This window comes from Streptomyces sp. NPDC013317 (genome assembly GCF_055563155.1).
In genome coordinates this window covers 210701-321533 of record NZ_JBVHDX010000009.1, presented here as the reverse complement: position 1 = coordinate 321533, position 110833 = coordinate 210701, and the positions used below count along the sequence as shown (strand labels likewise).

Here is a 110833-nt window from a genome sequence, read left to right as displayed (position 1 = left end):
GCCGTGAACACGTACGAGACCGAGTACGTCTGCCCGTACGACCGCGGCGACTGCTCGCTGTTCCCCTCCCTCAGCCCGGCGGTGCTCACCGCGCCGCCGCTCGACCCCCCGCAGCACGCGGAGGGCCGGCTCCCGGGCCCCGTACCGGCGTACCACTCCGGCCGGGCGCCCCGTCCCGGCGCGCAGTCCCGCGCGCCGGACCTGCACGTCCTTCAAGTACTGCGGACGTAGCCGGCGGGCCGCATCCATCCCCGCCCCCGGCTCACGCCCGACGCCTGATGCCGACCCCCCATCCGAGAAGGACGACATTCACATGGCCGCCAACCGCTCCGCCAACGCCGACCGCCGCGCCCGAATAGAGGAGATGCGCCGCGCCGAGCAGGCCCGCGAGCGCCGCAACCGCTTCATCACCATCGGTGTCTCCGCCGTCGTCGTCCTGGGCCTGGTCGGCTTCGGCGGCTACGTGCTCAACCAGCAGTCCGAGAAGAAGGAGCAGCAGGAGGCCGCCGCCAAGGCCCCCATCCAGGACGAGAAGTCCTGGGACGCGAAGAAGCTCGGCCGCAACCACGTGACGACCCCGGTCTCCTACGAGATGAAGCCCCCGGTCGGCGGTGACCACGACCAGGTCTGGCAGAACTGTGACGGCGACGTCTACAAGACGAAGATCGCCGAGATGAACGCGGTGCACTCGCTGGAACACGGCGCCGTCTGGGTCACGTACAACAAGAAGGCCGCCGAGGCCGATGTGAAGAAGCTGGCCGAGAAGGTCGGCAAGACCCCGTACTCGCTGATGAGCCCGGTCGACGACCAGACCGGCGCGATCATGCTGAGCGCCTGGGGCAAGCAGGTGACCGTGGACAGCGCGAGCGACCCGCGGGTCGACGCCTTCTTCACCAAGTACGTGCAGGGCCCGCAGACCCCCGAGCCCGGCGCGGCCTGCACCGGCGGTGTCGGGGCGACGCAGTGAAGCTGACCCGTACGCACGGGGCGTCGATCGCCGCCGTCGTCCTCGCGCTGCTCTTCGCCGGGGGCGCCGTCACGGTCGCCTCCGCCGAGCGGGAGGAGGCGCCGGAGTCCCCCGTGTCGGCCTCGGCGGACGCGGGCTTCGCCCGTGACATGGCCGTCCACCACCAGCAGGCCGTCGAGATGTCCTTCGTCGTCCGGGACCGCACCGAGGACGAGGAGGTGCGCCGGCTGGCGTACGACATCGCCAACACCCAGGCCAACCAGCGCGGCATGATGCTGGGCTGGCTGGACATGTGGGGCCTGCCGAAGGTCGAGTCCGGCACCGAGCCGATGACCTGGATGGGCATGGACGGGCACGGCGGCGGCGGTCCGCTCGACGGTGCGCTGATGCCGGGCATGGCGACCAAGACCGAGATGGAGCGGCTGCGCAAGGCCAGTGGCAGGGAGGCGGAGATCCTCTACCTCCAGCTGATGACCGACCACCACAAGGGCGGTGTGCACATGGCCCAGGGCTGTGTGGACAAGTGCTCCGTGGAGATCGAGAAGAACCTCGCGCAGGGCATGGTCGACGCCCAGGAGTCGGAGATCGCGCTGATGGCGGACCTGCTGAAGGCCCGGGGCGCGAAGCCGCGCGCCTGAGAGCCCGGGATCGGACGTACGCCACGGCCCCCGTGACCCCAGCGGTCGCGGGGGCCGTCGCGTACGCGGAGAATGGTGGGGGCTCGGGGACGTACGTACGACGACGTTTCTACGGAGGTACGCACCCCATGACCACGGCGAAGGACATCATGCACCCGGGGGCCCAGTGGATCCCCCGGCACGAGACGCTCGACCGCGCGGCGCAGCTGATGCGCGACCTCAATGTGGGCGCGCTGCCCATCGCCGACGAGCATGAACGGCTGTGCGGCATCATCACGGACCGCGACATCGTGGTCGGCTGTGTCGCCATGGGCCATGACCCGGCGAAGATGACCTGCGGAGAGATGGCGCACGGCACCCCGCGCTGGATCGAGGCGGGTTCGGACGTGAGCCAGGTCCTCGACGAGATGACGGGGCACCAGATCAAGCGGCTGCCGGTCATCGAGAACAAGCGTCTGGTGGGGATGATCAGCGAGGCCGACCTGGCGCAGCACCTGAACGACGAGCAGATCAAGGAGTTCTGCGCGACCGTCTACGCCTCCTCCTGATCCCGTACCGCGCGCGCCACGGCGTCCGGGCGGTCCCACATCATCAGATGGCCCGACGGTTCGACCGCCTCGTACCGGGCGCCGAGCCGTCGGGCCAGTGCGCGCTGGCGGCCGGCCCAGCGGGCGGAGCCGTCGGGGGCGGCGAGGACGGTGACGGGGCGTCCCGGCGGCAGCGGGAACCGCTCGCGCAGGGCGAGGAGTTCGGCGGCGACCGCGCGGTAGTGGGCGTTCTCCAGGAGCGTGCCGTGGAGCACGCGGGAGGTGGCGTACACGCGCCGGACGAGGTCGGCGGGTGCCGGGTCGCCGCCGCGGGCGCGGGAGAGCCGTACGGTGACGCGGCGGGCGGCGGGACCGAGGGCCGCCGGGGCTCCGGCGGTTGAGAGCAGGGTTCCGAGTCCGCGGGCGGCGGCGGTGCGCAGCGCGGGGGCGGCGGGGGTACGGGCGTGTTCCTCGACGGACGAGTCGACGAGCACGATCCCGGCGGTACGGCCCGGGTGGAGGCGCGCGAAGGCCTCCGCGTGGAACCCGGCGATGGAGTGTCCGACGACGGTGGCGGGCCCGGGCAGGGACAGCGCGTCCAGGAGGGCCGCGATGCGGTGGGCCTCGCCCGCGGCGCCGGGCGGGACGGCGGCCGGGGCGGAGAGGCCGTGGCCGGGGCGGTCGAAGCGGACGACCGTGCGGATGGGGGTGAGGAGCGGGACGACGGCGTCCCAGTCGAACCAGCTCATCCCGAGGCCGGCGCTGAGGACGCAGACGGGTCCGGCGCCCTCGACCACGGCGTGGTGGGCCACGCCCCCGACCCGTACGAACACGCTCAAGGTCTCTCCCTGGCCACGGAGACGGCGAGTACTCCGAGCCAGAGTGCCACGAGGAGGAGCTGGATCCGCTGGCCGACCCCCAGCCACCACAGACCCGCGCCCGCCTCGAAGGCGGCGACGGCCGCCAGGGTCCAGGCGGTGGCGGCGAGTTCGACGACGACGAGGACGGCGCCGGTACCGGCGAGGGGCCGCCAGATCCGGTAGCGGCGGGCGGCCAGGGTGAGGACGACCATGGCGGCCAGGGCACCGGCCATGGCGAGGCCGGAGCTGACGGAGTGCGCGGCGTGGGTGGCCGGGACGAGGCCGGAGGCCTCGCGGGCCGCGCACGCGGCGTCGACGGTGGGCGCGCAACTGAGCGGCAGCCGGGAGTCGGCGGCGGTGGCGGCGCCGAACAGCCCGAGGGCGAGCCACCCGAGGAGGACGAGGGAGCGCCGGGTCGTGGTGGGGTTGCGCCGGGTCGACCGGAGCGCCGTGACGGCCGCCGCGAGGAGGATCAGCCCGGCCGCGAGGTCGGTCGCGCGGAAGAGGGCGCCGAGCGGCTGGTCGGTGGCGGCGAGTTCGGAGACGTACGTCCGGACCGGGTCGAGACCGGTCCGGACGGCGACTTCGACGACCCAGGCGGTGTACGCGAGCGCGCCGAGGACGAGGAGGACCGCGGTGACTCGCGCGGCACTGCCGGGACGAGAAGGGGACATAGTGGTACGGATGTTAGGCGGACGGCCCCGGGCCGCGCCGGGCGGGGGTGGCGTCGCAGGGCCCGCGGCACGGCGCTCGGCGCGAGAGCCCCACCGGTTGTTCACAAAATCCCTGGCTCCTCCATAATCAGCTGGCTTAACGTCAACACCCTGACCATCTCGGAGGATGCCGCATGACCACGCCCACGAACGCCCCCGGCCAGAACCCCTGGGGGCCGCCGCCGACCGGTATGCCCGGGATGCCGCCGCAGCCGCCGTTCCAGCAGCCGCGCAACGGACTCGGGGTGACCGCTCTCGTCCTCGGCATCGTGGGCCTGCTCTTCGCGATCGTCCCGTTCCTGTTCTGGCTCGGCGGGATCCTCGGCCTGATGGCCCTGATATTCGGCATCATCGGCCACTCCCGGGGTCGCAAGGGCGAGGCGACGAACAAGGGCATGGCCCTGACGGGCCTCATCCTCGGCGGACTCGCCATCGTCGTCTCGGTCGTCTGGCTGATCGTCGTCGCCACGGCGGTGAAGGACATCAAGGACGACTTCGACAAGGAGATGGAGAAGCAGGGGAACGCCACCTCCGCTCCGGCCGAGCCCGGCGCGGAGCCCACGGACTCCGAGCCGACCGAGGCCGCACCGGCGGCGCTGAAGTTCGGTCAGACCTTCGCGTACGAGGACGGCATCAAGGTGACCGTCTCCAAGCCGCGCGCCTACAAGCCCGACCAGTTCGCCGCCGGGCACACCAAGGGCAACAGCGCGTTCCAGGTGACGGTCACGATCGTCAACGGCAGCAAGGAGACCCTCGACGTCTCCGGCGCCCTGGTCGACGCGAGCGACGCGGAGGGCTCGCGGGCCGAGCCGGTCTTCGACGGCAGCAACGCCACGGAGATGTTCCGGGGCAACGTGCTCCCCGGCAAGCAGGCCAAGGCCGACTTCGCCTTCTCGGTCGCTCCGGACGCGGACGGGGAGCTGCAGGTCCAGCTGAGCCCGACCATCCTGGAGCACGAGGAAGCGATCTGGGTCGGTCCGACGAAGTAGTCGGGCCCGGGACGTGACCGGCCCCAGGCCGGCGAAACAGCCGAACGCCCGGCCGAGCCGGGCGTTCGCCAGGACATAGCGTCGGTCTGACGATTACACTGGGCGGGTGCCTCAACTACGCCTCGCTCTGAATCAGATCGACTCGACCGTCGGCGATCTCGCCGGGAACGCCGAGGCGGTCGTCCACTGGACCCGGCACTCCGCCGAGCAGGGCGCGCATCTGGTCGCGTTCCCGGAGATGGTGCTGACCGGCTACCCCGTCGAGGACCTCGCGCTGCGCTCCTCCTTCGTCGAGGCGTCCCGGGACGCCCTGCGGGCGCTCGCCCGGCGCCTCGACACCGAGGGGCTCGGGGAGCTCCCCGTGATCGTCGGCTATCTCGACCGCTCGGACCGCGCCGTGCCGCGTCTCGGCCGGCCCGCCGGGTCCCCCGAGAACGCCGCCGCCGTGCTGCACCGGGGCGAGGTGGTGCTGCGCTTCGCCAAGCACCACCTCCCCAACTACGGCGTCTTCGACGAGTACCGCTACTTCGTCCAGGGCGACACCATGCCCGTCGTCCGCGTCCACGGCGTCGACGTGGCGCTCGCGATCTGCGAGGACCTGTGGCAGGAGGGCGGCCGGGTCCCGGCGGCCCGCAGCGCCCGCGCCGGGCTGCTCGTGTCGATCAACGCCTCGCCGTACGAACGGGAGAAGGACGACACCCGGCTCGAACTGGTCCGCAAGCGCGCCCAGGAGGCGGGCTGCACCACCGCCTACCTCGCGATGATCGGCGGCCAGGACGAGCTGGTCTTCGACGGCGACTCGATCGTCGTCGACGCGGGCGGCGAAGTCGTCGCGCGCGCCCCGCAGTTCTCCGAGGGCACGGTGATCCTCGACCTCGACCTGCCGGCCGCCTCCCCCGACGCCCCGGAGGGCGTCGTCGACGACGGGCTGCGGATCGACCGGGTGATCCTCTCCGATGAGCCGCTGCCCGCGTACGAGCCGGAACTGACCGGGGGCTACGCGGACCGGCTCGACGACGACGAGGAGGTCTACTCGGCGCTGGTCGTGGGCCTGCGCGCGTACGCGGCGAAGAACGGTTTCCGCTCGGTCCTCGTCGGCCTCTCCGGCGGCATCGACTCGGCGCTCGTCGCCGCGATCGCCTGTGACGCGGTGGGCGCGCAGAACGTGTACGGCGTCTCGATGCCGTCGAAGTACTCCTCGGACCACTCGCGCGGCGACGCCGCCGAGCTGGCCCGCCGCACCGGACTCAACTTCCGTACGGTGTCGATCGAGCCGATGTTCGACGCGTACATGGGCGCGCTCGGACTCACCGGTCTCGCGGAGGAGAACCTGCAGTCCCGGCTGCGCGGCACGATGCTGATGGCGATCTCCAACCAGGAGGGCCACATCGTCCTCGCGCCGGGCAACAAGTCCGAGCTGGCGGTGGGGTACTCGACCCTGTACGGCGACTCGGTGGGCGCGTACGGCCCCATCAAGGACGTCTACAAGTCGACCGTGTTCCGGCTGGCGCGCTGGCGCAACCGGGCGGCCGAGGAGCGGGGCATGACCCCGCCGATCCCGGAGAGCTCGATCACCAAGCCGCCGAGCGCCGAGCTGCGGCCGGGTCAGGTCGACACCGACTCGCTGCCGGACTACGACGTGCTGGACCGGATCCTCGCGCTGTACGTCGACCGGGACCAGGGCAAGGACGCCATCGTCGCGGCCGGCTTCGACGAGGAGCTCGTGGCGCGGACGCTGCGGATGGTGGACACGGCGGAGTACAAGCGGCGCCAGTACCCGCCGGGCACCAAGATCTCGGCGAAGGGCTTCGGCAAGGACCGGCGCCTGCCGATCACGAACCGCTGGCGGGAGACGACGAGCCGCTGACCGCTCGTTCGGCGGCCGGGGCGCCTCCCGTGACGACGCGGGAGGCGCCCCCGTCCGTCCGGGCACGGTCCAGCAGGCCCGCCACGGCGGCGATCGCCAGGCCGAGGACGGCGAGGACGGCGCCGACGAGGGTCGGGGACGTCCAGCCCCAGCCGGTCGCGACGGCCGCGCCGCCCGCCCAGGCGCCGCCCGCGTTGGCCAGGTTGAACGCGGAGTGGTTGGAGGCGGAGGCCAGGGTCGGCGCGTCCTTGGCCTTGTTCATGACGAGCATCTGGAGCGGGGTGGTGGTCATGAAGCCGACGGCGCCGAGGACGACGACGGTCACGAGCGCCAGCCACGGCACGTGGATCGTGAAGCGGAAGGCGACCAGGACGAGCGCGAGCGCGGTGAGCGAGCCGTACAGCGTGGGCCGGAGCGCCCGGTCGGTGAGCGGACCCGCGGCGAGCGCGCCGGCCGTCATGCCGATGCCGAAGAGGGCGAGGACGAGGGTGACGGAGGACTCGGCCAGACCCATCACCTCGGTGGTCATCGAGGCGAGGTAGGAGTAGACGGCGAAGACGCCCGCGAAGCCGAAGACCGCGGTGAGCAGGCCGAGCAGGACCTGCGGCCGGCCGAGGGCGCGCACCTCGCGGCCCAGGCTCTGGCGTTCGTCGACGGGGACGTACGGCACGAGCCGGGCGAGCGCCGCCATGGCCAGCAGGCCGATGACGGTGACGACGAGGAAGGTGGCCCGCCAGCCGAGGTGCTGGCCGAGGAGGGTCGCGGCCGGTACGCCGAGGATGTTGGCGACCGTGAGCCCCAGGAACATCGTGGCGACCGCGCGCGCCTGGCGGCCCTCGGCCACGAGCCGGGCGGCGACGACGGCGCCGACGCCGAAGAACGCGCCGTGCGGGAGCCCGGCCAGGACCCGGCCCGCGACCAGCCAGCCGAAGCCGGGGGCGAGCGCGGACGCCAGGTTGCCGACGACGAACAGCGCCATCAGCGCGAGCAGCGTCTTCTTGCGCGGCACGCGGGAGCCGAGGGCGGTGAGCAGCGGCGCGCCGATGACGACGCCGATCGCGTACGCCGAGACCAGGTGGCCGGCGGTGGGGACAGAGGTGCCGAGGTCGCCGGCGACGTTGGGCAGCAGGCCCATCATCACGAACTCGGTGGTGCCGATGCCGAAGGCGGAGACGGCGAGCGCGAACAGCGCCAGGGGCATGGGGGAAGCCTTTCCAGGGAATAGTTCTTCGACTGAACAAATACTCTCAGGCGAAGTGTTCCCGGCGGCCTCCCCCAGGTTTCGGGAAGGTTGCGACCCGGCCGCGGATCAGAGCCGGACGCGCGCCGCGATCGGCAGGTGGTCGCTGTTCGTCTCCGGCAGGGTCCACGAGGACATCGGCTCGACGCCCTTCACCAGGATCTGGTCGATCCGCGCCATCGGGAACGAGGCGGGCCAGCTGAAGCCGAAGCCGTCGCCCGAGGCGCCCTGCGTCGAGCGCATCTGGGCGGTGACGGCGTTGAGCGAGCGGTCGTTCATGGTGCCGTTGAGGTCGCCGAGCAGCACGACCCGCTCGTGGGACTCCGCGGCGATGGCCTCGCCCAGCAGGTTCGCGCTGTTGTCGCGCTGGTTGGCGGTGAAGCCCGCGTCCATCCTGACCCGTACGGACGGCAGGTGGGCGACGTACACGGCGACCTCGCCGCCGGGCGCGGAGACCGTGGAGCGCATCGCCCGGGTCCAGCCCATCCCGATGTCGACGGCGTCGGTGCCGTGCAGCGGGTACCTGCTCCACAGGCCGACCGTGCCCTGCACCGCGTGGTACTTGTACGCCCCGGCCAGGCCCTTCTCGTAGACCGGGACCATCTCGCCCTTGAGCTCCTCCAGGGCCACCACGTCCGCGCCGGACTCGGCGATCTGGCGGGCCGTGCCCTCGGGGTCGGGGTTGTCCGCGTTGACGTTGTGGGTGGCGACGGTGAGGTCACCGCCCGCCTCGGACTTGTCGGTGATCAGCCCGCCGAAGAGGTTCACCCAGACCACGGCCGGCAGGAGCAGGGCGATCAGCGCGGTCGCCGAGCGCCGCAGCAGGGCCAGGACCAGCAGAACCGGCAGGAAGACGCCCAGCCAGGGCAGGAACGTCTCGTTGAGGCTGCCCAGATTGCCGATCCGGTTGGGGATCTCGGCGTGGAAGGCCATCGCCAGCGTGAGCAGCACCGCGCAGACGGCCAGCAGGATGCCCCGGCGCCAGATGCCCCGGTCCCCGCGGAGGCGGTCGAGCGCCGATCGGAACCGGGACCCGGAGCGCTCGTCCCGGCCGCCGCCGTTCTCCGTCTCCGCCATGTCCACCCGCGCCATCACTCAGTCCTCACTGCCTTGCCGTCGTGCTGCCGTGCCCCGCGACCCGACGTCGACACTAGGTGATGCCGGGGCCGCGGTACTGCCACGAGGGACGACAGGGCCGCGCGGCGGGTTCCCGTCGCGGGTGCGGGGCGGGGTGGCTGTGACAGAACGCGCACATTCGTACGTACGCCCCGAAATTCCACCGTTGCGGCGGTGTGAACAGCGCCACTTCGCCGCACTTCCCCCCTCGCCGGGGGAAGTGCCACCATGGACGTGGTCCGGGGACGCCGTCAGGGCGCCTCGAGATGACGAAGGAGCCGTTCACCATGACGCTTCAGCCTGCCCCGAAGCAGTCCCCCGACAGCAGCAAGGCGCTGTACGGAGGCAAGGGCACGCGCCGTATCACGGTCCACGACATCAGCGCGGCGAAGGCCCGCGGCGAGAAGTGGCCGATGCTCACCGCCTACGACGCCATGACCGCGTCCGTCTTCGACGAGGCCGGCATCCCGGTCGTCCTCGTCGGCGACTCCATGGGCAACTGCCATCTCGGCTACGACACCACCGTGCCCGTCACGATGGACGAGATGACCCTCCTGTCGGCCGCCGTCGTACGGGGCACCAAGCGCGCCCTCGTCGTCGGCGACCTCCCCTTCGGCTCGTACCAGGAAGGGCCCGTCCAGGCCCTGCGCAACGCGACCCGGCTCGTCAAGGACGCGGGCGTCGGCGCGATCAAGCTGGAGGGCGGCGAGCGTTCGCTGCCGCAGACCGAGCTGCTCGTCCAGGCCGGGATCCCGGTCATGTCCCACCTGGGCCTGACCCCGCAGTCCGTCAACACCATGGGCTACCGGGTGCAGGGCCGCAGCGACGAGGCCGCGCACCGGCTGCTCAGCGACGCCAAGGCCGCCCAGGACGCGGGCGCCTTCGCCGTCGTCCTCGAACTCGTACCGGCCGAGCTGGCCGCCGAGGTCACCCGCTCCCTGCACATCCCGACGATCGGCATCGGCGCCGGTCCGCACACCGACGCCCAGGTCCTCGTCTGGACCGACATGGCCGGTCTGACGGGCGGCAAGGTGCCGCGCTTCACCAAGCAGTACGCGAACCTCCGCGCGACCCTCGGCGACGCCGCCCGGGCCTTCGCGGAGGACGTCGCCGGCGGCGAGTTCCCCGCCGAGGAGCACACCTTCCACTAGGAGGACCGCTCGACCGGGGCACCCCGGGACACCCGGCCGCGGGCCGCGCGAGACGTCTTCGCGTGGCCCGCGGCCGACCGCTTTCCCGGGCCCGGCAGGCTCTCCGGGGCCGCTGGCGGGTGCTTCCCTGGAGGGCGCGGGCGCCGTTCCGACAGCTGTCGGGACGGCTGTCGGACAGCTGTCGGTCGTCTGTCGGTGCGTTGTCAGTGGCGGCTGGTCTGATGGTGGCCATGACGCGATCCGCACACAACGCCGTCGAGGTACGAGGCCTCGTGAAGCACTACGGCGAGACGAAGGCCCTCGACGGGGTCGACCTGGACGTCCGGGAGGGCACGGTCCTCGGCGTGCTCGGCCCGAACGGCGCCGGCAAGACCACCCTCGTCCGCTGCCTGTCCACCCTCATCGTCCCGGACTCCGGGACCGCCACCGTCGCCGGCTACGACGTGGTGAAGCAGCCCCGGCAGCTCCGCCGGACGATCGGGCTCACCGGCCAGTACGCCTCGGTCGACGAGAAGCTCTCCGGCTGGGAGAACCTCTACATGATCGGGCGGCTGCTCGACCTCTCCCGCACGGACGCCCGGCGCCGCGCCGACGACCTCCTGGAGCGGTTCTCGCTGACCGAGGCGGCCAAGCGGCCCGCGATGCAGTACTCCGGCGGCATGCGCCGGCGGCTCGACCTCGCCGCCTCCATGATCGGGCAGCCCGCCGTGCTCTACCTGGACGAGCCGACCACCGGCCTCGACCCGCGCACGCGCAACGAGGTCTGGGACGAGGTGAAGCGGATGGTCGCCGAGGGCGTGACCGTGCTGCTCACCACGCAGTACATGGAGGAGGCGGAGCAGCTCGCGAGCGAGCTGACCGTCATCGACCGCGGCAAGGTCATCGCCAACGGCAAGGTCGGCGAGCTCAAGGCCCGCGTCGGCGGCCGCACGCTCACGATCCGCCCGGTGGACCCGGCCGACCTGCCCGCGATGGCCTCGGCGCTGCGCGAGTCGGGCCTGGACGGCATCGCCGGCTCGACCGTCGTCCCGGACGAGGGCGCGCTGTACGTGCCGATCCTGAGCGACGAGCAGCTGACCGCCGTCGTGGGCCTGCTGGGCACGCGTGGCTTCGGCATCGCCCACATCGGCACGCACCTGCCCAGCCTGGACGAGGTCTTCCTCGCCATCACGGGCGAGAAGACCACCGTTTCCGACACGACCCCCGAGGAGGTCGCCGCGTGAGCACCACGACGACCACAGAGCTCACCAAGGCCCCGGTCGAGGCGCCGGGCCCCGCCCCGAAGCGCCCGGCCCCCGGCGACGAGGGCCGGATCGGTCTGCGCGCCAACCTCCGCCACATCGGTGCCCTGGCCCGGCGGAACGCACTGCAGATCAAGCAGGATCCGGAGTCGATGTTCGACGCGGTCCTGATGCCGATCATCTTCGTCCTGCTCTTCGTGTACGTCTTCGGCGGCGCGATCTCCGGCAAGGGCAACAACGACGCGTACGTCAACTACGTGGTCCCGGGCCTGATGGCGATGATGGGCATGAACATCGCCATGGCCGTCGGCGTGGGCATCAACGACGACTTCAAGAAGGGGGTCATGGACCGGTTCCGGACGATGCCGATCGCCCGGTCCTCCGTCCTCATCGCGAAGATCGTCGTCGAGATCGGCCGGATGCTGATCGCCACCGCGATCCTCCTCGGCATGGGCTTCCTGCTGGGCCTGGAGATCAAGGGCTCGATCCTGGAACTCTTCGGAGCCATCGGTCTGTCGATGGTCTTCGGCGCCTCGCTGATGTGGATCTTCATCCTGCTCGGTCTCGCGTTGAAGACGGCCCAGGCCGTCCAGGGGATGGCCATGCTGGTCCTGATGCCGCTGCAGTTCGGTTCCTCGATCTTCGCCCCGCCGACCTCGATGCCCGGCTGGCTGGAGGCCTTCACCGACTACAACCCGCTGTCGAACCTCGCCGACGCCGCCCGCGCCATGATCAACGGCACGCCGGTCGGCGACTCGGTGTGGATGACGCTCGGCTGGGCCGTGGCGATCACGGCCGTCACGGCGCCGCTCGCGGTCGCCAAGTTCCGCAAGAAGACCTGAGCCTAGACGGGCCCGTCGATCGCGTCGGCGCGGGCGAGCAGGGCGGTGGCCTCCTCCAGGGAGAGGCCACCGCCTTCGGCATACGCGGCCTCGAAGGCCTCGTCGCCGAGGACGGACCGGGCGAGCGCCGTGGCCCGCTCCAGGTTCTCCCGCTCGGGCGGCGAGAGCAGATGGCTCTCGGGAAGCAGGCCCGGCACGGCACCGAGCAGCCGGGCGCCGACGGTCGCGCCGGGCCCGCCGAGACCGGCGACGGCCCAGGCGCCGGTGACCACGTGGAGGGCCGGCATCTGCGGGGCGACCATCAGCGAGAGCGTGCCCAGGGACCGGTCCAGGGCCTCCCGGGCCAGGGTCAGCGCCGAGGCGTACCGACCGTCGAGGTTGTCCAGCCAGGCCAGGCTGCCGAGGGTGAACCCGGCGAAGATCGACAGCGTCTCCGAGCTGAAGTCCTCCAGCAGTACGGTCAGTTGCTGCCGGGCCTCGGCCGTGCGGCCGGTGCGGCCGAGCAGCATCGCCAGGAACAGCCGGGCCGCGAGCGCCGGTTCGTGTCCGCGGTTCTCGCCGTCCGCCAGGACCTCGCGGAGGATCGCCTCCGCCTCCTTCGCCCGGCCGGTCACCCCGAGCATGTCCGCGTAGCGGGCGCGCAGCACGGCCTTCTGGGTCTGGGCGCCGATCCGCTCCGCGTAGCCGATGGCCGCGGCGAAGTCCTCGGCCGCTCCCTCGTACCGGCGCTGTCGCTCGCGTGCCTCGCCGCGCGAGGAGAGCGCTTCGGCCGCGCCCCAGGCGTCGTCGAGGCGGACGAAGATCTTCAGGCTCTCCTCGGCGTCGGCGGCCGCGTCGGCCGCCAGGTCGGACCGGTTGGCCAGCAGGTTGGCGCGGGTCTGGAGGGCGTTGGCGAGCTCCCAGTCGTAGCCGTAGGTGCGGCACGCCTCGACCGTGGCGTCGAGGACCTCCCGCATCCTGCCGCCCTCCCCGACGAGCAGGACGGCGAAGACGGCGAAGGAGCCGGGCAGCCGGCAGGTCTGGGGAAGCCCGGGCCGGTAGACGGCGTTGATGCGGCGCAGCCGCTCCGTGCCCTCCAGGCTGGTCCACCCGCCCCGCTCGTAGTCCATGTTGAGCAGCTCGATCAGCCGCACCCCTCTGCGGGCCTCCAGGAGCTGCTCCTCGCTCAGCGGTGGCGGCGCGGCGGTGCAGGGCTCGTGGAGCGGTACGGCGGGGGTGGCGGGCGGCGCGAAGGGGTCGGGTCCGAGGGCGGCCACCTCCTCCGCCCAGTGCAGGGCGTCGGCGCGCAGATCGCGCAGCTGCCAGTACCAGACGAGACAGTGGACGAGCACGAGCGCCTCGTGCTCGTCCCGTACGGCGACGGCGCGGCGCAGCGCGGTGCGCAGGTTGTCGTACTCGGTACGGAACCAGGTCATGGCGCGGCGCTGGCCGCCGCCTCGGAGCTCGGGGTCGGTGACGCGGGCGAGTTCGCGGTAGTGGACGAGGTGGCGCCGCTCGGTCTCGGCGCGCTCCCCCGCCTCGTCGAGACGCTCGCCGGCGTATTCGGCGACGGTCTCCAGGAGGCGGTAGCGCATCGTTCCGTCATCGGCGGGTGCGGCGACGACCAGCGACTTGTCGACGAGCGAGCCGAGTACGTCGAGCATCTCGGCGCGCGGCGCGCCGGCTGTGCGGACGGGTTCGGTGGGGACGGGTTCCGTGGGGGCGGGTTCCGTACAGACCGCCTCCGCCGCCTCCAGGTCGCAGCCGCCCGTGAACGCGGACAGGCGGCGCAGAACGGCCCGTTCGGGCGCGTCGAGCAGGTCCCAGGACCAGTCGACCACCGCGCGGAGGGTCTGCTGGCGGGGCAGGACGGTGCGGGCCCCCGAGGTGAGCAGAAGAAAGCGGTCGTCGAGGCGGTCGGCGATCTGGCGCGGTGTCAGCAGGCGTAGCCGCGCCGCCGCGAGCTCGATCGCGAGCGGGAGGCCGTCGAGGCGCCGGCAGATCTCGGCGCACGCCTCGGGGTCGTCGTCCGGGTCGAAGCCAGGGCGGGCGGCGGCGCCCCGCTCGCCGAGCAGGCGCAGCGCGCTCGCCGGGGGCAGCGGCTCCACCGGGCGCAGGAACTCGCCGGGGACGCCGAGCGGTTCGCGGCTCGTGGCGAGGACGGTCACGCCGGGGCAGCGGGCGAGGAGGGACTCCGTGAGGGCGGCCGCCGCGTCCACGACGTGTTCGCAGTTGTCCAGGACGAGCAGCAGGCGGCGGGCGGCGCAGTGCTCGACGAGGCGGCCGAGGGGGGTGTCGGTGCCGCGCAGCTCCTCCGCGCCCGCGCCGCGCAGCACGGTCTCGCGCGCTCCGACGGCGCCGAGCACGGCCTCGACGACGGCCTCGGGGTCGGTGACGGGGGCGAGTTCGGCGAGCCAGACGCCGTCGGGCCAGGCACCGGCGTCGGCGGCGCGCTCGGCGCCCTCCTGCGAGAGCCGGGTCTTCCCGGCCCCGCCGGGGCCGAGGAGGGTGACGAGCCGGCTCCCGCGCAGGTCGTCCCGGAGCTGGGCGATGTCCTGCTCGCGCCCGACGAAACTCGTGAGCCGCGCCCGCAGGTTGCCGGGGCGGGCGGCCGGCACGGCGGACGGCCCCCCATCGGCGAGGGCCTGCCCGGAGAGCACTTCCCGAGGCCGCCAGGCCCCGCCCCCGGAGGCCGCGACCCCGGCTCCGGTGGCCCCGGTAGCGGGGCTGGACGCACCCGGTCCGGAGCCGGGAGCCGGCGGAAACGCATCCGGGGTCCCGCCGGGACCACCGGCGGGGCCCTGCCCCGTGACCGTCGGGGCGCCGGAGCCCCCGCGCCTCGCGGTCCCCGCGGGACCCCCGGTCCCACCCGCCCCCGCCGGCTCGGCGGCCCCTCCGGGCTCGCCCGGCGCCGAGCCGGTGGCCGACGGGACTGTGGTCGCGTGGGGCCCGCGGGCGCCGGATCCGCCCCGTCCCGCGGTGTCGTGGTCCCGCTCCTGTCCGGGGGACAGGAGGTCCGCGTGGAGGGCGGTCAGGAGCGGCGAGGGGGTCGTGCCCAGACGGTTCGCCAGTTCGCGGCGGACGGCCTCGTAGGCGGCGAGCGCCTCCGCCGCGCGACCCGTGTCGCGCAACGCCCGGATGCGCAGGGCCTGGAGGGGTTCGTCGAGCGGGTGCGCCTCGCACAGGGCGGCGAGTTCGGGCAGGACGGACGACCCCTCCCCGAGCGCGAGCGCCGCCTCGAAACGGGCCCGGCGCACGTCGAGGCGGCGGGTCTCCCAGCGGGCCGCCTCCGCCGTGCGGTCGGGCAGGTCGGCGAAGGCGGGCCCCCGCCACAGTCCCAGGGCCTCGTCGAGCAGCCCTGCCGCGCGCCCCGGGTCGCCGGTGCCCAGGGCCCGTACCCCCTCGCCCGCCAGCCGTTCGAAGCGCTGCGCGTCCACGTCGTCGGGGGCGGCCACCAGCCGGTAGCCGCCGGGGGACGACTCCACCGCGTCCCGGCCGAGCGCCCGCCGCAACCGCCCGACCAGGGCCTGGAGCGCGGCGGCGGCGTCGGCCGGCGGGTCCCCGGCCCACACCTCGTCGACGAGGACGGAGACGGGCACCGTGCGTCCCGCCCGCAGGACCAGCACGGTCAGGAGCGCCCGCAGGCGGGCCCCGCCGAGCGCGACGGGGGTGCCGTGGGCGGTGTGGACCTGGGCCGGACCGAGGACGGAATAGCGCACAGGCCCTATTCTCCGTGAGCCGGGGATCGTCCCAGGAACTCACCCCCGCCCCGGCACGTTTCCCGCACAGACCTCGCCATCGCCCCAGGGAGTCCCGCCCATGACCACGGCCACCACCCGCAGGCACGAGCGCAGGATCAGCCCGGTCTTCCTGGCGATCCTCGCCGTCATGGCGGTCACCGGCTGGGCCGTGTGGACCGGCTTCGCCGCCTCCCCCGGGGTGGCGATCTTCCTCTTCGTGACCTCGGCGTGGATCGTCTCGCTCTGTCTGCACGAGTACGCGCACGCGCGGACCGCGCTGCACGGCGGGGACATCACGGTCGGCGCGAAGGGGTACCTCACCCTCAACCCGCTCGCCTACACCCATGCGGTGCTGAGCATCATCCTGCCGGTGCTCTTCGTGATCATGGGTGGCATCGGTCTGCCGGGCGGCGCGGTCTTCATCGAGCAGGGCCGGATCAAGGGGCGCTGGAAGCACAGCCTCATCTCGGCGGCGGGCCCGCTGGCGAACGTCCTGTTCGCGATCGTCTGTACGGCCCCGTTCTGGCTGGACGCCCTGGACGGCGTCCCGCTCGCGTTCCGGTACGCGCTCGCGTTCCTGGCGTTCCTCCAGGTGACGGCGGCGCTGCTGAACTTCCTGCCGGTGCCGGGCCTCGACGGCTACGGGGTGGTCGAGCCCTGGCTGTCGTACCGGATCAAGCGGCAGATCGAGCCGTACGCGCCCTACGGCTTTTTCGTGGTGATCGCGCTGCTCTTCGTCCCGGCGGTCAACGGCGCGTTCTTCGACACGATCGACGCGCTGATGCGGGCGCTCGGCGTGCCGGAGCTCTCCCGCTACTGCGGCTCGAACCTCTACCGCTTCTGGCAGGAGACGCCGGAGCTCTGCGAGGTCTGAGGGCCCCGTTCGTTCCGCCGCCCGGGCGATACCCGGCGGCGGACACACCCCGGACATGACGGGTGCATATGCACCTATATGCATACTGCAGACATGGCGGCTCTGGAGCAGACACGTCTGGCCCTCGTCCTCAACGGCGGCGTGAGCCTGGCCGTCTGGATGGGCGGGGTCACGCACGAGATCGACCTGCTCAGACGGGCCTCGCGCGCCGTCCGTTCGGGTCTGCCTCCCGAGTACGTCGACCCCCGCGACCGGCCTGTCTTCGAGCTGTGGAAGCGCGTCGTCCACGGGGCGAACACGCACGTCCTCGTGGACGTCATCGCGGGCACGTCGGCCGGGGGCCTCAACGGCTCCCTGCTGGCGGCCGCCATCGGGCGGGGAACGGCGCTGCCGAACCTTCGTGAGACCTGGCGGAACGCGGCGGCGCTCGACGACGACAAGCTGTTGAGGAAGCCGCCGCACAACAGTGTTCTGGACGGCCGGTTCTTCCAGGACACCATCGGCGACATCCTGAACGGCATGGGCTCCAGCGAGCGCGACGCCGAGCCGGTGACGCTCTTCGTCACCGCGACCGCGCTCGACGGGGTGCCCGAGGACTTCCAGGACGGCTTCGGCGGCCGCTTCGACGTGGCGGACCACCGGAGGATCTACAAGTTCCAGCACGATCCGGACGCGGTCGTCTTCCGCAAGTCCGCCGCCCCGTGCGAGGTCTGGAAGACCGAGCCGCAGGCCCGCAGGGACTTCCTGGACGACGACATCCTGGACCGGCTCAGTCTGGCGGCCCGCGCCTCGGCCGGTTTCCCACTGGCCTTCGCCCCCGTCGACGAGTCGCCCCTCCTCGAGCAGCGGGTGCGCCCCCACCCCCAGATCCCGAGCCGCGGCCGGGACCGGGCCAGCTGGATCGTCGACGGGGGCCTGCTCAACAACGCCCCCTTCGGGCCGGTGCTCGAAGCCATCTCGGACCGCCGGGTGGAGGGCCCGGTGCGGCGGGTCCTGGTCTTCGTGGTGCCCTCGTCCGGCGTCGCCCAGCGCCATGTGGAGAACCGGCCTCCGCGCAAGGCCACCGAATGGCCGTCGGTCCTCGGCACGGCCATCAACTACCCGCGCGAGGCGGACTTCCGCACCGGCACGACCGAACTGCGCGAGCACATGGGGCGGCACTCCCACACCCGCCACCAGGAGCTCTTCGAGCGACAGTTCGCCCCCGAGACGGGAGAAGCCCAGCGGGAGGCCCTGCTCACCGTCGCCGAAGAGCTCTTCACCGAGTACCGGCACAGCCGCATCACCGCCGCCGCGTGGAAGATCCGGCAGCTGCGGGAGGAGGGACGAGGTGTCCGCTCCCTGGTCGGCATCCCGCAGGAGAACGCCGAGGCCATCCTCGAGAACGGCGCTCCGCCCACGGGGTGGGTGCCCAGGTCCGCCGGCGCACTGGGCAACCCCGTGACGGACCGCTGGGAGTGGGGTGTCCACGGTGTCGAACGTCTGGTGTGGACGCTCGCGGCCGACATCGAGAGGCGGCTCAAGGAGACGCGGCGCAACGGGACCCTGCCGCCCTGCGCTCCGACCGTCGAGGAGACCGAGGAACGCGAGCGCGAGGAGCGCTGCCTCGGCCGGGCCCTGGAGGAGCTGAGCACCTGCGTACGGGCCGTGCACGCCGTGACCGACCGCGTGTTCGGACTGCTGCGCAACGCGGACACGGCCGGCGGCGATCCCGCCCGCAGGAAGGTGGTCGCCGACCGGGGGCCGATCGCCACGATGAACACGATCTACAAGGACCTCGGTCTGGGGCGGGTCCTCGGCGAGCAGGTGCAGACGGCCGTCGGCGCCTACGTCAGGGCGACGGCGGGCTCCGGGGCGGGAGCCCCCGAGCGGCCCGACGGGGAGCGCGAGCGGACGGTCCTGAAGGCCTGCCTCGTGGCGGAGGTGGTCGCGCAGTCCTTCTCCTCCCCGGAGGAGCTGATCGAGCACACGCCCCAGTTCGAGTTCTTGCGGCTGGGTCCGGACGAGCACAGCCCGGCATTCCCCCTGGACAAGTACGCGCCCCTCGGCGAACGCAAGCTGTACGGCGTCCGCCTCGACCACTTCGGGGCCTTCGTCGACCCGAAATGGCGCGAGTCCGACTTCACGTGGGGGCGGCTCGACGGGGCGCACCACCTGCTGCGCCTGTTCGTCGCGAACCACCGGGAGCGCCGCTCCCTGGAGCTGGAGCTGCACGAGTCCATCCTCGGGGCCGAGATCGGCCTCGAGCGGATGAGCCGCAACCTCGACGAGCTCGCCGAACCGGACGACAGGAAGTTGTTCACGGACTATCTCAGGACCGCACAGGGGCGGAACACCGCGGGACGGATGCTCGAAGCCGTGCTCAGCGTCCTGGTGGGCAAGGGCTCGCCGATCCAGGGGGCCTGGGCCGACGCGGGCCGGACCATGTTCTGGCGGGGCTTCGGCCGCAAGGTGCCCCCGTGGCACTGGCCGTGGCCCTCCCGGATCGCCGGCCTGCCAGGACGCTGGCTGTGGTGGGGACGGGTCACCAGGAACCCCGCCGCGGCGCTGCAATGGACGATGTGGGCGGCCGTCGTGACGTACGGCGTCGCCGTCACGGGCGCCCTGGGGATCGCCGCGCTGATCGAGTGGCTCTGGCCCGACGACTGGGACTGGCTCATGCTGGTCGTCGCCGGCGTCGGAGTGCCCCTGGTGTTCCTGCTGGAGTTCCTGGTCACCGTGGTGCTGAGCCGGTGGACCGCACGGAGGCGGCGGCGCCGGGAGCGGCGGCTCGCGAAGAAGGCCGCACGGGAGCGGGTGGACCAGGAGACCGGCTAGGGCGGGGGCGTGCCGGGGCGGCTAGGGCCTGTCTTTGGGATCGGGCCGGATCAGGGGGCGGCGTCTGGAGCGCGCGTGCCAGGCGTCGCGAGCCCGGCATGATCCGAAAGACAGGGCCTACGCCGGCTCGGAGGCGCGGGCGGCGTCGGCCTTCGCGCGGCGGATGTAGTACCAGGCCATGTTCGACGAGAGGCCGGCGAGCAGGACCCAGACGATCCCCAGCCACATGCCCGCGACGAAGGAGACGACGGCCGCGGCCACGGCGAGGGCGCAGACGGCGAGGGCGTACAGAGCGAGGCGGGGCATGGGGGTCGGCTCCTGTCCGGGTACGGCTGACGGTGCCCGTCCAGTGTCCCCCATGCCCCGGTCCGTCCGGGCACGTGGTCAGACGTCGGTGACCCGGAGCCCCGCGTGTGCCTTGTAGCGGCGGTTGACCGAGATCAGGTTGGCGACGAGCGACTCGACCTGGTGCGCGTTGCGCAGCCGGCCCGCGAAGACGCCGCGCATCCCGGGGATGCGGCCGGCGAGCGCCTGGACGATCTCGACGTCGGCGCGCTCCTCGCCGAGGACCATCACGTCCGTGTCGATCTCGTCGATCGAGGGGTCCTGGAGCAGGACGGCGGACAGGTGGTGGAAGGCCGCGGTGACCCGGGACCCGGGGAGCAGGGCGGCGGCCTGCTCGGCGGCGGAGCCCTCCTCGGGCTTGAGCGCGTAGGCGCCCTTCTTGTCGAAGCCGAGCGGGTTGACGCAGTCGACGACGAGCTTGCCCGCGAGGTCGTCGCGGAGCGACTCCAGTGTCCTTGCGTGCCCGTCCCAGGGCACGGCGACGATCACGATGTCGCTGCGGCGGGCGCATTCGGCGTTGTCGGCGCCCTCGACGCCGAGGCCCAGCTCGTCGGCGGCGGTCTGCGCGCGCTCGGCGGCGCGGGAGCCGATGATCACCTTCTGGCCGGCCTTGGCGAGACGGTAGGCGAGGCCGCGGCCCTGGTCGCCGGTGCCGCCGAGGACGCCGACGACGAGGCCGGACACGTCGGGGAGGTCCCAGGGGTCCTTGGGGGCGGGCTTGCTGTCAGTCGTAGTCATGGCCTCGACATTACTGGCCGGTCAGCCCATCCGTTTCGCGTCGGGTGCAACTTCCCGTTCGGGTGGAACCGTCGGCGAGCGCCCTCCCCGCACGGCCCGGCTGGTGCAGGATGCGGCCCCATGGATGCCGTACGCGTCGCGTTGCTGCGGGAAGTGCTCGCCGGGACGGAGTGGCCGTCCGCGGCCCGCCGGTTCGCGGGGTCGCTCCGCTCCGCGGTCGTCCCGCACGGGGGCGGGCTGCTGCTGGTGGGGACGGAGGGGTACGAGCCCTGGCACCTGGCGGCGCATCTGGTGGACGAGGCGGCCTGGTCGGGCCGGCCCGAGCTGACGCCGACGCTCGTACGGCACCAGGTGCGGCCGGGGGATCCGGCGCATCTGGCGGTGGGCCTCGGCCGCCTCGAGTCGGCCAGGCGCGGGGCGACGCTGCTGATGGTGGCGCCGGAGCGGCCCGCCGCGGGTGTCCTGGAGCGGGTCCACGACGCGCGCAGGGCGGGGGCGACGGTGCTCTCGCTCGACGGCGGCGATCCGGAGGTCCGGGGCCTGGCGCACGAGACGCTGACGGTGCGGGAGGGCGCGGAGGTCGATCTCGACACGGTCCAGCACCTGGTGAGCGCGGCGGCCGGCGAGAACGGCCTGCCCTCCCCGCGCGGGCGGCGCCGCTTCCGGGACCGCCTCTCGCTCCTGGCGGACCATCTGACGTCTCCGCCCCCGGCACGCTGGTAGCCCAACGGTCGACGTGGAGGTCCCCGTCGTCCGGGGCCCCGTAGTACGGGGACCCCGGTGGCCCCGGTGGCCCCGGTGGCCGTAATTCGGTTGCCGGGCGCGTCGTGGCGGTCGGAGCATGGCACCTCGTGACCTCGAAGCTCTCCGCCGTACTGCCCGATCTCGCGCCCTGGCGCTCCTCCCGCGACTTCCGGCTCCTCTGGGTCCAGGGGCTCGTCGCCTTCTTCTCCAGCGCCGTGGCGATGATCGCGCTGCCGTTGCAGATCAAGGATCTGACCGGCTCTCCGCTCGCCGTCGGCGCGATGGGCGCGGTCGAGCTGGTCCCCCTGGTCGTCTTCGGGCTCTACGGCGGCGCGCTCGCCGACGCCGTCGACCGGCGCAAGGTCCTCGTCGCCACCGAGTCCGGGCTCGCGCTGCTCGCCCTGCTGCTGCTCCTGAACTCGGCTCTGCCCGAGCCGATGCTCTGGCCGCTGTACGTCGTCGCCGCCGGTGTCTCCGCGCTCGCCGGACTTCAGCGCCCGGCCCTGGACTCGCTGCTGGCCCGGATCGTGCCGCACGACATGCAGACCGCCGCGGCGGCTCTCAACTCGCTGCGCTGGCAGATGGGCACCATCGCCGGCCCCGCCCTCGCGGGTCTGCTCGTGGCGTACGCGGGGCACGCTCCGGCCTATGCCGTGACGATCGCCGGTTTCCTCGTCTCCGTACTGCTGTGTCTGCGGCTCTCCCCCGCGCCACCCGCGCACGACGCCGACAAGCCCTCGCTGCGCGGCATCGCGCAGGGCGCGCGCTACGCCTGGTCGCGGCCGGTGCTCCTCGGGACGTACGCGATCGATCTGGCAGCGATGTTCTTCGCGTTCCCGAACACGATCTTCCCGTTCCTCGCGGACGAGCTGGACGCCGACTGGTCGCTGGGCCTGATGTACGCGGCGGGCTCGGTCGGTTCGCTCGTCCTCGGCCTGACCAGCGGCTGGACCTCGCGGATCCGCCGGCACGGGTGGCTGGTCGTGTGCGGGGCCACCGCCTGGGGGCTGGCGATCGCCGCCGCGGGTTGGTTCTCGAACATCTGGCTGGTGCTGCTCTGCCTGGCCTTCGCGGGCGCGGGCGACATGGCGAGCGGTCTGGGTCGCGCCACGATCTGGAACCAGACGATCCCGGAGGAGCTGCGCGGCCGGCTCGCCGGCATCGAGGTGCTCTCCTACAGCGTGGGTCCGCAGCTGGGCCAGGTCCGGGCGGGTGCCATGGCGGGCTGGACGGGGACGCGTGCGGCGATCTGGTCCGGCGGCGTGGCGTGCGTGGCCTCGGTGGGGCTGCTCTGCCTGGCCCTGCCCAAGCTCCTCCGGTACGACTCCGAGACGGACGAGGACGCGCTGCGCCACAGGACCGCGCAGGCGGAAAGGGAGGCGCGCGAGGCGCGAAAGGCGCACGGGGCACAGGGGCCTGAGGAAGCGGAGGGGGCACGTGGTGCGCGGGGGGCCGGGACCGGGGCCCCGGCCGCCTGAGGGCGGATGGGCCGGGGGCGGTGCTGTTCCGGGGCCCGGTCCGATGGCGCCGGGGCCCGGCCCCAGGGCGCCGGGGCCCGTCGTTCAGGTCAGGCCCTAGTCCGGGGTCTCGCCCTGCTTCGGGGCGTCGTGCCACTTCGGGTCCGTCTCCCACTCCTCGTTGCGGTCCCGCGCGGTCTGCATCGCGTGGGACGCCTCCTCACGGGTGGCGTACGGTCCGAAACGGTTCTTCGACGGGCACTCGGGGCCCTCCTCGACCTTCTTGTGCTCCAGGCAGTAGTACCACTCGCCCGGTTTGCCCACCGTGCGCTTCTTGAACAGGGCCATCGTCGGCTCCTTCCTCTGAGGCCATGCTGCCCCAGACGCGGTCGTTAGACTCACTGACATGTCTGGCCAGTCACTGCTCGTACCGGGGGAGCTCTCCCCCCACCGCTCCGTTCCGGGAGCCATCCGCCGTCCCGAGTACGTCGGGAAGCCCGCCCCCACCCCGTACACGGGGCCCGAGGTGCAGGATTCCGACACCGTCGAGCGGATGCGCATCGCCGGCCGCATCGCCGCGCAGGCGATGGAAGAGGCCGCCAAGCACATCGCGCCGGGTGTCACCACGGACGAGCTGGACCGGGTCGCCCACGAGTTCATGTGTGATCATGGAGCGTACCCCTCCACCCTCGGCTACCGCGGCTTCCCGAAGTCGCTCTGCTCCTCGGTCAACGAGGTCATCTGCCACGGAATCCCCGACTCGACCGTCCTGAACGACGGCGACATCGTGAACCTGGACGTCACGGCGTACATCAACGGGGTCCACGGCGACAACAACGCCACCTATCTGTGCGGGGACGTGGACGAAGAGTCCCGGCTGCTCGTCGAGCGCACCCGCGAGTCCCTGAACCGGGCCATCAAGGCGGTCAAGCCGGGCCGGCAGATCAACATCATCGGCCGGGTCATCGAGTCGTACGCCAAGCGGTTCGGCTACGGCGTGGTGCGCGACTTCACCGGGCACGGCATCAACTCGTCCTTCCATTCCGGGCTGATCATCCCGCACTACGACTCCCCGCACGCCACCACGGTCATCCAGCCCGGTATGACGTTCACCATCGAGCCGATGCTGACGCTGGGCACGCACGAGTACGACATGTGGGACGACGGCTGGACGGTCGTGACCAAGGACCGGAAGCGGACGGCGCAGTTCGAGCACACGCTCGTCGTGACGGAGACCGGGGCCGAGATTCTCACGTTGCCCTGACCCGCTCCGGGGGTAGTCATTTACCGACACGACGTCGGGAACCAGTTGACTTAGGTAAGCCTAAGTAGCAATATCGCAGCAGGTTCCCGTCCCCATCGGCCCGGAGGCACGCCTTGGACACGCCCTTCTCGACGCTCATCCGCACGGCCTCTCACGAGCAGCACACCGAGGCCGAGACGTCGACCTTCATGAGCGACCTCCTCGGCGGGCGCCTCGCGGTGGACGCCTACACGCGGTACACGGAGCAGCTGTGGTTCGTGTACCGCGCGCTGGAGGAGGGTGCCGAGGCGCTGAAGGACGACCCGGTCGCCGGGCCCTTCATACAGCCGGAGCTCTTCCGCACGGCCGCGCTGGAGCAGGACCTCGCCCATCTGCGGGGGCCGGACTGGCGCGAGGGGCTCACCCCGCTGCCCGCCACGGCCGCGTACGCGGCACGGGTGGCGGAGTGTGCGCGGGAGTGGCCCGCCGGCTATGTGGCGCACCACTACACGCGCTACCTCGGGGACCTCTCGGGAGGCCAGATCATCCGCGACAAGGCGGAGCGGACGTGGGGCTTCGCGCGCAAGGGCGACGGCGTCCGCTTCTACGTGTTCGAGGAGATCGCGAACCCGGCGGCGTTCAAGCGCGGGTACCGGGAGCTGCTCGACGGGGTGAACGCCGACGACCTGGAGAAGCAGCGGATCATCGACGAGTGCAAGCGCGCGTTCGACTTCAACGGGGCGGTCTTCCGCGAGCTGGGAGTCGAGTTCCCGCTCAGCGCGTGAGCGCGTGAGCGCGTGAGCGCGTGAGCGCGTGAGCGCGTGAGCGCGTGAGCGCGTGAGCGCGTGAGGCTCAGAGGGTGCGGGTCCGTTCGAGGCGGACCCGCCCTCCCAGCTCGATCACTCCGTCGGGGCCGGGGGCCGTGAGGATCTGCGACCCCCGGCCCTGCGTGATGTTCAGCGCGCGGCCCAGCTCGGCCGTGAGCAGCAGGGCCGCGGCGCCCGTCGCCTCGTCCTCGTCGATGCCGTCGCCGCGGCCGGGGAAGCCGCGCGCCCTGACCCGCCCGGCGGCCTCGTCCTCCCAGGCCCAGGCATAGATCCAGGACCCCGGCTCGGGCACGTCGAGGGCGTCGACCTCGGCGGCGGAGCCGTAACGGCGCAGGGTCCGCGGAGGAGCCCACTCGGCCCGCGCCTCGACCCAGGTGAACTCCCCGTCCCCGCGCACCCACACCTCGCCGACGGGCGGGCGGACGACCTCCAGGTCGAGCAGCCAGGCGGCTCCGACCAACGGGTAGCCCGCGAACGGCAGCCGCGTCCCGGGCGTGTAGATGTCGACGACGCCCCGCTCGGGATCGTCGACGAAGACGGTCTCGCTGAACCCGAGCTCCTTGGCGAGTGCCTGCCGGGACGCCTCGTCGGGACACGTGCGCCCATCCCGAACGACACCCAGGGCGTTGCCGTACCGGCCGTCGCCGGCGCAGAAGACGCGCAGGACGTCGAGGTCGGTGGCGCTAGTCGTCGCGGTCGTGTTCATGGCGGAATTCAAGCATCCACGCGTCCCGTTCCGCCGGTCCCCCGGGAATCGGCCGGGCTGCGGCCGTCCGTCATCTCCCGCGCAGCCCGGCCTTCGACGCGGCGCACAGGCCCGCAGCGGGCCTCGCGGAACAGTCGCGTGCCCCGTACGCCGGCCGGGCACGCGGCAGGGCCGCGCCCGTGATGTCGGGGTGCGGCCTGGCCGGAGGTGGCGCTGTCGGAGGGTCAGGACTCCGTCGTGCGGCGGCGGACCGCGAAGACCACGGCCGCGCCCGCGAGGGCGGTGGCGCCGGCGGTGGCGAGGAGGGTGCCGGTCGGGACGTCCGCGCCGCCGGCGGCGAGGGAGCCGGAACCGCCGACGGTGCCTCCACCGCCCGTGGTCGAGCCGCCCGTGGTCGTGGGCGGCAGCGTGGCGTCTCTGTACACGGTGAGCGCGACCGTCCTGGTCGGGACGGACTTCAGGGTGACGACCCCGTTCCCGGGACGGCGGCCGTCCGTACTGTTCCAGCGCTCGACCTGCGCCACCAGGAACTGGTGCTGCGCGTCTGCCGGGAGCGGGCGGCGGCCGGCGTCGCGGTCGTGGTCGTCCTGCACGACCTGGGGCTCGCGGCCGCGCACGCGGACCGGGTCGGGGTGTTGCACGGCGGCCGGATCGCCGTCGACGGGCCACCGGCCGAGGTCTTCGAGGAGGCGCTCCTGAGCCGGGTGTACCGGCAGCCGCTGGAGGTCCTCCCGCACCCGGGGACCGGGGTGCCGCTCGTCGTTCCCCGGCGCAGGGCCGCACCCGGCGCCGGAGACACCGAAACGGACAAAACCGGCCCCTTGACCCGTGATTGACCCTGCCATGGGGCACCGTTGGGCGCTCCGTGATCCTTTCGTGAGCGGGGAGGAAACGTGAGAGACGAATCACTGGACGCCCCGTTTCGGGTGAGGTAAGCCTCGGTTAAGTTAGGCCCGCCTTTCCCTCGACACCGTCCCTTCCTGGAGCCCGTATGCGCGCCGCCCGCCTCTCCGTCGTCACCGCCGCCGCCACCGTGGCGGCCCTGACCGCCGTCACGGGCTGCGCCGAGAAGAGCGACGCCAAGGGCGGCGACGGCGCCGTCACGGTCGTCGCCAAGGACGACTCCTGCGAGGTCTCCACGAAGGAGTTCCCCGCCGGGCACGTGAAGCTCGCCGTCGAGAACCGCGGCACGAAGGTCACCGAGGTCTACGTCCTGTACCCGGACGACCGGATCGTGACCGAGCGCGAGAACATCGGCCCCGGGACCAAGGCCACGATCACCGCCGAGGTCAAGGCCGGTGAGTACGAGATCGCCTGCAAGCCCGGCATGACCGGCGACGGCATCCGTCAGAAGGTCACCGTCACCGGTGGCGCCGCGGCCGCCAAGCGCTCGCCCGAGATGGACGCCGCCGTCGCCGCCTACCGCCAGTACGTGCAGGCGCAGGCCGACGGCACCCTGCCGAAGGTGAAGGTCTTCACCGACGCCGTGCGCGCGGGTGACGTCGAGGCCGCGAAGAAGGCGTACGCCGACTCGCGCATCGGCTGGGAGCGCACCGAACCGGTCGCCGAGTCCTTCGGCGACATCGACCCGAAGGTCGACGTCCGCGAGGACGGCCTCGAGGAGGGCCAGGACCCGGCGAAGGACTGGACCGGCTGGCACCGCCTGGAGAAGGCCCTCTGGCAGGACAACAAGATCGGCGACCGCGAGAAGCAGCTCGCCGACACCCTCGACAAGGACCTCGCGGACTGGGTGAAGCGGGTCGGCAAGGCCGACATCACCCCGACCTCGATGGCCAACGGCGCCAAGGAGCTCCTGGACGAGGTCGCCACCGGCAAGGTCACGGGCGAGGAGGAGCGTTACTCCCACACCGACCTGGTCGACTTCAAGGCGAACGTCGAGGGCGCGCAGAAGTCCTTCGAGCTGCTCAAGCCGGTCGCCTCGAAGAACGACCCGGCGCTCGTCGCCGAGCTCGACAAGCAGTTCGCGGCGCTGAACACGCTCCTCGACAAGTACCGTGCGGACAAGGCGAGCTACGTCTTCACCTCCTACGACAAGGTCGGCAAGGCCGAGCGCAAGGAGCTGTCGGACGGCGTCAACGCGCTGGCCGAGCCGCTCTCCAAGCTCGCCGCCGCCGTCGTGAAGTAGGGGACGCCGACATGTCCGACGCGCAGGAGAACACGGAGCCGGGGCGCACCCCGGCCTCGCGGCGCACGGTCCTCGGCTGGGGCGGTGCCGGGCTCGCGCTCGGCGCCGCCGCGGCCGGCGGCGCCGTCGCCCTCGCCCGTACCGGGGACGCCTCCGTCCCCGTGGCCGACGGCGGCTCGGCCGTGCCGTTCCACGGCGCCCACCAGGCCGGGATCGCCACGGCCGTCCAGGACCGGCTGCACTTCGCCGCCTTCGACGTGAAGACGGACGACCGCGCCGAACTGGTGCGGCTCCTACAGGAGTGGACGCGCGCCGCCGAGCGGATGACGGCCGGTCACGAGGTCGGCGAGGGCGCCTACGGCGGCCTGCCGGAGGCTCCGCCGGACGACACCGGCGAGGCCCTCGGCCTCAAGCCGTCCCGGCTCACCCTCACCATCGGCTTCGGGCCCTCCCTCTTCGACGGCCGCTTCGGCCTGAAGGACCGGCGGCCCGGCGCCCTGATCGACCTGCCCAGGTTCCCCGGCGACAACCTGGACCCGGCCCGCAGCGGCGGCGACCTCTGCGTGCAGGCCTGCGCCGACGACCCGCAGGTGGCCGTGCACGCGATCCGCAACCTGGCCAGGATCGGCTTCGGCCGGGTCGCCGTCCGCTGGTCGCAGCTCGGCTTCGGCAAGACCTCCTCCACCACCCCCGACGCGCAGACCCCGCGGAACCTCTTCGGGTTCAAGGACGGCACCCGCAACATCGCGGGCACCGACACCGCCGGGCTCGACAAGCACGTCTGGGTGGCCGCGAAGGACGCCCCGGGGCAGGCCTCCTGGATGACGGGCGGCTCCTACCTCGTCGCCCGCCGGATCCGGATGAACGTCGAGACCTGGGACCGCACCCCGTTGGCCGAGCAGGAGGACATCTTCGGCCGCGACAAGAAGGAGGGCGCGCCCGTCGGCAAGGCCAAGGAGCACGACGAGCCGTTCCTGAAGGCCATGAAGCCGGAGGCGCACGTCCGCCTCGCGCACCCCGACAGCAACAACGGGGCCACCATCCTGCGCCGCGGCTACTCCTTCACCGACGGCACGGACGGCCTGGGCCGCCTGGAGGCGGGCCTGTTCTTCCTCGCGTACCAGCGGGACGTCCGTACCGGCTTCGTACCGGTGCAGACCTCGCTGGCCCGCGCGGACGTCCTCAACGAGTACATCCAACACGTGGGTTCGGCGCTGTTCGCCGTCCCGCCGGGCGTCCGCGACAAGGACGACTGGTGGGGCCGGGCGCTGTTCTCCTAGACGGGAAGGGACCGACGTGTTCGGCAACTACCTCATCGGCCTGCGCGAAGGCCTGGAAGCCAGTCTGGTCGTCTGCATCCTCGTCGCGTACCTGGTGAAGACCGGGCGCCGCGACGCCCTGAAGCCGGTCTGGATCGGCATCGGCGCGGCGGCCGGCATCGCGCTGGCCTTCGGCGCCGGCCTCGAATTCGGCTCCCGGGAGCTGACGTTCGAGGCGCAGGAGCTGCTGGGCGGCTCGCTCTCCGTCCTCGCGGTGGTGCTCGTCACCTGGATGGTCTTCTGGATGCGGCGCACGGCCCGCCATCTGAAGGCGGAGCTGCACGGAAGGCTCGACACGGCGCTCCGGATGGGCACGGGCGCCCTGGTCGCCACCGCGTTCCTGGCCGTGGGCCGCGAGGGTCTGGAGACCGCGCTCTTCGTCTGGGCGTCGGTTCGGGCCTCCTCGGACGGCACGTCCGCGCCACTGATCGGGGTGCTGCTCGGCATCGCGACGGCGGTGCTGCTGGGCTGGCTGTTCTACCGGGGCGCGCTGAAGATCAACCTGGCGAAGTTCTTCACCTGGACCGGTGGCATGCTGGTCGTGGTGGCGGCGGGCGTCCTCGCGTACGGCGTGCACGACCTCCAGGAGGCGCGTTTCCTGGGCGGTCTCGCGGACAAGGCCTTCGACATCTCGGCGACGATCCCGCCGGACAGCTGGTACGGGACGCTCCTCAAGGGCGTCTTCAACTTCCAGCCGAATCCGACGGTTCTTCAGGTCACGGTGTGGGTGCTCTATCTGGTCCCGACGCTCGCACTGTTCCTGGCCCCGGTAGGGTCGGGTCCGTCCGTGCCGGTGAAGGAGCAGAAGGCGACCGATGAGAAGGCTGAGGGGACCGTCGAGGGCACTCGCTGAGCCGGGACGACCGTCCCGGGTGTTCGTGGCGGTGACGGCGGCGGCCATACTGGCGCTGACGGCGAGCGGCTGCGTGACGGTGCACGGCGAGCGGGAGTTGATCCCGGCGGCGACGAAGGCCGAGGCCGAGCAGGCCCTCAAGGACTTCACCGACGCCTACAACAAAGCCGACAAGGCGCACGATCCGAAGCTCGACGCGGACCGGGTCACCGGCGCGCTGGGCGCGATCAACCAGGCCGGTCTGAGGTCCCGTTCGATCACGGCGCCCGGGGGAAACCCGCAGCATCAGCCCCTGGAGCTGACGGACGCGACGTACGTCCTCCCCAAGAAGGCGGGCTGGCCGCGCTGGTTCCTCGCGGACACCGACTCCAACCGGGACGCCGACGACGGCCGGGGCGACAACCGCTGGCTCCTGGTCTTCGTGCGCAACGGCGCGGACCAGCTGTGGGAGGTCGCCTATCTGGCGATCCTGACCCCGGACGAGATCCCCGCGTTCAAGACCGAGGGCGGCTTCGGGGTCGCGGTCCCCGCGGACTCCGCGGGGCTCGCCGTCGCGCCCAAGGATCTGGGGCGGGACTACGTCTCGTTCCTCGGCGGCGGGGAGCGGGGCCAGTTCGCCGCCGGTCCGCACACCACGCTCTGGCGTGAGGAGCGGGAGAAGGGCGCCAAGCGCGTGGGGCTCGCGACGCAGTACGCCGACCAGGTCACCGACGCCGGGGACTTCGCGCCGCTGGCCCTCGCGACCGAGGACGGCGGGGCCCTGGTCTTCTTCGCGACGCGGTACTTCGAGCAGCAGACGGCGGCCCAGGGCTACCGCCCCAAGGTCGATCCGGATGTGAAGGCGCTGATGACGGGCGAGGTCAAGAACACCGTCACCAAGGAGTGGGTGTCGAGCCAGACGGTGCTGGTGAAGCCGGCGGGCACGGACGCGGACGGCGTCACGGTCGCGGGCCGACTCCAGGGCGTCACGGGCGCGAAGGGCTCGTAGGGCTTCGTCCGGCGCGTAGGGCTTCACCGGGCGCGAGAGGCTCGTCGCGCGCGTGGTGCGTGGCGGGCGTGGTGCGTGGCGAGCTCGAAGCACGCGGAGAGCCCGCAGGGCCCTTCCGGTGCACGGCCGCTCCGGTTCAGCGGCGGCCGAGCGGCCAGGCCACCTCGTGTCCGGTGTGCTGGTCCCCCTGCTCGGCCGCGTGCCGGGCGCAGGCGTCGGTCAGCGTCTCCAGGAGGTTCAGCGGATCGGGCAGCGGGTGCTCGGGGCCGCGGACCCAGCTGACTCCGGGCCGCTCCTCCTCGTCACCGATGAGCCGGGCCGGCGGTACGAGCACGTAGCTGCCGCGACAGTGCCAGCGCAGCCCCGGGTGCTCGTCCATGGTCTCCGGATGGCAGTCCAGCTCGCAGGGCCACCACTCGTCCTCGTCCTCGGGGGTGCCGCGGGTGGCGGTGAAGAAGAGCATCCGGCCGCCGTCGCCGGCGCTGTCGGCGGACTCGGCGACCGGTCCGACCTCCACGCCCTGGTCGAGGAGCCGCTCCAGGGCTGCCCGCCCGGCCTCCAGGGGGACGTCGAGGACGTCGTGGACCATGCCGGTGGCCGTGACGAAGTTCGCCTGGGGCTCGTTCCGGGCCCAGCGCTCGATCTGGGCGCGGTCGGTCGTGGACTGGGTCTGCCAGGCGAAGGAGACGGGATGCCGGGCGGGGGTGGGACAGCCGATGCGCTCGCAGGAACAGCGGTAGCCGACGGGGTACGCGGCGGGAGCGAGGGGCAGTCCGGCGGCGGCGGTGGCCAGGAGCAGGTTCTCGCGGCGGTTCTCGTCCTCGGCCGCGGTGCGTTTGGGCCGCCTGCGCAGCCACTGCGGAAGCCTGCTCTCCGTGCCGCGGTAGCGGCCGATACCGTCGCCCATCTATCCCCTCACACCTGTCCTCGCCCGTTCGGCTCTGCCCATCGTCGCATCTTCCGGTGCTCCAGGTGACCGGAGTCCCCAACCGGGGTACGTAACGGGGTTACGCCCTGGGCGCGAGCCCGCGCAGCGCGTAGTCGACGAGGGTGTCGGCGTAGGCGTGGGTGAGGGGCAGGGTGCGGTGCAGCCAGCGGTGGTTCAGGGGGCCGACGAGGAGTTCGAGGGCGATGCGCGGGTCCACGTCGGGGTCGATGTCGCCGGCGGCCTGGGCTGCCTCGATGCGGCGTACGTAGTACTGGAGCTGGGGTTCGAGGAGCTTCTCGACGAACTGTGCGCCGAGCTCGGGGTTGACGACACCCTCGGCGGCCAGGGCGCGGGAGGGGGCGTCGTAGGTGGGGTTGTTCAGCTCGTCGACCGTGGCGCGGAGCACGTACTTGAGGTCCGCGGCAAGGTCCCCGGTGTCGGGGATCTCACTGTCGGCGTCGCCGCCGAGGGCCTCGTTGGCCTGGGCGGCGAGGTCGAGGAAGGCTTCGAGGAGGACGGCGGCCTTGGAGGGCCACCAGCGGTAGATGGTCTGCTTGCCGACCCCGGCGCGGGCGGCGATGCCCTCGACGGTCGTCCTGGCGTAGCCGGTCTCGGAGACGAGCGCGAGTGCGGCCTCGTAGATGGCGCGGCGGGAGCGCTCGCTGCGCCGGGTGGCGTCGGGGCCCTTAGCGGCAGGGCTCTTCGTGTCGGGCATGGCACCAATCTAACAGCCTGGCGAGACGATGCGTCTCGCCTGCGCTTTCCGATACCCGGACCGAACGTTCGGTGAACCACCCGAACGGTCCACTGCGCGGAGCCGTTCGAGGGCGGACCATGGGCTCCGTCCGACGACTGTTCTTCCGTCCGTGAGGAGCTCTCTTTGCGCCAGACCCCGCGCGAGGCCTCGCCCCGCCGTTATCTGATGTGCCCACCCACGCACTTCGAGGTGACGTACTCCATCAACCCCTGGATGGACCCCACCAAGCCGGTCGACCTGCCGCTCGCCCTCGCCCAGTGGGAGGACCTGACGGCCAGGTACCGCGCGCTCGGCCACACCGTGGAACTGCTCGACCCGGTCCCGGGCCTGCCCGACATGGTCTTCACGGCGAACGGCGCGACCGTGGTGGACGGCCGCGTGCTCGGCGCGAAGTTCGCATATCCGGAACGTACGGACGAGGAGAAGGCGCATCTGGACTGGTTCCGCGGAAACGGTTACGCGGAGGTCCGCGTGCCGGAGCACGTGAACGAGGCCGAGGGCGACTTCGCCGTCACCTCGTCCTGGATCCTGGCCGGCCGGGGCTTCCGCTCCACCCCGCTCTCGCACCTGGAGGCGCAGGAGTTCTTCGGTCGCCCGGTGATCGGCCTGGAGCTGGTGGATCCGCGCTACTACCACCTGGACACGGCGCTCTGCGTCCTGGACCCGGCGCGCGACGAGATCATGTACTACCCCGGCGCCTTCTCCCCCGGCAGCCGGGAGGTGCTGGCCAGGCTCTACCCCGACGCCCTGCTCGCGACGGAGGAGGACGCGGCGACGCTCGGCCTGAACGCGGTGAGCGACGGTCACCACGTGCTGCTGCCGCAGGCGGCGGTGGGGCTCTTCGAACCGCTCCGTGACCGGGGCTTCGAGCCCCTCGGCATGGACCTGTCGGAGCTGCTCAAGGGCGGCGGCAGCGTGAAGTGCTGCACCCAGGAGCTGCGCCCCGCCCAGGGGTGAGCCCCGGGGGCGGCCCCTGCCCGGGCCCCTGTCACCCGGGCCCTGCCCCTGCCCCCGCCTCCCGGGCCCTACTCCGAGGGTTCGGGGGGCTCCGGGGGCCAGGGGTCGCCCCACTGCGCGTCGCGCGCCGCCTTGTAGAGCGCACCGTGCCGCTTGGTGACCGTCTCGCGCGCAAGGCCGGTCTCCTCGGGGCCGCAGAGGTCCAGCAGGACCTGGCCCTTGCGGATCTGGGGCTTCCGGGTGATCCGGGAGGCCGCGGGCAGGACGGGGAAGCGGGTCGCCGCCACGTAGGCGAACTTCTCGTCCTCGTACGGCAGCGAGCCGCCCTTCACCTGCCGGTGCAGCGACGACCTGCTCACCCGGGCCGCGAAGTGGCACCAGTCCCTGCCCGGCTCGATCGGGCACGTCCCGCTGTGCGGGCACGGCGCGGCGACGGTGAAGCCGGCCTCCACGAGGAGGGAGCGCGCCGCGATGATCCGCTCGTAGCCGTCGGGGGTGCCCGGCTCGACGATCACGACCGCCTGCGCCACCCGCGCCGCCTCGGTCACGACCGCGCGGCGGTCGGCCTCGGTCAGCTCCTTCAGGACGTAGCTGACGGTCACCAGGTCCGTGGCGTCGAGGCGCAGCGCCCCGCTGATCCGGGCCCGCCGCCACTCCGCGTCGAAGACCCCGTCGGCCAGCTCCTCGCCGAGGGCCAGCGCGGGCTCTGCCCAGTCGAGCACGGTCGTGCGCGCGGCGCCGTCCCAGGCCTCGGCGACCGCCCAGCCCGCCGCTCCGGTGCCGCCGCCGATGTCGGTGTGCGTGGCCGGCTCCCAGTCGGGGGCCGCGTCCCGCAGGGCGCCGAGCGTCGCCCGTACCGCCTCGAACGTCGCCGGCATCCGGTACGCGGCGTAGGCGGCTACATCGGAGCGGTCCCGCAGCACGGGGGCGTCGGTCGGGGTGGTCCCCCGGTAGTTGGCGATCAGCCGGTCGACGGCCTGCGTCGCCTGACGCGGCGGCAGCCCGGCGAGCAGTCCGGCGAGCGCGGCGCGCAGCTCGTCGCCGGAGGGGAGGGAGGGGGAGGCGTTCACCTCCACATTTTAGGCGGCCTCACGGGGGCGCCACGGCCGGCACATCCCCAGGAAGCAGGCGAGCGCCCCGGCCGCGCACACCAGCTGCACCACGGCCATCGGCACGGCCGTGGCCTCGCCCGCGATGCCGACGAGCGGCGAGGCGACCGCCCCGATGAGGAACGAGGAGGTGCCCAGCAGGGCGGAGGCGGAGCCCGCCGCGTTCGGGGTGCGCATCAGCGCCTGCGCGTTGGTGTTGGGCATCGCCAGGCCCATCGCCGACATCAGGACGAAGAGCCCGGCGGCCACCGGCGCGAGCCCCGGCTCCCCGAAGACCCCGCTCGTCATGAGCAGCAGTGCCACCGAGGCGAACAGGATCACGCAGAGACCCCAGCCCAGCGCCTTGTCGAGGCTGACCCGGCCGACGAGCAGCTTGCCGTTGATCTGACCGACGGCGACGAGGCCGACGGAGTTGAGGCCGAAGAGGAGGCTGAAGGTCTGCGGCGAGGCGCCGTAGATCTCCTGCACGACGAACGGGGAGGCCGAGATGTACGCGAAGAGCGCGGCGAAGGCGAGCCCGCCGGCCAGCATGTAGCCGGTGAAGACCCGGTCGGCGAGCAGTCCGCGCATGGTGCGCAGCGCCTCCCCGACACCGCCTTCGTGGCGCCGCTCGGGCGGCAGCGTCTCCTCAAGCCACTTCCAGACCACCAGGGTCAGGAGCACACCGATGACGGCGAGGACGTGGAAGACACCGCGCCAGTCGGTGATCCGCAGGATCTGGCCGCCGATGAGCGGGGCGATGATCGGGGCGGCGCCGGAGATCAGCATCAGGGTCGAGAAGAAGCGGGCCATCGCGACGCCGTCGTACAGGTCGCGCACGACGGCCCGGGCGATCACGATGCCGGCCGCGCCCGCCAGGCCCTGGAGCAGCCGGAAGCCGACGAGCAGTTCGACCGTGGGGGCGAAGGCGCAGACCGCGGTGGCCGCGACGTATACGAGCATGCCGATGAGCAGCGGCCTGCGGCGGCCCCACCGGTCGCTCATCGGGCCGACCACGAGCTGACCGAGCGCCATGCCCGCGAGGCAGGCGGTCAGCGTCAGCTGCACGGTCGCCGCGGGCGAGCGCAGCATCTCGGTGACCTCCGGCAGCGCCGGCAGGTACATGTCCATCGACAGCGGCGGGAGCGCGGTCAGACCGCCGAGGACGAGCGTGACGAGCAGGCTCGCCCGCCGTGCGGGGGCTGCGGGACCGGCGGATATGTGCGCCTGGGGTCCCCGCTTCGTGGGCTGGCCGCTCTCCGGCATCGACTGCTCCATTTCGTTGAAACTTTCCCTATGCTCTCAGCTCGTCGGAACGGGCCGAGACTTTCGTGGGGTGGGGCATGGGGAAGACCGTGCGGTGGGGCGTGCTGGCGACGGGCGGCATCGCGGCGAAGTTCGCCGGGGACCTGAGCGCGGCGGACGACGCCGAGGTGGTGGCCGTGGCCTCCCGTACGGAGGGGTCGGCGCGGGCCTTCGCCGACCGGTTCGGGATACCGAAGGCGTACGGGGACTGGGCCGGGCTCGTCGCCGATCCGGACGTCGACGTGGTGTACGTGGCGACCCCGCACCACGCGCACCGGGAGGCCGCCGGGCTCGCCCTGGAGGCCGGGAAGCCGGTCCTCTGCGAGAAGGCTCTCACCCTGAACGCGCGCGAGGCGGAGGAGTTGGCCGCCCTCGCCCGGGACCGGGGTCTCTTCCTGATGGAGGCCATGTGGATGTACTGCAATCCGCTGGTCCGGCGCATCCGGGAGCTGGTCGCGGACGGGGCGGTCGGCGAGGTCAGGACGGTGCAGGCGGACTTCGGGCTCGCGGGCCCGTTCGCCGCCGGCCACCGGCTGCGCGACCCCGCCCTCGGCGGCGGCGCGCTCCTGGACCTCGGGGTCTATCCCGTCTCCTTCGCCCAGCTGCTGCTCGGCGAGCCCGACTCGGTCCAGGCCCACGCGCTGCTCTCGCCCGAGGGCGTGGACCTGAACACCGGGATGCTCCTCGGCTGGTCCTCGGGGGCCTCGGCCCTGTTGTCCTGCTCCCTCGTGGCGGACACCCCGATGGCCGCGTCGGTGACCGGATCGGCGGGCCGGATCGACGTCCCCGCCGGCTTCTTCTTCCCCGACCGCTTCACGCTGCGGCGCCAGGGCCGGGAGCCGGAGGAGTTCGTCCTCGACGGCGACCGGGAGTCGCTGCTGCCGGAGGCCGCAGAGGTCGCGCGCTGTCTGCGGGCGGGCCTGACGGAGTCCCCGCTCGTACCGCTGGACGGTTCCCTCGCCGTGATGCGGACGCTCGACGCGGTACGTGACCGCATCGGCGTCCGCTATCCCGGGGAGCTGTCGGTCACGCCGGGGTGAGCCCGGGGTTGCCCGCCTCGGTGACGAGGGACCCGGCCGTGCCGACCGGGGCGCCGGGGGTCGTCACGGCCGGGACCGTGCGGAAGTCGGCGCGGGCGCTCTCCCGGCCGAGCGCGACCGTCACATAGCCGCGCCGCCCGTTGTAGAACTTCAGGTGCGGGTTTGCGGCGGTGAGGTTGTCGTAGTTGGCGGGGCGGTCGGCGCCGTCCTTGCCGCTGGCGATGGAGGTGGCGACGATCTCGGTGCCGAGGGTGCGCGAGGACGGGTCGCGGTGGTCGGCCTTGATGTCGAGGCCGTAACCGACGTGGACGTCGCCGGTGAGCACCATCAGGTTCTCGATGCCGGCCGCCGCCGCGCCGTCCAGGATCCGCTGCCGGGAGGCCGGGTAGCCGTCCCAGGAGTCCATGGAGAGCTTGAAGGCGTCGGTCGGCACGTCGCGCCGCTCGGCGAAGACGACCTGCTGCGGGACGACGTTCCACAGCGCGTGCGAGTCGCGCCAGCCGTCGAGCAGCCAGCGCTCCTGCGTGGCGCCGGTCATGGTGCGGCTCGGGTCCTCGGACTCCGGCCCGGGGACCCGCCAGCCGTCGCCGTACGCCTGGTCGGAGCGGTACTGGCGAGTGTCGAGGATGTCGAACTGGGCGAGCCGGCCGAAACGGAGGCGGCGGTAGAGCCGCATGTCCGGGCCTTCGGGCCGCTGAACCCTGCGGAGCGGCTGGTTCTCCCAGTAGGCGCGGTAGGCGGCGGCCCTGCGGAGCAGGAACTCCTCGGGCGGCACGTCGTTCTCGGGGGTGTCGCCCGCGTAGTTGTTCTCGGTCTCGTGGTCGTCCCAGGTGACCACGAAGGGGTGCGCGGCATGGGCCGCCCGCAGGTCGGGGTCGGACTTGTAGAGGGCGTACCGCAGCCGGTAGTCCTCCAGGGTGAGCGTCTCGCGGTTGAAGGCGGCGGGCAGCCGCCGGTCGGTGTAGGCGCGGGCGCCGCCGGTGGCGTTGACGGCGTACTCGTAGAGGTAGTCGCCGAGGTGGAAGACGACGTCGAGGTCCTCCTGGGCGAGGTGGCCGTAGGCGGTGAAGTAGCCGTCGTGGTACGCCTGGCAGGAGACGGCGGCGAGCTTGAGGTCCGCTATGCGCGCGCCGAGGGCGGGCGCGGTCCGGGTACGGCCGACGGGGCTGGTCCAGGCGCCGGCGCGGAAGCGGTAGAAGTACACCCGGTCCGGGTCGAGGTGGTCGATCTCGACGTGGACGCTGTGCTGGAACTCGGGGTGGGCGGTGACCTGGCCGCGCCGGACGGTCCGGCCGAAGCGCTCGTCGTGGGCGAGCTCCCAGTGGACCGCCACGCGCTCCCGGGGCAGTCCGCTGTCGGCGTCGAAGGGGCGGGGCGCGAGCCGGGTCCAGAGGACGACCGAGCCCGGCAGCGGGTCGCCGGATGCCACCCCCAGGGTGAACGGGTCCTCGGTGATGCGGCGCGGATTCAGCTCGGCGGCGCTCGCCGTGCCGGCGGCGGGCAGCTGGACCGCGAGGGCGAGCGCGGCGGCGGCGCCCGCGGTGGTGAGGAAGCCGCGGCGCCCGAAGTGCCGTGCGGCGGCGCGGAGTTCGTCGGAATGGTTCGGCTTGGGTGTCTGTGCGTACGTCATACGCCCCTCCCCTGACGGATGTTGTCCGTCAGGCATTGGAGTGGCGCGGGACGTCCCTGGGTTGTCGGGTACAGAACATCCGCGTGTCGGACAGATGAGTTCCCTGTGCACCGGTCTCACGTACGCTGCGCGCCCATGAGCACTGAGTCGCGCATCGCTGTGGTGACGGGAGCGGGATCGGGCATCGGCCGGGGGGTGGCCCTGGCCCTGGCCGAGGCGGGCTGGTCGGTGGCGCTCGCGGGACGCCGGCGCGAGCCCCTGGAGGAGACGGCGGGCGCTGTGGCGGAGACACCGGGCGCCCTGGCGGCGGCCGACGCGGCGTACGTCGTCCCGACGGACGTGACGTCACCGGAGGAGGTGACGCGGCTCTTCGAGTCGGTACGGGACCGGTTCGGCCGGGTCGACCTGCTCTTCAACAACGCGGGGACGTTCGCCGGCGGCGGGACCCCGGTCGAGGACCTGGCCTACGAGACCTGGCGCTCGGTCGTGGACGTGAACCTGACCGGCTCGTTCCTGTGCGCCCAGGCGGCGTTCCGGGTGATGAAGGAGCAGTCCCCGCAGGGCGGCCGGATCATCAACAACGGCTCGATCTCGGCGCACGTCCCGCGCCCGCACTCGATCGCGTACACGGCGACCAAGCACGCGATGACGGGTCTGACGAAGTCGCTCTCGCTGGACGGCCGCCCGTACCGGATCGCGTGCGGTCAGATCGACATCGGCAACGCGGCGACGGAGATGACGGCGCGGATGCAGTCGGGGATCCTGCAGGCGAACGGCGAGCTGGCGGCGGAGCCGGTGATGGACGCGGCGGACGTGGCGGCCACGGTGGTGCACATGGCGGCCCTGCCGCTGGAGGCGAACGTGCAGTTCGCGACGGTGATGGCGACGGCCATGCCGTACATCGGCCGGGGGTAGGGGGCCTCGGAGGGCCCCTCGCCCCTCGCGGGCTACGCCTGGCCGGTCTCGAAGCGGGTGACCTTTCCGTCCTGCACCTGGAACCTCCAGGCGGTCCGCATCTCGCCCCAGGTGTCGTTGCGGTAGCGGGCGACGAGGGCGTGCCCGCCGTCCTTCTCGGACTCGATCTCCATGTGGCCGCGCGAGGAGAAGATCTCCTTGTCGGTCCACTCCTCGACGTCCCGGTCGGAGCCGTCGTCGGACATGGTGGCGCCGGGCGTGAGGACCGCGAAGAACGCGTCACGGTCGTTGGCGTTGAGGGCCGCGACGAAGGCGCGCACGGCGGGATCGGTGAGTCTGTCCACGGGAATCGTCATGGCCCTACCCGTACACCGCCCCATGCCGATCCCCACGGACCCCGGCCGCGTGTGTGGCGCGGCTCAGCGGACGGACTCGGCCACCTGGCCGAGCAGGGCCGCGGCCTCCCTCTCGGGCAGGACGCGGTCGAGGACGAGCTCGCCGGTCATCCCGGGGAAGAACCGGCCCGCAGGCCAGCTCCGCTCGTACGGGGGCGGGTCGAGGACCACGAGCCGTACGCCGTCGACGACCGGGATCTCGGAGGGGTTGCCCTCGTTCCAGATCCACTCGCCGTCGGCAGCGACGAGGTTGAAGGAGCCGGTGGTCGAGATCATCCCGGGCTGGTCCCGGCAGCAGGCGACGGCCTGCGGGGAGGGCGCCGTACCGGGCAGATGTCCGCCGCCGATCAGGGCGTCGGCGAGGAGGGTATGCAGCTGGAAGTTGTCGCCGATCCCGGAGACGCGTACGGCGAAACCGGCACCGGTCTTCCGGTCGAGCACGACGAGCGGCTCGTCGTCCAGCACGTCCAGGGCGTAGGCGAGGCACTTGAACGGGCCCCCCGACGCCTCTCGGACGCGCTCCACGACCGCCCGCAGCTCCGCCTTGCCGGCCGCCTCGCGCCGTACCGCCCTCGCGTTGAGCATCGCGACGCAGGCCATCTCCCACTGCGGAAGCGACTCCCAGCCGACGACGGCCTCGAAGCCGACCCGCTCGATGTGGGCCTCCGTCAGGTCGCCGTCCTCGTGGCCCGGCAGGTCACCGCCGCCGGTGGCCGCCCACCGATCGCAGAACGCCTCGGCGGCCTCGAACGCCTCACGTGCCCCCGCGAACACGGCGGGAGCGCAGGCGAGTGCGTCGGCCCCGCGCTCCACACACGCCCCGACCATCACCGCCGTCACGGCGCGCGGCCCCGGGGGCACCTCGGAGAGGAACGCCGCGAGCCGGGGCCCGGCCTCCGGCAACTCCGCGTCGCCGGCCCGCCCGAAAGCCTGGTGCAGACGGGCGAAGGCGCGTTCGGCGGCAGCACCGTCCTGCGCCCGTACGGCGGTCTCGAAGTCACTCACGGCGGCCTGGAGCCGCGCACGCCTGAATATCACGCGCGTACCCTACCGACCTTGGAGAACTGGCAGGCTTCCGCTTCATGACCGAGCCGTGGAACACAGTCGACCGCCTCACCTCCTGGATCTCCGCGCACCACACGCTCCCGCCGGAGCAGGACGTGCTGCTGCGCGTCCTGAAGCTCTCGGAGGAGGTCGGCGAGGTCGCGGAGGCCGTCATCGGCGCCACGGGGCAGAACCCGCGCAAGGGCGCCTCGCACACCTGGCAGGACGTCGAGTCCGAGCTGTGCGACGTGATCATCACGGCGATGGTGGCGCTGCGGACGCTGACCCCCGACGCCGCCGAGGTCTTCGCGGGCCACCTGCGCCGGGTGGCCGAGCGCTCCCTGCCGGAGTGACGGCGCGGCCCGGTCAGGGGCCTGAGGCCTGAGGGGCAGACGAGCTGGGCTGTACGCCGGGTTCTGTACCCCGGGACCTCGCGGTCGTCGGGGTGACGGCCATCCATCTAGGGCCGGCGTTGCCGCCGGCCTCGTGCGGTCTACCCGCGAACTCGGGCGGGCAGCCCTCGATCGTTCGCGCAGAGTCGTCCGGGGACGACCCCTCTTGACCTTGCTCCGGGTGGGGTTTACCTAGCCGCCTGAGTCACCTCAGGCGCTGGTGGTCTCTTACACCACCGTTTCACCCTTACCGAGGACCGAGGTCCCCGGCGGTCTGTTTTCTGTGGCACTGTCCCGCGGGTCACCCCGGGTGGCCGTTAGCCACCACCCTGCCCTGTGGAGCCCGGACGTTCCTCGGGAGGATCCGAGGATCCCCACGCGGCCGCCCGCCCGGCTCGTCTGCCGTGCCGACCATGCTACCCGTCGCCCGGCGCTCGCTTGACCTTGTCGCAGCGTCAGGGTTTCTACTGGCCCCATGCGAATCGGCGAGATCGCCGCGCTCGTCGGGGTCACCCCGCGGGCGGTGCGGCACTACCACCATCTCGGGCTGCTGCCCGAGCCCCTACGGCTGGCCAACGGCTACCGCGAGTACGGCATCCGGGACGCCGTCCTGCTCGCCCGGATCCGCCGTCTGACCGAGCTGGGCCTCGGGCTCGACGAGGTGCGGGACGTGCTCGCCGACGACGAGGGGCGGGAGCTCGTGGAGGTGCTCGGCGAGCTGGACGCCGACCTCGCGCGGCAGGAGACCGTGATCCGGGAGCGGCGCGAGCGCCTGGCCGAGCTGCTAGGGGAGGCGCGGGCCGGACGGCTGACCGCCGAGGGCCCCGTCTCGCCCGAACTGGCCGAGCTGTTCGCGGGCCTGGGTGAGGTCCCGGAGTCCCCCATGGCTGTCATGGACCGTGAGATCCTCGCCCTCCTCGACACCGTCGCACCGGACGAGGAGCGGACGCGGCTCCTCGCCACCATGCGCGCCATGACCACGGACCCGGAAGCCGTCGCCCGCGCCCACGACGTGTACGCCCGCCTCGACGCCCTCGCGGACGCGGACCGGGACGACCCGCGCGTGGCCGAGACGGGGCAGGCCCTCGCCGGCCTGCTGCCGGACTCCATCGCCGCTCAGCTCGGCGAGCAGGGCGGCGTACCGCAGGGGCAGCTCGCCGAGACCTTCTTCGGCGACTTCTCCCCGGCCCAGTCCGCCGCCGTCCTCCACGCCCTCCGGCTGGTCGCGGAGCGGGCCCCGTGACCGCCCTGATCCGGCTCATGCGCGGGGTCGCGTACACCGCGCTGCCCGCCGAGCTCGTCCTCGCGGTCTGTCTCGTCGCCGGTGTACGGATACCGGTGCCGGTCCTCGCCGCCGCCGAGGCCCTCACCGTTCTGCTCGCCCTCGCCGGCCTCGTGGCGTACCTGGGCCTCCGGCGTCGGGGGCTCTCCACGCGGCAGTCCTTCCGCGAACTGGTGCCCGTCCCCGTGCTCCGGCTCATCGGGCACGAACTGCGGCTGCTGGCGAGCCTCGGCCTGTGGGTGGCCCGGCGCCGCGGCGGGGTACGCCCCGGGGCCCAGGTGTTCCCGCACGCCCGCGACCAGGCCGCCCTGATGTACGGCTTCGCGTTCGTCTGTCTCGTCGAGACCGTGGGGATGTCCTACCTGCTCGCCGACTGGCCCGTCGCCCACGCGATCGTGCTGGTCCTGGACGTGTACTCGGGGATCCTGTTCGTCCTCGGGATCCACGCGGCCTCCGTGGTCCGGCCGCACGTCCTCACCTCCGACGCGCTCCGCCTCCGGCAGGCCGCCCACATCGACCTTCACATCCCGCTCGGCCTGATCGCCGCCGTCCGGCACGAGGTGCGGTTCACCCACGAGAAGACGGAAGGGGAGCTGAACCTCGCCGTCGCCTCGCAGACCTCCGTCACCATCGAGCTGACCGAGCCGGTCGACGCGCCCCGGTTCCTCGGCGGCCCCCGGGCCGTGCGGATCGTGCGCTGTCACGCGGACGACGCCCGCGCCTTCTACCGGGCCCTCGCCCAGGCGGTGCCGGCGCAGGCCGGCACGGGGCAAGCCGGCACGGGGCGGGTGGGTACGGCGCAGGCCGGCACGGGGCAGGCCTCCGTGGGGCAGGCCGGCGCGGGGCAGGCCTCCGTGGGGCAGGCCGGCGCGGGGCAGGCCTCCGTGGGGCAGGTCGGCGGGACGGCGCCGGTCACCGCGCCGCCGGTCACCGCACCGGCGGCCACCGCGCAGCCGCTCACGCCGGGGCGAACCGCACCTTCGCCGACAGCGGGTCCGCCTGCGTGAGCCGGACCCGCAGCCACTCCCCGAGCGGCAGCCGCGCGGCGCCGCCCTCGATCGGGGCGACGACGGCGGGGTCGTCGAGGTGGACGGTCCCGACGGCGGGTTCGCGCTCCTTCACATCGATCACGTACGCGTCGAAGATCTCGCCGATCCGCCCGGCGAGCAGCGCCGCCTCGACGATGTCGACGGCCTCGCGCTCGATGGTGTTGGCCCGCCGTGAGCCGGTCGCCATCTCGTCGGGGAGCGAGGGGAGCGCGGCCCGTACCCATTCCGGCGGCTCCTCGCCCGCCACGGCCGCGAGGCACAGCTCGCCCGCGTACCGGTCGACCAGCCGGCGCAGCGGCGCGGTGCAGTGGGTGTACTCGTCGGCCACGGCGGCGTGGACGGCGGGCGTCGGGACGGAGCCGTCGGCGAAGACGCTGTAGCCCGCGCCGCGGAGCAGGGTCGTGCACTCCTGCAGGAAGGCGGCGTGGCGGGGGTTGGCGGGGTCGGTGTGACGGACGACGTCCGCGTACGAGACGTGGTGCGGCCAGTCGACGCCCAGGGCGTGCGCCGAGCGGCGCAGCCGGGCGACCTCGCCGACGGGCGCGGTGGGGAGCGTCCGCAGGATCCCGGTGCCGGCGGCGGTCATCAGGTCGGCGGCGGCCATGCCGGTCAGGAGCGAGATCTGGGCGTTCCAGCGTTCGGCCGGCAGCGGGGCACGGTAGGCCAGGGCGTACGTGTGGTCCCGCTCGACGACCTCCTGCTCGGGCACGTTGAGGGAGATCCCGCCGCGTTCCGCTTCCAGGGCCTCACGGAGCGAGCCGACGACCTCGAGCAGGGCGAGCGGTTCCTCGGCCGCGCCCGCGTCGATCAAGGCCTGCACGCCGGCGTAGTCGAGCTTGGCGCGGCTGCGGACGAGGGCCCGGCGCACGTCGGTGGCGACGCGGCGGCCCTCCGCGTCGAGGTCGATCCGCCACAGCAGCGCGGGGCGCGGCTCGCCGGGCAGCAGGCTCGCGGCGCCCTCGGACAGGACGGCGGGGTGGAGGGGGACCTTGCCGTCGGGGAAGTAGAGGGTGAGGACCCGGCGGTGGGCCTCGGCGTCGAGCGCGGAACCGGGGGCGACGAAGGCGGCCACGTCGGCGATCGCGTAGTGCACGCGGTAGCCGCCGTCGGCGCGGCGGGCCAGGTGCATGGCCTGGTCGAGGTCGGTGGAGGTCGGCGGGTCGATCGTGAAGAACGGGATGTCGGTGGCGTCGTGGCCGGGGAGGCGGGGCGCCTTGGCCACCACCTCCGCCTCGGCGAGGACGTCCGGCGGGAAGGCGTCGGGGATCGCCGGCTCGGTACGCAGTGCGCGGAGCGCGGCCCGCAGGGGAGCCTCGGCTGCGCAGGTCACGTGGATGTGGCGGCGGGGCATGGACCGAGCGTATGGCGGGGGGCGGGGCCCGGCACTTTGTAGGCTGAACGCTCTGGGGCCGCACCCCCAGCCCCTGAACGTACGAAGGAGAACCACCGTGCTCGTGCTGTTGCCGCCGTCGGAGGGTAAGGCCGCGTCGGGGCGCGGGGCGCCGCTCAAGCCGGAGTCCCTGTCGCTGCCGGGCCTGGCCGGGGCACGGGCGGCGGTCCTCGACGAACTGGTCGAGCTGTGCGCCGCCGACGAGGAGAAGGCGCGCGAGGTGCTCGGGCTGAGCGAGGGGCTGCGCGGCGAGATCGCCAAGAACATCGAGCTGCGGACGGCGGGCGCCCGGCCGGCCGGCGAGATCTACACGGGGGTGCTGTACGACGCGCTGGGCCTGGCCACGCTGGACGCGGCGGCCCGGAAGCGCGCTCGGGCGTCGCTCCTGGTGTTCTCGGGGCTGTGGGGTGCGGTGCGGGTGGACGACCGGATTCCGTCGTACCGCTGCTCGATGGGCGTGAAGCTGCCGGGGCTCGGAGCGCTGGGCACGCACTGGCGGGGCGCGATGGCGACCGTGATGCCGGAGGCGGCGGGGGACGGCCTCGTCCTGGACCTGCGGTCCTCGGCGTACACGTCGGCCTGGCGGCCCAAGGGCGAGGTGGCGGCGCGGACGGCGACGGTGCGGGTGCTGCACGCGCCGACGCGGAAGGTGGTCAGCCACTTCAACAAGGCGACCAAGGGGCGGATCGTGCGCAGCCTCCTGGAGGCCGGCGCGGCTCCGAAGGACCCGGTGGAGCTGGTGGAGGCGCTGAGGGATCTGAAGTACGTGGTGGAGGAGGGGGAGGGGAAGCAGGCGGGGGTGCTGGACGTGCTGGTGGACGAGATCCACTAGGGGTCGGTGCCAGGGGCGGAGCACACGGGCCGGGCACACAGGGCCGAGCACCCGGGCGCCGGGAAGGCGTGCGCCGGGAAGGCGTGCGCTGGGCACGCGTGCGCCGGGCACGGCGTCCCCGGCGCACGGGCCGGGCACGGCGGATGGACCTGACCTCACGCGCGTTGCACGGTGCGCAACGCTCGTTGCGCAGGTTGTCGCACGCGGGCAGGATGACGTCCATGACCTCCGCGCTGCGCTCCGTCCTCGACCTCGCCCCCGTCGTCCCGGTGGTGGTGATCGAGGACGCCGCCGACGCCGTACCGCTCGCCCGTGCCCTGGTCGCGGGTGGTCTGCCCGCGATCGAGGTGACGCTGCGGACCCCCGCCGCCCTCGACGCCGTGCGCGCGATCGCCGCCGAGGTGCCGGACGCCGTCGTCGGCGCGGGCACCGTCATCTCCCCCGCGGGCGTCGCGGACGCGGTCGGCGCGGGAGCGCGCTTCCTGGTGAGCCCCGGCTGGACCGAGAGCCTGCTGGACGCCATGCGGGCCTCCGGTGCGCCGTTCCTGCCGGGGGTGTCCACCACCTCGGAGGTCGTGGCGCTCCTCGAGCGCGGGGTGCGCGAGATGAAGTTCTTCCCTGCGGAGGCGGCGGGCGGCGTTCCGTATCTGAAGTCGCTCTCCGGCCCGCTCCCCCAGGCCCGGTTCTGCCCGACCGGCGGCATCTCCCTGAACTCGGCCCCGTCGTACCTCTCGCTTCCCAACGTGGGATGTGTCGGCGGTACGTGGATGCTGCCCGCCGACGCCCTCGCGGCCCGCGACTGGGCGCGCGTGGAGTCCCTGGCGCGCGAGGCGGCGGGGCTGCGCGCTCGCTGACGGGGCGCCAGGAGCGCCGCGTCAGGAGAGCGTGAGACCCACGTGGTCGACGACGGGGCGGTACCCGAGCCGCCGGTACAGCGCGTTGCTCGTGGGGTTGGCGACGTCGGTGAAGAGCAGCACCTGCTCGGCGCCCTCGTCCAGGGCCGTCCGGCTGACCGCGGTGGTGACGGCGGCGGCGTATCCCCGACCACGCCGCTCGGCGGGCGTGAACACGGATGAGATCCGGGCCTGACCCGCGACGACCGGCGTGACGCCCGCCATCGACACCGGCCCGGCGTCCTCGGTCTCCCAGAGGTGGAGCCTGCCTTCGGCGACCCGGGCCTCGACGTTCGGGGTGTAGTCGACGTCGCCGTCCTCGCCGATGTCACGGGCGTAGTGCCGCATCCACTCCACGGCGAGCGGGATGTCCGCGACGCCCGCCCTCCGCGCCCGGCCCGGCGGCGCGGGATCCGGCGGCGTGAGCCCGCCGAGCCGGTGGAGCCTCATCCGGCGCGTGGTCGTCCAGGACCGGCCGGACCCCCGGCACAGCTCCCCGGCGAACGCCTCGGCCGTCTCCGCCTCCCCGCGCACTGCCCTCACCTCGGCCACGCCCGGGAGGACGTGCGCCAGAGCCCGGGCGGCCGTCTCCGGCATCGGGCCGAGCGCCGGCTCGTCGCACCGCGTGAGGAGGAAGGCGCCCGTGACCCGGTCGCCTTCCGGCTCGGTCCACCAGCCGTACCGCGTGAACGCGAGGGGCCGCCTGAGAGCGCCCTCGCTGATGGTCAGCAGCATGGTGGAGCGCGCGGGGTCGGCGGCGAAGTAGCCGTCGGCCTCGGACCGGAAGGCGGCGGCGTCCTCGGTGATGTGCCATGTCATGGCGACGATGCTGCTACGGACGCGGGTGCGGGGCCACGGAATTCCGTGGCCCCGCACCCGCGGGTCCGCTCAGGTCACCTCAGGTGCGAGGTGTCGTTCAGGAGCCGTACGGAGGCGTTGCCGTCCGCGTAGTACGCCACGGCCGACAGCGAGGCAGCCGAGAGCTCCATCCGGAACAGCGACTCCGGCGGGGCGCCGAGGGCGAGGCGCACCAGCGTCTTCACCGGCGTGACGTGCGTGACAAGGAGGACGGTCCGGCCGGCGTACGCGGCGGTCAGCCGGTCCCGGGTCGCCGAGACGCGGCGCGCCACGGTCGCGAAGCTCTCGCCGCCGCCGGTCGGGGCGGCCTTGGGCGAGGCGAGCCAGGCGTCCAGGTCGTCGGCGTACCGCTCCCGCACCTCGGCGAAGGTCAGTCCCTCCCAGGCACCGAAGTCGGTCTCGCGCAGCCCGTCCTCGATCCGTACGTCGAGTCCGAGGCGGGCGGCCACGGCCTCGGCGGTCTGCCGGCACCGCCTGAGCGGCGAGCTGACGATGTCCTGGATCGTGCCGCGCGCGGCGAGCGCGGCGGCGACGGCGTCGGCCTGACGCAGCCCGGCGGCGGACAGCTCGGGGTCGGAACCCCCGCTCCCGGAGAACCGCTTCTCGGGCGTGAGCGCGGTCTCGCCATGCCGGAGCAGGACGAACGTGGCCGGCGCCCCCATGTCGGGAGCCCCCCACCCGGGCGCGGCGGGCGCGGCCGGTGCGGGCTCGTGGCCGCGGACGCCGGCCTCGGCCTCGAAGTCGCCGCTCGCCGCGGACTCGCGCTCGGCCGTGGCGGCGGCCGCGAGGGAGGCGCGGGCCTGCGCCGCGACCGCCTCTTCGGCGGCGAACAGACCGTCACCGGCCGGGGCACCCGCACCGGCGGAGCCCGTGCGGGTGCCGGAGGACGTACCCGTACCGGAGCCGGTACCCGAACGCGCGCCGGACGACGCACCCGCGCCGAAGCCGGTGCTCGTGCCTGTACCCGTACCCTCGCCGAAGCCCGTACCCGTGCCTGTGCCCGTGCCCGTGCCCGCGCCTGCCAGTGCCGCTCTCGCGCGGGCCGCGCCCGCCGCCGCGTCGCCGGGAGGACCCGCGGGCGCCGCGCTGCGCGCCGCCGAGGCGTCCAGGGCCGCCGAGGACGCCGAAGGCTCCCACTGCCGGCCGCGCTTGCCCGCGTCCATCGCCTCGTTCGCGAGCCGGTCCGCGTGCTTGTTCTTCTCGCGCGGGATCCACTCGTAACGGACCTGGTGCGCGGGGAAGACCCGGGACGCCTCCGCCGCGAGCGGCTTCATGTCCGGGTGCTTGATCTTCCAGCGGCCGGACATCTGCTCGACGACCAGCTTGGAGTCCATCCGGACGTGCACCGCGGCGTCGGGGAACAGCTCACGCGCCGCCTTCAGCCCGGCCACCAGGCCCTTGTACTCGGCGACGTTGTTCGTGGCGACCCCGATGTACTCGGCGCGCTCCGCGAGCGTCTCGCCGGTCGCCGGGTCCAGGACGACCGCGCCGTATCCGGCGGGCCCCGGGTTCCCCCGGGATCCCCCGTCGGCCTCGACGACGACTTCCCTGACGGCCGTCATTACAGGCCGGACTCCGAGGTGCGAACCAGGATCCGACGGCAGTTCTCGCACCGCACGACGGTGTCCGCGGCGGCCGCCCGGACCTCGTTCAGCTCGGTGATGTTCAGCTCGATGTGGCAGCCCTCGCACTTGCGCTGGTACAGCCGCGCCGCGCCGACACCGCCCTGCTGCTCGCGCAGCTTCTCGTAGAGCTTCAGCAGGTCGGCCGGGACGGAACCGGCCACGAGCTCGCGCTCCTTGCCGACCGACGCCGCCTCGGTGTCCAGCTCGCTCTGCGCGGCGTCGCGGCGCGCGGTCGCGTCGTCGGCCTTGGCCTGGACGGCGGAGGCGCGCTCGGTCAGCTCGGCGACCCGCTCGGTCGCCGACTCACGGCGCTCCATGACCTCGAGGACGATGTCCTCCAGGTCGCCCTGGCGCTTGGCGAGCGAGGTGATCTCGCGCTGGAGGTTCTCCAGGTCCTTCGGGGAGGAGACGGCTCCGGAGTCCAGGCGCTGCTGGTCCCGCGCTGCGCGCTGGCGGACCTGGTCGACGTCCTGCTCGGCCTTGGTCTGCTCGCGGGCGCAGTCGCTCTCCTCGGTCTGCGCGGCGACGAGCAGGTCGCGCAGCTGCGTCAGGTCCTTGTTCAGCGACTCGATCTCGGCGTGCTCGGGCAGCGACCGGCGCTTGTGGGCGAGCTGCTGGAGACGGACGTCCAGGGCCTGGACGTCGAGGAGTCGGATCTGGTCGGCGGGCGCGGCGTTCAGTTGGGGGCTCCAGGGGAGGTGTGATGGGAGGACCAGGGGTCGGTGACCGTCTTCGAGACGTGGACACGCAGGTCCCAGCCGTGGCGGTCGGAAATCTCGTCGAGCTGCGCGGCGGCCTGCTCGCACCAGGGCCATTCGGTGGCCCAGTGGGCGGCGTCGACCAGGCCGATCGGCGCGTGCTGGGTGGCCTCGGACACCGGGTGGTGGCGCAGGTCGGCGGTGAGGAAGGCGTCCACGCCCGCGGCCCGTACGGCGTCGAAGAGGCTGTCGCCCGAGCCGCCGCTGACCGCGACCCGGCGGACGGTCATCCCCGGGTCTCCGGCGACCCGGATGCCCTGCGCGGTGGCGGGCAGCCGCTTGGCGGCGCGGGCCGCGAACTCGGCCAGCGTCTCGGGGTGGTCCAGCTCGCAGATCCGGCCGAGGTTGTTCTCGGGGACCAGGGGGCCGGTGATCCGAAGGTCGAGGGCGCCGGCGAGGGCGTCCGAGACTCCGGGGTCGGCGGTGTCGGCGTTGGTGTGCGCCACGTGCAGGGCGATGTCGTGCTTGATCAGCGTGTGCACGACGCGGCCCTTGAAGTGCGAGGCCGCGACCGTCGTCGTACCCCGCAGATAGAGGGGGTGGTGGGTGACGATCAGATCGGCGCCGAGCGCGATCGCCTCGTCGGCGATCTCCTGGACGGGGTCGACCGCGAAGAGGACGCGGGTGACCTCGGCGTCGGGGTCGCCGCAGACCGTGCCGACGGCGTCCCACTGCTCCGCCCGCTCGGGCGGCCAGAGAGCGTCGAGCGCGGCGATGACTTCAGACAGACGGGGCACGGAGGCAAGGCTACCTGGCCTGCGTGCCGCGCCGTCCTGCCTGTGGACAACCCCGACGGGCCACCGCACCCCACCGTCGCGCGTTCGGTCGTCGCCGCGCGTTCGGTCGTCGCCGCGCGTTCGGTCGTCGCCGCGCGTTCGCATCGTCGTCGCGCGTTCGGTCGTCGTCGCGTGATCGCTCATGCGCCTCGTCGCGCGATCGCGTCGTCGCTCGTGCGCGACTGCGCGTCGTTCTTTCTCGACGAGGTCGGCGCGCAGGTCGTCGACCCCCTGGTTCGCGGGCCGGGGCAGACCCGCGTCCCCGAGGATCGTGCCGATGAAGGACGCCTTGGCGTGGAGGCGGATCTTGCCCGGGAGGTAGCGGACCATCGAGGCGGACGGCTTGTCCGGGCCGATGTCCGTGCCCGGCCGCTTCGCCTTCGTCTCGTACGCGGCGAGCTTCGCCTTCGCGTCGGCGGTCCTGTCCAGGGCCGCGGCGTTCAGGACGTGGTTCTCCTTCCAGGTGAGGCCGGGGCGGATGGAGAAGACGGTGGGGCGATCTTCGACAGCTCGTCGTACGTGTCCGGGGCGCTCAGCCAGCTGCCGAGGATCAGGACGGGCTCCAGATTGGCGATCGCCTCGAGGTTGAGGTTGTTGAGGGTGCCGACGGACTTGGGGCTCCGGCGTCCTTCTTCAGATACGTGGGGATGCCATCGTCCCCCTCGGGAAGGGCGTATCCGACGGGCTAGATGCCGAGCGAGACGACGTTGCCGGGCTCGCCGACGTCGAGGACGACGACCCTCTTCGTCGCCGCGGAGATCTCGGTCGTGCCGAGCGCGTGGGTGAGGGTGCGCGGGAACCGGCCGGCTTGGCGTCCGCACCCATGGCCTCGGTCTCGGCGGCCGCGTCGCCGAAGTCCTTGCCGCCCGTGGCGACGTCCTTCTTGGAGGCGCCCTCCTTCTTCCCGGAGGCGGCGCGCGACGTGTCGTCACCGTTTCCGCAGGCCGCGAGGGAGAGAGCGACGGCGAGTGCGACGGCGGAGGGACGTGGGGATTCTCCTGTACGGGCACCGGGACGGCGGCTCGGACCCCAGGTGGAACCGGCGCGCGAGCGACGCGCGAGCCGGTCCGCGGCCGGATCACAGGCCGGGCCAGGACCCCCTACGCACCCGGTCCGGGAGAGGCGTTACGCAGGCCCCATACCCGGAGTCACAGGCTCCACTTAGGATCGCCTTACCTTGAGCACCACTCACCTCTCCAGCACAACCGGCTCCCTACCCTCAGCAGAATCGATTCACGGCCACCCTTATGTGTGAAGTGACCGGGCTCGTGTTGTTCGGCAGGAAGTGCGAAAACTAGCTTCGGTGGCCGGAGGTGACGAGTCGATGACAGCCTGTGCCATCGAGGAGACGACGAACGACGACGGCGCGGTGCGGCCGGCGCGGTTCACGATCACGGCGAACGGGGCGTACGCGGCGCGGCTCGCCGGCACGGGGGACGCCCTGTACGCGGAGCGCTGGACGCTGGACGGGCCGGAGCCGTACGCCGTACCGCTGCCGCTCGACCAGCCCGAGGAGTCCCACACCCAGCTGCTTCCGCTCGCGGACGGACGGGTGTTGATCGGCCGCCGGGTGGACGGCCGCCGGCACACGTTCTCCCTGCTGTACCCGACGGGCCCGAGGACGGGTCAACTCCCCCTGGGGGCGGTCGAGTCCGACGAGCTGGTCCTTCTGCCGCCCTCCCCGGACGGCATCTGCGCGTACGCGATGTGCGTCGGCGCGGCCACCACCACGATCTGGCTGGTGGCGGGCGGGGCGTTCGGTCCGGAGCAGGTCGCTGAGGTCAAGGGCCGCTGTACGGGCGGCGTCTGGCTGGACCGTACGGGACGGATGCTCGCCCTCGACCGCAGCCTCGGCGACGGACCGGTGAAGGCGGTGGCGGTCGACCTGGAGCGCGGGGGCGAGGTGACGCCGCTGCTCCAGATCACCGAGGAGAGCAACGACCGGCTGCTGACGGCCGATCCGGACAGCGGACTGCTCCTCATCCGCTCCGACGCCCCCTCCCCCGGCCACGAGCGGCTCGGCTGGGGCGTGCTCGGCAGTCTGCTGCCGGTCCGGTTCCCCGAGTGCCTGCGGCTCGATGACGCTGCGGTGACCCCGTTCGCCGTGCAGCCGGGGCAGGTACTGCTGCCGGAGAGCTGCGCGGTGGCGCTGCGGATCGACGCGGCGGCCGGGAGCTGGGTCGGGATGTGGCGCCCCGCGGGGCGCCGGATGCACCAGCTTGCGGCTCCGGTGGGCTGGCTGGCAGGGTCGGGGGTGTGGACCGCGGAGGGCGTGCTGAGACTTCCGTACACGACCTCGGAGACGCCCTGCGGTCTCGTCGGTCTCGACGTCCCGCCGGACCCCGAGCCGGCCGAGGTCACGGTCGGCGTCGAGCCGCGCGTGTGCCGCCCGGTCCCGCTCCAGCAGGCGCCCCTCGCAGACCGTAAGGCCGCTGGTTAGACTCTCGGCCGCACGACAACAGCGATCATTACGGGGTGAGTTCCACCATGTCGGAAGCGCGTACGGACGGCACGGAGCCGCAGGGCTCCGGAAAGCACCGGGGCGAGGCGTCGCCGTCGGAGGACTCGACGTCCTCCCCGCACGGCCGCCACCGCCGCGACGCGGGGCAGTAGTCGACGCCGAGCAGTAGTCGACGCCGAGCAGCGGTCGAGGCTGCGCAGGCTCGGCTCGGCGCAGGCTCGGCTCGGCGCAGTGGTCACGGAGCGGTACGGGCCGAGCGGTACACGTCAGGCGGTACACGTCAGGCGGTACACGCCGGGCGGTTATCGCGACCACGCCGAAACAGCCCCGGGGAATCCCCGGGGCTGTTCGCGTCTCCCGCGTCTCCCGCGCCTCAGCCCCGCTTCAGGCCCAGGACCTCCGCCGCCGCGAACGTCTCGCCCGCCGGGCGCGACGCGTAGTGCGGGGACAACAGCCCGTCGAGCTCCTCGTACGTGAACGCGTCCTTCGCGGTGTCGAACTTCGCCGCCACCCTCGGGCGTTCCACGATCGCGACCATCCCGCCGTGCACGACGAGCAGTTGACCGTTGACGGCCGCCGCGGCCGGGGACGCCAGATATCCCACGACCGGTGCGACGTGCTCCGGCGCCAGCGCGTCCAGCTCGCCCTCCGTCGGCTCGGCGAAGCCCGCGAAGACGTCCTCCGTCATCCGGGTCCGCGCCCGCGGGCAGATCGCGTTCGCCGTCACGCCGTACTTCGCGAGCGCGAGCGCAGTCGACGTGGTGAGCCCCACGATCCCGCCCTTGGCCGCCGCGTAGTTCGGCTGGCCGGCGGAGCCCGCGAGGAACGCCTCCGACGAGGTGTTGACGATCCGGCCGTACACACCGGACTCCCCCGCCTTCGCCCGCCCCCTCCAGTGCACCGCCGCGAAGTGCGTGGTGTTGAAGTGGCCCTTCAGATGGACCCGGATCACCGAGTCCCACTCGTCCTCGCTCATCGAGAAGACCATCCGGTCCCGCAGGATGCCCGCGTTGTTGACCAGGATGTCCAGCTTCCCGAACTCGCCCACCGCCAGGTCCACCAGGCCCCGCGCCGCTTCGAAGTCGGCGACGTCGCCGAGGTGCGCGACGGCCCGGCCGCCCGCCGCGCGGATCTCCGCGGCGACCTCCTCGGCGGGGGTGGCGGACGCCTCGCCGGAGCCGTCGCGCCCCGGCTGCCCGTAGTCGTTGACGACGACGGCCGCACCCAGCCGGGCGAGCTCCAGCGCCTCGGCCCGGCCCAGGCCCCGGCCCGCGCCGGTGACGATCGCGGACAGTCCCTCAAGAGGGAGTGACATCGGTTCGCGTCCTCTCAGATCTCGATGCAGGTGCGCAGCGCGACACCCGTCCGCATCTGCTCCAGCGCCTCGTTGATCCCGGAGAGCGGCACCCGGTGGGTGATCAGGGACTCCAGGTCGATCCGGCCGGCCCGCCAGAGCGCGATGGCCCGCTCGTACGAGCGCAGCACGTCACCGCCCCCGTACATCGACGGCAGGATGCGCTTCTCGTCGAAGAACAGCTCGAACATGTTGAGCTGCAGGTAGTCGTCGAGCGCGCCCGCGCCGACGACGCAGAGCGTGCCGCCGCGCCGGGTCGTCTCGTACGCGGTCCGGGCGGTCGCGGACCTGCCGACGACCTCGAAGACGTAGTCGAAGCCCTCTCCCGCGGTGATGCGCTGCTTGGCGTCGGCGAGCGCGTCGGGGGCGACCGCCTCGGTGGCGCCGAAGCGCAGGGCGGCGTCGCGCCGGGACTCGACCGGGTCGACGGCGACGATCTGGGCGGCTCCCTGGAGCTTGGCGCCCTGGATCGCGGAGATGCCGACGCCGCCGCAGCCGATGACCGCGACCGAGGAACCGGCCTCCACCTTCGCCGTGTTGATGGCCGCGCCGAGCCCGGTGGTGACGCCGCAGCCGATGAGGGCGGCGATGTCGAAGGGCACGTCGTCGGGGATCGGGACGGCGCAGCCGGCGTCCACGACGACCTCCTCGGTGAACGTGCCGGTCCCCGCGAAGCCGAAGACCTCCCCTCCGGGCCTTCGGAAGTTGGGGGTGCCGGCGTTCATGAACCCGGCCAGGCAGAGCTGGGTCTGGCCGCGCTTGCAGGCGGGACACGCCCCGCAGGCGGGCAGCCAGCAGAGCAGCACCCGCTGCCCTTCGCCGAGCCCGGTGACGCCGTCGCCGACGTCGATGATCTCGCCCGCGCCCTCGTGGCCGGGGATGAAGGGGGCGGGCTGCGGGAGCACGCCGCTCATGGCGGAGACGTCGGAGTGGCACAGTCCGGTCGCCCTGACCCGTATCTTCACCTTGCCGGGGCCGAAGCCCACCGCCTCGACGTCGTCGAGGACCTCCAGTTTGTCCTGGCCGATCTCGTGCAGTACGGCTGCGCGCATGGTGCGGGCTCCAATCACGAATGTTCGACGAGGGTGTCGGCGAGCACGGGAGCGTCCTCGCGCTCCACGGCGGTGACCGACACCTGGACGCGGCCGTCCCCGGTCCACATCCGGATACGCAGGGTCTCGCCCGGGAAGACGATCCCGGCGAATCGGGTGCGGTACGAGCGGACGCGGGCGACGTCGCCGCCGAGCACCGTGTCCACCACCGCCTTGAGGGTCATGCCGTACGTGCAGAGTCCGTGGAGGATCGGCCGGTCGAAGCCGGCGAGCTCGGCGAACTCGGGGTCGGCGTGGAGGGGGTTCCAGTCGCCGGAGAGCCGGTAGAGCAGCGCCTGGTCCTCCCGTACGGGCCGCTCGACGGTCTTGTCGGGGTCGCGGTCGGGGAGTTCGAGGCGCTCGGAGGGTCCGCGGTCGCCGCCCCAGCCACCCTCTCCCCGTACGAAGATCTGCGCGTCGCTGGTCCACAACGGTCCGTCGTCGTCGGCGACCTCGGACCGCAGTACGAGGACGGCCGCCTTGCCCTTGTCGTGGACGGCGGCGACCCGGGAGGTGGTGACGGCCCTGCCCTGCGCGGGGAGCGGCCGGTGGAGGGTGATCGCCTGGCCGCCGTGGAGGACGGCGGCGAGGTTCACCTCGACGCCGGGCGCGGAGAGCCCGCCGACGACTCCCATGCCGGCGCCGGCGACGGTGGCGAAGCTGGGCAGGACGTGGAGCCTGGATTCGAGGGTGTAGCGGAGCTCGTCGGGGTCGGTCGCCGGGGTACCGGCGCCCAGTCCCAGGTGGTAGAGCTGGACGTCCTTGTGGCCCCAGGTGATCTCGGCGCTGCGGGGCTCGGCGGCGACGGCCTTGGCGGCATCAATGGGCATGGGGATGCTGCTCCTTGGAGATCCGTGAGGATCCTCGACGAGTGGAAGACCTCGGTGCGGCCGTCCGCACCGTCGGCCGCACCGAGGCCGTGCGGGACCGTCCCGTACACGCCCGTTCTAGAACGCGTTCTAGGTCGGTGATCCTCATGTATAGCCGAGCGGGAGTGAGTTGAGAACCCCCTGGGGGAGCCCTGCCTGACGGTATGTCAGTTCCGGTTCATCCGGGCTGCCGCCTCGGCGGGACAGGACATTTGTCCCTGCGAGGTCCGTACATCCACTCCTGCCGCGGGAGGGGTGGCGGTCCGTAGCTTCGATGGCATGACGAACGAGCCCGCGGTGGTCTTCGAGGCCACGACCAAGACGTACGGCGGCGTGTGCGCCGTGGACCGCATCGACCTGACCGGCGGTCTCGTGCCGTCGATCGGCCAGGACGGTGTGAGGAGGGGGACCATGCGCAGGAAGGGGAAGAAGGAGTGGGGAGCCGAGGGGATGGGCCCGCCCAACAGACTGTCGATGGTGCCCTGGCTGCTCATGGGCATGGGAGCGGTGTCCCACCTGATTCAGGGCAAGTCGTCCAACCCGTTGATCACCGGCCTGGGACTGCTGGCCTTCAACTCCCTCTACATCTCCGTCGTCTTCCGGGCCTTCGACCGCAGGAAACGCGAATCCGCCCTCACATGGTGGCTGCTGGCCGCGATGGCGGCCGTCACCCTCGGGCTGGGCATCGCCTACGGCGGTCCGTACCTCCTCTACTTCCCGCTGCTCGGCCTCGCCACCGGATCGGTCACCCGCGGCCGACGGCTCCCGCAGGTGGTCTTCCCCCTCAGCGTGACGGCGGCCGTGGTCGCGGGGATACGGGACGGCTGGGGCGCGATCAACGTGGCCTACGGCACGTTCATCTCGGCGATGGTGACGGCCGCCATCCTCGCCCTGTCGGAGACGGTCCGGGAACTGCGCGCGACACGGCAGGAACTGGCGAGGACGGCCGTCGAGAAGGAGCGGCTGCGGTTCTCCCGGGACCTGCACGACCTGCTCGGCCACACGCTCTCCGTGATCGTGGTGAAGTCGGAGGCGGCCCGCAGGCTCGCCCCGCGCGACGTCGACGCCGCGCTCGCGCAGGTCGCCGACATCGAGTCCGTGGGACGCCAGGCCCTCACGGAGATCCGCGAGGCCGTCACGGGCTATCGCGAGGGCAGCCTCGCCACCGAGCTGGACCGGGCCCGCGACGCACTGTCGTCGGCCGGCATAGAGGCTGTGGTCCGACAGTCGGGCCCGCCCCTGGAGAGCGCGACGGAGGCGCTGCTGAGCTGGGTCGTACGTGAGTCGGTCACCAACACGCTGCGGCACAGCGGCGCGACCCGCTGCACGATCGACGTCGGCGGCACCCCCGACCGGGTCCGACTCACCGTTGTGGACAACGGCCACGGTGCCTCACCCGGCACCACGGGCAGCGGCCTGAGAGGCCTGCGCGAGCGCCTTGCGACCGTCGGCGGCACCCTCGACTCGGGACCGGCCCCCCGCGGTGGGTTCCGCGTCAGCGCCGAACTCCCCGTGGGGTCCGGGACGTCAGGGGAAGCGGTGCAGCCGTGCTGACGTGCGACGCCGACTGCCGGGTCATCCGCCGAACGCGCCCCCACGGGGCGCCCGATCTACGCTGTTTCTCGTGAACGAGATGCCGCAGGACCACCGCCCGGCGAAGTCCGTGAGAGTCCTCCTCGCCGAGGATCAGGGCATGATGCGGGGCGCGCTCGCGCTGCTGCTCGGTATGGAGCCCGACCTCGAGGTCGTCGCCCAGGTGGGCCGGGGCGACGAGATCGTGGACGCGGCGCTGAAGAGCCGGCCGGAGGTCGCGCTCCTGGACATCGAACTGCCCGGGCGCTCGGGTCTCGACGCCGCCGCGGACCTTCGCGACGAGGTCCCCGACTGCCGGGTCCTCATCCTCACGACCTTCGGCCGCCCCGGCTACCTCCGTCGCGCGATGGAGGCGGGTGCGGCGGGCTTCCTGGTGAAGGACGGTCCCGTCGAGGAACTGGCGAACGCCATCCGCCAGGTCCTCCGCGGCGAGACGGTCATCGACCCGGCCCTCGCCGCGGCCGCCCTCAGCGCGGGCCCGAACCCTCTGACAGCGCGCGAACGGGACGCCCTGGCGGCCTCGGTGGACGGCGCGACGATCGCGGACATCGCGAGGACCCTCCACCTCTCGGAGTCGACCGTCCGCAACTACCTCTCCTCGGCGATCGGCAAGACGGGCACCCGCAACCGCATGGAAGCGGTCCGGGCGGCGCGCCGCCAGGGGTGGCTGTAGGACCCGTGCCCGCCCGACCCACGGCATGGATCGGGCCGGGCACCAGCGCGCAAGCGAGGGTGCCCGGCCCGACGAGGCCGGTTCCGGTCAGGAGCCGATCTGAGCCTCGATCTGGTTCTCGTTGTTCATCGCACCGACCCAGATCCGTACGTCGGCGACCTTGGCCGGCAGGAAGTGCTTCCACGCCGCGCCGGTCATACCCTTGCCGACGGCGAGTTCGCCGGTGCCGGCCTGGGCGGTGTACGCCTTCCAGTCGCCGTTCTGCGAGCTGCCGACTCGAAGCGCGATCTCACCGCTCTGGGCGTCGAAGATCCCCGTCAGACGGACGGTGGCCCCGAGGACAGCCTCGGAGTCCGACTGCACCGCCGAGAAGGTTCCGTCGCTGTTCAGCCGACCGAAGAACCAGTAGCCGACCGGGACGGTCTCCTCCTCCATGGTGTCCTCGTTGAGGACCGTCTTGCTGCCGGTCTTCTTGAACCAGAGGCCCCAGGAAGAGCCGTCCGCCGTGCGCTGGCCGACCACCTGGCCGACGTAGCCGTCGGCCTTCCCCAGCGCCTTGTCGCGGTCGACCGCCACCTGCGTCGACACCGTGAACGAACCCATGTCGTCGACGACCGGGCCCGCGGTGGTGGCCGCGTCGTCCACGCCGTCGAGGACGATCTCCTCGCCGGAGACGGCCGCGCCGCCCGCCAGGGTCAGCGCACGGCCGTAGCCCGACGTGGAGTCGGCGACGGAGGTACCGGAGGCGCCGGTGGCGGACCAGTCGGCGACCAGCTCCACGCCCGTCATGCCGCCGGGCAGTGTGAGCCGGGCCTCCTCGGCGATCTCGGAGTCGTTGAGGGTGCGCTGCCAGGCGGCGACCTCGTCGATCGATCCCTTCCAGTAGTCGTAGTACGCGCCGCGCCACCAGACGCGCCCGACCTGAAGCCGGCCGGTCGACACCCACGACTGGGCGACGGTGTCCGTGCCCTGGAGCTCACCGTTGACGTAGAGCTTGATCACCTTGGCGTCGTTGTCGTAGACGGCGGCCAGATGCGTCCAGACGCCCAGCACCGCCGGGCGCTTGGACTGAACGATCTGGTTGCTGATGTCGCCGTCCGTCGCGTCCTTCGGCGAGGTGCGCAGCTCCCACTTCTTCGAGTCCGACCGGTAGCCGAGGTAGAAGGCGCTGTACCAGGCGGGCGTCATGCTTCCGTCCTGGCTGAGGGCCGTGTTGGTGCGAGTGCCGTCCTCCAGACGGACCCAGGTGGAGACGGTGTACGACGATCCGGTGCCGACGACAGGGCCGCCGGTGGCGGCGTAGCCGTTGGTGCCGTCGAAGCCGAGCCCCTTGTCCGTCACCGGGGTCGCCAGCGGCGCTCCCTGGTCGTCGTGGGTGATCAGGCCGCGGCGGCCACGGTCGTCCCTGTTCACCCCGCCGGTCAGCGTGGCGTTGGAGGCTCCGCCCGTCGGGGCGCTGTCCACGGCCGCGCCGGAGCTCTCGGCGAAGTTCCAGCGGCCGACGGGGTCGGCGCCGGTCGCGACCTTGAACGAGACCGCCTTGGTGGAACCGGCGCGGCCCAGGGTGTCCTTGGCCCGCACCTCCAGGACGTACGTCCCCGAGGACGGCGGCTTGACGGTCGCCTTCAGGACTCCGGCGGCGAGTGTCGTCCATGTGGTGGTGGGGGCCAGCCGGTACTCGTACTGCTTGTTGGTGTCGCCGGCGGCGGGGCCGAAGGTGAAGTCACCGGCCACGCCGGGAGCCCCGGCGGCCGTGCAGTTGTTGGGCAGGCACTCGAGGTACGGACCGTTGAACGTCACCGTGGGGGCCTTGGGAGCGGTGGCGTCGACCTTGAAGTAGCAGTACGGCATGTAGGCCGAGGAACCCGCGTGGGAACCGCTGTCGTAGAACACCTGGGTCAGCGTGGTGTACCGGTGGAGCGGCCCTTCGGTGAGAGTGGTGCCCCACGAGTGCGTGACCTTGACGTTGTCACCGACGAAGTTGGCGCCACTGGGAATGGGGACGCCGGACTGTGTCCAGGTGCCGTCAGCGGCTTGCTTCTCGACACGGAACCACGCCTTCAGCTTGGCGCCCGACTCACCGCCGGCGGCGGTCTGGGGCGTCGAGGTCAGCGTCGGGGTCGGGTCGGAGACGATCGTCGGGTCGGCGGCGTTGGCGCTGCAGACCGTGCCGGATCCGCCCACGATACCGACGCCGGTCGGTGACGCCGGAAGTGCGACGTAGTCGACCCGGAGCACGGCGTCGTTCTTGAACCGCTTCCAGGCCGAGGTGTCCGACTCGTCGTTGGCGCGCACTTCCAGCGTGAGCCGCGAGAACTTGCCCGCCGCGAAGTCGCGCACGGTCGGCGTGAGGTTCTCGTTGGGCTCCTCCGGGTTGTCGTTGAACTCGATGGGAGCGTCGGGAGAGTCGGGGTCGCAGAGCGAGCCGCGGCCGGCCGAGACCCACCGGTCGACCATCCAGTCCAGCTCCTTGGGCCGGGAGGCCCAGGTCGTGGCGGAGGAGATGTTGTCGGTGCGGACGACATCGACCAGCCGGTCCGCGCACTGGAACGCCCACGGCTCGGTCACCGCGAAGGTCGCGTCGAGGACGCGCTTGCCCTTGAGCTGGTCGGGCGCGAACTCGAAGTAGAGGCGCTGCACATAGCCGGGGCCGCAGTAGTAGCCGTTCCAGCTGCCGCACTTGCCGACACCCTGGCCCTGGTCGTTGTCGCCGTTGCTCCAGCCGTACGACTCGTAGCCGTCGTTGCGCAGCAGTGTCCGCTCCGACTCGCCCCACGTCACCGTCGGGTCGATGAAGAGGGGGTACGCCGAGGTGTCGGTCGTGGCGAGCATGGCAGGGTCCGGTACGACGGACAGGATGCCCGTGGCCAGCTTGACCTGCATCCGCTTGACCTTGTCGCCCTGACCGGGGGCGAGGCCCTTGCCGGACGGCCCCGTCTCGGACGGGTCGGCCGGTGTGCGCGGCTGCGTGGAGTCGGCCGAGGACGGCGACACGGGCGAGGCGGGCGACGCGGGGCTCTGCTTCGCCGCGGTCCCGGCGGAACGCTTCGGCGTCGCCGGTGTCCCGACGGACGAACCCGCCGAGTTCCACATCTGCGCCGGCGGTGCGCGGAAGACCGTCTTCCCGGTCCCGTCGACGGCGCTGAGGTTGCCTGCGGCGCCCTTGCGGATGTCCAGGCCCTTGGCCTTGAGGCCGAAGGTGAGTTCCTTCAGCTTCGGGTTGGCTGCCGCCTTCGGCGTCTTGACCACCAGGACGTGCTGGAAGCTCTCGACGGTGGCGGTGACCTTCAGGTCGACGTCCGGAAGCACCTCACGGTAGAGGGCACTGCTTCCGTCGATGACGGGTGCGGGCAGCTTCCCCTGCTGCCAGCCGAGCTCGAGCGAGCGCCCCTGCTCCTCGATGCTGACGAGCGGGCCCGCGGAGCCCCCGCCCGAGAAGGTCATGACGGCCGAGGCCGCCTTGGGACCGATCGAGCCGTCGGTGCGACGGATGAGCGTCGGGTCCGGCGTCTGCCAGCCCCCACCGGGCTTGGCGACCCGGACCGGGACCGTGGACTGTTCGAGCGTGAAGGTGGAGCCGTCGGGGTTGGCGAACACCGTGCCCCGCTCGGTGCGTTCTCCCTGGACCTCCACGCGCTTGCCCGACTCCTTGGCTTCCGCGAGTGCGCGGTGGCCTTCGTCGAGCTTGGTGTTCTGTGCCGTCGGCGCCTGTGCCGACGGCCCGTTCGCCTGTACCGCCGGCGCCGGAAGACCCAGCGCCATGACGAGTGCCGACAAGGCAATCGTCGAGCTGCGGGCACGCTGACGCGCCCACTGCCTCTTCACCATCCCCACCCCTAGTTATGCAGAAGAACTCAGCAGGTGGGTCACCCAACGGCATCGCGCTTCGCGCAGTCAAGAATGTCGATCGACACGGCGATCGGCCCAGAACCCCCATGAGCAGCGAAACACGCACATGCCGGCGGGCGGCGACGCTCAGCGAAAGGCCTCGATGTCACGGAGCGTGAGGGTCGACGGGCCGACGCCCTCGGAGGCGGAGGACTCACGCTTCCGACAGGCTCCCGGGAATATGCCAACTGTGAGTCCCGCGTTCACCGCGTCGCACCCTGGGGCGCATCCTGGGGCGCATCCGCAAACGGATCCTCGCAATCCGAATGGGGCACCAAGCGTGACCGCCGACCTGCCGGATCGCCTTGTGGGCAAGATCACGCCTCGTTGGGGTGTGTCTTTCCGCCACTCGGCAGCCACAGCAGCATCAGGACCGCCGCCGCGAGCAGGACCCCCGTCGCCGTGCGGAACGCCAGGGCGTAACCCTCCGTCAGGGCGGCGGGACTGGTGGCACCCGCCGTCCGGGCGGCGGCCACCGTGGAGAGGACGGCCAGACCCAGGGCGCCGCCCATCGTGCGGGAGGTGTTGACCAGGCCGGAGACGAGGCCGGCGTCGGCGGGCGCGGCGCCGGAGGTGGCGAGGGTGGCGAGCGGGGTGGTGAGCAGGCCGATGCCGGCCATCATCAGGATGCCGGGGCCCAGGATGGTCGTCAGGAAGGTGCCGTCGGCCGTCATGGTCGACTGCCAGCCGAAGCCGACGGCGGCGACCAGGGCGCCGATGACCGCGAGGTTGCGGGCACCCGTCGTGGGCATCAGCCGGGGCGCCAGCTTGGAGCCCACGATGACGCTGACCGAGCTGGGGATCAGGGCCAGTCCGGCCTGGAGCGGGGTGTAGCCGAGGACGTTCTGGGCGTACACCGTCATGAAGAACCACATGGCGAAGGAGGTGGAACCCGCCAGCAGGATCGACACGTTGGCGGCCGAGACCGCCCGCGAGCGGAAGAGCTTCAGCGGCATCAGCGGGGCCGCCGTCCGCGCCTCGACGGCGACGAAGACCGCGAGGAGTGCGAGGCCCCCGAGCAGCGGAACGAGGGTGGCCGCCGCGCCCCAGCCCACCTCCTCCGTCTGCACGATGCCGTACGCGACGGAGGCGAGGCCGCCGGTCACCAGGACGGCGCCCGGCAGATCGAGCCGCCGGCGGGCGCCGGTGCGGCTCTCGCTCAGCCACAGCGCGGCACCGATCAGGACGAGGACCCCGACGGGGACGTTGATGAGGAGCACCCAGCGCCAGGAGAGGAGGTCCACGAGCACTCCGCCGACGAAGCCGCCCGCCGCGCCGCCTGCGGCGCCGACCGCCGTCCAGGTTCCGATCGCCCGGGTCCGGGCGGGACCGGCCGGAACGGCGGCGGTCACGATGGTGAGCGTCGCGGGCGCGAGAACGGCGGCTCCGAGACCCTGCACGGCGCGCGCGGCGATCAGCTGCCAGCCCTCCTGGGCGAGCCCGCCCGCGACGGAGGCCGCGGTGAAGAGGCCGAGCCCGAGCAGGAACATCCGCTTACGGCCGAAGAGATCGGCGGCCCGCCCGCCGAGCAGCATGAACCCGGCGAACGCGATGGAGTAGGCGTTGAGCACCCACTGGAGACCGGTGGCCGAGAGGCCGAGATCGGTCCGCATCGAGGGCAGGGCAACGTTCACCACCGACACGTCGAGGACCACGAGGAACTGCCCCGCGCACGCGGCGAGTACGACGAGCCAGGCGCGCGGGGTGGGGCGTGTCGGGGTGGGCTCTGTGGCGCCGGACGTGGCGGACTCGGTGTGGACCATGCGTGTGATGGTCGCAGACGCTCTGCGCCCCGTACATGGGGAATGAGTCCTACGACCTCCGGAGCATGGTGACGACCGCCGCGCCGCCGAGCCCGATGTTGTGGGCGAGGCCGACGCGGGCCCCCTCGACCTGGCGCGGGCCCGCCTCGCCGCGGAGCTGCCAGACCAGTTCGGCGGTCTGGGCGAGACCGGTGGCACCCAGCGGATGCCCCTTCGAGATGAGTCCGCCGGACGGGTTCACGACCCATCGCCCGCCGTACGTCGTCGCGCCCGACTCGACGAGCTTGCCCGAGGCGCCCTCCTCGCACATGCCGAGCGCCTCGTAGGTGAGCAGCTCGTTGATGGAGAAGCAGTCGTGCAGTTCGACCACGTCGACGTCCTCGATGCCGAGGCCCGATGTCTCGTACACCTGCCGGGCCGCGGCGCGCGACATCGGCCGGCCGACCGCGTCGATGCACGAGCCCGAGGCGAAGGACTCCTCCGTGTCCGTGGTCATCGACTGGGCCACGATCTCGACGGCCCTGTCGTGCAGCCCGTGCTCGACGACGAACCGCTCCGAGACCACGACCGCCGCCGCCGCACCGTCGGAGGTGGGCGAGCACTGCAGCTTGGTGAGGGGCCGGTGGATCGTCTTGGCGGCGAGGATCTCCTCGACCGAGTAGACGTCCTGGAACTGGGCGTTGGGGTTGTCGGCCGAGTGCCGGTGGTTCTTGGCGCCGACGGCCGCGAGCTGGGCCTCGGTCGTCCCGTAGCGCTCCATGTGCTCGCGGGCCGCGTTGCCGAAGATCTGCGCGGTCGGGGGGCTCATCTCGAAGCCGTGGCCGGCGGCCATGATCCCGTAGTGCCGCGCCACCGGCGACGTTTCGAAGTCTCCGCCTTCGGAACCGCCCCCCAGCGCTCCGCGCGCCATCTTCTCGAAGCCGAGGGCGAGGACGCAGTCGCTCGCCCCGCCCGCGACGAACTGCCGGGCCATCATCAGCGCCGTCGAGGCCGTCGCGCAGTTGTTGTTGACGTTGTAGACGGGTACGCCGGTCAGGCCGAGTTCGTACGCCGCGCGCTGCCCGGCCGTCGAGGCCTGGAAGCAGTAGCCGACGGGGACCTGCTCGACCTGGTCGTAGGAGACTCCGGCGTCGGCGAGCGCCGCCGTCCCCGCCTCGCGCGCCATGTCCCAGTACTGCCAGTCGCGCGTCTCGGGCTTCTCGAACTTCGTCATCCCGACGCCGACGATGTACGTCTTCCCCATGTTCGTTGCCCCTCAGTCTCTCGGCAGGCCGAGCAGGCGCTCGGCGACGACATTGAGCTGGACCTGTGTGGTGCCGCCCGCGATGGTGAGGCAGCGGGACATCAGCAGCCCGTGGACCGCCCGCTCCCCCGGTCCTTCCCGTACCGCGCCCTCGGGGCCGAGCAGTTCGAGCGTCAGCTCGGCGAGCTTCTGCTGATGGACGGTCTGGACGAGCTTGCGGACGCTGGCCCCGGCGCCCGGTTCCAGGCCGGAGACCTGGAGCATCGTGGTCCGCAGGCCGATGCAGGCGAGCGCGTGCGCCTCGGCCGCCAGGGCCCCGATCCGTACGCGTACCGAGCTGTCGGCGCCGGCCGCCCGTTCGATCAGCGCTTCGAGCCCCGAGTCGAAGGCGACCTGGTCGGCCATGTGGACGCGCTCGTTGCCGAGGGTGTTGCGCGCGACCCGCCAGCCGTCGTTCACCTCGCCGACGACGGAGTCGGCGGGCAGGAGCACGTCGTCGAAGAACACCTCGTTGAAGAGCGAGTCGCCGGTGATCTCCTTGAGCGGGCGGATGTCGATCCCGGGCGTGTTCTTCATGTCGACGAGGAAGTACGTGAGCCCCTTGTGCTTGGGGGCGTCGGGGTCGGTACGGGCGAGCAGGATGCCGTGGTCGGCCCACTGGGCGGCGCTCGTCCACACCTTCTGTCCGTTGATCCGCCAGCGGCCGTCCTCGGTGCGTTCCGCCCGGGTGCGCAGGGACGCGAGGTCGGATCCGGCGCCGGGCTCGGAGAAGAGCTGGCACCAGAGCAGTTCGCCGCGGAGGGTGGCGGCGAGGTGGCGCTCCTGCTGCTCGGCCGTTCCGTACGCGAGGAGGGAGGGGACGACCCAGGTGGCGATCCCGAGCCCGCCGAGTACGATCCCGGCCGCGTCCAGCTCGCGCTGCACCGCGAGCTGTTGGAGCGGTCCGGCGCCGAGACCGTACGGTGCGGGAAGGTGCGGGGAGGCGTATCCGGTGGCGGCGAGGGCGCGGCGGGCGGCCCCCGGGTCGAGCCCGGTGGCGGGTGCGATCGCCTCGCGCGCGGCGGCGCGGTACGCGTCGGCCTCCGGCGGCAGTTCGAGCCTCAGCTCGCGCCGTACGCCGTCCGCCGCGAGCCGCAGGGCGTACGCGCGATGGGTGTCGCCCGCGCCGAGGAGCTGTCGTGCGACGAGGGCGCGGCGCAGCGAGAGATGCGCGTCGTGCTCCCAGGTGAAGCCGATGCCGCCGAGGATCTGGATGGAGTCCTTGGCACAGCTGTAGGAGGCGTCGAGGGCGGTGGCGGCGGCGAGCGCGGCGGTCAGGGAGCGCGCCTCGTCCTCGGTGGACCGGGCCGCGTCCCAGGTGAGCGCCCGGGCCTGCTCGACCCGTACCAGCATGTCTGCGCAGAGGTGCTTGACCCCTTGGAACTGCCCGATGGGACGCCCGAACTGCTCGCGCGTCTTCGCGTACTCGCTCGCCGTCTCCAGCGCCCGGGCGGCGTTCCCGCAGGCGTCGGCGGCGTACAGCACCGCGGCGAGGTCCGGTACGAGGGCGGGGTCGAGGTCGAGGATCCGGTGGGCGGGCACGTGCGTCCCGTCGGCCGTGATCCGGGCGGTCGGCCGGGTGGGGTCGGCGCTCTCGTGCGGGCGGACGGAGAGGGTGCCGGCGTCCACGGCGGCCCAGACGACACCGTGCGCGGTGCTCGCGGCCAGGATCAGCAGGTCGGCCTGGGCGCCGCCGAGGACGGGCGGGGCGGCGCCGTCGAGGAGCAGCCCACCCTCGGTCTCGACGGCGGTCAGCCCGCCGGCTCCGAGGGCGACGGCGCCGACCCGGGCGCCGCTCGCGAGCTCGGCGACGAGCCCGGCCGCGCCCGCGCGGCGCAGGACCTCAGCGGCGAGCACGGTGGGAAGGTACGGCCCCGGCAGCAGCGCCCGCGCGGCCTCCTCCAGCACGACGGCCAGATCGACGAGCCCGCCGCCCCCACCCCCGTAGGCCTCTCCCAGATGGACCCCGAGGAGCCCCTGCTCGGCGAGCGCGTCCCAGTACGCGGGCCGCCCCACGGCACTCCCGGCGGGCGCGTCGAGCAGCTTCCGCACGTCCTCGGACGGCACGGCCCGAGCGAACCACCCGCGCACGGCCCGGGCCAACTCCCGCTGTTCCTGCGTGATTCCGATGCCCATGCGCGCAGACTAGAACACGTTCCAATCTGACGGAAGGTCAGAAAGAGGCCGGATCCGTCGAGCACCGGAGAGGAGCCGGACCCGGACGGTTCACCGGCGCGGAGAGCGGCGGGCGAGGTGTCCGGCGGCGGGACGGTGTGGTCCGGGTGGGGCGCGTAGGGCACGATGGGCGCTCGCACCTGCGTACCCGCCAGTAGGAGGACCCATGCCCGCGCCCGAGATCCTCGCCGCCTTCGAGGCCGCCAAGGGCTTCATGCCCGTCGACGAGGGGCTCGCGCTGCACGCCGCCGCCACCGAGGCCGCCAAGCTCGGGCTGCCGCTCCTGGAGGTCGGGACCTACTGCGGGCGCTCCACGATCCTGCTGGCCGACGTGGCCCGGGAGGCCGGGACCGTCGCGGTGACCGTGGACCACCACCGGGGCAGCGAGGAACAGCAGCCGGGGTGGGAGTACCACGACCCGACGGTCGTGGACCCCGAGGTGGGCCTCATGGACACCCTGCCCACCTTCCGCCGGACCCTGCGCAGGGCGGGCCTGGAGGACCACGTGATCGCCGTGGTCGGCCGCTCGCCGCAGGTCGCGAAGGTCTGGGCGGGCGAGCTGGCACTCGTCTTCATCGACGGCGGACACACGGACGAGCACGCCACCAACGACTACGAGGGCTGGGCGCCCAAGGTCGCCGCCGGTGGTCTGCTCGTCATCCACGACGTCTTCCCGAACCCGGAGGACGGCGGCCAGGCCCCGTACCGCATCTACCTCAGGGCCCTGGAGTCCGGCGACTTCGAGGAGGTCTCGGTCACGGACTCGATGCGCGTACTGCGGCGCCGCTAGGACCGGCCCGGGCCCGCGGGGCCGGCCGTCAGAAGCCGAACCCCGATGTGACGTAGAGGCAGTTCGTGTAGCTGTACCCCGGCTCGACCTTCGCCGTGCTCGACTTGTCCGCCGCCGAGAGCGAGCCCGCCGTTCCCGTCCTCTTCTGCAGGAAGTGGTACGAGCCCGCGGGCAGCGCGAGCGTCGCCTTCGGGTACTTCGAGGACGGACCGCTGCACACCTTGGGCTTCGGCGCGCCGAGACGCAGGCTGCTTCCGTACGCCGTGCAGCCGCCGCACGCCTTCAGCGTGACCCGGCCGGTCACCGGCCCGGTGTAGAGCAGCTCGACCTCACCCGGGCCGTCGTTGGACACCACCATGACCATCCGTGAGCCGCCGGGGGCCGTCGCGGACGGCAGCCGGTCGCCCGCGGCCGGCGTCTCCCCGGCTATCTCGGCGGCGATCGCGATGGACCTGGCGTGGGCGGCCTGCGGGCTGCCCGGGTACTGCTCGGTGTACTCCGTCATCGTCCGGAGGGCGTCGGAGAACTCCTTGCCCTTGAACTGCTCGACCCCGCAGGCGAAGTCGCCCTTCCGTATCTCCTCGCCCGTGTCGCGCGCGACGGCGGCGAAGGTGGTCTCCGGCCGGAGTCCGTCGACCGAGGTGTCGAAGCTCCGCAGCCCGACGACGGCCGCGCAGGCGCCGGTGGACACCGCCGCGGCCTTGGTCCTGAGACTCTCGCGGACCGCGGGCTCGACCCTCCCCGTGTAGGGGGACCGCGGGAACGTCGACCGCAGTGCGTTCAGGTGTTCCGCGGCCGCCGCCTCAGTGCCCGCGCCCCCGAGTCCGGCCACCCCGCACTCGTACCAGGAGTGGGCCAGCGGGTCGTCCGCCTTCCCCGTCAGCCCGGCGAGCAGCCCGCGGTCCACCGTCTCCGGCAGGGCCCGCAGATGCCGGAGGCCCGGGACGGCCTCGCAGTACTTCTTCTGCGCGTACGGGGCGGAGACGGACGCGTAGTACTCCGCGAGCCGGTCGGGGACGAGCTTGCTCGCCCGCGAGCCCGCGTGCTTCGTACCGAGCTCCTGGTAGACGGCGAGCGCCTTGCGGTACGTGTGCTCGGCGCCGCCGAAGCTCTGGCCCTCGACCGACTTCACCTCCCGGTCCGCCGCGGCGAGACGGGCCAGGAGCGACTGCTCCACGGCCTCGTCCCGCGCCGCGCCGTAGGCGACCGAGCCGCCGACCGCCACCGCGAGGAGAACCAGCGCGAGGGCCAGCGGAAGCACGAGCCGCCGCCGCGCGGCGCCCGGTGCGCCGCCGAGCACGAGCGGGGCCCGCAGCCCGCGCCGGGCCCCGTCGGCGGCGGCCGCCAGCAGGACGGCGCCGTAGCCGACGAGCACGCCGCCGGGGACTCCGTCCACGTCGGCGGGCAGCGCCACGAACAGCAGGACGGCGGTCGCCAGCCAGCAGACGGCGGCCGGTATCCACTGCCTGAGCAGGACGTAGCCGAGTCCGAGGCAGGAGAGGTTCAGCAACCCGACGAGGACGGCCTGCGCCGGGTTGGATTCCGGTGGTGCGGGTGGTGGTGACGGCGGCATTCCGGGCGGCGCCGCGGGCGGCGGCGGAAACCACGCGTCGGCAGGCTCCCCAGGAGCCCCCGGCGTCCCAGGAGCCCCCACGGGCCCTGGCGCCCCCGATGCCCCTATGGACTCCGGCGCCCCAGGAGCCCCAGATAACCCCGCACCTCCAGGCGCCCCCGGCGCCTCGTAGGCCCAGGGGGTCTCGGAGACCCTCGGGTCCCCCGGGCCCGCTGGTTCGGTCGGTCCACCAGCCCCGGTCGATCCGGTCGGTCCCGCCGATCCCGTCGGTCCATTCGCCCCCGCCGGTCCGTTCGTTCCGGTCGACGGACGTGCGTCGTTCGGCTCTTCCCCCGCCACAGTTCCCCCCGTGGTCCGTGCCTCACCTCTCCCTACCCATCACGGGCCCTTCACACTCCCGTCGCGTCGACGAACCGCCCGGCGGCGCTCCCACTAGAGTCGCAAGGTGCCGTACGACCACCGCAAGATCCCCACCCGCCCCGGAGCACGCCCCGGAGCACGCGCCGTCGCCCGCCCCGGTGCACGCGCCCTCGCCCTCGCCGGAGCCCTCGCCGCCTGCGCCGCCCTGGCCGGCTGCGGCGGCGGCTCGCAGGCCGCCGCCCCGGGGACTCCGGACGCCAAGACGACCCGGTCCCCGTCCTCGTCCCGGACCGCGTCGCCGACGACGAGCTCGGACCCGGGCGCTCCGCCCTCCGCCGAGGCCCTCCCTCTCACCGGGCGCACGATCGTCGTCGACCCCGGTCACAATCCCGGCAACTTTCAGCATTCCCGGGAAATCAACCAGAAGGTCGATATCGGCACGCAGCGCAAGGAATGCGACACCACCGGCACCTCCACCGCCGCCGATTACACCGAAGCCGCATTCACCCTCGATGTTTCACACCGTCTGCGCGATCTTCTCAAGGCACGGGGCGCGAAGGTGGTTCTCACCCACGACGCCGACCGCCCCTTCGGCCCCTGCATCGACGAGCGTGCCCGGATCGGCAACTCCGCGCGCGCCGACGCCGTCGTCTCGGTGCACGCCGACGGATCCGCCACCGGCAACCGGGGATTCCATGTGATCGTGCCCGCCCAGGTCAGCTCCGGCACGGCCGACACCACGAAGATCGTCGGCCCCTCCCGTGACCTCGGCGAGGACATCGCCCACCACTTCGCCCGCGCGACCGGCACCTCGCCCGCCAACTACCTCGGCGAAGGAACGGGATTGGACGTCCGGGACGATCTCGGGGGACTCAATCTCTCGACCGTGCCCAAGGTGTTCGTCGAATGCGGCAATATGCGTGATTCGAAGGACGCCGCACTCCTGACGAACGCGGCATGGCGTCAGAAAGCGGCGCAGGGGATCGCGGACGGCATCGGGACCTACCTCAAGGGGTAGTACCGACGGGCGATAGATTCCCTCCGTACGATGGGGGCCGCCCCCGTGCTTTCGCGCCACCCCGACGAGACGACCCGACGAAGGACTCTTACGTGAATATCCGCTCCCTCACTCGAGGCGATGGCGTTCTGATCGGTGCAGCGGTGGTGCTGTTCATCGCCTCGTTCCTCGGCATCAGCGGCTGTGACGCCAGCGATGCCATCTGCGACTCGATCGACACGCCGAACTCCTGGGAGATCTCGCCCCTCGGCTGGGGCGCCTTCCTCCTCGGCATCGCGGGTGCCGCTCTGGTCGTCGTCTCGCGCGCGCTCCCGCAGCCCCGCAAGGTCGCGGGCCTGGAGCTGGGTCAGGTCGGCGTCGCGTTCACCGTGGCCGCGGCCTGGAACGTGCTGATGTGGATCTTCGAGTCGGACAACGCCGGCGCCGGCCTCATCCTCGGCCTGATCGCCTCCCTGGTCCTGGCCGCTGCGGCCGTCGCCGCCCCGCTTGTCCCGGCCCTCAAGGGCCCGCTGCTGAGCGCGCCGAAGCCGCAGACCCAGCAGCCGTACGGCATGCAGCCCGGCCAGCCCGGCCAGCAGGGCGTCCCCGGTGGCTACGGCTACCCGGGTGCCCAGCAGCCGCCCTACGGTGGCCAGCCGCAGCCCTACCCGGGCCAGCCGCAGCCCGACGCGCAGGCGCAGCACGCCCCCCAGCCCACCGCCGCCCAGCCGGGCCCGGCGCAGGGCCAGGGTCAGGGCCAGTCGGGCGACTTCGCGCCGTTCTGGTTCGCGGTCCCGGTCGCCCGTCCGCTGTACGCGGAGGACGGCTCGCCCACGCCGATCGCCGAACTGGCCCCCGGTACCTGGTACCTGGCGGTCGAGCAGCGCGGTCCGGGCCTGATCGCCCAGACGCAGGACGGCCGTCGCGGTGTTCTCCAGGACACCACCGGCATCCAGCGCGGCTGAACCCTCCACGCCCGAGCATCCGCTCCCACGGCCTCTCGTCCGGAATCCCTTCCGGACGAGGGGCCGTTGTCGTACAGTCCCCGGGAAGTAATCTGACGGACAGTCAGGAACAGGAAGGCTGGACGCCATGCGTCTCGGACTCGCTCTCGGCTACTGGGGACGCGGCCCCTCCCCCGCTCACCTGGAACTCGCCCGCGAGGCGGAGCGGCTCGGGTACGACTCGGTGTGGACCGCCGAGGCCTGGGGCTCCGACGCGTTCACCGCACTGACCTGGATCGCGGCGCACACGTCCCGCATCGGACTCGGGACCGCCGTCGCACAGATGGCCGCCCGGACGCCGACCGCGACCGCCATGCACGCCCTCACCCTCGACCATCTCTCCGGCGGGCGGATGATGCTCGGGCTCGGGCTGTCCGGCCCACAGGTCGTCGAGGGCTGGTACGGCCGGCCCTTCCCCCGCTCGCCGCTGACGGCGACCCGCGAGTACGTGGACCTGATCCGGCAGGTCCTGCGCCGGGAGGGGCCCGTCATGCTCGACGGACGGTTCCACTCCCACCCGTACAGCGGGGACGACGGCACCGGGCTCGGCAAGGCGCTCAAGCCGATCACCCACCCCCTACGGGCCGATCTGCCGGTGCTGCTCGGGGCGGAGGGCCCCAAGAACATCGCGCAGACCCTGCGGATCGCCGACGGCTGGCTGCCGCTCTACTGGTCGCCCTCGCGGTACGCCGAGGCCTACGCCCTCCCCGACCGGCTGCCCGAGGGCTTCCGCGTCGCGCCCATGGTCCGGGCGCAGCTCTGCGACGATCCGGGCGAGGGACTGCTGCCCGTGAAGGCGATGCTCGGCTTCTACATCGGCGGTATGGGGCACGCCGCCCGGAACTTCCACGCCGACCTGATGGGGCGCATGGGGTACGAGTCCGAGGCCCGGCACATCCAGGAGCTGTTCGCCGCCGGGCGCCGCGAGGAGGCCGTCCTCGCCGTGCCCGACGCCTTCGCGGACGAGATCTCACTCGTCGGGCCGAGGGAGCGGATCGCCGAACGGCTGGACCGGTGGCGCAAGGGCCCGGTCACGGACCTGCTGGTCACGGCGCCGGATCCGGCCACGCTCCGGCTCCTCGCGGAGCTCAACACCTGAGGACCGTCGGCTCATCCGCCCAGTTGCGAGGTGCTGGGCACCTTGTCGGTCACGACCGCGCCCGCGCTCCTGCCGGCGTCCTTCACATCGGTGATGACGTCCTCGAACGCGCCGACGTCCGCCTCGCTCGCCTCGCCTTTGCGGAGCTTGGTGCCGAGGTCCTTGAGCCGGTCGATGCCCGCCGTGAGCGGCGCGACCGCCTTCGACAGGAGAGGGTCGCCCTTGGCGTTCTCCGTCGCGGCCTTGAGCCGGTTGTACGCGAAGGCTCCCGCGAGGCCCGCCTTGACCAGGGCGAACGTCCGTCCGTCCGCGCCCTTCTTGAACTTGCCGTCGCGGTACGGCTTGACGATCCACTGGTACGTCGCGCCAGCCGCCAGGCCCGCGTTGGCCACGAACCGGGTCTTGGCGAGCCGCTGCTTCTCGACCGTGCCCGTCGGGCTCGCGCTGCCGCTCGCGCTCGCGCCGTCGTCCCCGCCGCAGGCGGCGGTCGTCAGGAGCAGGGCGCAGGCGAGGACGAGCGCCACGAGGCCGCGGCGTATCGGTCCGGAGGGGGCGGAACGGGGCACGGCGAAACCTCCCTGAGGGCTTTGGCCGCAGCCTCGCCGCGCCGCCGCGGCTGCGCCACCCGGGCGGCGCCGAACGGGTTTCGGCCACCGGATCGCGGCAAACCGTACGTCATGACTTCACGCAGCGGCACGACGCAGACGGCGAGAGTCATCGCCGTGGTCGCCGACATCATGGCCGGCCTGATCATCCTCTGGATCCTCATGTACCTGCTGGAGGCCAACCGGGCCAACGCGCTGGTCGGCTTCGTCCAGGACTCCGCCCGCTGGCTGGCGGCATGGTCCTACGACCTGTTCACCTTCGACGAGGCATGGGCCCGCGTGGTGACGGGCTACGGCCTCGCCGCCGTGGTGTACCTCGCCATCGGCCACGCGGTAGCGGGCAGCCTGCGCCGCCGCTGACGCCGGCCGGTAGCGACCCGGCCCGCGGTCGACCGATCGCGGCCGGCCCGCACCGCAGCCGGCAGCCAGGTGTCCAGGCGTCCCTGTGTCCCCGGCACCCTGCGCCGCGAGGGGCACCCTCGCGGCCCCGGGGAGCCTGGCCGCCGCGGGTCGCGCGCCGCGACCCGCACACCGCCGTCAGGCGCCGCAGCAGTCCGGTTCCAGGCCCGTCGGCAGCCGTTCCCCGCCGAAGACCGCCACCGTCGCCTCGTCCCCGCCGAGCGCGGCCACGGCCAGGAGCAGCGAGCCGGCCGTCCAGGTCGTGAGCTCCTCGGGCCACATGGCCTTGTCGCCCTCGAAGACGTACCCCGTCCAGTACATGCCGCCCTCGGCGCGCAGGTGCTGGACGGACTGGAGGATCTCCAGGGCGCGGTCGGACTCGCCCATCGCCCACAGGGCGAGGGCGAGTTCGCAGCTCTCGCCGCCGGTCACCCACGGGTTGGGCAGCACGCACCGCACGCCGAGACCGGGGACGACGAAGTCGTCCCAGTGGGCGTCGATCCGGTCCGTGGCGGCGGGCCCCCTGACGGCTCCGCCGAGGACCGGGTAGTACCAGTCCATCGAGTAGCGGGACTTGTCGAGGAAGCGCTCGGGGTGGCTGCGGATCGCATGGCCGAGCGCGCCCGCCGCCAGCTCCCAGTCGGGCTGGGGCTCCTCGCGTGCCTCGGCGACGGCGAGCGCGCAGCGCAGCGCCTGGTAGACGGAGGAGCTGCCGGTGAGGAGCGCGTCGTCGACGGCCGTGCCGTCCGCCTCCCGCTTCCAGCCGATCTGCCCGCCGGGCTGCTGGAGGGCGAGGACGAACTCGACGGCGGCGTAGACGACCGGCCACATCCGGTCGAGGAAGGCGTCGTCGCCGGTCGCGAGGTAGTGGTGCCAGACGCCGACGGCGACGTACGCGACGAAGTTGGACTCCCGGCCCCGGTCGGTGACGTCGTCCGGGTCGCCGTCGTGGTAGGCCGCGTACCAGGAGCCGTCGGCGTTCTGGTGCCGGGCCAGCCACTCGTACGCCCGCGCCGCCGCCGTGTGCTCGCCCGCGGTGTCCAGGGCCATCGCGGCCTCGGTGTGGTCCCACGGGTCCAGGTGGTGGCCGCGGAACCACGGGATCGCCCCGTCCTCGCGCTGCGCGGCGAGGACTCCGGCGACGGTCTCGGCGGCCTGCTCGGCGGTGAGGACGCCGGGCAGGAGCAGGTGCTCCGCGATCTGCTCGGGAGAGGTCACTTCGCGGCATCCGCGGGAAGGTGGGGCTTGGTCGCGTACGCCACGAAGCTCTTGCCGACCACCGGGTTGAGCAGCTGCTCGGCGACCCGGGTCAGAGCGGGCTTCTTCATGATGTCCCAGACCAGGAGCTTGTGGTACGCCCGCACCGGCAGCGCCTTGTCGTTGTCCACGCCGAAGGCGCATTTGAGCCACCAGTACGGGGAGTGCAGCGCGTGCGCGTGGTGGGTGCCGTACGGCTTGAGGCCCGCCTGGCGGATCTTGGCGAGCAGCTCGTCCGCCTTGTAGATGCGGATGTGGCCGCCCTCGACCTCGTGGTACTCGTCGGAGAGCGCCCAGCAGACCTTCTCGGGGCCGTAGCGCGGGACGGTGACGGCGATCCGGCCGCCGGGCTTGAGCACCCGGACCATCTCGGCGAGGACGCCCTTGTCGTCCGGGATGTGCTCCATGACCTCGGAGATGATCACGACGTCGAAGGACTCGTCGGGGAAGGGCAGGTTGAGCGCGTCGCCCTCCATCGCGGTGGCGGTCGCGCCGGCCGGGGCCTCGCCCGCCTCCTTCATCGCCGCGAACCACTTGGCGACCTCGCGGATCTCCTCGCCGTTCTGGTCGAGGGCCACGACCTGGGCGCCGCGCCGGTAGCACTCGAAGGCGTGCCGGCCCGCACCGCAGCCCAGGTCGAGCACGCGGTCGCCGGGGGCGAGCGGGAAGCGGGTGAAGTCGACGGTCAGCACGGGGTCGTCCTGCTTTCACTGGTTACGGAGGTTGCGGGCAGTCGTTCCGCCGGGGCGGAACCCGGGGGCACAACCGGACCACCGGGCCGCACCCGGGAGGCGGGGCGGGGCGTCACCGACGGACTCCGGCGCCTCGCCGGGCGATCGCCTCGCGGTACAGCTCGGCGGTGCCCTGGGCGGCCCGCGCCCAGGTGAACCGTTCGAGCACCCGCGCCCGCCCTGCCGCGCCGAGGCGGCCGCGCAGCTCGGCGTCGCCGAGCACCCGCGCGAGTCCCGCCGCGAGCGCCCCCGCGTCGCCCGGGGGCACGGCCAGACACGTCTCGCCGTCGGGTCCCGCGACCTCCGGAATAGCGCCGCCGGTCGTCGCGACCAGGGGCGTCCCCGTCGCCATCGCCTCCGCGGCCGGCAGCGAGAACCCCTCGTACAGCGACGGCACGCACGCGACCTGCGCCGAGCGCACGAGGTCGACCAGCTCGGCGTCGGAGATGCCCTTGACGAACCGGACGGCGCCCTCGAGCCCGTACCGCTCGATGGCCTGCGCGACGGGTCCGTCCTCGGCGCGCCTGCCGACGACGACGAGGTGGGCGGCCGGGTTCTCGGTGCGGAGCTTGGCGAGGGCCTCGACGAGGTGGATCAGGCCCTTGAGCGGGACGTCGGCGCTGGAGGTGGTGACGATCCGGCCGGGGACCTCGGCGACCGACGGGTCCGGGGACCAGAGGTCGGTGTCGGCGCCGATGTGGACGACCCGGATGCGGTCGTCGCGGACGCCGAGGTGCTCGACGATCTCCTGGCGTGAGGTGCCGGAGACGGTGAGGACGGACGGCATCCGGCGGGCGACGCGCTTCTGCATCCGGGTGAAGGCGTACCAGCGGCGGACGGAGGCGCGGCGCTTCCAGTCGCCGGCGGCGTCGAGCTCCAGCTGCCGGTCGACGGTGATGGGGTGGTGGATCGTGGTGACGAGGGGGGCGCCGAGCGCGCGGGTGCCGCCGAGGAGTCCGTAGCCGAGCGTCTGGTTGTCGTGGACGACGTCGAAGTCGCCGCGGCGGGCGGCGAGCATGCGCCGGGCCCGCAGGGAGAAGGTGAGGGGCTCGGGGAAGCCGCCGGTCCACATGGTGGCGACCTCGAGTGCGTCGATCCAGTCGCGGTACTCGTCCCGCTTCGGCGTACGGAAGGGGTCGGGCGAGCGGTAGAGGTCGAGGCTGGCGATCTCGGTGAGCGGGACGCCCTCGTCGAGCGTCGGGTACGGCTGGGAGCCGATGACCTCGACGTGGTGGCCGAGGCGGGCGAGTTCCCGGGAGAGGTGGCGGACGTAGACGCCCTGTCCACCGCAGAAGGGATTCCCCTTGTAGGTGAGGAGAGCGATCCGCAACGTGGAGGGCTCCGCTGCTCGATCCGAGGAGCCGAGAGCTTGGGGGCTGTCACCCTCCGTGACGCCCTGGCGGGGGCCTGCCTCTATGGCCTCAGCGGTCACTCGCGGCCCCCTTCGAGCTTGCGTTTCGCGGGAGCGTAACCGCTCGCGCTAATCTAGAACAAGTTTCAGACTTGATCGTTCTTGATCGTTCAAGGAGCACAGAATCTACCGGCAGGTAGCCCCGTCGTAAGAGCCGGATCAGGTGATTCGCGCCACGGCGGAAGCCCCGCCATACTCCGGCCGTACTGTCGCTCCCCCACCGCACGGAACGGGACTTCATGACCGCGGAAGAAAGACCGGCCTCGCCGCCCCTGACAGAGCGCCAGGAGGCGCGACGCCGCCGCATCCTGCACGCCAGCGCGCAGCTCGCCGGGCGGGGCGGCTTCGACGCCGTACAGATGCGTGAGGTCGCCGACGCGGCCGGGGTGGCCCTGGGCACGCTGTACCGCTACTTCCCGTCCAAGATCCATCTGCTGGTCGCGACGATGCAGGACCAGCTCCAGCACATGCACACGACGCTGCGGAAGCGCCCGCCGGCAGGCGCCACCTCGGCCGAACGGGTCGCGGAGACCCTGATGAGGGCGTTCCGCGCGCTCCAGCGCGAGCCGCAGCTCGCGGACGCGATGGTGCGGGCGCTGACGTTCGCCGACCGGAGCGTGAGCCCCGAGGTGGACACGGTCTCCCGGCTGACGACGGCGATCATCCTGGACTCGATGGGGCTGGAGCACCCGACGCCGCAGCAGCTGTCGGCGGTACGGGTGATCGAGCACACCTGGCACTCGGCGCTGATCACCTGGCTGTCGGGGCGGGCCTCGATCGCCCAGGTGAAGATCGACATCGAGACGGTCTGCCGGCTGATCGACCTGACCGCGCCGACCGGACCGGACGGCCGCATCGCGCAGGGCACGACGGGCGGACACGGCACCGCGGGCGGCCGGTCCACACCGGGCAACCACGGCACAACGAGCGGCCAGCGCACGACGGGCGGCCCGGCCGCCGCCGCGGCCGACGAGGGCCGCGGGACGGCCTGACGGCGCCCCGAGAAGCCTTACGACTTCTTGCTCTTCTCCAGGTCGGCCTTGAACAGGGCCTCGCACTGCGGGGTGTTGTCCGTGCCGATGAACATGACGATGGCGAAGCCGGCGGCGCCGTGGTTGCTGGCCTTGACCGACCAGGTCCCCTTGTTCAACGTCTTGATCGTGGAACCGGACTGCTCGGTGGCCTGGCCCTCCTTCCAGCCGCCGCCGGTGAGCGCCGTCACCGTGGCGTCGTAGGACTTCTTCGGGTCCGCCGCCTTCTCGGCGTCGGCCGTCCACGACACCATGCAGCTCTTGAGCTCGGCCGGGACCGCGTCGCCGGAGGGGTCCTCGGTGAAACCGGCGGCCGTGGCCGCGGTCCCGATCTCCTTCTCCACCGTGGCAGCGTCCGGGCTGTCGCCGCCGCCCGCCTCCGAACCGCCGGTCGTGGAGCCCGTGGTGGAGGAGGAACCGCCCTTGTTCCTGCCCGAGCCGCCGCCGTCGCTGCCGCAACCCGCCACCAGCAGCACCGCACCGGCGGCCGCGGCCACCATCATCGCCTTGCGCACAACTCTCCCCATCCTGAGCACACGTGGGCCTGTCGCCCCCGTGATCAGAGGAAGATTTTTGCACGCGCGAACGAGTGCTCGTGGCTACTCCTCCGGCGGGAAGACCGGCTCCCCGCCGTCGAGCAGAGTGATCAGGATGGCCTCCACCGGGCAGCCCTCGGCCGCTGCCAGCACCGCCTCGTTCGCGTCCGACTCCGGTGCGCGCGGGTGGGACTGACGGGCCGTGTCGAGCCGGAAGCCGTCCGGGGCGTGGTTGACGCACATGCCGGAGCCGATGCACACCCCCCGGTCGACCTCCACACGCCAGCGGTCGCCCATCAGACACCACCCGGCCCCTCGTACCCGGCCGGCAGGTGGACCATCTTGTGCTCCAGGTACTCGCCGAAGCCCTCGGGGCCGAACTCCCGCCCCAGGCCGGAGTTCTTGTAGCCGCCGAAGGGGCCCAGCATGTCGAGGCTGAAGGTGTTGACGTTGAAGGTGCCCGTGCGGACCTGGCGGGCGAAGTCGATGCCGTGCTCGACGTCCCCGGTCCAGACGCTGCCGCTGAGCCCGAAGTCCGAGTCGTTGGCGATCCGGAGGGCCTCGCTCTCGTCCGCGTACGGAAGGAGGCAGATGACCGGGCCGAAGATCTCCTCGCGGGCGATCCGCATGGAGTTGTCGACGGCTCCGAACAGGGTCGGCTCGACGTACCAGCCCCGGTCGAGCCCGGCGGGCCGGCCGCCGCCGCTGAGGACCTTGGCGCCCTCGTCCTGTCCGATCCGGATGTAGTCGAGGGAGCGCTGCCGCTGCCGCTGGGCGACGAGCGGGCCGACCTGCGTGGCCGGGTCGAGCGGATCGCCGACCACCAGCGCGCCCGCGGCGGCGGCGAACGCCTCGGCGATCTCGTCGTACCGGCTGCGCGGGGCGAGGATGCGGGTCTGGGCGACGCACGCCTGGCCGTTGTTCATCCAGGCCGCGGGGACGATTCCCGCGACGGCGGTGGCCACGTCGGCGTCGGGCAGGACGACGGCGGCCGACTTGCCGCCGAGTTCGAGGGTGACGCGGGTGAGGTTGCGGGAGGCGACCTCCATCACGCGCTTTCCGGCCGCCACGGATCCGGTGAACGAGACCTTGTCGACGCCCGGGTGCCCGACCAGGTACTCGCTGACCTCGCGGTCGGCGGGCAGGATGGACAGGACGCCTTCGGGGAGCCCGGCCTCCGTCGCGATCTCGGCGAGGATGTACGAGTCGAGCGGGGACTCGGGCGACGGCTTGAGGACCACCGTGCAGCCGGCGAGGAGCGCGGGTCCGAGCTTGGCGGCGGCGGTGAACTGCGGGACGTTCCATGGCACGACCGCAGCGACGACCCCGACCGGCTCACGCCGCACCAGGATCGGCCCGAGCACCCCGGCGCGCCTGCTCTCGTACGGGAAGTCGCGGGCGATGGTGATGGCCGCGTCCCAGACCATCATGGCGCCGAGCGCCTGGGCGAGGACGCTCCAGGAGTACGGGGAGCCGTTCTGGGAGCTGATCGAGCGGGCGATCTCCTCGTGGCGCACGGCGATGGCGTCCTTGATCCGGCCGACGACCGCGATCCGCTCCTCGACCGTCATCCGCGGCCAGGGCCCGTGGTCGAAGGCCTCACGCGCGGCGGCGACGGCCCGGTCGACATCGGCCCGGGAAGCGTGCGGCACACGGCCGATGACCTCCTCGGTGTGCGGCGAGATCACCTCGATGACGTCACCGCCGGCCGGGTCGGTCAACTCCCCGCCGATGTACAGCTTTCCGTGCTCCACAAGCTCGGTCATGGCCGACTGCCTCCCGGAACCCGCACTGTTTCTGACTGTGTATCAGAACTGATATCAGTTCTAGTTATAGTGGGCAATGGTCGAGCAAGCGCCTAGCCGTCGCGGAGAGATGAGGGCCCATGAGCCAGGTGACCGAGCACGGCGGAGGGGTCTGGGCGCTTCGGGTGCCGATTCCGGACAACCCCCTCGGGCACACCCTCGTCCACGTCCTCGACACCGACCGCGGGCCCGTGCTGGTCGACACCGGCTGGGACGATCCGGCGTCCTGGAACGAACTGTCCGACGGGCTGGCCGTGTTGGGGACCTCCGTACGGGAGGTGCACGGGGTCGTCATCACCCATCACCACCCCGACCACCACGGGCTCTCGGGCCAGGTCCGCGAGGCGTCCGGCGCGTGGATCGCGATGCACGCCGCCGACACCGCCGTCGTCCGCCGCACCCGCGAGTCCGAACCCGGCACCTGGCTCGACTACCTCGCCCGCAAGCTGGCCGCCGTCGGCGCCCCCGAGGAGCACACCGCCCCGCTCCGCGCCGCCCGCGCCTCCGGCCGCCGGGCGAGCACCCTTCCCGGCCTGCGTTCGGCCCTGCCCGACCGCGAGATCGTCCCCGGCGAGCTGCTCGACCTCGCGGGCCGCCGACTGCGCGCGATCTGGACGCCCGGCCACACCCCCGGCCATGTCTGCCTCCACCTGGAGGAGGAGCACCCCGCCGGACTCCCCGGCCACGGCCGGCTCTTCTCCGGCGACCATCTGCTCCCCGGGATCACCCCGCACATCGGCCTCTACGAGGACCCCGACGACGCGACGGCCACCGACCCCCTGGGCGACTACCTGGACTCGCTGGAGCGGATCGGGCGGCTCGGCGTCGCCGAGGTGCTCCCCGCCCACCAGTACGCCTTCGCCGACGCCGCCGGCCGGGTACGGGAGCTGCTCGACCACCACGAGGAGCGGCTGACCGGCCTCCTGCGTCTCCTCGCGACCCCGCTCACCCCCTGGCAGCTCGCCGAGCGCATGGAGTGGAACCGCCCCTGGGAGCAGATCCCCTACGGGTCCCGGACCATCGCGGTCAGCGAGGCGGAGGCGCACCTGCGCCGCCTCGTGAAGCTGGGCCGCGCGGAGGCCGCACCGGGCACCGACCCCGTGGCGTACGTGGCGGTCTGACGCCCCCGGCGCCGCTCCGGGCCGCCGCGGGGTGCGCTCCGGGGACGCCTTCGCGCCGTCCCGGCCTCGGGGCCGGGAGGCGGTGCCACTCCTCCGCGATGCCCCGGGCCCTCGGTCCGGGCGGCGGTGTGAGGCGCCTCGCACCCGCCGGTCGGGCCGTGTACGGGCCGGTAGAGTGAGCGAGTCGTCCTCACACCCGTACGGGGGGAAGCCGGTGCGAATCCGGCGCTGACCCGCAACCGTGACCGCCCGCGCCCGTCGTGGACGGAAGTCGGAATGCCCCGCCCGGGACGTGACCGCCGGCACCGTCGAGGAATACGGAGCCGAGCCTGGTGCCTCAAGCGTGCCGGTGCCCGGCCGCAGGAGAGGCCACAGCTCGCATGATCACCGTCCGTCGCGGCGCCGCCGCTTTCGCCGCCGCAGCGGTGCTCTGCACCGGCGTAGCCCCCGTCGCATCCGCCGCCCCCTCGCCGTCGGCGACCCCCGCGCCCGTGATCCCCGCCGGGCTGTACGGCACGAAGGACCCGACGTACGACGGTGTGTGGCGCCAGTCGCTCGCCTTCATCGCCCAGACCACCAGCGGTGTGCAGCCCGCCGACGAGGCCGTGTCCTGGCTGCTGAAGCAGCAGTGCGCCACCGGCGCGTTCGCGTCGTACCGGCCGGACCCGGCCAAGGCGTGCGACGCGTCGACCATGCTGGACACCAACGCCACCGCCGTCGCCGTGCAGGCGCTCACCGGTGCCAAGCGCCAGAGCACCGACCCCGAGCCCCTGGCCAAGGCGGCCGAGGCCGGCGCGGCCTGGCTGAAGGGCGTACAGAACAAGGACGGCGGCTGGGGGTACAACCCCGGCGGCCCCAGCGACGCCAACTCCACCTCCATCGTCATCAGCGCGCTGACCGCGCTCGGCGAGAAGCCCGGCCAGGTGAAGTCCACCGAGGGCATGACCCCGTACGACGCCCTGCTCGGACTCGCCCTTCCCTGCTCGGACAAGGAGGGGGCGGGCGCCTTCGCCTACCAGCCCGACAAGGACGGCAAGCTCCTCGCGAACGCCGACGCCACCGCCGCCGCGACGCTCGCCGGGCTCGGCAAGGGCATCACCGCGCGGGGCGTGGAGCCCCAGCAGAGCCCGGTCTGCACGGACCTGGCCACGCCGACGATGGACCGGGCCGCGCTCAACGGCGCCTCCTACCTGGCCGCCGCGCTGGCGAAGAACGGACACCTGAACACCCCGCCCATGCCCGGCGCCGCCGACCCGACCGAGCAGCCCGACCACGGCAACACCGCCGACGCCGTCGTGGCGCTCGCCGCGACCGGCGCCACGAAGGAGGCGACCGGCGCGCTGACCTGGCTCAAGGCGAACTCCGCCGCCTGGGCGAAGGAGAACGGCCCCGCCGCGTACGCGCAGCTGGTCCTCGCCGCGAAGGCGATGCACGTCGACCCGCGTGCCTTCGGCTCGACCGACCTCCTGAAGGAGCTGGCCGCCACCGGGCCCGCGCCGAAGCCGTCGCCGTCCGCCGCGCCCGAGGCGAGCGACGACGACTCCGGCTCGTTCGACGTGTGGTGGATCATCGGCATCGGCATGGTCGTCGGTGTCGGCATCGGCTTCCTGGTGAGCGGGCGCAAGAAGTGAGGGCCGGGCTGCTCGGCGCCGCGGCCGGCGCCGTCCTGATCCTGGCCGCCGCCGCTCCCGCCGAGGCCGTCGGCTACCGCTACTGGTCGTCGTGGGAGAGCGACGGCGGCGGCACCTGGGAGTACGCGACGCAGGGCCCGGCCACCGCCCGCCCGTCCGACGGCGACGCCGTCGGCTTCCGCTTCGCGGTCAGCAAGGACAGCGGCGACGCCGCCAAGCCCACCGCGGCCCCCGACTTCGCGGGCGTCTGCGGCGGTACGGAGGCGAAGGCCGGCACGAAGCGGGTGGCGGTCGTCGTGGACTTCGGCACCCCGCAGGACGCCCCGCAGGGAGAGGCTCCGCCCCGGCCGCAGGTGAAGACCGGCTGCGCCCAGGTCCGCGCGGACGCGACGAGCGCGGACGCGCTGGCCGCGGTGGCGAAGCCGCTGCGGTACGACAGCGCGGCACTGCTGTGCGGAATCGCCGGCTACCCGGCGAAGGGCTGCGGCGAGCAGGTCGCGGAGACCGGGTCCCCGGCCGACGAGAACAGCCCCGGGGGCGACCCCACCGCGACGGCCGCCCAGGCGCCGGAGGGCAAGGGCGACGGCGGACCCGCCGTCGGGATCGTGGTGGGCGGAGCCGCGGTGCTCGTGCTCGGGGGTGCCGCGGTCTGGAAGGCCCGCCGACGCGCATGATCCGTGCCCCCGAGGCGAGCCGCTCCAACGCCCTGCACGCGGGCGCCTGGTGGCTCTGGGCGCTCGGCCTCGCCGTCGCCGCCTCCCGTACCACAAACCCGCTGCTCCTCGGCCTGATCGTCGCGGTCGCGGGCTATGTCGTCGCGGCCCGCCGCACGGACGCCCCCTGGGCCCGCTCGTACGGGGCGTTCGTGAAGCTGGGTCTCTTCGTGGTGGCGCTCCGGGTGGTGTTCTCGGTGGTGCTGGGTTCGGCGATCCCGGGCACGTACGAGCTGTTCACGCTTCCCGAGGTGCCGGTTCCCGACTGGGCGCGGGGGGTGCGGATCGGGGGCCGGGTGACGGCGGAGCAGGTGGTCTTCGCCGTGTACGACGGCGCCAAGCTGGCGACCCTGCTGATCTGCGTGGGCGCGGCGAACGCGCTCGCCAATCCGGCGCGGCTGCTCAAGTCGCTGCCGGGCGCGCTGTACGAGGTGGGGGTCGCCGTCGTCGTGGCGATGACCTTCGCGCCGAACATGGTGGCCGACGTGATGCGGCTGCGGACCGCCCGGCGGCTTCGGGGTCGACCGACGGGCGGGGTGCGGGCCGTGCTCCAGATCGGGCTGCCGGTGCTCGAGGGCGCGCTGGAGCGGTCGATCGCCGTGGCGGCCTCCATGGACGCGCGCGGATACGGACGTACGGCGCAGGTGGAGCCGGCCGTGCGGCGGACGACGAACGTGCTGACGCTGGGCGGACTGCTCGGGGTGTGCGCGGGCTCGTACGGCCTGCTGGCCGCCGAGGGCGCGGGGTACGGGCTGCCGCTGCTCGTCGCGGGGCTGTGCGCGGCGCTGGCCGGGCTCCGGCTGGGCGGCCGCCGCGCGGCCCGCACCCGGTACCGGCCCGACACCTGGGGGGTGCGGGCCTGGCTGGTCGCCGGCTCGGGCATCGCGGTGGCGGCGCTGATGATCTGGGCGAACGCGTACGCCTACGAGGCGCTGCACCCCGGTGTCGTGCCCCTGGTCGCGCCGGAGCTTCCGGTGTGGCCCGCGCTGTCGATCCTGGTGGGCCTGGTACCCGCGTTCGTGGCGCCGGTTCCCGCCTCTGTTCCTGCTCCCACACCCGCACCCGCACCCGTCCTCTCCGCCTCCGCTTCCGCTTCCAGGGAGACTTCGTGATCCGCTTCGAGAACGTCTCGGTGACGTACGGCGCGGGCGAGCCGACGCTGCGGGACCTGGACCTGACGGTTCCGCAGGGCGAACTGGTCCTGCTGGTGGGCCCGTCGGGCGTGGGCAAGTCGACCCTGCTCGGCGCGGTCTCGGGGCTCGTCCCGCACTTCACGGGCGGCACGCTGAAGGGCCGGGTGACGGTGGCGGGCCGGGACACCCGTACGCACATGCCGCGCGAGCTGGCGGACGTGGTGGGCACGGTGGGGCAGGACCCGCTGGCGCACTTCGTCACGGACACCGTCGAGGACGAACTGGCGTACGGGATGGAGTCGCTGGGCCTGGCTCCGGCGGTGATGCGGCGGCGGGTCGAGGAGACCCTGGACCTGCTCGGTCTCGCGGAGCTGCGCGACCGGCCGATCGCGACGCTCTCTGGCGGGCAGCAGCAGCGGGTGGCGATCGGTTCGGTGCTGACGCCGCACCCCGAGGTCCTCGTTCTCGACGAGCCGACGTCCGCACTGGACCCGGCGGCGGCGGAGGACGTCCTCGCGGTGCTGCAGCGCCTGGTCCACGACCTCGGCACGACGGTCCTGATGGCGGAGCACCGCCTGGAGCGGGTGGTGCAGTACGCGGACCAGGTGCTGCTGCTGCCGGACGGGGTCATGGGCCCGCCGGCCGAGATCATGTCGGTCTCCCCGGTCCACCCCCCGGTGGTGGCGCTCGGCCGCCTGGCGGGCTGGAGCCCGCTCCCGTTGACGGTCCGGGACGCCCGCCGTGCGGCGGGGCCGGTCCGGGACCGTCTGGAGGCACGGGTCCCGACCACCCAGGGGCTCCGCCCCTCACCTCCCGTCCCCCACACGCCGGAAGCACCGAAGCCGACCGAGGCGCGGGACACGCCGAAGGCGCCGGACACCGCGCACGAGCCGGACACCGCGCACGTGCCGGACACGCCGAAGGCACCTCAGACCCCCGCCCGACGCGCCCCGGGGAAGGGTCGGGCGATCTCCCTCTTCCGGCGCCGCCCCCGGCCCTCCGTGCCCGCCCCCGAAGCCGACCGTCTCGTCGACGTCCGCTCCCTCGGTGTCCGCCGCGGCCGGGTGGAGGCGCTGCGGCGGGTGGACCTCCAGGTCACCGCGGGCGAGACCGTGGCGCTCATGGGACGCAACGGCGCCGGCAAGTCCACGCTGCTCAACGCGCTCGTCGGCATCGTCCCGCCCACCTCGGGCACCGCCCTCGTCGCGGGCCGCGCGCCGCACCACACCGACCCCCGCGAGATGATCCGCCACGTCGGTCTCGTGCCGCAGGAGCCCCGCGACCTGCTGTACGCGGACACCGTCGGCGCCGAGTGCTCGGCCGCCGACGCCGACACGGGCTCGGCCCCCGGGACCTGCCGGGCGCTGGTGTCCGAGCTGCTGCCCGGTGTGGCGGACGACACCCACCCCCGTGACCTGTCCGAGGGCCAGCGCCTGGCGCTCGCGCTGGCGGTCGTCCTGACCGGCCGGCCCCCGCTCCTGCTCCTCGACGAGCCGACCCGCGGTCTCGACTACGCGGCCAAGGCCCGACTCGTCGCCCGTCTGCGCGAGCTCGCCGGTGCGGGCCACGCCATCGTGCTCGCCACCCACGACGTGGAGCTGGCCGCCGAGCTGGCGCACCGGGTGGTGATCCTCGCGGGCGGCGAGGTCGTCGCGGACGGCCCGACGGCCGAGGTCGTCGTCTCCTCCCCCGCCTTCTCCCCGCAGGTGGCCAAGATCCTCGCCCCGCAGCCCTGGCTCACGGTCGAGCAGGTGAGGGAGGCGTGGTGAGCAGAGGACCCGTACGGCTCGGACCCCGCTCGATCGCGGCGCTCGTCCTGGTCTCCCTCGTCGGAGCGATGGCCGTCGCCTGGCCGCTCTTCGCGGACCGTGGCGCCGCCGTCACGAATCACGCGGCCGACGCCCCGTGGTTCTTCGCCGCTCTGCTTCCGCTGCTGATCGCGGTCGTGGTCGCGACGATCGCCGACTGCGGGATGGACGCGAAGGCGGTGGCGATGCTGGGCGTGCTCGCCGCCGTGGGGGCGGCGCTGCGTCCGCTCGGGGCGGGGACGGCGGGCCTGGAGCCGATGTTCTTCCTGATGGTGCTGAGCGGCCGGGTTCTCGGGCCGGGGTTCGGTTTCGTCCTCGGTGCGGTGACGATGTTCGCCTCCGCCCTGCTCACGGGCGGTGTCGGCCCCTGGATGCCGGTGCAGATGCTCGCCATGGGCTGGTTCACGATGGGCGCGGGGCTGCTGCCGGGCCCTGTCCGGCTGCGCGGCCGGGGTGAGCTGCTGATGCTGTCGGCGTACGGGTTCGCGGCGGCGTTCGCGTACGGCACCGTCACCAATCTCTACGGCTGGGTCACGGTGGGCGGCCTGGGCTCCGGGATCTCGTTCCAGCCCGGGGAGCCCGCGCACGAGAACCTGGTCCGCTTCCTCGCGTACGTCATCGCCACCTCCGTCGGCTGGGACCTCGGCCGGGCGACCCTCACCGTCGTGCTCACGATGACCGTCGGCGCCACGCTCCTGAAGGCGCTGCGGCGGGCCACCCGGCGGGCGAACTTCGAGACCCAGGTCACATTCGAGGGGCCTGAAGTGCCGCTCCGGGGTGAGGCGCCCCACAGGACCTAGGTCACGTACGACGTGGAATAGGAGAGGGTCCAGACCCTCCCAAATCCCCCCATATACCGCCCCGACCTGCGATAACACCCGCGTACCCGCCCCCGGCCCTTCGGCGCGGGTCCGACTCCGCTTCGTACCGGGGGGCCTTGCGACGGCCTCCCCCGGCTGCTTGTCTGGTGGACGTCGCCAGGCAGGCAGCGTTTAGCGCAGCGCCTCGGACAGGCCGATTCCCCTCAGGATCCGGGTTCCCCGGGCTCTGGTTCCGGCTTGCCGAAAACGCCCGGCGGGCCCATGTCCCCGACGTTAGGTCGCGTTTTGTTCCGCTCCATCGCCACCCGTGCCAACTCCCGCAAGAAGACCCTCGCCGTCTCCGCAGCCGTGCTGCTGGGCGCCTCGGGTGCGGTCCTGGGCACGACGGCCTCGGCCTCGGCAGCTCCCAGCGACGCCAAGGCGATCGCCAAGCAGATCGTTCCGGCTTCGCAGTTCGCGTCGTTCAGCAAGATCGTGGAGCACGAGTCCGGCTGGAACCCCTCCGCCACCAACTCGTCCAGCGGCGCCTACGGCCTGGTCCAGGCCCTGCCGGCCTCGAAGATGTCCTCGGCCGGTTCCGACTGGAAGACCAACCCGGCCACCCAGATCAAGTGGGGCCTGGACTACATGAACGACCGCTACGGCAGCCCCAACGGCGCCTGGGCGTTCTGGCAGGCCAACGGCTGGTACTAAGAGTCACCCCCAGCCGCTCGCAGCCGCGCGCACACCCGCAAGGCCCCGCCCTCCGCACGGAGGGGCGGGGCCTGCGGCGTTTCGGGCGCGGCAGACCCCGCCCCGGCGGCGGCCCCGTCGGGCGCGGCGGCCCCCGCCCCCGCGTGCGAAGGCTCTCGAGCCGACCACCCCGCGCCCCCAGCCGCCCCGTACGCGCCGCGGTCGCCGCACGGGCCCTACAGCCGCTGAATGATCGTGCCGGTCGCGAGCGCGCCGCCGGCGCACATCGTGATCAGCGCGAATTCCTTGTCCGTGCGCTCCAACTCGTGCAGGGCCGTGGTGATCAGTCGCGCCCCGGTCGCGCCCACCGGGTGCCCGAGCGCGATGGCGCCGCCGTTGACGTTGACCTTGTCGAGATCCTGGTCGAAGACCTGCGCCCAGCTCAGGACGACCGAGGCGAAGGCCTCGTTGATCTCGACGACGTCGATGTCCTTCAGCGACATCCCCGCCTTGCCGAGCACGGCGCGCGTCGCGTCGACCGGCCCGTCGAGATGGAAGTGCGGGTCGGAGCCGACGAGCGCCTGGGCGACGATCCGGGCGCGGGGCCTGAGCTTGAGCGCGCGGGCCATCCGCTTGGAGGCCCACATGAGCGCGCACGCCCCGTCGGAGATCTGGGAGGAGTTCCCGGCGGTGTGGACGGCGGTCGGCATGACGGGCTTGAGCCGGGCGAGCGCCTCCATGCTGGTGTCGCGGAGCCCCTCGTCGCGGTCGACGAGCCGCCACATGCCCTGACCCGCGGCCTGCTCCTCCTCGGTGGTCGGGACCTGGACGGCGAAGGTCTCGCGCTTGAACCGCTCCTCGGACCAGGCGATCGCGGCCCGCTCCTGGGAGAGCAGACCGAGGGAGTCGACCCGTTCTCGGGTCAGGCCGCGGTGCCGGGCGATGCGCTCGGCGGCCTCGAACTGGTTGGGCAGATCGACGTTCCACTCGTCCGGCCAGGGCTTTCCGGGTCCGTGCTTGGATCCCGAGCCGAGCGGGACGCGCGACATGGCCTCGACCCCGCAGCTGATGCCGATGTCGATGACACCCGAGGCGATCATGTTGGCGACCATGTGGCTCGCCTGCTGCGAGGAGCCGCACTGGCAGTCGACGGTGGTGGCGGCGGTCTCGTAGGGAAGACCCATGGTGAGCCAGGCATTGCGCGCGGGGTTCATGGACTGCTCGCCGGCGTGGGTGACGGTGCCGCCGACGATCTGCTCGACGCAGTCGGCGTGGATGCCGGTGCGGCCGAGGAGTTCACGGTAGGTCTCGCCCAGGAGGTAGGCGGGGTGGAGATTGGCGAGCGCGCCTCCGCGCTTGCCGATGGGGGTGCGTACTGCTTCGACGATGACGGGTTCCGCGGCCATGACTCGTCCTCTCCTCGCCCGGGCGGGGTGTCCCGGCACTCCGCGACGGGGGCGGTACGGGGAACTAGTACGCGTTCTAGTTCTGAGTGAAGTCTTATGACTGCTACCGCCGGTACGCAAGGGTTGTGCACGCACCCGCGTGCACCGATCACCGGCAACAGTTCACGTCGCACGCCTTGCGACTTGTAGAACCCGTTACTACCTTGCGGACATCTTCTGATGGACCGTCAGAATTCTGCCGTCCTCAGCCGTCCCGTCAGCCGCCCAGTCAGCCGTCCCGTCAGCCAAGCCGCCGGACATGCCGCCGGCCGTGCGCCGCCAGGCACGCCGTCCGGCAGGCGTGTCCCAGACAAGGAGTGTGTAGCCGATGCCCTGCCCTCACCTCCCCGAAGGGTTCGACGCCACCGATCCCGATCTGCTCCAGAGCCGTATACCCTTCCCGGAGTTCGCTCAGCTGCGGCAGACGGCACCCGTCTGGTGGTGCCCCCAGCCGCGCGGCGTCACGGGCTTCGACGACGAGGGCTACTGGGCCGTCACCCGGCACGCCGACGTCAAGTACGTCTCCACGCACCCGGAGTTGTTCTCCTCGACCGAGAACACGGCCGTCATCCGCTTCAACGAGCACATCACCAGGGACCAGATCGAGGTCCAGAAGCTGATCATGCTCAACATGGACCCGCCGGAGCACACCCGCGTCCGCCAGATCGTCCAGCGCGGCTTCACACCCCGTGCGATCCGGTCCCTGGAGAACGCCCTGCGCGAGCGCGCCCGGAAGATCGTCGAGGAGGCGAAGCGGAACGCCGGCTCCGACGGCTCCTTCGACTTCGTCACCCAGGTCGCCGTCGAGCTGCCGCTCCAGGCGATCGCCGAACTCATCGGCGTACCGCAGGAGGACCGCGCCCGGATCTTCGACTGGTCCAACAAGATGGTCGCGTACGACGATCCCGAGTACGCCATCACCGAGGAGATCGGCGCCGAGGCCGCCATGGAGCTCATCGGCTACTCGATGAACCTGGCCGCCGAGCGCAAGGAGTGCCCGGCCAAGGACATCGTGACCCAGCTCGTCGCCGCCGAGGGCCAGGGCAACCTCTCCTCCGACGAGTTCGGCTTCTTCGTGCTGCTGCTCGCGGTGGCCGGCAACGAGACCACGCGCAACGCCATCAGCCACGGCATGCACGCCTTCCTCACCCACCCCGAGGAGTGGGAACGGTACAAGCGGGAGCGGCCGGCGACGGCCGCCGAGGAGATCGTGCGCTGGGCGACCCCGGTGGTCTCGTTCCAGCGGACCGCCACCCAGGACACCGAGATCGGCGGCCAGAAGATCCGCCGCGGCGACCGGGTCGGACTCTTCTACTCCTCCGCCAACAACGACCCCGAGGTCTTCGAGAACCCGGAGACCTTCGACATCACGCGTGACCCGAACCCGCACCTCGGATTCGGCGGCGGCGGGCCGCACTTCTGTCTCGGGAAGTCGCTCGCCATCAACGAGATCGAGTTGATCTTCAACGCGCTGGCGGACGTCCTGCCCGATCTGACCCTCGCGGGCGAACCCCGACGGCTGCGCGCGGCCTGGCTGAACGGGATCAAGGAGTTGCGGGTGCGGGTCGGCTCCTGACGAACGCTCCTGACAGACCGGTAGGCGGGGGCTCCAACCCCTACGCCCAGGCCCCCGCCTCCCGCCTCCCTACTTCCTCCGCCCGGCCCCGTCGACGGCCTTCTCCGGGCCCGGAACCGGAATCTTCCCCGCCGCGTCTGACCGACCATGCGGGGGACACACAGGATTCTGGCCATGATCGTCGCGCTGCTCGCGCTCCAGCTCGGCTCGCTGATCGCACCGGCGTACGCCTGCGGCTGCGGCGCGATGATCCCGGACCGGCACCAGCGGATCGGCGTCGACCGGGAGACCTCGGCGGTGCGCTGGGACGGCCGTACGGAACAGATCGTCATGCGGTTCACGGTGCGTGGGGACGCCCAGCGGGCGGCCTGGATCATGCCCGTACCCGGGCGGGCGGACGTGACGCTCGGCGACCCGTCGCTCTTCGACGCGCTGGAGGACCTCACCCGTCCCGCGCACCGGGACCGTTACTACTTCTGGCCGCGTGGCGACGACTGGCCCTTCGACCTCGGCTCGTCGGACGGCTCCTCGGCCGCCCTTCCCGGGAGCGCCGGCCCGGACGTCGGTGTCGTCGGGCGCGAGCGGCTCGGCCCCTTCGACGTGGCGCGGCTGACCGCCACCGACCCCGAGGCGCTGAGCGGCTGGCTGAGGACGAACGGCTTCGAACTCCCCGAGCGGCTGGCGGCCGAACTGACGCCGTACGTCGAGCAGAAGTGGGAGTACGTCGCGGTACGGCTCGCCCCCGACGCCGGCGGTACGGCGCTCCAGGGAGAGCTGACCCCGCTCCGGATCGGTTTCGCCAGCGACCGGCTCGTCTACCCGATGCGGCTCTCCCGGCTGGCCAAGACCCCGCAGTCCCTCGGCCTGTACATCCTCGCCGACCATCGCATGGAGCCGCGTGACGACATCGGCGGCGACGGGCCGGAGGTGACGTTCGCCGGACGGATCGAGGGGACGAGCCGCGACTCGCTCGCCTCGCTCACCGGCGGCGGGCCGTTCTTCCTGACCGCACTGGACCAGTCGTTCCCCGTGCCGTCACTGATCGACGGCGACCACGAACTGCGGACGGTCGCGGACACGCCGTACCGCGAGGTGATCTACACCGACCGGCTGCTCACGGTCGGGGACGGGGTCCCGGTCTGGCTCCTGTCGGTCGCCGGCGTGCTGATCGCGGCGGGCGGGACGGTCGTGGCGATCCGCGTGCGGCGCCGACGCGCTGCGGTACGTTCGGCGGCATGACCCAGGATCAATGGACCGCAGTCGACCGCTACTTCACCGAACTGCTCGCCCCTGCCGACGAGGCGCTCGCCGCCACGCTGGCCGACTCCACGGCCGCCGGGCTCCCCGAGATCGCCGTCGCGCCCAACCAGGGCAAGCTCCTGAACCTGCTCGTCTCGATGTGCGGGGCGCGCTCGGTCCTGGAGATCGGCACGCTCGGTGGCTACAGCACGATCTGGATGGCGCGCGCGCTGCCCGCCGACGGCCGGATGATCTCGCTGGAGTACAACCCGGCCCACGCGGACGTGGCGCGCGCCAACATCGCCCGCGCCGGCCTGGAGAAGGTGGTCGAGGTCCGGACGGGCGCGGCCCTGGACACCCTGCCCCAGCTGGAGACGGAGGGCGCGGGCCCGTTCGACTTCGTCTTCATCGACGCCGACAAGGTGAACAACCCGAACTACGTGGCGTGGGCGCTGAAGCTCTCCCGCCCCGGCACGGTCATCGTCGTCGACAACGTCGTGCGCGGGGGCGCGATCCTGGAGGCGGACACGGACGACCCGGCGATCACCGGCACGCGCGCGATGTTCGAACTGGTCTCACGTGAGCCCCGGTTGGACGCGACGGCGTTCCAGACGGTCGGCGTGAAGGCCTACGACGGCCTGCTGCTCGCCCGGGTCGTGGCCTGACGGACGCACGTGGTCGGGCGAGACCAGCCACTCCCGCCCGCCGCACTCGGGCCACAGAAACGCTGTATGGGCAGTCGTCACGGTTGATGCAAGCCCACGCAATCGCCTGGACCAGGGACTCCGGGAAGTGGTCAGCTACGGTCGCCGGCTTCGTGCACAGCACGCACCAGGGATGGGCGTAGAGGTAGCGTGCCGGATGTTCGGCCACCGTCGCCGGTACGCGCTCGTCCCCGGTTTCTCCCGTAGTGCGGTCGCCTCACGTTCGTGAGCGGCACAGCGGCCACCGCGGGCCGTCAGTTCGGGGCACCCGGGTACCGAGCGCGGGGGGGCGGGGGCGTCGGGGCATGGGATATCTCCAACGTGCGGCACGTACATGTCCAGAACGTCAGAGTGACAGGCAGCGCTTTGTGGACAGCGGTGCAGCGCTCACGTGGTGGACTCAGCACTAGGGCGTGTTGCGAAAGTCCCGCCTGCCCCGCGACGCCTGGCACGCACGCTCGCTGCGTTGTCGGGATCGTCCGAGTACACCCGGTACGAGGACGACCCTCCGCCTTGCGATCGCACGCACCAGACGCCGCGGGGCCCGCCCTTCGGGCGGACGGCGCTACTTTCGCAACACGCCCTAGGTCGCACGCACCGACTCGTCCGTTCCTCGCTCGATCAGGTGACAGTCTCGGCGTGCTCGGTCAGCGGAAGTCTCGAAGCCCTACGCTGCCGGCCATGGCAGAGATCACTTATGACCAGGAGTACAAGAAGGTCCACGACATCCTCAGCGGGATGAACTCGTCGCAGCCCATCCGGCCCGGCACCAGTCTTGATGAGCTGGGGGTTGATGAGCTCGCTCTCATGGAGGTTGCGGCCCGACTGGGGGACGAGTTCGGCGTAGACATCGAGGTGTCACCCGAGAGCATCCGTACGGCCGAGGAGTTGGCCCGCGCGGTGGTGAACGCCCCCGCCAACGCCTAGGCCGCGCTCCCGAACTCCGTGCTCGTCTTGAGCTGGTGGCACCCCCGGCACAGCACTTGAACGTTGCCGTCCGTGTCGGTCCCTGCCATCGAGAGGGGCGTGATGTCGTCGGCTTCTGCGTTCCCGTCCCCGGACTCGAACCGGAAACCTTCGCGGTCTCACCGCGGCGCCTCTTGCCATTGGGCCAGGCGGGCTCCGATGGGGCGAGGGACCGTTTCCCCACCCCGGGACATTCGTTCAGCAAGACATGAAGAAGATCATCACTGCCACAGCACTCGCCCTCTCGGGGCTCGCTCTCGCGGCTCCCGCCCACGCCGACAGCGACTCCAACTTTCAGGGCGGTATCGACGCCGCCAACAACTGGAACTTCACCGCCGCCGCCGTCTGCCTTCAGGAAGTCGCGGTTGTCCCCACCCTGGGCGAATGGAACACCGACCACGTCGACAACTGCTCCAACGGGAATGTCATCGACCACTCGGGAAGGTAGTCGCGCAGTCCCGGGCTGACGTGCCCAACCCGGGACTCGAACCCGGAACTCTGCGGCCGATATCCCCGAGCCGGGGCCGGTACCGAGCACCTCTCCTCTGCGGGGTCAGGTGGGGTTGGTCGTCCTCGTCGGCGGGGCCGGTCCGGGACGAGGCGGACGACGGGCAGCTTGCCGCTGGTCGTCCTCTCCGACGTGAAGCCGTACGGGGCGACGCCGGAGACGTGGCTACCAGCCCGCCGAAGCGTGTCCCTGGTGGCGGAGACGTAGGCCGACTTCATGTCGGACTCCTGCTGCGCCAGACCCGCGATGGCGGCGAGGATGCCGACCCCGACCGGGGTGGACGTGTCGAGGTACGGCTCTTCGACGCTCACCAGCCGCACGCCGTGCGGTCTCCAGCTCCTCGATGATCCGCATGGCTTCCAGCGCGCCACGGCGCGTGAGGCGGGACAGTGAGAAGACCACCACGGCGTCCACGTGCCCGCCGCGCACGGCCGCCAACATCTCCTCGAATCCGGGACGGTGGATGCTCGGGTCCCACCCCGACTTGCCCACGTCCTCGAAGTGGCCCGCGTCGCTCCACCCCTTCGACGCGATCAGCGAGGCGCACCGTTCGCGCTGCGCCACGGGCGACGCCTGCGAGTCGTCCCCTCACGCCGCTTCGACTGGCGGATGTACGAGACTGCACGTAGGTGATCAAGGCTCGGCGCAGCGCCCGGCCTGTGCTTCCTGAGAGGTGTCATGTGCCCAGTGTGGTAAAGATCAACGTACTGACCGTCCCGGCCGAGCAGCGTGAGGTGCTGGAGCAGCGGTTCGCCTCGCGGGCCGGGGCCGTGGAGGGGTCCGACGGGTTCGAGTGGTTCGAGCTGCTGCGGCCCGTCGAGGGCACCGACCAGTACCTCGTGTACACCCGCTGGCGGAGCGAGGAGGACTTCCAGAACTGGATGTCCGGTTCCATGAAGACCGCGCACGAGGGCGGCGGCGCCGGGGAGCGGCCCAAGCCGGCGGCGACCGGGTCGACGCTCTGGTCGTTCGAGGTCGTCCAGCAGGCGTCCCCGAAGTGAGCGACTCCCCTGCCCGCGGCTGGTCCTTCGTGCCCGAGGACGTCCACACCGCCGACGCCACCGCCCTGCGCCGCGACTACTACGACGACGTGGCGAGCCGCTACTGGAAGCGGCCCGCCACCGTGGCGGAGATCGACGAGGGGCTGACGAACGACGGCGTGGAGCTGCTGGCCCCGCCGACCGGCCGGTTCCTCGTGGGCCGGTACGAGGGGAAGCCGGCCGCGTGCGGCGGCGTGCTCCTCCTCGACGAGGAACGCGCCGAGCTGACCCGGGTGTTCCTGCGCCACGCCTTCCGGGGCACGGGCGGCGCCGGTGCCCTGCTCGGGAGGCTGGAGGACGCGGCGCGTGGCCTGGGCGCGCGCCGGATGGTCCTCAACACGCGCCGGGACCTGATCGAGGCCCGCAGCCTGTACACGCGCCACGGCTACCAGGACATCCCGGCGTACTGCGAGGGCCCGTACATGGACGTCTGGTACGGCAAGGACCTCCGGTCCTGATCCCTCAGGCGTGATGGTCGCGGGGCGGCTCGGGCGAGTGGGGCCGCTCCGCGTCCGAGCCGCTCAGCTCCGCCGTCAGCTCCTCCACCAGCTGGACCAGGTCCGTGGGCCGCTCCGGCCCCCACCAGTCTCCGAGCAGCTCGGCGAGCGACTCCTCCCGCGCCTTCGCCAGCCGCGTCGCGGCGGAGAGCCCCTCTTCCGTCAGGACGAGCTGCAGACCCTCCCGGCGGGCCAGCCGGCGCTCCTCGATCTGCACGGACGCCGCGGTGATGGCCCGCAGGGGTACGGGCGTGGTCTCGGCGAGCCGGGCCGGTTCCACGGTCCCGTGGCGGCGGATCCGCAGCAGCAGCCAGCTCGCGGCCGGCAGCAGATCGAGCCCGGCCTTCGCGGTGATCTTCTCGTAGACCTCCCTGCGCCCCTCCCGTGAGCCGAGCACGGACAGGGCCCGCGCGCACTCGTCGTACGAGGAGCGCTCCACCGGGTTGGAGGCGAGGGTCTGGCTGGCGTCGGGGGCGGTGACAGAGCCGCGCAGCTTGTCCTCCTTGAGGAACCAGGCGACGACGAAGGCGACGAGGACGACCGGCGCGGCGTAGAGGAAGACGTCGGTGATCGAGGTCGCGTACGCGTGCACGACGGACGGCTGCAGCTCCGTCGGAAGTTCCGAGATGGCGCGCGGGTCGGCGGCGATCTGGTCCGGTCCGGTGCCCGGTGGGAGCGACTGCCCGGCGAGGGCCGCGTCGAGTTTGGTGTTGAGCCGGTTGGTGAAGATCGTGCCGAAGATGGCGACGCCGAACGACGCCCCGATGGAGCGGAAGAAGGTGGCGCCGGAGGTGGCGACCCCGAGGTCCTGATACGAGACGGCGTTCTGCACCACCAGGACGAGGACCTGCATGACGAGACCGAGCCCGACGCCGAAGACGAAGAAGCAGGCGCTCGTCTCCCAGGTGGAGCTCGCCTCCGTCAGCTCGTTGAGGAGCAGCAGCCCGAGCGCCGTGACGCCGGTGCCCGCGATGGGGAAGACCTTCCAGCGGCCCGTGCGCGAGACGATCTGGCCGGAGACGGTCGAGGTGATGAACATGCCGAGGACCATGGGCAGCATGTGGAGGCCGGACACGGTCGGCGTGACGCCCTGGACGACCTGGAGGAAGGTCGGCAGATAGGTCAGCGCGCCGAACATCGCGAAGCCCACGACGAAGCTGATGACCGAGACGAGGGTGAAGGTCCGGATCCGGAAGAGTTTCAGCGGCAGCACGGGCTCGGCGGCGCGCCTCTCGACGTACACGAACCACGCCAGGAGTACGGCTCCGAGGACGGCGAGTCCGATGATCTGTGGGGAGCCCCAGGGCCAGGTGTTGCCGCCGAGGGAGGCGACGAGGACCAGGCAGGTGGCGACCGAGGCGATGAGGAACGTGCCGAGGTAGTCGATGGTGTGGCGGGTGGCGCGGACCGGGATGTGCAGCACGGTGGCGATCACGAAGAGGGCGACGATGCCGATGGGCAGGTTGATGTAGAAGACCCAGCGCCAGGAGAGATGTTGGGTGAACAGCCCGCCGAGCAGCGGGCCGAGGACGCTGCTCGCCCCGAAGACGGCGCCGAAGAGCCCCTGGTACCTGCCCCGTTCCCGGGGGGACACGAGGTCGCCGACGATGGCCATCGAGAGGACCATGAGACCGCCGCCGCCCAGGCCCTGGAGTGCGCGGAAGCCGATGAGCTGGGGCATGTTCTGTGCGACGCCGCAGAGGGCGGAGCCGACGAGGAAGATGACGATGGCGCCCTGGAAGAGCTTCTTGCGGCCGTACTGGTCGCCGAGCTTGCCCCACAGGGGCGTGCCCGCGGTGGACGCAAGGATGTACGCGGTGACGACCCAGGACAGGTGCTCCATGCCGCCGAGCTCGCTGACGATGGTCGGCAGGGCCGTGGCGACGATGGTCTGGTCGAGTGCGGCGAGCAGCATGCCGAGGAGCAGCGCTCCGATCGCGACCATCACACCGCGCCGGCTCTGCCCGTCCCCGGGCGCCGGGCCACCGCTGGGGTCTGCCGCGCGTACTTCCTGGGCCATGGGCATCTCCTCGGGTCCGTTCCCCACCCCATCCTGATTGGAATGTCCGGTTATGGCCTGCGGAGGCCAGGGCCGTTACCCCGGTCGCGGAGGCCGGGCCACGTGCGGGCTGCATAATCTCTGCCAGGCGAACTGGGGAGGGGCCTGACTGTGGTCGGACACGTCTGTCCTGAATGCGGTGTACACAGACCGCGCTGCGCGTGCGTCGAGGCGGAGATAGCCGCGGCGGAGGACTTCGATCCGCTGCGGATCCGTCCGTACGTGACGCTTGATGCCGTAGCGGAGGCCGGAAAGGCACCGATGGCCCCACCGGAGGCCCGAGGCGCTGGTGCCGTCGCGCTACCTGACGCCGGGCCGGGCGACGAGCCGGTCGCGGCACCGGGCGCCGGGCCGGGTGCGGGTACGGCCTCCGGGCCGGGTGCGGGCACGGGGCCCGTCGCCGAGCCGGGTGCCGGGCCGGGCGCGGTGCCGGGTCCGGGCACGGGAATGGGACCGGGGGCGGTGCCGGGCGCGGGCTTCGGGCCAGGCGCTGTGCTGGGCGCGGGCTCAGGACCGGGCATGGCATCCGGACCGGGCGCGGCATCCGGACCGGGCGCGGCATCCGGACCGGGCGTGGGTGCCGTTTCCGGACCGGTGACGGAGCCGAGTGGGGGGCCCGGCTCCGCCGAGACGATGCCCCTGTACCTGAGCGGGGTCGCGCCGGAGCCCGAGGCGTACGACATCGCGTACGAGCCCGAGTGGGGTCCGCGCGAGCCAGAGCGCCCCGCCACCCGCCGGCGCGGCGCGCTGGTGGCTCTCGCGGCGGCGGTCGCGGTCGCGGTGGTCGCCACGGCGGCGGTCGCGGGCGACCTCCTCGGCGATGGAAACGAGCCCGACGACCGGGCCGCCGCGCCGACGCTCACCGCCAGCGCCTCGGAGAACGTCGCCGTGTCGGAGGCCCCGTCCTCCTCGGCCTCCACACCTCCGCCGTCCGCCACGGCCTCCGCCACGGCCTCACGCTCCGCGTCGCCCTCGGCGTCGCCGTCACCCTCCACCCGTTCGGCGGAGGCGACCGCGACGGCCACGTCCACCGCGCCGGCCGGGCCGCCGTCGCCCTCGGCGACCCGGACCACCTCCGCGCCGACCCGCACGCCCACGGTCGCGCCGATCGCGCCCGCCCCGACCCTGCGCTACGGGGACTCCGGCCCCGAGGTCGAGGAGCTGCAGCGACGGCTCTGGGAGGTGTGGCTCTACGACGGCCCGATCGACGGCGAGTTCTCCCGACAGGTACGGCGCGCGGTCGAGCGCTACCAGTCGTACCAGGACATCGAGGAGGACGGGGAGGGCGTGTACGGGCCGGAGACGCGCCGCGCACTGGAGGCGGAGACCACGGGCTGAACCGGCGGAGTACCCGTCGGCACCACGGGCCCGCGACGAACGGGAGGAGGCCCGCACCACGGCCGCGGCGTCCGTGATCCGGGACGGATTGGCGTGGAGGCTCCTCGTTTTGTATCGTCGAGGAACAAAGTGGCCCCGCCCGCACTCCCTGACCGGCGGGCGGGACCGCTCTGTTCTCCTCCCACCCCTCTGGAGACCCTTCATGCCCGCGCTCACCACCCGCGCACTGCTCCTCGACATGGACGGCACGCTCGTCAACTCGGACGCCGTCGTCGAACGCTGCTGGCGCCGCTGGGCCGAACGTCACGGCCTGGACCCGGACGAGGCGCTCAAGGTCGTCCACGGCCGCCAGGGGTACGCGACGATGGCCGCCCTCCTCCCGGACCGGCCCATGGAGCAGAACCACGCCGACAACCGGGTGATGCTCGCGGAGGAGACCGCGGACCTCGACGGCGTCGTCCCGGTCCCGGGCGCCCCGGCCTTCATGGCCGCCCTCGTCGGCCTCCCGCACGCCCTCGTGACCTCGGCGGACGAGAAGCTCGCCCAGGCCCGGATGGGCGCGGCGGGGCTGCGGATGCCGGCGACCCGGGTGACGGCGGAGCACGTCGGCGCGAGCAAGCCCGACCCGGAGGGGTTCCTCAAGGGCGCGGCGGAGCTGGGCTTCGACCCGGCCGACTGCGTCGTCTTCGAGGACTCCGAGGCCGGTATCCACGCGGGCCGCGCGGCGGGCATGCGCGTGGTCGGCGTGGGCCCGAGGGCGGCCGCCTTCGCCCCGGACGTCCACGTCCAGGACCTCTCGACCGTACGGCTGACGCCCCTCCAGGACGGCACCCTCAGCCTGACGTTCGCCTAACAGCAGGCTCCGGCCGAGCGAACACGGGCGGACACGGGCCGGACGGCGGACCGAGAACGGGCCGACAGCGGGCTGGTCACACGCCGACAGCGCACCGAGAGCGGCCCCGACGGCGACGAACGCGGGCCGGACACGGGCCGATCTCCGACGTGGCGGAGGCCCCTTATCCCCGCGCCACCGCACCCCGCCCCACCGCACCCCGGGCCACCACGCCCCGGGCCACCAGCTCCAGCACGACCGCCACCGCCACCGCCTGCACCACCATCAGCGCCACCAGCACGAACAGCTGCACCGCCCCCGCCTCCCAGGGCGACGCGCCGCCCAGCAGCATCCCCACGAACGCGCCCGGCAGCGTGACGAGCCCCACCGTCCTCGTCTGGTCGAGCCCCGGCAGCAGCGCGTCCGACGCCGCCGTGCGCGCCACCTCGAGCCGCGCCTCCCGCTCCGGCAGCCCGATCGCGAGCCCCGCCTCCACCTCGCCCCGGCGCGTCTCCAGCTCGTCGAGCGCCCGCCTCCCGCCCAGGACCGTCGCGGTCAGCGCGCCGCCGATGAGGATGCCGGTGACCGGGATGAGCGCCACACCGCGCACCGGGACGAGTCCGGTGAGCAGCAGCGTCGCGACGACCGGTCCGACACCGGCGGCGATCGGCACCCCCGCCCACCACCGGCCGCGCCCCTCCCCCGGGACGACGCGTCTGCCCGCCGTCCACGCCGCCACTCCGTACATCACCAGCAGAAAGACCAGCAGCAGCGGCAGGTACCGCATCACCCAGCCGATCACGAGCGACACCGCGACCAGCTGGACCGCGGCGCGCCCGCCCGCGATCAGCGAGTCGCGCGGGCGTCCGAGCCGGGCGAACGCGACGACGCCCGCGGCCACGGCGAGCAGAACAGCGAGAACCACCCCAAAGGTGACGTTCACTTCCAGAAGCACACGCCAACCCTAGGGCCGAGAAACGGAAGTGTCGTTCCGTCACACCCCTTGATGTGACGTGCCCATGTCGTCACTCTGTTACCTGGCGCACCCCACACCGCAACCTCGCGCCGCCACGATGGCCGGGTCGCCGGGCACCCACCCGGGTCCCACCCGGGCAATTCACTCCATACGCACCCGGAACCCACCCGGGACGTACAGGGCGAGCGCCCGGAACGGCACGGCCAAGGTCCCCCCACTTCAAGGGAGTTCGCATGCTCGCCGCCAACGTCTACGCGCGTCGAATAGTCCGTCGCGCGACCGTTCTCGCCGCCACCGCCACCCTCTCCGTCACCGGCCTCCTCGCCACCGCGCCGACCGCCCAGGCGGCCATGCCCACGCCCGTCAGCGCGGCCACCGCCCGTACCTACCTCGCCTCCCTCACGGTGAAGGCGGAAGGTTCCTCCTCCGGCTACAGCCGTGACCTGTTCCCCCACTGGATCACCCAGTCCGGCGCCTGCAACACCCGCGAGGTCGTCCTCAAGCGCGACGGCGTGAACGTCGTCCAGGACTCCAGCTGTGCCGCCGTCAGCGGCAGCTGGTACTCCGAGTACGACGGCGCGACCTGGACCGCCGCCGCCGACCTGGACATCGATCACATGGTGCCGCTCGCCGAGGCCTGGCGCTCCGGCGCGAACTCCTGGACGACCGCCAAGCGCCAGCAGTTCGCGAACGACCTGACCCGGCCGCAGCTCATCGCCGTCACGGACAACGTCAACCAGTCCAAGGGCGACCAGGACCCCGCCGAGTGGCTGCCGTCGCGCACCTCGTACCGCTGCACGTACGTCCGCGCCTGGGTGCACACGAAGTACTACTGGGGCCTGAGCGTGGACTCCGCCGAGAAGAGCGCCCTGCAGTCCGTCCTGAACGGCTGCTGAGAACGCTTCCGTCGCGCCTCCCTCGTTCCGTACCGTACGGGCGTTCCCTGCCGAACGGGCGGGACGACGGAGGGGCGGGGAGATCGATGGCGGCCGGACTGAGACTCGGACCGGTACTTCGGTACGTCGACGGAGTGACGGGCGACTCGGCGACGATATGGGTCGAGACCGACCGCCCGTGCACGGCGGAGGTCCACGGAGCCGCGGGCGCCGGCGGCTCCACCCGCACCTTCCAGATAGCGGGCCACCACTACGCGCTGATCCCGGTGACGGGCCTGACCCCCGGCACGACGACGGCGTACGAGATACGGCTCGACGGCCGGACGGTCTGGCCGCCGGCCGACTCCCGTTTCCCTCCGAGCACCATCCGCACCCCCTCCCCCGACGGCGAGGTCAGGGTGGCGTTCGGCTCCTGCCGCTGGGCGGCGAAACCGGCCAAGGGCAGGGACCCGGTCGGCCCGGACGCACTGGACACGCTCGCCACGCACCTCGCGAGGCAACTCGCGGAAGGCCCCTCGGCCGAGCGCTCGGAGTACGCCCCTGACGGACCCCCGGACGCGCGCACGGCGCACGCCTCTGCCGTACCCGGGGCGGCCGAACGCCCGGACGTCCTCGTCCTCCTGGGTGACCAGGTGTACGCGGACGAGACCTCGGCCGACACCCGCCGCTGGCTCGCCGCCCGCCGGGACCCGGGCGACCCGCCCGGCTCGGAGGTCGGGGAGTACGAGGAGTACACCCGGCTCTACGACGAGTCCTGGGGCGACCCCGAGGTCCGCTGGCTGCTCTCCACCGTCCCCAGCTGCATGATCTTCGACGATCACGACGTCATCGACGACTGGAACACCAGCGCCGCCTGGCTGGCCCGGATGCGGTCCACGCACTGGTGGAGCGAGCGCGTGCTCAGCGGGCTGATGTCGTACTGGGTGTACCAGCACCTCGGCAACCTCTCCCCCGCCGAGCTCGACGCCGACCCGCTGTACGCCGCGATCCGTTCCGTACCGGACGGCACGGAACGGCTGCGGCGGTTCGCGGCCGAGGCGGACGCCGATCCGGCATGTGTGCGCTGGAGCTACCGCCGGGACTTCGGCCGGACCCGGCTGCTGATGATCGACACCCGGGCCGCGCGCCTTCTGAAGGAGGACGCGCGGGCGATGCTGGACCCGGCCGAGGCGGCCTGGATACGCGAACAGGCGCTGTCCGACCGGGGCGCGTACGACCATCTCCTCATCGGCACCTCGCTGCCCTGGCTGCTGCCGCCGCTGATCCACGACGCGGAGGCCTGGAACGCGGCCCTGTGCCGCGGCGAGCGCGGCGGGCCGGAGGGGCGCTGGGCGCGGTTCGCCGAGGACCTGCGCCAGCGGGCGGACCTGGAGCACTGGGCGGCGTTCCCCTCGTCGTTCGAGGCCCTGACCCGGCTGATCGCGGAGGCGGGCGGCGGCCCGGGCGCGCCGGCGACGGTGTGCGTGCTGTCCGGGGACGTCCACCACGCGTACGTGGCGGAGCCGCGCTGGCCCGACGAGCCGGCCGAGGGCGCCGCGGACCCGGGGGCGCGGCCCGAGGCACGGGTGGTCCAGCTGACGTGCTCACCGCTCCACAACGCGATCCCCCTCGCCGTACGCCTGGGCTTCCGCTTCGGCTGGAGCCGCGCGGGCGGCCGCCTGGGCCGCGCCCTGGCCCGGCACGCGCGCGTGGGCCGGCCCTTGATCGGCTGGCGCAGAACGGGCGGCCCCTGGTTCGGCAACCAGCTCATGACGCTCACGTTGCACGCCCGCTCCGCCCGTCTGACGCTCACCCAGGCGCGGGCGAACGGCCGGCTCGTCACCGTCGACGAGCGGCGTCTGAGCGGGAGTTGACGCCACGACGGGGAGCCCGCCCGGAACGCCCGCGCCGCGGGTGACACTCGCCACAGATCGCCACGCCCTGGAATGTTGAAGTTGCAAGTACTAGTGAGGGATGCCTAACCTGACGTCCTCATCGGTTCCGTCCCCCCGCGTTCCGTCCCCCGGGACCGACACGACCGAAGGAGTCACACCCCCATGAACCCCCTGGCCAACCGCGTACAGCAGTCCCAGCCGTACGCGCTCGGGCTGTTCCGCCTCGTCATCGGTCTGCTCTTCGCCTGCCACGGCGCCGCCTCGCTCTTCGGCGTGCTCGGCGGCGCCGCCGGTGGCGGCGGCACCGTCCCGACCGGCACCTGGCCCGGCTGGTACGCGGCCGTGATCCAGCTCGTCGGGGGCGCCCTCGTGGCCCTCGGCCTCGGCACCCGTACCGCCGCCCTGCTCGCCTCCGGCTCGATGGCCTACGCGTACTTCAAGGTCCACCAGCCCGAGGGGCTCTTCCCGCTCCAGAACGGCGGCGAGAGCGCCGCGCTCTTCTGCTGGGCGTTCCTGCTCCTCGTCTTCACCGGCCCCGGTGCCCTCGCCCTCGACCGGCTCTTCGGCGCCCGCGAGGCGCGGGCGTCGGACCGGCCGAAGCCGCGGGCGTCGGAGCGGGCGGAGGCGCGGGCGTCGGACCGGACCGAGGAGCGGGCGTCGGACCGGACCGAGGAGCGGGCGTCGGACCGGACCGAGGAGCGGCGCGAGCCCGTCGGGGCGTGATCGTCAGGCCCGACCAGGGCCGAACGGGCAGGGGTCGGAGACCGCGAGAGCGATTTCCGGCCCCTGCCGGTTTTCGTCACCCGCGCCCGCGTACGCTCTAGCGCTGTGAACGTGCTCGACAGCATGGGGTCACTGCAGTCGCTGACCGCGGGCCCGTGGATCTACGCGGCGGTGGCCACGTCGGTACTGCTCGACGTCTTCCTGCCGGTGCTGCCGAGCGGGGTCCTGGTGATCACCGCCGCGACGGCGGCGGCGACCGCCACCGCGGCCTCCACCGACGTACCCTCCGTCCTCCTCCTTCTCCTCTGCGCGGCCACCGCCTCCGTACTGGGCGACTTCGTCGCGTACCGGCTGGCCTGGAGGGGCGGGGCCCGGCTGGACCGGGCGATCGCCCGCTCGCGCCGCCTGACGCGCGCGCAGGAACGTCTCGGCGTGGCGCTGGCGCGCGGCGGCGGCCCGCTCGTGGTGATCGCGCGCTTCGCTCCGGCGGGGCGCTCGGTCGTCTCCCTGGGAGCGGGCGCGGCACGGCGCCGGATCGTGGACTTCCTGCCCTGGTCGGCACTGGCCGGGGTGGCCTGGGCGGGCTACAGCGTGGCCCTCGGCTGGTTCGGCGGGTTGTGGCTGGGCGCGACCTGGTTCAGCGCGGGCGTCTCCGTCCTCGCGCTGTTCCTGGCGGGCGGACTGGCCGCCTATGTCATACGGCGTCCGGCTGCGGCTCCCGCGCCGGCTTCTTGAGCCCGCGCACCTCCAGGCCGTCGAGCAGCCGGGCGGTCGCCTCGGCGATCTCGTCCACGGCACGCTCGAACACCTCGACGTTGTGCGCGGCGGGTCTGTGGAACCCGGACACCTTGCGGACGTACTGCAGGGCGGCGGCGTGGATGTCGTCCTCGGTCGCCTCTTCGGGCAGGACCGGCGGTCGGAGAGTCTTAATGCTGCGGCACATGCATCCAGTGTCGCGCGCCCCACTGACAACGCGCCGCCCCTGACCCACGGGAGCCGGGACGGCCCGGCCCCGGGTCAGCCCCCGATGCCGCGTCTGCTCCGCGCGTTGATCTCGGCGGCACGGGCCCGCAGCTCCCTCATGGGTGTGGCGAGCTGTACGTCGCCGGGTTCGGCCTCCCATTCGCGGCCGCCGTTGACGGGCCGGATCAGGAGCCGGCCGGCGACGCTGTCGACGTAGAAGCCGACCCGGCCGGTGGCGGTGTCGCGTACGAGGTCACCGACCTCGGGCAGTGGTTGCACGAAACCCCTCCGTCCCGGAATTCCAGTTCTCTAGAGATACACCCAGAGAAACCCCACCGCTCCCCTCTGTCAACGTATCTCTAGAGAAGTCCCCCGATGGATGGATCACTCGCACAGGTCGGCGCAGAGGCGTGCGTCACCTGGTCGGAGCGCGCCGTAGGGTGTCCCGCAGACGAAGGGAGGTCCACCCCATGACTGACCGGGACAGCGGTCGTCGGCCCAAGTACCAGCGCATCGCCGACGAGTTGAGAACCGCCATCCAGTCAGGCGCCTTCGCCCCCGGCGACCGGCTCCCCGGCGAGAACGATCTGATGACCACGTACGACGTGGCCAGGATGACGGCCCGCCAGGCGCTCTCCGTGCTGCGCACCGAGGGCCTGGCCGAGGCACGCAAGGGCGCCGGGGTCTTCGTCCGCACCTTCCGGCCGCTGCGCCGGCGGGGCATCCCCCGGCTGGCGCAGGACCACTGGGGCACGGGCCGCTCGGTCTGGTCGGCGGACATCGAGGACCGCGCGCTGGTGGTGGACCAGATCGAGGTCGGCCGGGCGACGGCGGACCCGCGCGTGGCCGCGGCCCTCGGCCTGTCGCCCGACGCGCCGGTCTGCGTCCGCAGCCGCCGCTTCGTCCTGGACGACAAGCCGGTCCTGCTCTCCGTCTCGTACCTCCCGGCCGACCTCGCCCAGGACACCCCCATCGCGACCCCGGACACAGGCCCGGGCGGCACGTACGCGCGGCTGGCCGAACTCGGGCATCAGCCGGTGCACTTCCGCGAGGAGATCCGCTGCCGCATGCCCACGGCCGACGAGACCACGCGCCTGTCCCTGGAGTTCGGGACACCGGTGATCCTGATCGGCCGCACGGCCTTCACGGCGAAGGGGCTCGCGGTCGAGCTCAACGAGATGACGCTGGACTCGGCGTCCTACGTCCTGGAGTACGACTTCGACGCCTGATGCCGCGCCGGGGTGAGCGGGCCGCCGCGCGAGACGCCCGGGGAGACCCGGTGGAGCCTGCAGACCTACGCGCCCTTGGCCTCCCGCCGGGCGGCCGGGACGCCCTGCTGCTGGACGTCGTCGTTGACCTGTCCGCCGAGGGTCATGACATTCAGGGTCGCCGAGTTCTCGCTGGCGATGGCCTTCTCGACGCGGGCGACCAGCGTCGTGAAGCAGTCCCGGTCGGAGAGATGCTGATACGGCCCCACCTTGGCGGCGAAGTAGACCCGCTCATGCCCGAGCAGCTGCTCGGTCGAGCGGTAGTTCTTCCACTGCTCCCGGTACCGGTACACGCTCTCCAGCGACACCGACGCCACGACGACGAGGCTGAGCACCGTGGCGGTGATCCTCGCGAAGCCCAGATCGAGATTGACGAGCACCGGCACGAGCGCGCCGCCGACGACCGAGACGGTGCGCATGCGCAGATGCATGGCCTTCATCTTGGTGGCCTTGCGGTCGTACCACTCCTGATACTGCGTCAACCGGCTGTCGAGATACCGCTGTGGCGTCATCTCGCCACCCGACACCTCGGCCTCGGGCGCGTCCCCACCTCATCCATGCCGCGAGTACATCCCTCACGGGCGCACCCGGTCAACTCCCCCTTGCCCGACGGCCCGCCGCCCGACGCGACGAGGTCGCGACGGACGGCGTACGGCATACGGCTTCGGTCAGGAGTGCGGCACGACGGCCACGGGGCAGGAGGCGTGGTGGATCACGGCGTGGGTGACGGAACCGAGGTGGGAGCCCCGGGCCGACCGGCGCCGGCCGACGATCAGGAGCGAGGCGTCCGACGAGGCGTCGACGAGGTGCTCGGCCGCCCGTCCCTGAGTGGACACCTCGGAGGCCGGTACCGCAGGGAACTTCTCCCGGAAGGGACCCACCGCGTTCGAGAGCGCGGACGCCGTCCCGTCCTTCTCGTCCGCAGCGAGGTGCCGGTGGAAGGCGGAGTGCCAGGTGTTCACGATCTCCAGGGGGACGTCATGCCGCGCGGCGAAGTCGAAGGCGAAGTCGAGGAGTTCCCCCTGGTCCTCGCCCACGTCGAGACCGAGCACCACCTTCTGCCGGCCCCGGTTCTCGTACCCGGGACGGACGAGCACCACCGGGCTCTTCGCCTCGGCGACGACCTCCTGTCCCACGGACCCGACGATGAACCCACGGACGCTGCCCAGCCCGTGCGACCCCACGACCAGCATCTGCGCCTCCGAGGCGGCGGCGAGCAGCATCTGGGTGGGGGCGTCCTCGATCTCCTCGGCGCTCATGACGAGATCCGGGCGCCGGGCACGGGCTCGCTGCTCGGTGACGGCGATCACGCCCTCCCCCTCGCCCGCGCGGTCCTCGTGCGACACCTTCATGGCACCCAACTGGTGCTGCTGCCAGAGCGTGGCGTACACGAGCCGCAGCCCGTCGCCGCGCACCGCCGCCTCGTCGGCGGCCCAGTCCAGCGCCGCCACACTGCCTTCGGATCCGTCCACTCCCACGGTGACAGGTCGGGACACGCCGCTCTCCTCGTCTCGGGGCCGCCCACGGGCGAGCGCGCCGGTTCAGAAACCTACCGATTCCCCCCTGAACTCCCGCATACACGGCATCCGGGCACGCCCCCGATGCACCCGTCCGGCTCATCCGAAGCCCGCCCCTGCGAAGCCGTGCCCACGGATCAGCCGAAATCGGGGATCGGGTGGTCGGGGACGAGAGCGGCGGCGATGCGCTGGGCGATCACATGGGCGCTGTGGCCGGCCTGGGCGGTGGGGCCGTCCGTGGTCGAGACCGCGATGGCGAGACGCCGGGAAGGGAGGTATGCCTGCGAGGCGGAGTAGCCGAAGAACAGGGGGTGTTGGGCGACCCACTCACCGAGGACGAGCAGGCCCATGCCGTAGTGGGTGGCCTCGGTCTGGGCGAGGCAGACCGTGGCGGGGCACGTGTCGGTGGGCCTGCCCAGGCCGACCGTTCCCGGGTTCAGCAGCTCGCGGTAGCCGGCGGGCGAGAGCAGCTCGCCCGAGCCGACGCCGGCAGCCGAACGGGCCAGATCGCAGATGTCGGTGGTCTGGACGGCGCCGGGGGCGGTGGTCCACGAGGGGTTCCAGAAGGTGGACTCCTCGTAGATCCCCCGGTCTGAGGCGAAGGCGTGCAGGACGGGCCGGGGGATGTCGGGCGTGAAGCTGTTGCGCGTCTCGCGCAGCCCGAGCGGGCGCATGACCTCCCGCTGCAGCAGGACGTCGAGCCGGGTCCCGGTGATCTTCTCCAGGGCCTCGCCGAGGAGGACGAAGTTCGCGTGCGAGTAGCTCCAGTTGGTACCGGGCTCGTACCACCGCTCCTTGCCGGTGGCGAGGGCGACCAGCTCCTCGGCGGTCCACTGACGGAACGGGTTCGCGTAGACAGCCTGCTGGAACTCCGGCAGGGGCACGTAGTCGACGAGCCCGGTGGTGGAGGCGCCCAGCATGCGCA

General features: G+C 72.6%; 101 protein-coding genes, 1 tRNA gene, 1 other RNA gene, 5 pseudogenes and 1 riboswitch (2 of these 109 cut by a window edge). Of the genes and pseudogenes, 59 read left to right on the top strand and 49 right to left on the bottom strand.

Annotation, left to right across the window (positions count from 1 at the left end; all coding sequences use genetic code 11):
• The 4 genes from ACZ3IJ_RS24255 to ACZ3IJ_RS24240 form a co-directional block, all read left to right on the top strand.
• A protein-coding gene (locus ACZ3IJ_RS24255; protein WP_467471358.1) for a hypothetical protein crosses the window boundary here: on the top strand, positions 1-231 show its 3' portion. The gene continues 117 nt to the left of window position 1, outside the view; 231 of the gene's 348 nt are visible here — the last part of the coding sequence; the start codon falls outside the window, past its left edge; the stop codon is at positions 229-231.
• 82 nt (positions 232-313) lie between these two features.
• Complete coding sequence (locus ACZ3IJ_RS24250; protein ID WP_467471356.1) at positions 314-967, top strand: DUF3105 domain-containing protein; 654 nt, start codon at positions 314-316, stop codon at positions 965-967.
• Positions 968-969: 2 nt separating this feature from the next.
• A complete protein-coding gene (locus ACZ3IJ_RS24245) occupies positions 970-1605 on the top strand; it encodes a DUF305 domain-containing protein (protein ID WP_467471421.1) in 636 nt (211 codons plus the stop codon).
• A gap of 128 nt (positions 1606-1733) precedes the next feature.
• A complete protein-coding gene (locus tag ACZ3IJ_RS24240; protein ID WP_467471355.1) occupies positions 1734-2153 on the top strand; it encodes a CBS domain-containing protein in 420 nt (139 codons plus the stop codon).
• Here the strand turns inward: ACZ3IJ_RS24240 and ACZ3IJ_RS24235 are convergent.
• Both ACZ3IJ_RS24235 and ACZ3IJ_RS24230 read right to left on the bottom strand, forming a co-directional pair.
• The gene (locus ACZ3IJ_RS24235) at positions 2138-2971 is read right to left on the bottom strand and encodes an alpha/beta fold hydrolase (protein ID WP_467471353.1); all 834 of its coding nucleotides are present in this window, start codon (positions 2969-2971) and stop codon (positions 2138-2140) included. The genes ACZ3IJ_RS24240 and ACZ3IJ_RS24235 overlap by 16 nt on opposite strands.
• Positions 2968-3666: a DUF998 domain-containing protein gene (locus tag ACZ3IJ_RS24230; RefSeq protein ID WP_467471351.1), complete on the bottom strand. Its 699-nt coding sequence runs from the start codon at positions 3664-3666 to the stop codon at positions 2968-2970. Before ACZ3IJ_RS24230 ends, ACZ3IJ_RS24235 begins: the two co-directional genes overlap by 4 nt.
• Positions 3667-3839: 173 nt before the next feature.
• On the opposite strand from ACZ3IJ_RS24230, the gene ACZ3IJ_RS24225 reads away from it, so the two are divergent.
• On the top strand, positions 3840-4694 hold the full coding sequence (locus tag ACZ3IJ_RS24225) for a DUF4190 domain-containing protein (RefSeq protein ID WP_467471349.1): 855 nt from the start codon (positions 3840-3842) through the stop codon (positions 4692-4694).
• 106 nt (positions 4695-4800) lie between these two features.
• Positions 4801-6561: an NAD+ synthase gene (locus ACZ3IJ_RS24220; RefSeq protein WP_467471347.1), complete on the top strand. Its 1761-nt coding sequence runs from the start codon at positions 4801-4803 to the stop codon at positions 6559-6561.
• On the opposite strand, the gene ACZ3IJ_RS24215 is transcribed toward ACZ3IJ_RS24220, so the two are convergent.
• Both ACZ3IJ_RS24215 and ACZ3IJ_RS24210 read right to left on the bottom strand, forming a co-directional pair.
• A complete protein-coding gene (locus tag ACZ3IJ_RS24215; RefSeq protein ID WP_467471345.1) occupies positions 6527-7762 on the bottom strand; it encodes an MFS transporter in 1236 nt (411 codons plus the stop codon). The two genes, ACZ3IJ_RS24220 and ACZ3IJ_RS24215, sit on opposite strands and share 35 nt — an antisense overlap.
• Positions 7763-7870: 108 nt before the next feature.
• Positions 7871-8893: an endonuclease/exonuclease/phosphatase family protein gene (locus tag ACZ3IJ_RS24210; RefSeq protein ID WP_467471343.1), complete on the bottom strand. Its 1023-nt coding sequence runs from the start codon at positions 8891-8893 to the stop codon at positions 7871-7873.
• Between the two features lie 311 nt (positions 8894-9204).
• Here ACZ3IJ_RS24210 and panB point away from each other — a divergent pair, with 311 nt between their 5' ends.
• From panB to ACZ3IJ_RS24195, 3 genes are all read left to right on the top strand, one after another.
• A complete protein-coding gene (gene panB, locus ACZ3IJ_RS24205; protein ID WP_467471341.1) occupies positions 9205-10068 on the top strand; it encodes a 3-methyl-2-oxobutanoate hydroxymethyltransferase in 864 nt (287 codons plus the stop codon).
• A 230-nt stretch (positions 10069-10298) separates the two neighbouring features.
• Positions 10299-11291 (top strand): ATP-binding cassette domain-containing protein, encoded by a 993-nt coding sequence (locus tag ACZ3IJ_RS24200; protein ID WP_467471339.1) that lies wholly within the window; start codon positions 10299-10301, stop codon positions 11289-11291.
• Entirely contained in the window at positions 11288-12151 is an 864-nt protein-coding gene (locus tag ACZ3IJ_RS24195) for an ABC transporter permease (RefSeq protein ID WP_467471337.1), read from the top strand. The genes ACZ3IJ_RS24200 and ACZ3IJ_RS24195 overlap by 4 nt, the downstream gene beginning before the upstream one ends.
• A 2-nt stretch (positions 12152-12153) precedes the next feature.
• Here the strand turns inward: ACZ3IJ_RS24195 and ACZ3IJ_RS24190 are convergent, their stop codons facing one another.
• Positions 12154-15858 (bottom strand): AfsR/SARP family transcriptional regulator, encoded by a 3705-nt coding sequence (locus ACZ3IJ_RS24190; protein ID WP_467471419.1) that lies wholly within the window; start codon positions 15856-15858, stop codon positions 12154-12156.
• 91 nt (positions 15859-15949) lie between these two features.
• Here ACZ3IJ_RS24190 and ACZ3IJ_RS24185 point away from each other — a divergent pair, with 91 nt between their 5' ends.
• Positions 15950-16744: a site-2 protease family protein gene (locus ACZ3IJ_RS24185; protein WP_467471335.1), complete on the top strand. Its 795-nt coding sequence runs from the start codon at positions 15950-15952 to the stop codon at positions 16742-16744.
• Positions 16745-16837: 93 nt separating this feature from the next.
• Positions 16838-19561, top strand: a complete 2724-nt coding sequence (locus tag ACZ3IJ_RS24180; RefSeq protein ID WP_467471333.1) for a patatin-like protein — start codon at positions 16838-16840, stop codon at positions 19559-19561.
• A gap of 117 nt (positions 19562-19678) precedes the next feature.
• Here the strand turns inward: ACZ3IJ_RS24180 and ACZ3IJ_RS24175 are convergent, their stop codons facing one another.
• Positions 19679-19921, bottom strand: a complete 243-nt coding sequence (locus ACZ3IJ_RS24175; RefSeq protein ID WP_383170017.1) for a hypothetical protein — start codon at positions 19919-19921, stop codon at positions 19679-19681.
• A gap of 24 nt (positions 19922-19945) precedes the next feature.
• Positions 19946-20644 (bottom strand): NADPH-dependent F420 reductase, encoded by a 699-nt coding sequence (gene npdG, locus ACZ3IJ_RS24170; protein WP_391797696.1) that lies wholly within the window; start codon positions 20642-20644, stop codon positions 19946-19948.
• A gap of 120 nt (positions 20645-20764) precedes the next feature.
• On the opposite strand from npdG, the gene ACZ3IJ_RS24165 reads away from it, so the two are divergent.
• Both ACZ3IJ_RS24165 and ACZ3IJ_RS24160 read left to right on the top strand, forming a co-directional pair.
• Positions 20765-21367: a hypothetical protein gene (locus ACZ3IJ_RS24165; RefSeq protein WP_467471330.1), complete on the top strand. Its 603-nt coding sequence runs from the start codon at positions 20765-20767 to the stop codon at positions 21365-21367.
• A 128-nt stretch (positions 21368-21495) separates the two neighbouring features.
• Positions 21496-22866: an MFS transporter gene (locus ACZ3IJ_RS24160; RefSeq protein WP_467471328.1), complete on the top strand. Its 1371-nt coding sequence runs from the start codon at positions 21496-21498 to the stop codon at positions 22864-22866.
• A gap of 96 nt (positions 22867-22962) precedes the next feature.
• On the opposite strand, the gene ACZ3IJ_RS24155 is transcribed toward ACZ3IJ_RS24160, so the two are convergent.
• A complete protein-coding gene (locus tag ACZ3IJ_RS24155; RefSeq protein WP_391797693.1) occupies positions 22963-23193 on the bottom strand; it encodes a hypothetical protein in 231 nt (76 codons plus the stop codon).
• Positions 23194-23251: 58 nt separating this feature from the next.
• Here ACZ3IJ_RS24155 and map point away from each other — a divergent pair, with 58 nt between their 5' ends.
• Together map and ACZ3IJ_RS24145 are read left to right on the top strand one after the other, a co-directional pair.
• Entirely contained in the window at positions 23252-24109 is an 858-nt protein-coding gene (gene map / locus ACZ3IJ_RS24150) for a type I methionyl aminopeptidase (protein ID WP_467471325.1), read from the top strand.
• A gap of 113 nt (positions 24110-24222) precedes the next feature.
• Complete coding sequence (locus ACZ3IJ_RS24145) at positions 24223-24873, top strand: biliverdin-producing heme oxygenase (protein WP_391797691.1); 651 nt, start codon at positions 24223-24225, stop codon at positions 24871-24873.
• Between the two features lie 67 nt (positions 24874-24940).
• On the opposite strand, the gene ACZ3IJ_RS24140 is transcribed toward ACZ3IJ_RS24145, so the two are convergent.
• Positions 24941-25621 carry a PhzF family phenazine biosynthesis protein gene (locus tag ACZ3IJ_RS24140; RefSeq protein WP_467471321.1) on the bottom strand — a complete coding sequence of 227 codons (681 nt, stop codon included), beginning with the start codon at positions 25619-25621 and terminating at the stop codon, positions 24941-24943.
• 506 nt (positions 25622-26127) lie between these two features.
• Here ACZ3IJ_RS24140 and ACZ3IJ_RS24135 point away from each other — a divergent pair.
• The 5 genes and pseudogenes from ACZ3IJ_RS24135 to ACZ3IJ_RS24115 all read left to right on the top strand — a co-directional run.
• Positions 26128-26457: pseudogene (locus tag ACZ3IJ_RS24135) on the top strand (hypothetical protein); the annotation flags it as partial.
• A gap of 155 nt (positions 26458-26612) precedes the next feature.
• Positions 26613-27767, top strand: coding sequence for an iron uptake system protein EfeO (gene efeO / locus ACZ3IJ_RS24130; protein ID WP_467471319.1), 1155 nt, complete (start codon positions 26613-26615; stop codon positions 27765-27767).
• An 11-nt stretch (positions 27768-27778) separates the two neighbouring features.
• Entirely contained in the window at positions 27779-29047 is a 1269-nt protein-coding gene (gene efeB, locus ACZ3IJ_RS24125) for an iron uptake transporter deferrochelatase/peroxidase subunit (RefSeq protein ID WP_467471317.1), read from the top strand.
• A 16-nt stretch (positions 29048-29063) separates the two neighbouring features.
• Positions 29064-29939, top strand: coding sequence for an iron uptake transporter permease EfeU (efeU, locus tag ACZ3IJ_RS24120; protein ID WP_467471315.1), 876 nt, complete (start codon positions 29064-29066; stop codon positions 29937-29939).
• Entirely contained in the window at positions 29902-30927 is a 1026-nt protein-coding gene (locus tag ACZ3IJ_RS24115) for an SCO2278 family lipoprotein (protein ID WP_467471313.1), read from the top strand. Before efeU ends, ACZ3IJ_RS24115 begins: the two co-directional genes overlap by 38 nt.
• Before the next feature lie 136 nt (positions 30928-31063).
• Here ACZ3IJ_RS24115 and ACZ3IJ_RS24110 read toward each other — a convergent pair whose 3' ends face one another.
• Entirely contained in the window at positions 31064-31834 is a 771-nt protein-coding gene (locus ACZ3IJ_RS24110; RefSeq protein WP_467471311.1) for a bifunctional DNA primase/polymerase, read from the bottom strand.
• A 100-nt stretch (positions 31835-31934) separates the two neighbouring features.
• Entirely contained in the window at positions 31935-32570 is a 636-nt protein-coding gene (locus ACZ3IJ_RS24105) for a TetR/AcrR family transcriptional regulator (RefSeq protein WP_467471309.1), read from the bottom strand.
• A gap of 165 nt (positions 32571-32735) precedes the next feature.
• Here ACZ3IJ_RS24105 and ddaH point away from each other — a divergent pair, with 165 nt between their 5' ends.
• Positions 32736-33569 carry a dimethylargininase gene (gene ddaH, locus ACZ3IJ_RS24100; protein WP_467471307.1) on the top strand — a complete coding sequence of 278 codons (834 nt, stop codon included), beginning with the start codon at positions 32736-32738 and terminating at the stop codon, positions 33567-33569.
• Between the two features lie 68 nt (positions 33570-33637).
• On the opposite strand, the gene ACZ3IJ_RS24095 is transcribed toward ddaH, so the two are convergent.
• Both ACZ3IJ_RS24095 and ACZ3IJ_RS24090 read right to left on the bottom strand, forming a co-directional pair.
• On the bottom strand, positions 33638-34639 hold the full coding sequence (locus ACZ3IJ_RS24095; RefSeq protein ID WP_467471305.1) for a small ribosomal subunit Rsm22 family protein: 1002 nt from the start codon (positions 34637-34639) through the stop codon (positions 33638-33640).
• Positions 34640-34648: 9 nt separating this feature from the next.
• Entirely contained in the window at positions 34649-35923 is a 1275-nt protein-coding gene (locus ACZ3IJ_RS24090) for a multidrug effflux MFS transporter (protein WP_467471303.1), read from the bottom strand.
• Between the two features lie 77 nt (positions 35924-36000).
• On the opposite strand from ACZ3IJ_RS24090, the gene ACZ3IJ_RS24085 reads away from it, so the two are divergent.
• Positions 36001-37002, top strand: coding sequence for a Gfo/Idh/MocA family protein (locus tag ACZ3IJ_RS24085; RefSeq protein WP_467471301.1), 1002 nt, complete (start codon positions 36001-36003; stop codon positions 37000-37002).
• On the opposite strand, the gene ACZ3IJ_RS24080 is transcribed toward ACZ3IJ_RS24085, so the two are convergent.
• On the bottom strand, positions 36989-38632 hold the full coding sequence (locus ACZ3IJ_RS24080; RefSeq protein ID WP_467471299.1) for an alkaline phosphatase D family protein: 1644 nt from the start codon (positions 38630-38632) through the stop codon (positions 36989-36991). The genes ACZ3IJ_RS24085 and ACZ3IJ_RS24080 overlap by 14 nt on opposite strands.
• 135 nt (positions 38633-38767) lie before the next feature.
• On the opposite strand from ACZ3IJ_RS24080, the gene ACZ3IJ_RS24075 reads away from it, so the two are divergent.
• Positions 38768-39547 carry an SDR family oxidoreductase gene (locus tag ACZ3IJ_RS24075; protein WP_467471297.1) on the top strand — a complete coding sequence of 260 codons (780 nt, stop codon included), beginning with the start codon at positions 38768-38770 and terminating at the stop codon, positions 39545-39547.
• A gap of 32 nt (positions 39548-39579) precedes the next feature.
• Here the strand turns inward: ACZ3IJ_RS24075 and ACZ3IJ_RS24070 are convergent, their stop codons facing one another.
• Positions 39580-39903, bottom strand: coding sequence for a nuclear transport factor 2-like protein (locus ACZ3IJ_RS24070; protein WP_391797675.1), 324 nt, complete (start codon positions 39901-39903; stop codon positions 39580-39582).
• Positions 39904-39966: 63 nt separating this feature from the next.
• Entirely contained in the window at positions 39967-40980 is a 1014-nt protein-coding gene (locus ACZ3IJ_RS24065) for a hypothetical protein (RefSeq protein WP_467471294.1), read from the bottom strand.
• 44 nt (positions 40981-41024) lie between these two features.
• Here ACZ3IJ_RS24065 and ACZ3IJ_RS24060 point away from each other — a divergent pair, with 44 nt between their 5' ends.
• The gene (locus ACZ3IJ_RS24060; protein ID WP_467471292.1) at positions 41025-41339 is read left to right on the top strand and encodes a MazG-like family protein; all 315 of its coding nucleotides are present in this window, start codon (positions 41025-41027) and stop codon (positions 41337-41339) included.
• A 36-nt stretch (positions 41340-41375) separates the two neighbouring features.
• On the opposite strand, the gene rnpB is transcribed toward ACZ3IJ_RS24060, so the two are convergent.
• Positions 41376-41776, bottom strand: an RNA gene (gene rnpB, locus ACZ3IJ_RS24055) — RNase P RNA component class A.
• 77 nt (positions 41777-41853) lie between these two features.
• Here rnpB and ACZ3IJ_RS24050 point away from each other — a divergent pair.
• Together ACZ3IJ_RS24050 and ACZ3IJ_RS24045 are read left to right on the top strand one after the other, a co-directional pair.
• A complete protein-coding gene (locus ACZ3IJ_RS24050; protein WP_467471290.1) occupies positions 41854-42621 on the top strand; it encodes a MerR family transcriptional regulator in 768 nt (255 codons plus the stop codon).
• The gene (locus tag ACZ3IJ_RS24045) at positions 42618-43667 is read left to right on the top strand and encodes a hypothetical protein (protein WP_467471288.1); all 1050 of its coding nucleotides are present in this window, start codon (positions 42618-42620) and stop codon (positions 43665-43667) included. Before ACZ3IJ_RS24050 ends, ACZ3IJ_RS24045 begins: the two co-directional genes overlap by 4 nt.
• Here the strand turns inward: ACZ3IJ_RS24045 and ACZ3IJ_RS24040 are convergent.
• Positions 43618-45060 (bottom strand): RNB domain-containing ribonuclease, encoded by a 1443-nt coding sequence (locus tag ACZ3IJ_RS24040; RefSeq protein ID WP_467471286.1) that lies wholly within the window; start codon positions 45058-45060, stop codon positions 43618-43620. The two genes, ACZ3IJ_RS24045 and ACZ3IJ_RS24040, sit on opposite strands and share 50 nt — an antisense overlap.
• Positions 45061-45157: 97 nt before the next feature.
• On the opposite strand from ACZ3IJ_RS24040, the gene yaaA reads away from it, so the two are divergent.
• Complete coding sequence (gene yaaA, locus ACZ3IJ_RS24035; RefSeq protein WP_467471283.1) at positions 45158-45931, top strand: peroxide stress protein YaaA; 774 nt, start codon at positions 45158-45160, stop codon at positions 45929-45931.
• Between the two features lie 221 nt (positions 45932-46152).
• Positions 46153-46785, top strand: coding sequence for a bifunctional 4-hydroxy-2-oxoglutarate aldolase/2-dehydro-3-deoxy-phosphogluconate aldolase (locus ACZ3IJ_RS24030; RefSeq protein ID WP_467471281.1), 633 nt, complete (start codon positions 46153-46155; stop codon positions 46783-46785).
• Between the two features lie 21 nt (positions 46786-46806).
• Here the strand turns inward: ACZ3IJ_RS24030 and ACZ3IJ_RS24025 are convergent, their stop codons facing one another.
• From ACZ3IJ_RS24025 to ACZ3IJ_RS24005, 5 genes and pseudogenes are all read right to left on the bottom strand, one after another.
• The gene (locus ACZ3IJ_RS24025) at positions 46807-47643 is read right to left on the bottom strand and encodes a GNAT family N-acetyltransferase (protein WP_467471279.1); all 837 of its coding nucleotides are present in this window, start codon (positions 47641-47643) and stop codon (positions 46807-46809) included.
• A gap of 74 nt (positions 47644-47717) precedes the next feature.
• Positions 47718-49244, bottom strand: coding sequence for a bifunctional RNase H/acid phosphatase (locus ACZ3IJ_RS24020; RefSeq protein WP_467471277.1), 1527 nt, complete (start codon positions 49242-49244; stop codon positions 47718-47720).
• On the bottom strand, positions 49244-49987 hold the full coding sequence (locus tag ACZ3IJ_RS24015) for a zinc ribbon domain-containing protein (RefSeq protein WP_467471418.1): 744 nt from the start codon (positions 49985-49987) through the stop codon (positions 49244-49246). The genes ACZ3IJ_RS24020 and ACZ3IJ_RS24015 overlap by 1 nt, the downstream gene beginning before the upstream one ends.
• On the bottom strand, positions 49984-50802 hold the full coding sequence (locus ACZ3IJ_RS24010; RefSeq protein ID WP_391797666.1) for a Nif3-like dinuclear metal center hexameric protein: 819 nt from the start codon (positions 50800-50802) through the stop codon (positions 49984-49986). Before ACZ3IJ_RS24010 ends, ACZ3IJ_RS24015 begins: the two co-directional genes overlap by 4 nt.
• A 243-nt stretch (positions 50803-51045) precedes the next feature.
• Positions 51046-51819, bottom strand: a pseudogene (locus ACZ3IJ_RS24005) (ABC transporter substrate-binding protein); the annotation flags it as partial.
• Positions 51820-52165: 346 nt separating this feature from the next.
• On the opposite strand from ACZ3IJ_RS24005, the gene ACZ3IJ_RS24000 reads away from it, so the two are divergent.
• Positions 52166-53281, top strand: coding sequence for a hypothetical protein (locus ACZ3IJ_RS24000; RefSeq protein WP_467471276.1), 1116 nt, complete (start codon positions 52166-52168; stop codon positions 53279-53281).
• Positions 53282-53316: 35 nt separating this feature from the next.
• Positions 53317-53454 carry a hypothetical protein gene (locus ACZ3IJ_RS23995; RefSeq protein ID WP_467471274.1) on the top strand — a complete coding sequence of 46 codons (138 nt, stop codon included), beginning with the start codon at positions 53317-53319 and terminating at the stop codon, positions 53452-53454.
• Between the two features lie 221 nt (positions 53455-53675).
• On the opposite strand, the gene ACZ3IJ_RS23990 is transcribed toward ACZ3IJ_RS23995, so the two are convergent.
• From ACZ3IJ_RS23990 to ACZ3IJ_RS23980, 3 genes are read right to left on the bottom strand one after another with little or no spacing between them, the layout of a single operon-like run.
• Positions 53676-54617, bottom strand: coding sequence for a 3-oxoacyl-ACP reductase (locus ACZ3IJ_RS23990; RefSeq protein ID WP_383227361.1), 942 nt, complete (start codon positions 54615-54617; stop codon positions 53676-53678).
• A 14-nt stretch (positions 54618-54631) separates the two neighbouring features.
• Positions 54632-55708, bottom strand: coding sequence for a Zn-dependent alcohol dehydrogenase (locus tag ACZ3IJ_RS23985; RefSeq protein ID WP_467471271.1), 1077 nt, complete (start codon positions 55706-55708; stop codon positions 54632-54634).
• Between the two features lie 14 nt (positions 55709-55722).
• A complete protein-coding gene (locus ACZ3IJ_RS23980) occupies positions 55723-56577 on the bottom strand; it encodes a MaoC/PaaZ C-terminal domain-containing protein (protein WP_383294148.1) in 855 nt (284 codons plus the stop codon).
• Positions 56578-57027: 450 nt separating this feature from the next.
• On the opposite strand from ACZ3IJ_RS23980, the gene ACZ3IJ_RS23975 reads away from it, so the two are divergent.
• Both ACZ3IJ_RS23975 and ACZ3IJ_RS23970 read left to right on the top strand, forming a co-directional pair.
• Complete coding sequence (locus ACZ3IJ_RS23975) at positions 57028-58170, top strand: sensor histidine kinase (protein WP_467471415.1); 1143 nt, start codon at positions 57028-57030, stop codon at positions 58168-58170.
• A 79-nt stretch (positions 58171-58249) separates the two neighbouring features.
• Complete coding sequence (locus ACZ3IJ_RS23970; protein WP_467471413.1) at positions 58250-58882, top strand: response regulator; 633 nt, start codon at positions 58250-58252, stop codon at positions 58880-58882.
• A gap of 87 nt (positions 58883-58969) precedes the next feature.
• On the opposite strand, the gene ACZ3IJ_RS23965 is transcribed toward ACZ3IJ_RS23970, so the two are convergent.
• From ACZ3IJ_RS23965 to ACZ3IJ_RS23950, 4 genes are all read right to left on the bottom strand, one after another.
• Complete coding sequence (locus ACZ3IJ_RS23965) at positions 58970-62644, bottom strand: LamG-like jellyroll fold domain-containing protein (protein WP_467471411.1); 3675 nt, start codon at positions 62642-62644, stop codon at positions 58970-58972.
• A gap of 443 nt (positions 62645-63087) precedes the next feature.
• Positions 63088-64533 carry an MFS transporter gene (locus ACZ3IJ_RS23960; protein ID WP_467471268.1) on the bottom strand — a complete coding sequence of 482 codons (1446 nt, stop codon included), beginning with the start codon at positions 64531-64533 and terminating at the stop codon, positions 63088-63090.
• A 49-nt stretch (positions 64534-64582) separates the two neighbouring features.
• A complete protein-coding gene (locus tag ACZ3IJ_RS23955) occupies positions 64583-65776 on the bottom strand; it encodes a lipid-transfer protein (protein WP_467471267.1) in 1194 nt (397 codons plus the stop codon).
• A gap of 12 nt (positions 65777-65788) precedes the next feature.
• Complete coding sequence (locus tag ACZ3IJ_RS23950) at positions 65789-67951, bottom strand: acyl-CoA dehydrogenase (RefSeq protein WP_467471266.1); 2163 nt, start codon at positions 67949-67951, stop codon at positions 65789-65791.
• Positions 67952-68156: 205 nt separating this feature from the next.
• Between ACZ3IJ_RS23950 and ACZ3IJ_RS23945 the strand changes: the two genes are divergently transcribed.
• Positions 68157-68780 carry a class I SAM-dependent methyltransferase gene (locus ACZ3IJ_RS23945; RefSeq protein ID WP_467471265.1) on the top strand — a complete coding sequence of 208 codons (624 nt, stop codon included), beginning with the start codon at positions 68157-68159 and terminating at the stop codon, positions 68778-68780.
• 28 nt (positions 68781-68808) lie between these two features.
• Here the strand turns inward: ACZ3IJ_RS23945 and ACZ3IJ_RS23940 are convergent, their stop codons facing one another.
• The gene (locus ACZ3IJ_RS23940; protein WP_467471264.1) at positions 68809-70353 is read right to left on the bottom strand and encodes a hypothetical protein; all 1545 of its coding nucleotides are present in this window, start codon (positions 70351-70353) and stop codon (positions 68809-68811) included.
• Between the two features lie 445 nt (positions 70354-70798).
• On the opposite strand from ACZ3IJ_RS23940, the gene ACZ3IJ_RS23935 reads away from it, so the two are divergent.
• The 3 genes from ACZ3IJ_RS23935 to ACZ3IJ_RS23925 all read left to right on the top strand — a co-directional run bounded on the left by ACZ3IJ_RS23935 (position 70799) and on the right by ACZ3IJ_RS23925 (position 73813).
• A complete protein-coding gene (locus ACZ3IJ_RS23935; RefSeq protein ID WP_467471262.1) occupies positions 70799-71731 on the top strand; it encodes an N-acetylmuramoyl-L-alanine amidase in 933 nt (310 codons plus the stop codon).
• Between the two features lie 92 nt (positions 71732-71823).
• Positions 71824-72675 (top strand): DUF5336 domain-containing protein, encoded by an 852-nt coding sequence (locus ACZ3IJ_RS23930; RefSeq protein WP_467471260.1) that lies wholly within the window; start codon positions 71824-71826, stop codon positions 72673-72675.
• 127 nt (positions 72676-72802) lie between these two features.
• Positions 72803-73813: an LLM class F420-dependent oxidoreductase gene (locus tag ACZ3IJ_RS23925; protein WP_467471259.1), complete on the top strand. Its 1011-nt coding sequence runs from the start codon at positions 72803-72805 to the stop codon at positions 73811-73813.
• Between the two features lie 11 nt (positions 73814-73824).
• On the opposite strand, the gene ACZ3IJ_RS23920 is transcribed toward ACZ3IJ_RS23925, so the two are convergent.
• Positions 73825-74379, bottom strand: coding sequence for a hypothetical protein (locus tag ACZ3IJ_RS23920; protein WP_467471258.1), 555 nt, complete (start codon positions 74377-74379; stop codon positions 73825-73827).
• Positions 74380-74490: 111 nt separating this feature from the next.
• Between ACZ3IJ_RS23920 and ACZ3IJ_RS23915 the strand changes: the two genes are divergently transcribed.
• On the top strand, positions 74491-74778 hold the full coding sequence (locus tag ACZ3IJ_RS23915; protein WP_352188242.1) for a hypothetical protein: 288 nt from the start codon (positions 74491-74493) through the stop codon (positions 74776-74778).
• Between the two features lie 177 nt (positions 74779-74955).
• Here ACZ3IJ_RS23915 and ACZ3IJ_RS23910 read toward each other — a convergent pair whose 3' ends face one another.
• The 3 genes from ACZ3IJ_RS23910 to ACZ3IJ_RS23900 form a co-directional block, all read right to left on the bottom strand.
• A complete protein-coding gene (locus ACZ3IJ_RS23910; protein ID WP_467471256.1) occupies positions 74956-76035 on the bottom strand; it encodes a prenyltransferase/squalene oxidase repeat-containing protein in 1080 nt (359 codons plus the stop codon).
• Positions 76032-76766, bottom strand: a complete 735-nt coding sequence (locus ACZ3IJ_RS23905; RefSeq protein ID WP_467471254.1) for a class I SAM-dependent methyltransferase — start codon at positions 76764-76766, stop codon at positions 76032-76034. Before ACZ3IJ_RS23905 ends, ACZ3IJ_RS23910 begins: the two co-directional genes overlap by 4 nt.
• A 112-nt stretch (positions 76767-76878) precedes the next feature.
• The gene (locus tag ACZ3IJ_RS23900) at positions 76879-78237 is read right to left on the bottom strand and encodes a glycosyltransferase family 4 protein (RefSeq protein ID WP_467471251.1); all 1359 of its coding nucleotides are present in this window, start codon (positions 78235-78237) and stop codon (positions 76879-76881) included.
• A gap of 218 nt (positions 78238-78455) precedes the next feature.
• Between ACZ3IJ_RS23900 and ACZ3IJ_RS23895 the strand changes: the two are divergent.
• Positions 78456-79058, top strand: a pseudogene (locus tag ACZ3IJ_RS23895) (TetR family transcriptional regulator); the annotation flags it as partial.
• Between the two features lie 167 nt (positions 79059-79225).
• Here the strand turns inward: ACZ3IJ_RS23895 and ACZ3IJ_RS23890 are convergent.
• The 3 genes from ACZ3IJ_RS23890 to ACZ3IJ_RS23880 all read right to left on the bottom strand — a co-directional run bounded on the left by ACZ3IJ_RS23890 (position 79226) and on the right by ACZ3IJ_RS23880 (position 81549).
• Positions 79226-79762 carry a hypothetical protein gene (locus tag ACZ3IJ_RS23890; protein ID WP_467471249.1) on the bottom strand — a complete coding sequence of 179 codons (537 nt, stop codon included), beginning with the start codon at positions 79760-79762 and terminating at the stop codon, positions 79226-79228.
• An 84-nt stretch (positions 79763-79846) separates the two neighbouring features.
• Entirely contained in the window at positions 79847-80080 is a 234-nt protein-coding gene (locus ACZ3IJ_RS23885; RefSeq protein WP_467471247.1) for a ferredoxin, read from the bottom strand.
• Entirely contained in the window at positions 80080-81549 is a 1470-nt protein-coding gene (locus ACZ3IJ_RS23880) for an aldehyde dehydrogenase (protein ID WP_467471245.1), read from the bottom strand. The genes ACZ3IJ_RS23885 and ACZ3IJ_RS23880 overlap by 1 nt, the downstream gene beginning before the upstream one ends.
• A 119-nt stretch (positions 81550-81668) precedes the next feature.
• Between ACZ3IJ_RS23880 and ACZ3IJ_RS23875 the strand changes: the two genes are divergently transcribed.
• The 7 genes from ACZ3IJ_RS23875 (at position 81669) to ACZ3IJ_RS23845 (ending at position 89508) form a co-directional block, all read left to right on the top strand.
• Positions 81669-82709 (top strand): MBL fold metallo-hydrolase, encoded by a 1041-nt coding sequence (locus ACZ3IJ_RS23875; protein WP_467471243.1) that lies wholly within the window; start codon positions 81669-81671, stop codon positions 82707-82709.
• A 205-nt stretch (positions 82710-82914) separates the two neighbouring features.
• Positions 82915-83007, top strand: a riboswitch (cobalamin riboswitch).
• A gap of 82 nt (positions 83008-83089) precedes the next feature.
• A complete protein-coding gene (locus tag ACZ3IJ_RS23870) occupies positions 83090-84340 on the top strand; it encodes a prenyltransferase/squalene oxidase repeat-containing protein (protein WP_467471241.1) in 1251 nt (416 codons plus the stop codon).
• Positions 84337-85014: an SCO2322 family protein gene (locus tag ACZ3IJ_RS23865; RefSeq protein WP_467471238.1), complete on the top strand. Its 678-nt coding sequence runs from the start codon at positions 84337-84339 to the stop codon at positions 85012-85014. The genes ACZ3IJ_RS23870 and ACZ3IJ_RS23865 overlap by 4 nt, the downstream gene beginning before the upstream one ends.
• The gene (locus ACZ3IJ_RS23860) at positions 85011-86165 is read left to right on the top strand and encodes an energy-coupling factor transporter transmembrane component T (RefSeq protein ID WP_467471236.1); all 1155 of its coding nucleotides are present in this window, start codon (positions 85011-85013) and stop codon (positions 86163-86165) included. Before ACZ3IJ_RS23865 ends, ACZ3IJ_RS23860 begins: the two co-directional genes overlap by 4 nt.
• Positions 86162-87955: an ABC transporter ATP-binding protein gene (locus ACZ3IJ_RS23855; protein WP_467471234.1), complete on the top strand. Its 1794-nt coding sequence runs from the start codon at positions 86162-86164 to the stop codon at positions 87953-87955. The genes ACZ3IJ_RS23860 and ACZ3IJ_RS23855 overlap by 4 nt, the downstream gene beginning before the upstream one ends.
• Positions 87952-88794 carry an ECF transporter S component gene (locus tag ACZ3IJ_RS23850; RefSeq protein WP_467471231.1) on the top strand — a complete coding sequence of 281 codons (843 nt, stop codon included), beginning with the start codon at positions 87952-87954 and terminating at the stop codon, positions 88792-88794. The genes ACZ3IJ_RS23855 and ACZ3IJ_RS23850 overlap by 4 nt, the downstream gene beginning before the upstream one ends.
• Before the next feature lie 306 nt (positions 88795-89100).
• Positions 89101-89508: an aggregation-promoting factor C-terminal-like domain-containing protein gene (locus ACZ3IJ_RS23845; protein WP_352188225.1), complete on the top strand. Its 408-nt coding sequence runs from the start codon at positions 89101-89103 to the stop codon at positions 89506-89508.
• A 215-nt stretch (positions 89509-89723) separates the two neighbouring features.
• On the opposite strand, the gene ACZ3IJ_RS23840 is transcribed toward ACZ3IJ_RS23845, so the two are convergent.
• Entirely contained in the window at positions 89724-90893 is a 1170-nt protein-coding gene (locus ACZ3IJ_RS23840; protein ID WP_391797636.1) for a steroid 3-ketoacyl-CoA thiolase, read from the bottom strand.
• A 367-nt stretch (positions 90894-91260) separates the two neighbouring features.
• Here ACZ3IJ_RS23840 and ACZ3IJ_RS23835 point away from each other — a divergent pair, with 367 nt between their 5' ends.
• From ACZ3IJ_RS23835 to ACZ3IJ_RS23820, 4 genes are all read left to right on the top strand, one after another.
• Entirely contained in the window at positions 91261-92508 is a 1248-nt protein-coding gene (locus ACZ3IJ_RS23835; protein WP_467471228.1) for a cytochrome P450, read from the top strand.
• A gap of 174 nt (positions 92509-92682) precedes the next feature.
• Positions 92683-93747, top strand: a complete 1065-nt coding sequence (locus tag ACZ3IJ_RS23830) for a DUF2330 domain-containing protein (RefSeq protein WP_467471226.1) — start codon at positions 92683-92685, stop codon at positions 93745-93747.
• Positions 93744-94412, top strand: a complete 669-nt coding sequence (locus ACZ3IJ_RS23825) for an O-methyltransferase (RefSeq protein WP_467471224.1) — start codon at positions 93744-93746, stop codon at positions 94410-94412. The genes ACZ3IJ_RS23830 and ACZ3IJ_RS23825 overlap by 4 nt, the downstream gene beginning before the upstream one ends.
• 720 nt (positions 94413-95132) lie before the next feature.
• Complete coding sequence (locus ACZ3IJ_RS23820) at positions 95133-95378, top strand: acyl carrier protein (protein ID WP_467471222.1); 246 nt, start codon at positions 95133-95135, stop codon at positions 95376-95378.
• On the opposite strand, the pseudogene ACZ3IJ_RS23815 reads toward ACZ3IJ_RS23820, so the two are convergent.
• A pseudogene (locus ACZ3IJ_RS23815) lies at positions 95375-95485 on the bottom strand (HNH endonuclease); the annotation flags it as partial. The gene ACZ3IJ_RS23820 and the pseudogene ACZ3IJ_RS23815 overlap by 4 nt on opposite strands.
• A 13-nt stretch (positions 95486-95498) precedes the next feature.
• Positions 95499-95571: transfer RNA gene (locus tag ACZ3IJ_RS23810), tRNA-Leu, on the bottom strand.
• A gap of 54 nt (positions 95572-95625) precedes the next feature.
• Here ACZ3IJ_RS23810 and ACZ3IJ_RS23805 point away from each other — a divergent pair.
• Complete coding sequence (locus tag ACZ3IJ_RS23805) at positions 95626-95865, top strand: hypothetical protein (protein WP_467471220.1); 240 nt, start codon at positions 95626-95628, stop codon at positions 95863-95865.
• Between the two features lie 225 nt (positions 95866-96090).
• Here ACZ3IJ_RS23805 and ACZ3IJ_RS23800 read toward each other — a convergent pair whose 3' ends face one another.
• Positions 96091-96489: a recombinase family protein gene (locus ACZ3IJ_RS23800; protein WP_467471218.1), complete on the bottom strand. Its 399-nt coding sequence runs from the start codon at positions 96487-96489 to the stop codon at positions 96091-96093.
• A 116-nt stretch (positions 96490-96605) separates the two neighbouring features.
• On the opposite strand from ACZ3IJ_RS23800, the gene ACZ3IJ_RS23795 reads away from it, so the two are divergent.
• Positions 96606-96926, top strand: a complete 321-nt coding sequence (locus tag ACZ3IJ_RS23795; protein WP_383167408.1) for an antibiotic biosynthesis monooxygenase family protein — start codon at positions 96606-96608, stop codon at positions 96924-96926.
• Positions 96923-97423: a GNAT family N-acetyltransferase gene (locus ACZ3IJ_RS23790; RefSeq protein ID WP_467471215.1), complete on the top strand. Its 501-nt coding sequence runs from the start codon at positions 96923-96925 to the stop codon at positions 97421-97423. Before ACZ3IJ_RS23795 ends, ACZ3IJ_RS23790 begins: the two co-directional genes overlap by 4 nt.
• Positions 97424-97427: 4 nt before the next feature.
• Here the strand turns inward: ACZ3IJ_RS23790 and ACZ3IJ_RS23785 are convergent, their stop codons facing one another.
• A complete protein-coding gene (locus tag ACZ3IJ_RS23785; protein ID WP_467471213.1) occupies positions 97428-99482 on the bottom strand; it encodes an MDR family MFS transporter in 2055 nt (684 codons plus the stop codon).
• Between the two features lie 672 nt (positions 99483-100154).
• Between ACZ3IJ_RS23785 and ACZ3IJ_RS23780 the strand changes: the two genes are divergently transcribed.
• Entirely contained in the window at positions 100155-100859 is a 705-nt protein-coding gene (locus ACZ3IJ_RS23780; RefSeq protein ID WP_467471211.1) for a peptidoglycan-binding domain-containing protein, read from the top strand.
• Between the two features lie 202 nt (positions 100860-101061).
• Positions 101062-101712 (top strand): HAD-IA family hydrolase, encoded by a 651-nt coding sequence (locus tag ACZ3IJ_RS23775; protein ID WP_467471210.1) that lies wholly within the window; start codon positions 101062-101064, stop codon positions 101710-101712.
• A gap of 163 nt (positions 101713-101875) precedes the next feature.
• Here ACZ3IJ_RS23775 and ACZ3IJ_RS23770 read toward each other — a convergent pair whose 3' ends face one another.
• A complete protein-coding gene (locus ACZ3IJ_RS23770; protein ID WP_467471208.1) occupies positions 101876-102646 on the bottom strand; it encodes an ABC transporter permease in 771 nt (256 codons plus the stop codon).
• Between the two features lie 254 nt (positions 102647-102900).
• On the opposite strand from ACZ3IJ_RS23770, the gene ACZ3IJ_RS23765 reads away from it, so the two are divergent.
• From ACZ3IJ_RS23765 to ACZ3IJ_RS23750, 4 genes and pseudogenes are all read left to right on the top strand, one after another.
• On the top strand, positions 102901-103563 hold the full coding sequence (locus ACZ3IJ_RS23765; protein WP_467471206.1) for an HNH endonuclease family protein: 663 nt from the start codon (positions 102901-102903) through the stop codon (positions 103561-103563).
• Between the two features lie 86 nt (positions 103564-103649).
• On the top strand, positions 103650-105416 hold the full coding sequence (locus ACZ3IJ_RS23760) for an alkaline phosphatase D family protein (RefSeq protein WP_467471205.1): 1767 nt from the start codon (positions 103650-103652) through the stop codon (positions 105414-105416).
• Positions 105417-105599: 183 nt separating this feature from the next.
• Positions 105600-106058 (top strand): annotated as a pseudogene (locus ACZ3IJ_RS23755) (DoxX family protein); the annotation flags it as partial.
• A gap of 225 nt (positions 106059-106283) precedes the next feature.
• Positions 106284-106895, top strand: a complete 612-nt coding sequence (locus ACZ3IJ_RS23750) for a DedA family protein (RefSeq protein WP_467471409.1) — start codon at positions 106284-106286, stop codon at positions 106893-106895.
• Here the strand turns inward: ACZ3IJ_RS23750 and ACZ3IJ_RS23745 are convergent.
• Both ACZ3IJ_RS23745 and ACZ3IJ_RS23740 read right to left on the bottom strand, forming a co-directional pair.
• Positions 106855-107103: a DUF2277 domain-containing protein gene (locus tag ACZ3IJ_RS23745; RefSeq protein ID WP_467471203.1), complete on the bottom strand. Its 249-nt coding sequence runs from the start codon at positions 107101-107103 to the stop codon at positions 106855-106857. The genes ACZ3IJ_RS23750 and ACZ3IJ_RS23745 overlap by 41 nt on opposite strands.
• Positions 107104-107177: 74 nt before the next feature.
• Positions 107178-107402 carry a hypothetical protein gene (locus tag ACZ3IJ_RS23740; protein ID WP_467471201.1) on the bottom strand — a complete coding sequence of 75 codons (225 nt, stop codon included), beginning with the start codon at positions 107400-107402 and terminating at the stop codon, positions 107178-107180.
• A gap of 191 nt (positions 107403-107593) precedes the next feature.
• Between ACZ3IJ_RS23740 and ACZ3IJ_RS23735 the strand changes: the two genes are divergently transcribed.
• On the top strand, positions 107594-108352 hold the full coding sequence (locus tag ACZ3IJ_RS23735; protein WP_467471199.1) for a GntR family transcriptional regulator: 759 nt from the start codon (positions 107594-107596) through the stop codon (positions 108350-108352).
• A gap of 65 nt (positions 108353-108417) precedes the next feature.
• Here the strand turns inward: ACZ3IJ_RS23735 and ACZ3IJ_RS23730 are convergent, their stop codons facing one another.
• From ACZ3IJ_RS23730 to ACZ3IJ_RS23720, 3 genes are all read right to left on the bottom strand, one after another.
• Positions 108418-108903, bottom strand: a complete 486-nt coding sequence (locus ACZ3IJ_RS23730) for a DUF4231 domain-containing protein (RefSeq protein ID WP_467471197.1) — start codon at positions 108901-108903, stop codon at positions 108418-108420.
• Positions 108904-109059: 156 nt separating this feature from the next.
• Positions 109060-109887, bottom strand: coding sequence for a universal stress protein (locus tag ACZ3IJ_RS23725; protein ID WP_467471195.1), 828 nt, complete (start codon positions 109885-109887; stop codon positions 109060-109062).
• A gap of 158 nt (positions 109888-110045) precedes the next feature.
• A protein-coding gene (locus ACZ3IJ_RS23720; RefSeq protein WP_467471194.1) for a serine hydrolase domain-containing protein crosses the window boundary here: on the bottom strand, positions 110046-110833 show its 3' portion. It continues 274 nt past the right edge of the window; the window shows 788 of its 1062 coding nt (coding positions 275-1062); its start codon lies off the right edge, out of view; its stop codon occupies positions 110046-110048.

Bases quoted from the DNA above. Each gene is read 5' to 3' on its own strand.
- ACZ3IJ_RS24250 (WP_467471356.1), top strand. From the start codon at position 314: ATGGCCGCCAACCGCTCCGCCAACGCCGACCGCCGCGCCCGAATAGAG.
- ACZ3IJ_RS24240 (WP_467471355.1), top strand. From the start codon at position 1,734: ATGACCACGGCGAAGGACATCATGCACCCGGGGGCCCAGTGGATCCCC.
- ACZ3IJ_RS24230 (WP_467471351.1), bottom strand. From the start codon at position 3,666: ATGTCCCCTTCTCGTCCCGGCAGTGCCGCGCGAGTCACCGCGGTCCTC.
- ACZ3IJ_RS24225 (WP_467471349.1), top strand. From the start codon at position 3,840: ATGACCACGCCCACGAACGCCCCCGGCCAGAACCCCTGGGGGCCGCCG.
- ACZ3IJ_RS24215 (WP_467471345.1), bottom strand. From the start codon at position 7,762: ATGCCCCTGGCGCTGTTCGCGCTCGCCGTCTCCGCCTTCGGCATCGGC.
- ACZ3IJ_RS24210 (WP_467471343.1), bottom strand. From the start codon at position 8,893: ATGGCGCGGGTGGACATGGCGGAGACGGAGAACGGCGGCGGCCGGGAC.
- panB (WP_467471341.1), top strand. From the start codon at position 9,205: ATGACGCTTCAGCCTGCCCCGAAGCAGTCCCCCGACAGCAGCAAGGCG.
- ACZ3IJ_RS24200 (WP_467471339.1), top strand. From the start codon at position 10,299: ATGACGCGATCCGCACACAACGCCGTCGAGGTACGAGGCCTCGTGAAG.
- ACZ3IJ_RS24185 (WP_467471335.1), top strand. From the start codon at position 15,950: ATGACCACGGCCACCACCCGCAGGCACGAGCGCAGGATCAGCCCGGTC.
- ACZ3IJ_RS24180 (WP_467471333.1), top strand. From the start codon at position 16,838: ATGGCGGCTCTGGAGCAGACACGTCTGGCCCTCGTCCTCAACGGCGGC.
- ACZ3IJ_RS24175 (WP_383170017.1), bottom strand. From the start codon at position 19,921: ATGGGGGACACTGGACGGGCACCGTCAGCCGTACCCGGACAGGAGCCG.
- npdG (WP_391797696.1), bottom strand. From the start codon at position 20,644: ATGACTACGACTGACAGCAAGCCCGCCCCCAAGGACCCCTGGGACCTC.
- ACZ3IJ_RS24165 (WP_467471330.1), top strand. From the start codon at position 20,765: ATGGATGCCGTACGCGTCGCGTTGCTGCGGGAAGTGCTCGCCGGGACG.
- ACZ3IJ_RS24155 (WP_391797693.1), bottom strand. From the start codon at position 23,193: ATGGCCCTGTTCAAGAAGCGCACGGTGGGCAAACCGGGCGAGTGGTAC.
- map (WP_467471325.1), top strand. From the start codon at position 23,252: ATGTCTGGCCAGTCACTGCTCGTACCGGGGGAGCTCTCCCCCCACCGC.
- ACZ3IJ_RS24140 (WP_467471321.1), bottom strand. From the start codon at position 25,621: ATGAACACGACCGCGACGACTAGCGCCACCGACCTCGACGTCCTGCGC.
- efeO (WP_467471319.1), top strand. From the start codon at position 26,613: ATGCGCGCCGCCCGCCTCTCCGTCGTCACCGCCGCCGCCACCGTGGCG.
- efeB (WP_467471317.1), top strand. From the start codon at position 27,779: ATGTCCGACGCGCAGGAGAACACGGAGCCGGGGCGCACCCCGGCCTCG.
- ACZ3IJ_RS24115 (WP_467471313.1), top strand. From the start codon at position 29,902: ATGAGAAGGCTGAGGGGACCGTCGAGGGCACTCGCTGAGCCGGGACGA.
- ACZ3IJ_RS24110 (WP_467471311.1), bottom strand. From the start codon at position 31,834: ATGGGCGACGGTATCGGCCGCTACCGCGGCACGGAGAGCAGGCTTCCG.
- ACZ3IJ_RS24105 (WP_467471309.1), bottom strand. From the start codon at position 32,570: ATGCCCGACACGAAGAGCCCTGCCGCTAAGGGCCCCGACGCCACCCGG.
- ACZ3IJ_RS24090 (WP_467471303.1), bottom strand. From the start codon at position 35,923: ATGCCGGAGAGCGGCCAGCCCACGAAGCGGGGACCCCAGGCGCACATA.
- ACZ3IJ_RS24085 (WP_467471301.1), top strand. From the start codon at position 36,001: ATGGGGAAGACCGTGCGGTGGGGCGTGCTGGCGACGGGCGGCATCGCG.
- ACZ3IJ_RS24080 (WP_467471299.1), bottom strand. From the start codon at position 38,632: ATGACGTACGCACAGACACCCAAGCCGAACCATTCCGACGAACTCCGC.
- ACZ3IJ_RS24075 (WP_467471297.1), top strand. From the start codon at position 38,768: ATGAGCACTGAGTCGCGCATCGCTGTGGTGACGGGAGCGGGATCGGGC.
- ACZ3IJ_RS24070 (WP_391797675.1), bottom strand. From the start codon at position 39,903: ATGACGATTCCCGTGGACAGACTCACCGATCCCGCCGTGCGCGCCTTC.
- ACZ3IJ_RS24060 (WP_467471292.1), top strand. From the start codon at position 41,025: ATGACCGAGCCGTGGAACACAGTCGACCGCCTCACCTCCTGGATCTCC.
- ACZ3IJ_RS24050 (WP_467471290.1), top strand. From the start codon at position 41,854: ATGCGAATCGGCGAGATCGCCGCGCTCGTCGGGGTCACCCCGCGGGCG.
- ACZ3IJ_RS24040 (WP_467471286.1), bottom strand. From the start codon at position 45,060: ATGCCCCGCCGCCACATCCACGTGACCTGCGCAGCCGAGGCTCCCCTG.
- ACZ3IJ_RS24030 (WP_467471281.1), top strand. From the start codon at position 46,153: ATGACCTCCGCGCTGCGCTCCGTCCTCGACCTCGCCCCCGTCGTCCCG.
- ACZ3IJ_RS24025 (WP_467471279.1), bottom strand. From the start codon at position 47,643: ATGACATGGCACATCACCGAGGACGCCGCCGCCTTCCGGTCCGAGGCC.
- ACZ3IJ_RS24020 (WP_467471277.1), bottom strand. From the start codon at position 49,244: ATGACGGCCGTCAGGGAAGTCGTCGTCGAGGCCGACGGGGGATCCCGG.
- ACZ3IJ_RS24000 (WP_467471276.1), top strand. From the start codon at position 52,166: ATGACAGCCTGTGCCATCGAGGAGACGACGAACGACGACGGCGCGGTG.
- ACZ3IJ_RS23990 (WP_383227361.1), bottom strand. From the start codon at position 54,617: ATGTCACTCCCTCTTGAGGGACTGTCCGCGATCGTCACCGGCGCGGGC.
- ACZ3IJ_RS23985 (WP_467471271.1), bottom strand. From the start codon at position 55,708: ATGCGCGCAGCCGTACTGCACGAGATCGGCCAGGACAAACTGGAGGTC.
- ACZ3IJ_RS23980 (WP_383294148.1), bottom strand. From the start codon at position 56,577: ATGCCCATTGATGCCGCCAAGGCCGTCGCCGCCGAGCCCCGCAGCGCC.
- ACZ3IJ_RS23975 (WP_467471415.1), top strand. From the start codon at position 57,028: ATGCGCAGGAAGGGGAAGAAGGAGTGGGGAGCCGAGGGGATGGGCCCG.
- ACZ3IJ_RS23970 (WP_467471413.1), top strand. From the start codon at position 58,250: ATGCCGCAGGACCACCGCCCGGCGAAGTCCGTGAGAGTCCTCCTCGCC.
- ACZ3IJ_RS23965 (WP_467471411.1), bottom strand. From the start codon at position 62,644: ATGGCGCTGGGTCTTCCGGCGCCGGCGGTACAGGCGAACGGGCCGTCG.
- ACZ3IJ_RS23960 (WP_467471268.1), bottom strand. From the start codon at position 64,533: ATGGTCCACACCGAGTCCGCCACGTCCGGCGCCACAGAGCCCACCCCG.
- ACZ3IJ_RS23955 (WP_467471267.1), bottom strand. From the start codon at position 65,776: ATGGGGAAGACGTACATCGTCGGCGTCGGGATGACGAAGTTCGAGAAG.
- ACZ3IJ_RS23950 (WP_467471266.1), bottom strand. From the start codon at position 67,951: ATGGGCATCGGAATCACGCAGGAACAGCGGGAGTTGGCCCGGGCCGTG.
- ACZ3IJ_RS23945 (WP_467471265.1), top strand. From the start codon at position 68,157: ATGCCCGCGCCCGAGATCCTCGCCGCCTTCGAGGCCGCCAAGGGCTTC.
- ACZ3IJ_RS23940 (WP_467471264.1), bottom strand. From the start codon at position 70,353: ATGCCGCCGTCACCACCACCCGCACCACCGGAATCCAACCCGGCGCAG.
- ACZ3IJ_RS23925 (WP_467471259.1), top strand. From the start codon at position 72,803: ATGCGTCTCGGACTCGCTCTCGGCTACTGGGGACGCGGCCCCTCCCCC.
- ACZ3IJ_RS23915 (WP_352188242.1), top strand. From the start codon at position 74,491: ATGACTTCACGCAGCGGCACGACGCAGACGGCGAGAGTCATCGCCGTG.
- ACZ3IJ_RS23885 (WP_467471247.1), bottom strand. From the start codon at position 80,080: ATGGGCGACCGCTGGCGTGTGGAGGTCGACCGGGGGGTGTGCATCGGC.
- ACZ3IJ_RS23880 (WP_467471245.1), bottom strand. From the start codon at position 81,549: ATGACCGAGCTTGTGGAGCACGGAAAGCTGTACATCGGCGGGGAGTTG.
- ACZ3IJ_RS23875 (WP_467471243.1), top strand. From the start codon at position 81,669: ATGAGCCAGGTGACCGAGCACGGCGGAGGGGTCTGGGCGCTTCGGGTG.
- ACZ3IJ_RS23870 (WP_467471241.1), top strand. From the start codon at position 83,090: ATGATCACCGTCCGTCGCGGCGCCGCCGCTTTCGCCGCCGCAGCGGTG.
- ACZ3IJ_RS23860 (WP_467471236.1), top strand. From the start codon at position 85,011: ATGATCCGTGCCCCCGAGGCGAGCCGCTCCAACGCCCTGCACGCGGGC.
- ACZ3IJ_RS23840 (WP_391797636.1), bottom strand. From the start codon at position 90,893: ATGGCCGCGGAACCCGTCATCGTCGAAGCAGTACGCACCCCCATCGGC.
- ACZ3IJ_RS23835 (WP_467471228.1), top strand. From the start codon at position 91,261: ATGCCCTGCCCTCACCTCCCCGAAGGGTTCGACGCCACCGATCCCGAT.
- ACZ3IJ_RS23830 (WP_467471226.1), top strand. From the start codon at position 92,683: ATGATCGTCGCGCTGCTCGCGCTCCAGCTCGGCTCGCTGATCGCACCG.
- ACZ3IJ_RS23825 (WP_467471224.1), top strand. From the start codon at position 93,744: ATGACCCAGGATCAATGGACCGCAGTCGACCGCTACTTCACCGAACTG.
- ACZ3IJ_RS23820 (WP_467471222.1), top strand. From the start codon at position 95,133: ATGGCAGAGATCACTTATGACCAGGAGTACAAGAAGGTCCACGACATC.
- ACZ3IJ_RS23805 (WP_467471220.1), top strand. From the start codon at position 95,626: ATGAAGAAGATCATCACTGCCACAGCACTCGCCCTCTCGGGGCTCGCT.
- ACZ3IJ_RS23785 (WP_467471213.1), bottom strand. From the start codon at position 99,482: ATGGCCCAGGAAGTACGCGCGGCAGACCCCAGCGGTGGCCCGGCGCCC.
- ACZ3IJ_RS23780 (WP_467471211.1), top strand. From the start codon at position 100,155: ATGCCCCTGTACCTGAGCGGGGTCGCGCCGGAGCCCGAGGCGTACGAC.
- ACZ3IJ_RS23775 (WP_467471210.1), top strand. From the start codon at position 101,062: ATGCCCGCGCTCACCACCCGCGCACTGCTCCTCGACATGGACGGCACG.
- ACZ3IJ_RS23765 (WP_467471206.1), top strand. From the start codon at position 102,901: ATGCTCGCCGCCAACGTCTACGCGCGTCGAATAGTCCGTCGCGCGACC.
- ACZ3IJ_RS23760 (WP_467471205.1), top strand. From the start codon at position 103,650: ATGGCGGCCGGACTGAGACTCGGACCGGTACTTCGGTACGTCGACGGA.
- ACZ3IJ_RS23750 (WP_467471409.1), top strand. From the start codon at position 106,284: ATGGGGTCACTGCAGTCGCTGACCGCGGGCCCGTGGATCTACGCGGCG.
- ACZ3IJ_RS23745 (WP_467471203.1), bottom strand. From the start codon at position 107,103: ATGTGCCGCAGCATTAAGACTCTCCGACCGCCGGTCCTGCCCGAAGAG.
- ACZ3IJ_RS23735 (WP_467471199.1), top strand. From the start codon at position 107,594: ATGACTGACCGGGACAGCGGTCGTCGGCCCAAGTACCAGCGCATCGCC.
- ACZ3IJ_RS23730 (WP_467471197.1), bottom strand. From the start codon at position 108,903: ATGACGCCACAGCGGTATCTCGACAGCCGGTTGACGCAGTATCAGGAG.